We start from the raw sequence: 115,343 nt of genomic DNA, 5'->3' as shown, positions 1-115,343 counted from the left end.
CACGTCACAAACTGTGGCTGCTCCCTTCCGGGCCTGACCAGGTTCGCCTGCTAGTGTTGCGAGAGGACCAATAAGACTACCATTGAGGGCCTTGGTTGGCGCGGGAAGGATTATCTCTACTTTTGGTGTGTTATTCAAGGGATAATCAAAAAAGAAAGTGCGATTGCATACTTCATATACAATCGCGGTTAAAAACAGCCTTTAATGCCTATTAATTACGCTCTAACTCGGCTTTAATTTTACGCAGTGCTGCTTTTACTTTTTTCATGTTTTCTGGGCCCATACGTAACAGCTGTTTTTGTGCAGCCGGTAATTGCTCCCATTCAGAAAACGCATACTGATAAGTAACCGAGTCTCGCAGTAGCGGTAACTCGCCTTCTGGCTCCGGTGTATCAAGTAATAACTCAATAGCATCTTCTAGCGTTTGATTAAATTCATCATCGCCGTAACCAATTTCACTGTACGCGTTGTTGATTAATGGCTTGTACTGCTCGTACATACGCACAGCTTGGGCGGCGCTCAAGCTCGTAAATACTTTTACATACGGTGTATAGCGCTCGTAGCTGTTAGGGTCAATTGTTAAAATGTCTCCTTCGTTTACGCTAAATTCTTCTTCGGGTTTAACCACTGGCGTATGCTTTTTAGCAATTTTGCCTTTGGCTATATTGTCTATAAATACGACGCCACGGCGAATTACATCGTCGGTTACCATTAGGCTCATTACCGAGTCGCTTAGGTATTCATCCATTTTGGCAACCACTACGGTGTCGCTTTCATCAAGCGTTGGTAATGGCTCTACAACCGGCTCTGGCTCAGCTGGGCGCTGAGCAGGCACGCTTAGCTCAACTGGCTTTTCAGGCTTAACTGATGGCGCATCTACCACAGGGTCGTTTTCTGGCTTTAGCTCCATCACAGGCTGTTCTTTTGGTGTTTGCTCTACCTCTGTACGAGTTTCTGGCTCGTCAGTGGGCGATAACAGTACGAACGCAGCGGCACACACTAAAATAATTAAAATAATAACGGCGAATAAAAAATTGTTTTTAGGCGGACGTTTTTGAACATCTGACGCTTCTGGTTTATCTGACATACAAACTCCATAAATTTAAATGCATATTACTCAGAGTACGCTGAGTGGAAAAAATTCACTATCGGTAATCACTATTACTTAAATATAGGCTTTACAACATAAACCTACACTTACTAATTAGAACAACGAGCCATAGTAACTCAGTTATTCTTTGATTCTTCTAGCTTAAAGACTTAAAGTTGATAAATAAAGAAAAGACGTTAAGCAGTTCAAAAACCACTATGAAAATCCAGCAAGTTGACCCACATAAACCTAAAATAGCCCTATTACTTACAGGTGGTGGCGCTCGCGCTGCTTATCAAGTGGGCGTGCTTAAAGCGCTTGCTCATAGTATGCCCCGCACCGCGCCTTTGCCATTTAGAATTATTAACGGCACTTCTGCAGGCGCGATTAATTCTGCAGCCTTGGCCTGTTATGCCTCGTGTGCACATTTGGCCGTGCGTAAACTTGAGTCTGTTTGGAAAAACTTTTCAACATCTATGGTTTACAAAAGCGACTTTTTAAGTGTATTTGGCCATATTGCGCGCAATATTTTAACCAGTTTTCAGTCTGAGCACATAAACCACCCACCCGGCAGTTTGCTGAATAACCGCCCTTTGCGCGGTTTATTAAACGAAATTTTAGACCTGCACCGCATTGAACGTAATTTACATCGTAATTATTTAGAAGCGATTTCTATTACCGCTTCAAGCTATACAACCGGTGACTCTGTTGCGTTTTTTCAGTCAAATACACAAACACCTTGGCAGCGTGCCAAGCGCGAAGGTCGCCCTATGCGCATTAACGTTGAGCATTTAATGGCCTCAAGCGCCATTCCTATGGTGTTTCCAAGTGTTAATGTATTTAACCACTATTTTGGCGATGGCTCTATTCACCAGCTCTCACCGCTTAGCCCGTCCATTCATTTAGGGGCTGAAAAAATATTTATTATTGGGGTAGACCAACCAAAAGAGTCGCATCCGGCGGGTTACTCGCCCCACTACCCTGGGCTTTCTGCGGTTGCTGGGCATTTACTCGATAGTGTATTTAGCGACACCATGCAAGCCGACCTTGAGCGCCTTGAGCGAGTCAATCGCACTTTAGGGCTGCTTCCGGCGCGCGACAAACACCAAGAGCTGAAACAAATAGAGACGTGTATTATTAATCCATCAAAAAACTTTAACGATATTGCCGCGCAGTACTACAGCGATATGCCGTGGGCAATTAAGTTGCTGCTGCGCACAATTGGGGTAAAAAAACATTCGCAATCGAGTTTAACCAGCTATTTGTTATTTGAAAAACGCTACACTCAGCACCTAATTCAAATTGGCTATGAAGATGGCATGAAAAAACTACCCGAAATACGCCAATTTTTAGAGCTCGACTAGCTAATGTTGGCCTTTGCTAATTAAAACTTGTTCTATGGGCTATTTAATCGCAGAGTAAGCTTAGTGAGCTCGATAACTACCTCTGCGTTATTTTAATAACTTGCATCTATGTCAGTAAAAAACATCAAATGCATTTTTATTCAAGCCCATCGAGTAGATAATGCTCTACTCGCTCTACCCGCCTAGGCTTACCTTGCAATACCAATACATCGTTTGCGCACAATGTGGTGCTGGTTGATGGGTCGTCTATTTCTTGCCCCTTTCGGCGCAAAGCTTTTACAGTCACGCGGCGTTTAGATAAGTTAAGCTCGTCTATTGTTTTATCCACCGCATAGGCTTGATCTGGCAACGCAACTACGTGTAAATATTCTAAGCGCTCAGAGGAGGTTTCTTCGTTGTCTTTAAAGTAACCGGCGTAAAAACTTTGCATAAGCGGGTAGCGATTACGGCGCTCTTTACTAACACGGCGTACAATGCGTGTCATCGGTACACCCGACATCGACAACACATGCGAAACCAACATTAAGCTTGCCTCTAACGACTCAGGCACCACCTCAGTAACACCCAACTCTTTTAAGTTGTTTAATTGGCTGTCGTCGCGGGTTCTTATTAGTATTTTAACGTTGGGTGCAAGCTGCTTTATGGCGTCTATTACCACGTGTGCATGCTCAAGCTCTGTAAAGGTAATAATCACTAAGCGTGCTCGCTCTACCCCTGCGCACTTTAAAATATCTTTTTGTTTTACATAGCCAAATATTACTGGCTCACCTGCGGCTTTGCCCTCTTGTACTAAAATAGGGTTACTTTCTATGGCAACGTAATCTATGGCTTCGGGTTTTAAAAATCGCGCTATAGTTTGTCCTACGCGTGAAAAGCCACAAATAATCACGTGATCGTTATATAAGGTGCTACTTTTAGGCTCGCTCTCCCTCGCCATACTGGGGTGATCTAAAATACCTAATTGCTTTAACATTAGTGGGGTTTTATCAATTAAAAACGGGGTTAGCGCCATCGAAAGCACCCCTAAGGCAATTAAAAACGACGCTTGCTCTGAATTGAGCAACTCATGCTGACCTGCCAAAGCAATAAGCACAAACCCAAATTCTCCCATTTGCCACAGCATAACGCCGCAGGCTAGCGAGTCTTGATTGCGCTCATGCATTAATCGGGCACTTAATGCCAGCACGGTAATTTTTAATATTAACAAGCCAAATAACGCGCCAATAATTACAAAACCATGCGAAAGCACAAATAAAATATCGAGCTGCATCCCCACAGTTACAAAAAACAGCCCCATTAATATATCGCGAAATGGCCTAATATCAGCCTCTAGTTGATGGCGGTAATGGCTCTCTCCTAGCATCATGCCAGCTAAAAATGCCCCAAGCGCCATTGATAAACCAAACATGTAAGTTAAAAAGCCGGCAAATAACGCCACCAAAATTGTGGTAAGTACAAACAGCTCATCGGTTCGTACCTGCGCTATTTCTTTAAATACTTTAGGCAGCACCCATTTACCAATCGCCCACAGTAATAAGCACACAAACGCGCCTTTTGTAAGCGCAAATGCCAGCGCCCAACTAATACTTTGCGAATCGCTTGAGGCAAACAATGGCAAAATAATAAGCAGGGGCACAACGGCAATATCTTGAAACAGTAATACGCCCACCGCCAGTTGCCCACGGCGCTGGTTTAGTTCGCCAGTTTCTTTTAATAGCTTAACCACCACCGCGGTTGAAGAAAGCGCCATAATTGTGCCAATGGTAAAGCTAGTGAGTAAGCTAAAATTTAAGCTATATAAAATAATAATGAAGAGCAAGCTGGTAACACCAACTTGTAACGAGCCCAGTCCAAACACAATATTGCGCATGGCCATTAGCCGCGATATAGAAAATTCGAGCCCTAAACTAAACAGTAAAAATACGATGCCCAGCTCAGCAATAAACTCTATTTCGTGAGATTGCGCAAGCCAACCAATGCCATGGCTGCCCGCTAAAACGCCTGTTGCTAAATACGCCAAAATAGGCGGCAAGCCAATGCGCTTAAAAAACCATACAAAAAGCACCGCCGCCACTAACAAGCCAAAAATTTGAGCGTTTATACTTTGCAAATTCGGCCTCCAGCGTCAATTAAACTACGGAATGAACTTTAAATATAGCAACCATATGTTTATCAAGCAATTTTAAAATATGGCATAAAAATAGCTTGGTTATTGCAAAGTAACACCCTGGGGGAAGATTTTAATGGAAAATGTCCATATTTTGACACAACGCGTGTCTGGGCGCGGCGATTTTTTGCCGTTTTCGGCAGAGCAAACACACACAAACGAAACAGCGGCAACGCACGATTTAGTTACCGAGCTACAAACAAGCCTAGTAATAGAAGATGTGTTGGCTATTTATGCAAAATTTGCCAAACAGCTACTTAACTTTTCAGGGCTGCAGTTTCAATCAACGCTCGGCACTGCACAAACCTCAGATAGCAACACGAACACTAGCCCGTACTCTTACGATTTAGCTATTGGTCGCGAGCACTTAGGACAGCTAATTTACTTTAGCCAATACCCTATTAGTAAAGCGATTGAAAACAAATTACGTGCCCTACACAGCGCCCTTGTGTACCCACTGCGTAACGCAATGATGTACAGCCGAGTGTTAAAACTTGCCACAAAAGATGCGCTTACCGGGTTAAATAACCGTAGCCAATTTAATGACATGTTATCGCAAAAGCTCGAAAATTGCCGCCGTTACCAGCGTCCTTTTAGTTTAATGCTGCTTGATTTAGATAACTTTAAGCAAGTAAACGACAACTATGGTCATAAAGTAGGTGACGATGTTTTAAAAGAGTTTTCGCAGGTACTTTGTAGCAGTATACGCGGCACCGACTCTGTATTTAGATTTGGTGGCGATGAGTTTTCGCTGATTATTGAAGACCCCGAGTTTACAACAAACAAAGTGGTTGCTGAGCGCATTATGCACTTAGTCAGAAACTCAAGTTTAATGTCTAAATATAAAGTAACCACCAGCATTGGCTTTACCCTAGCCAATAGCCAAGATTGCGAAACAGAAATATTTGCTAGAGCCGATAAAGGCTTATATAAGGCAAAAGCCTCTGGGCGCAACTGTGCAAAAGCATATTAGTATTTATATAACTGTATTATTTATAAAAGCTTAGCCTCCCCCGCTAAGCTTTTTTATTATAAATTAATTATTTATTAACCAGTAATTTATAAACAAACAAGGCTGCACAAAAGCCAAAAAAGAAGCCGCTCACTAAATTAAGCAATGCTGTTATGCTTGCAAGCGGGGTAAATAACACTAAAACCAATGGTAAACTTACCCCTAAAATAAAAAATAACCCGCCTTTACCTAACCAGTAGGCAAGCAGTAATACCGCCGATATCACCCCGCCCACAACGGCATAACCTAATGTAATAATATTAAGCTCTAGTAATACATTGGCTATAACAGCTACTAACGCTGTTATTAACATACCCATTGGCGCTTTGCTAACTAGCGATAAGCCTACATGTGGCTGATCTTTCATTTATTTACACTCCCAAAAAATGCCGTTTTCGTCTCGGTGTTTTTCACTTACAAAATAACCAACAACTTGCACAAGCTCATCGTTATAAAATATTAAAGGCACCCGCTCTCTTAACCACGGGGCTACTTTTGCATCTTTAAACCAGTGTTTAAGCGTATTGCTGCCTGGCTTTTTTAACGGCTTTATACGCGCACTATTACAATTAAAGCGCACGGTGACTTGCTCGTTTGGCAGTGGGGCACGTAGGCCTTTACCTTGTTGCTTTATTAAAACGCGCCCATCATTAAGTGCAAGCTCATTGCTCGTTAGCGCTTCATCGGCTAATAATGTGTGTGGTGTAACAAAATACAAATACCCTTGATGGCGTCGTATTTGCCCTTCGCTTAAATCAACTTGCATTTGCGCATCAGCCTGCGCATTTATGGCTTGGTTAATTATTTGCAAAAGCTGCTTTTGTGAGGGCATTACTTGGGTAAATAAGCTAAGCCATGCACGAACCACATTGGTTATGCGCACGTCGCTGTAGGTGGTTAGTTGGCTAACGCTCAGTGCTTGATGGGCGTTTACGCTTTGTTTTAAATCAAGTTCAGTGTACTCATCAAGTAGCGCTTGTTGTTGCTGTAGTAACTCAATGCTGCGCCCAGCACAATGTTCAAAACCTTTAAAGCGCTTTGCAAGTATAGGCACTACACGTGCACGTAAAAAGTTACGATCAAAACGCTCATCGGTATTTGAGTCATCAGTAATGTGCGTAATATTAAACTCTGTGGCAAAGTGCTCTATATCACTGCGCGTTATGTTTAAAAGCGGTCTGTAGCATATTCGCCCGCTTTGTAGTTCACGCATTTTTTGCATTGCGCCTAACCCTTTTAAGCCAGAGCCGCGCTTTAACCGCAGTAAAAACGTTTCTATTTGATCGTTTAAATGCTGACCCAACAAAATAACACTGCCCGCGGGGCTTAGCTCATCAAGTGCTTTGTAACGCGCCTCACGTGCCTGCGCTTCAAGGCTTGTTCGTGTTTTTGAGTTTATTGTTACCTGCGCGGCATTAAACGATATATTTAGCTCAGCGCACAAGTTTTGGCAAAAGCGCTGCCAGTCATTCGCGTATTGGCTTAAACCATGATTAACATAAATCGCGTTTACGTTTAGCTTTGGTTGCGCTTGTTTTAATAAGTGCATTATATGAAGCAATACCACCGAATCCACGCCACCCGAAAGCGCCACCGTAAAGTTATACTGCTGGTGCTTAAAAAAGTGCTCAAGGGCGTGTTTAACGTGCTGATAAATAGGTGATGCTTGCATGGATACGCTATAAATTTAATGTTTGCAGTATTTTAAAACAAAAAAGCCGCATAAGCGGCCTTTTTTAACAATAAATGTGTTGGTTAGCTAATTAGCAGTAACCAAACGACATTAAACGTTTGTAGCGTTGATCTAGCATGTCTTCAAGCGATAGCGCTTGTAAGTCAGCAAGGTCACGTTTTAAACGTGTTTTTAAGTTACGTGCCATTGCATCGTAATTGCGGTGTGCGCCGCCTAAAGGCTCTTCAACTAAGTTATTAATTAAATCGAGCTCTTTAACACGCTCTGCAGTTACACCCATTGCCTCTGCGGCAAGTGGTGCTTTATCGGCGCTTTTCCATAAAATTGAAGCACAGCCTTCTGGCGAAATTACTGAGTACGTGCTGTATTGCAACATGTTAACTCTGTCGCCAACACCAATGGCTAATGCACCACCAGAGCCGCCTTCGCCAATAACCGTACAAATTGTGGGTACTTTAAGTGCCGCCATTACTTTTAGGTTACGTGCAATTGCCTCAGACTGACCGCGCTCTTCAGCGCCCACACCTGGGTATGCCCCTGGGGTGTCGATAAAGGTCATAATTGGCATTTTAAAACGCTCGGCCATTTCCATTAAACGTAGCGCTTTGCGGTAGCCTTCTGGTTTTGGCATACCAAAGTTACGTTTAATTTTTTCAGCTGTATCACGCCCTTTTTGCTGGCCAATCACCATTACTGGTTCGCCATCTAAACGTGCAACACCACCTAAAATAGCCGGATCGTTAGCAAAAGTACGATCGCCTGCAAACTCGTCAAATTCCGTGAAAATGCGCTCGATATAATCTCGAGTGTAAGGACGCAACGGATGACGCGCTAACTGCGATACTTGCCAAGCGCCTAAATTTGAGAATATTTCCTCTTTTTGCTTAGCGCTTTTTTCTTTTAATTTGCTGACTTCCTCTTCTAACTCAAGGTCTAATTCGCCAGCGCGGCTTATGCTTTGTAATTCTTCAATTTTTGCTTCTAATTCTGCAATCGGAAGCTCAAAATCAAGATAATTGAGGCTCATGCTCTAAACTACCTAATCAGTTAAATTCTAGTTCTACATCTTGTGCCGCCATGAGTGATAACTTATGAATTAAGTCGTCGCTCGGCGTAACACACCATTCGATCCCTAGGGTTAATTGAGCCAACGCATCGGGGCGCTGGTAATAAACCTTGATCGGACACGTTCCCATTTTATAAGGTTCGAGTACTTTTTGTAATTTATCGAAGAAACCTGCCTCGATTTGCACCATGTTCAGCGTCATTTTAATCGCTTTAATGCGTTTTTCACGCGCTTGAGCAATGGTGTTTATTTCTCTGGCGGTCATTGTAATGCCACCGGAGAAGTTATCAAAGCTGACCTGTCCAGATATTACCAAGATATTGTTTACTTGAAGCATTTCTTGGTACATTTCGAACTGCTCAGGAAACAAGCGTACATCAATACGGGCGCTCTTGTCATCTAAAGTTATTAAGCCCCAACGATTTCCTTTTTTATTAATTAAGGTCCGCGCTGAAATAACTAAACCCGCCGCCGTAGAGAGTACATCACGATTTGTTGGCTGTAAATCCACCAGCTTGCCGCTTGTGTAATGTCTAAGTTCACGGCGATACTGATTTATCGGATGCCCTGTTAAATAAAGGCCTAGCGTGTCTTTTTCGCCATCAAGCCATTGGTTATCGGTAAGCGGTGTGGCTTTAATAAAGGCTTGCTCAACTTCATCAGGCTCGGTGGCCAGTAAGCCAAATAAATCGCTTTGCCCTAGTTGCTCAGCTTTGTTGTGCTGATCGGCAGCGCGCATGGCATCTTTTAAACTTGCCAGTAATGTTGCACGCCCTGCTTGGGTTTTCTCTGGCCCGAGTTGATCAAGTGCACCGGCGTAAATTAATTTTTCGGTTACACGTTTATTTAAGCGTTTTAAATCTACACGGGCACAAAAATCAAATAAATCTTTAAATGGGCCGCCTTTTGCGCGCGCTTCTAAAATGGCCTCTACCGGCGCTTCACCTACGCCTTTAATAGCACCAATACCGTAAACAATTTCACCTTGCAGGTTTACCGTAAACTTAAATTCTCCGGCGTTTACATCAGGCGGTAATAAGGTGAGCTTCATGTTTTCACATTCATCCACCAAGATAACTATTTTGTCGGTGTTATCCATATCGGCCGACATTACCGCAGCCATAAATTCTGCTGGATGGTGCGTTTTCATCCACAGCGTTTGGTACGAAACCAGTGCATACGCTGCCGAGTGAGATTTATTAAAACCATAACCTGCGAATTTTTCTACCAGGTCGAAAATTTTAATTGCCAGTTCGCCGTCTATACCATTATTGCGTGCGCCTTCTTCAAAGGTTGAACGCTGCTTGGCCATCTCTTCGGGTTTTTTCTTACCCATTGCACGACGTAGCATGTCGGCGCCACCAAGCGTATAGCCTGCTAGTACCTGGGCAATTTGCATTACTTGTTCTTGGTACAAAATAATGCCGTAAGTAGGCTCAAGTATGGGCTTTAAGCTTTCGTGTTGGTATTGGGCATCTGGGTATGAAATTTCTTCTCGCCCAAGCTTACGGTCGATGAAGTTATCTACCATGCCTGATTGCAGTGGGCCTGGGCGGAACAAGGCTACCAATGCAATCATATCTTCAAAGCAATCGGGCTTTAATCGGCGTACGAGGTCTTTCATGCCGCGCGATTCTAGCTGGAATACCGCGGTTGTTTCGGCGCGCAGTAATAGCTCTATACTTTTTTTATCATCCAGTGGGATGGTATTTATATCAACGGGCGCTTTGCCTTCGCGCTTCATGCGCACGTTGGTCATATCCACAGCCCACTGCAAAATGGTCAAGGTACGTAAGCCCAAGAAATCGAACTTAACTAGGCCTGCGGTTTCTACGTCGTTTTTATCAAACTGTGTTACCGGAAACTTACCTTCGTCATCGCAATAAAGTGCAGCAAAGTCGGTAATGGTCGTCGGCGATATTACAACACCACCGGCGTGTTTACCGGCATTACGTGTACATCCTTCTAGGATGCGACACATATCGATTAAATCTTTTACCTCTGAGTCGCCATCATAGGCTTCTTGTAAACGCGGCTCTACCTCAAACGCTTTGGCAAGCGTCATCCCGGGATCCCCTGGGATCAGCTTAGAAATACGATCAACAAAACCATAAGGGTGGCCAAGTACACGCCCTACATCGCGTATAACCGCTTTTGCAGCCATGGTACCAAAGGTAATAATTTGTGATACCGCGTCCCGCCCATACAATGCCGATACATGGTCAATTACCTCATCACGCCTGTCCATACAAAAATCGACATCGAAATCGGGCATTGATACACGTTCAGGGTTTAGGAATCGCTCAAAGAGTAGGTCAAATTCAAGCGGATCAAGGTCGGTAATTTTTAGGGCATACGCCACTAATGAACCCGCACCCGAACCACGCCCTGGCCCCACTGGAATATTGTTATCTTTACTCCACTGAATAAACTCCATTACGATTAAGAAGTAGCCTGGAAAACCCATTTGGTTAATTACACCAAGTTCTACTTTTAAGCGCTCGTCGTATTCGCCTCGTTTTTCTTGTCGCTCTTGTTCATCAGGGAATAAAAACTGCAAGCGCTCTTCAAGGCCATCTTCTGAAACCTTAACTAAAAAGTCTTCAATTTTTAACGAGCCTGTTGGGTAATCAGGCAAAAAGTAAGTGCCTAGTTGCACCGTTACGTTACAGCGTTTGGCTATTTCTACCGTATTTTGCAGCGCTTCAGGGATATCGCTAAATAGCTCTGCCATTTGCTCAGGCGTTTTTAGGTATTGCTCTTGTGAGAATCGTTTAGGGCGGCGTTTGTCATCAAGGGTGTAACCGTCAAAAATAGCCACACGAATTTCGTGCGCTTCAAAGTTTTCGGGCTTTAAAAAAACCACTTCGTTTGTGGCAACAACGGGCAGCTGCTCTTTTGCTGCAAGCTCTACCGCCATATGCAGGTAGTCTTCTTCAAGCGGACGGTCGGTGCGAATAAGCTCTAAATAGTAATGTTCGCTAAAATGCTGCTTATAAAAGCTCACTACAGATTCAATAACACCTGGGTTATTTTTTAATAAGGCCTTACCTAAGTCACCATCTTTTGCGCCTGAGAGAATAATAAGCCCTTCTTTGTGCTCAACTAGCCATTCTCGGTCAATCACCGGGCGATGAAATATATGCCCGCGTTGGTAAGCTTCAGATATTAATAAGGTAATATTTTTATAACCGTCGTTGTTTTTAGCTAGCAACGTAATACGGCTTGGCTCATCTGGAAACTCTGGGCTGCGCAACCAAAAATCGGCTCCCACTATGGGTTTAATACCGGCACTGTGGGTTGCGCCATAAAAACGCACTAAACCACAAAAGTTCATTTGATCGGTAATTGCCAGCGCGGGCATTTCAAGCTCTTGCGCTTTAGCAACAATAGGCTTGGTTTTAGCTAAGCCATCGACCATCGAAAAGTCTGAGTGAACCCGTAAATGTACAAAATCTGGAGCGGCCATTATTTATGCCTCGCCCTTTGCTTGCATTAGCACACGTTGTACCGGCTTAAAACTTTTACGGTGCTCATCAATAGCACCGTACTGCTCAAGCGCTGCAAAATGTGCTTTAGTTGGGTACCCTTTGTGCCCTGCAAACCCGTATTGCGGGTAGCGAGTATCAAGCTCAAGCATTTCATCATCACGCGCTACTTTGGCTAAAATAGAGGCTGCTGAAATTTCAGCCACTAAACTATCGCCTTTAACAACTGCTTGAGCCGGCATAGCTAATTTAGGTAAGCGGTTACCATCTACAAATACAAACTCTGGTTGCGTACTTAACCCCTCAACTGCACGCGTCATTGCAAGCATAGTTGCATGCAAAATGTTTAACTCGTCAATCTCTGTTGGGCTACAACGACCAATGGCATAACACAGCGCTTTTTGTTTTATTTCTATAGCCAGTGCTTGGCGCTTTTTGTCGGTTAGCTTTTTAGAGTCAGCTAAACCTGTAATAGGATGCGCTGGGTCAAGTATTACCGCAGCGGTAACAACATCGCCGACAAGCGGGCCACGCCCTACTTCATCTACACCGGCAATTAAGGTTACGTTGGGTCGTTCAATTTGCATTTATTAACTCCGCCACAGCCTTGGCTGCTTGTTTGCTGGCATTTAATCTAATTTTTTCGTGGATGGCTAAAAAGCGTGCTTTTAGTTCTTTATTATCGGTATTTAGCATAGGCGTAAGTGCGCCCGTTAAATTAGCCACGTTACATTCACTTTGTAAAAACTCCGGCACGAGTTCTTCATCGGCTAATAAGTTAGGCAGTGAAAAATATTTAATGTTAAAGGTAAACAAGGTTTTAAAAATCCAATAGCTCATTGGCTTAATTTTATAACCCACCACCATAGGCTTTTTATACAGCATGCCTTCAAGCGTTGCTGTGCCTGATGCCAGTAAAATGGCATCGGCTGCTTGCATGGCTAGTTTTGACTGACCATCGAGTAGGTTTACATTTAAATTTGGCGCAGTGGCATTTAAAATTTCACTAAATTGCGCTTTGCGTTTTTCGTTAACCAGCGGCACCACTATTTTAAGATCTGGGTTTTGCGCTTGTAACTGCGCAGCTGTATTTATATAGGTTTCGCTGAGCAAGCCTACTTCTGAGCCACGGCTACCTGGCAGTAAAGCCAGTACTTTGTCGTCGGTATTTAGGCCAAGTTCTTGGCGGGCTTGGCTATCGTCGTGCTCAAGCGCTATATCGTCAGCTAAGGTGTGCCCTACAAATGTACACGGTACTTGGTGCTTATCGTAAAATTCTTTTTCAAACGGCAGCAAAGCAAGCACTAAATTTGTGGCAGCACTAATGGTATGAATGCGTTTTTCGCGCCATGCCCAAACCGACGGGCTTACATATTGAATGGTTTTAATACCGGCATCTTTTAAAGGCTTTTCTACGCGTAGGTTAAAATCGGGCGCATCAATACCAATAAATACATCGGGTGGGTTATCTTTAAAGTGCTGCACCAGCTGCTTACGTATTTTAAGTAAACGCGGCAAACGCCCTAATACTTCAACCAGCCCCATTACCGAGAGCTCGTCCATGTCGTAAAGCGTTTTACAGCCTTGAGCCTGCATTTTTGGCCCTGCAATGCCTTCAAAAATAGCATCTGGGAAGTGCGTTTTAAGTGCTTTAATTAAGCCTTCGCCTAAAATATCGCCCGACAGCTCACCTGCCACAATACCAATACGTAGTTGTTTTTTCTCTTTATTCATTCGACTTTATTTATCAGGCGTTCATAGCGGTTAGTTTACCGTGTTTTAATGTTTGGTTAAACGCTTTAAATTAACGATTATTTGTAACTAATTTAGTACCAAACGATTGTTTGTATTTCATACTGATGTAGCATGGTGAATATATATTAACTTTTTCTAATATGTTTATTGACAAAAATTGTGCAAACGTAAATAATATTCCAAACTTTCAGTAATTACTGAAAGTTCATTAATTTTAACTTTGCCAATTATTAATTGCCTTGTTAACCCGTCACCCTCAAGGAGCCAAAAATGATAGATGAAACCTTTGTGGATCTATCGCGATTGCAGTTTGCTGTTACCGCACTCTTCCATTTCTTATTCGTACCTTTAACCATAGGTATGACCTGGATTTTAGTTATTATGGAATCGGTTTATGTTATGACCGGTCGCGAAATTTATCGTGATATGACTAAGTTTTGGGGAAAATTGTTTGGTATTAACTTTGCTATTGGGGTGGCAACGGGCCTGACCATGGAGTTTGAGTTTGGTACTAACTGGTCTTATTACTCGCATTACGTAGGCGATGTATTTGGCGCCCCGCTCGCTATTGAAGGCTTAATGGCGTTCTTTTTAGAGTCGACCTTTGTGGGTATGTTCTTTTTAGGCTGGGATAGGTTAACTAAACGCCAACATTTGGGCGCTACATTTTTAATGGCGCTAGGTACTAATATGTCGGCGCTGTGGATATTAATTGCTAACGGGTGGATGCAAAATCCGGTAGGGGCAGAGTTTAACTATCAAACCATGCGCATGGAAATGACCAGCTTTGCAGAGCTTGTATTTAACCCTGTGGCGCAGGTTAAGTTTATTCATACGGTATCGGCAGGTTACGTAGCCGCTTCTATGTTTGTACTGGGCATTAGTAGCTGGTACATATTAAAAGGCCGTGATTTAGCCTTTGCTAAGCGCTCGTTCTCGGTGGCATCGGGCTTTGGTTTAGCATCCATATTGTGTGTCATTTTATTAGGTGACGAATCAGGCTACGAAGTAGGCGAAGTTCAAAAAGTAAAACTTGCCACCATAGAAGCTGAGTGGCATACCGAAGAAGCACCCGCTGCGTTTACCGCGCTTGGTTTTCCTGACTCAGATGAGCAGGTAACGCATGCAGCAGTAAAAATACCTTACGCACTAGGCATTATTGCTACCCGCTCTTTAGATGAGCAAGTTATTGGTATTTCTGATTTAGAGAAAAAACACGAGGTACGCATTCGTAACGGCATGATAGCGTACGAATACCTCCAAAAGCTAAGAAATGGCGATGACAGCGAAGAAAACATAGCTAAATTTGATTCTCTTAAAGCCGATTTAGGTTATGGCTTGCTGCTAAAACGCTATACCCCCAATGTGGTAGATGCCACAGAGGAGCACATTCAAATGGCAGTTAAAGACTCGTTCCCTAAAGTGGGGCCTATGTTTTGGTCATTTAGAATAATGGTGGCCTGTGGTGTAGCTATGCTGGCCGTATTTGTATTGGCATTTTATTACAACGCACACCGTATTATTGAGCAAAAACGTTGGCTTCTGTGGGCTGCAGTATTAAGTATTCCACTACCATGGATTGCAATAGAGTTTGGTTGGATCGTTGCTGAATATGGTCGCCAGCCTTGGGCTATATCAGAAATATTACCGACCTTTTTAGCCACCTCGTCACTGACGGTAAACGATATTTTAATTAGCTTAACTGGGTTTATTATTTTTTACACTGGCCTTGCCATTGTAGAAGGTTGGTTAATGGTGCGCTTTATTAAACAAGGCCCAAGCTCGTTACATACAGGTAAGTATCACTTTGAGTTACCAAACAAAGCAGATAAAGACGCAGGAGAGCAATTATGATTTTTGATTATGAAACATTAAAAATGCTGTGGTGGTTGCTCATAGGCGTACTGCTAATAGGCTTTGCAATTACCGATGGCATGGATATGGGCGTAGCGATGCTGCTTCGCCTAGTTGGTAAAACAGACTCAGAGCGCCGCACGGTAATTAACACCATTGGCGCCCACTGGGACGGTAACCAAGTATGGTTTATTACCGCAGGCGGCGCTTTATTTGCAGCGTGGCCTATGGTGTATGCCGCTGCATTTTCGGGCTTTTACTTTGCCATGATGCTGGTATTGTTTGCGCTATTTTTTAGACCTTTAGGTTTTGATTACCGCTCAAAAATAGACTCTAAACGCTGGCGTAATAACTGGGATTGGGGCTTATTTGCAGGCAGCGCCATTCCGGCTTTAATATTTGGTGTGGCATTTGGTAACTTATTTTTAGGTGTACCGTTTAACATTGATAACTTACTGCGTGTAAGTTACCAAGGCTCGTTTTTTGGCTTACTCAACCCATTTGGCCTACTGGCAGGTTTAATTAGTATCACCATGTTAATTGCCCATGCAGGCATGTGGCTACAACTGCGCACAGCAGATGCCGTTGCAGCGCGCTCAGCGCAATATGGCCGCTACGCATTAGTGGTATTTATTGTACTGTTTGCGGCTGCGGGTTTTTGGGTGGCAAACATAAATGGCTACCAAATTGTTTCTATGCCTGATACGCAAAGCCATGCAGATCCGTTGGCAAAAGTTGTAAGCACAGCGCAAGGTGCGTGGCTTAATAATTACAGCGAGCGTCCATGGACAATGACCTTCCCTATTTTAGGCTTTGTTATGGCACTCAGTGCTTTACTGTTCTCTAAACTAAACAAGCCAGCGCTTGGGCTTATTTCAACCAGCATCATGTTAATTGGCGTTATTATGACGGCGGGTGTGTCGCTGTTCCCATTTATTATGCCATCTGTTAATAACCCAGATATTAGCTTAACTATTTGGGATGCGGTGTCGAGCCACAGAACGCTTAATATTATGTTTGTTGCTGTTGTTATATTTATTCCGTTAATTTTGGCCTACACCACCTGGTGTTACGTAAAAATGTGGCGCAGAGTAACGGTAGACGAAATTGAAAACAACACGCATGGTAGCTACTAAGGAGACTAAATTATGTGGTATTTCGCTTGGATTTTAGGTGTACTTTTAGCCTGTACCTTAGGTGTTATAAATGTAATGTGGTACGAGTTTCATCAAAATAAAAACAGCATAGCTGATGATGAACAACCGATGCACGATTTACTAAACGAAGCTAACAACACAAAAGATGACGACTAATCCCCGACCAAATCGCGCGCAGCAGCAATCTCTGCGCGCTTTTTTAAAACGGCAAAGTAAGCCTGCGGGTGCATGGTTAAAGTTAAGTATTGCACTGGGCACATTTAACGCTATTTTAATGATTGCAGGCGCCTATTTACTGGCACAAACTATTCATAACGTAATGTTTGAAGGCGCAAGCCTTAACCAAGTAACCCATTTACTTTGGCCACTTGCGGGTATTATTTTACTCAGAGCCCTGTTTTTAGCTATCAGTGAAAAACTCAGTGCTTATGCGGCACTTAAAATAAAGTCGGCTATGCGCCAAACCTTATTGACCAAATTAACGCAACTTGGCCCAAGTTATATTGAACAACACGGCCAAGGAGCCACGCTTAACACCGTGCACGATGGCGTTGAAGCACTGCACGACTACTACGCTAAATACTTGCCTGGCGTTGCTTATAGCGCGCTTATTCCGCTGGCAATATTGGTGGTTATTTTTCCAACCGACTATAAAGCAGGCTTAATATTTTTATTAACCGCTCCGCTTATTCCGTTTTTTATGATTTTGGTGGGCTCAAAGGCCGAGGCGTTAAATCAAAAAAGATGGCAGCAACTGGCCGTACTAGGTAATTACTTTTTTGACCGCGTACAAGGTTTAACACAACTTAAATTGTTTAACGCAACGCAAAAAGAGCTTAAACAAATAGCCAAAATTTCTGATGACTTTAGGCACGCTACACTCGGTGTTTTAAAAATTGCCTTTTTATCATCATTTGCGCTGGAATTTTTAGCCACAATTAGTGTGGCACTGGTGGCGGTAATCATTGGTTTTAGACTGTTTTTTGGCACGCTTGATTTTGCAACCGGCTTTGTTGTTTTACTACTTGCCCCAGAATTTTACTTACCCCTGCGCCAATTAGGCAGCCACTACCATGCCCGTTTGCAAGGTATAAGCGCAGCGGCCGATATGGTCACTATTTTAAATGCCCCACTTCCTGAGCAATCACAGCAACATGCATCAAAGTTTGAGGAGCATATAAGCTCAATAAACATAAACAACTTAAACTTTACCTACCCAAACAGTAACGAAGGCATAAAAAATATAAACCTTACGCTACCCGCTAAAGGATTAGTGGCAGTAGTAGGTGCTAGTGGCTCAGGTAAAAGTACTTTATTTGATTGTTTATTAGGGTTTCATCCGCAGGTGATTGAACAAATAAGCATTAATAATAAACCACTTGATGCTACAAGCATGAGTACATTACAAAACGCAATTGCGTGGATCCCACAAACCCCAACGCTTTTTTATCAAAGCATTAGCGATAACATAAAAATAGCCAAGCCAGCCGCTACGCAACTCGAGCTTGAGCAAGCGGCACACCAAGCGGGCGCCTTAGATTTTATAAACACGTTAGAGAATGGGTTCGACACCCTGATAGGTGAGCAAGGTGAAGGGCTCTCTGGCGGTCAAAAGCAGCGTATAGCCCTTGCACGGGCGTTTTTAAAACAAGCACCTATTTTAGTGCTTGACGAACCGACAGCCCACCTTGATAGCCAAACCGAGCAGCTTATTCAGCAGGCTATAAATAATTACGCTAAAAACCACTTAGTGTTGGTCATTGCCCACCGGCTAAATACAGTGAAAAACGCAAGCAATATCCTTGTTATGAAAAATGGCGAAATAGCACAGCAAGGGACTTACAGCCAACTTGAGCAACAACAAGGCGCATTTAAATCACTCCTTAATTTACAAGCGCAAGGAGCAAACAATGACTAATTTTATTAGGCTATTAAAGCTTTGCCGCCCCCATTATAAAGCCATGCTACTGGGTACTTTTTTAGCGACGTTAACGGTACTTGCAAATGTGGGCTTATTAGCTATATCGGGGTGGTTTTTAGCCTCAATGGCGGCAGCAGGTATCGCAGGCGTACAAATGAACTACTTTACACCTGCAGGAACCATTCGATTTTTAGCGATTGTACGAACTGCATCACGCTATGGTGAGCGCTTAGTAACACATAACGCGACGTTTTTATTGCTTAGTGAAATACGCGTTAATATGTTTGCCACGCTAAGTAAGCTAAACAATGTAGATTTAGCAATGAGCCGCAGCGCCGATTTAGTTAACCGCTTACAAAATGACGTGGATGCGCTTGATAAGTTTTACTTAAACATATTACTGCCAATGCTGGTAGCGCTGTTGAGTGTGCCCATAATTATGGTGTTTATGGCGGCTTATAACGCCAATGTTGCGCTTATTTGTTTTATAGGCATTTTATTAATTGGTGTTGTTTTACCTGCGCTGTTAAGTGCTAAATTAAATAAAAATAGCCATAAAGAAACACAGCTCAGTGCACAACTTAGAGCTGAGCTTTCTGACACCCTAACCGGCCTTAGAGAGCTGAGTATTTATCAGGCACGTGCTGGGCAAATTTCAAAATGTAATGAACTAAATGAGCAATATAACCAACAACTTTATAGTCGCCATAAAGCACTCGCAAATAGCGACGGTTTAAGTTTGCTGGTTGTGCAGCTAGCTATGCTTGGCGCCATAGTCACTATTGTGCCTTTGGTTTACAGCGGCGCTATGGTAAATGTTGAGCTTGCTATGTTAAGCCTATTTGTATTAGCAAGCTTTGAAACTGTATTGCTGTTGCCCAATGCATTTATAGAGCTGCCCACTGTACTCAAAGCCGCTGAGCGGCTATTTACACTGGAGGATAAAGTCACAGCGCAAGAAGCTAATAGCGCTGAGTTAATTGAGATGCAGTTTGATAAAAACCATACAACTTTGGCGCTTAATAACATTGGCTATAAATACCAAGAGCACAGTGCTTTAACTAATATCAGCTTTACCCTTAAAGCACAGCAAAAAGTAGCGATTGTAGGCAGAAGCGGCAGTGGTAAAAGCACCTTGGTTAATTTACTTACCGGTTTATGGCCAGTGCAGCAAGGCAGTATTAGGCTAAGCGATGAAAATAACGCAGAAGAACTCCACGCACTAAGCAGCAACACCCGCGCAAGCGTTATTAATATACTCGCGCAGCAGCATCATATTTTTGATGGCACATTAAGTGAAAACTTACGCTATGCAAAGCCAAGCGCCACAAAAGAAGAAATGCTTGAAGCCATTAACCTTGCACAGCTAAAACCTTGGTTTAATGAGCTACAAGATGGATTAAAAACCCGTTTAGGCACAGGTGGGAGAAGTGTTTCTCAAGGCCAATCAAGGCGCATAGCCATTGCGCAAGCTTTATTACAAAACCCAGCTATTTTAGTCCTTGATGAGCCTACAGAAGGGCTTGATAACCAATCTAAGCAAACGGTAATGAGCGCTATTATGCAGGTAATGAGTAACGCAAGCGTACTTACCATTACCCACGACCCTGCTCTTTTAGCGCAAATGGATAACATTATTTGGCTAGAAAATGGCAGCCTTGTAGCGCAAGGCACTCATAAAGAGCTTAGCGAAACATATACCGATTATGTTGCCTTAACTACTCGGTTCTAATACGCTGATTGATACATCTATAACGCCGACTTTAGGGTCGGCAATTTTTTTAAACATACCTAACGATAAATCAATAACCCGCCCTCTAACGTACGGGCCTCTATCGTTTATTCTCACGATCACCGATTTGTTATTTGCCAAGTTTGTAACCTTCACTTTTGTACCAAAGGGTAATTCTAAATGCGCAGCAGTGGATGCGTTTTGGCTAAATGTTTCGCCGTTTGCTGTTGTGCGACCATGGTATTTATTAGCGTAATAAGAGGCTTTACCTAACTGAGTACGCTCGCCATTAGCAGAGGTAACTATAGGTTGGCTGCTACACGCAGCTAAAATTGATAAAAAACTGAGGGTAAAAATTAACTTAGTAAAAGACATAGATGCGCTTTAATTATAAAAATTCGCGCAAAGGTTAACCTTACGTGGCTGAGTGTGTACTGAATTAAAATATTTTATAGGCAATAAAAAACCACCGTCGGTTACTCTTAGGTGGTTTTTTTAAAAAGCATAAGGCGCTTATCTTACGATACCGCGCTCAGAGCTTTTCACAAAATCAATCATGGTTTGTACTGCAGGATACTTAGCAGCATCTTCACTAAGTGAGTCAATCGCTTCGTCCACGCTTAAGCTCTTACGATAAAACGCTTTATAAGCACGGCGTACGGCCATAATTTCGTCGCTTTCAAAGCCACGACGCTTCATACCTTCTTTATTGGTCGCAGCAGGGCCTGCTGGCATACCAATGGTGGTTACAAATGGCGGTACGTCTTTATTAACGCCTGAGTACATGCCAATAAATGCGTGATCACCAATTTTACAAAATTGATGCACACCTGAGTTACCACCTAAAATAACCCAATCCCCTACATGCACGTGCCCTGCAACGCTTGCGTTATTAGCAAATATAACGTTATTACCAATTACGGCATCGTGAGCAACGTGGGTATACGCCATAAATAAGTTATTGCTACCAATTTTAGTAACACCTTGGTCTTGAATAGTACCACGGTGAATGGTTGCACACTCACGTATGACGTTGTTATCGCCCATAATAAGAGTGGTTGGTTCGTTGTTGTATTTTTTGTCTTGGCAGGCTTCGCCTACTGACGCAAATTGAAAAATATGATTGCCAGAACCAATAGTAGATGGCCCTTTAATAACAACGTGAGACTCAATAATACAGTCATCACCGATCACAACATCATTGCCAATATAGCTATATGGACCAACTGAGACATTGTTGCCTAGTTTAGCGCCAGGTTCGATTATTGCTGTAGAATGGATCACTATTAAAACTCTCTTCTCGCACACATAATTTCGGCACTACATACAACCTTGCCGTCGACTCTTGCTTCAGCGGCAAATTTCCATATATTGCGACGCTCTTTTAAAAACTCTACATGCAAATGCATTGTATCGCCCGGTATAACTGGCTGTTTAAAACGTGCGTTATCGACTGCAGCAAATAAGTAAAGCTCGTTATCGCTACGGTTTTCTACTGTTTTAAATCCTAATAAACCGGTGGCTTGCGCCATGGCTTCTAATATTAGCACACCAGGGAAAATTGGCTGATTTGGAAAGTGGCCAGTAAAAATAGGCTCGTTAACCGATACATTTTTAATCGCATGCAGTGACTCGCCAGGCGTAAAGTCAATTACACGATCAATTAAAAGCATCGGGTAGCGGTGTGGTAATAAACTTAAAATTTCTTGAATATCAAGGCTATTTAATTCGTTTGCCAAAATAGCATCCTTATTAGTGTTCAACGTTATGACTTAGCCAATGCTTCAAGCGCTTTGAGACGTGATTTCATGTCTGAAAGATTACGCAAGTGGGCAATTGATTTACGCCATTCTTTATTAGTTGTATGGGGCATACCAGATGAGTAAATACCCGGCTCGGTGATCGATTTAGTCACCATACTCATACCGGTAATTATAACACCATCACATACTGACATGTGACCATTAATTGCGGTCATGCCACCTATTTGGCAGTTTTTACCAATGGTTACACTACCTGCTAGTACAGTACAGCCTGCAATTGCAGTACCCGAGTTAACTTCAACGTTGTGTGCTATTTGACATTGGTTATCGATGATCACATTACTATGAATAATCGTGTTATCGAGTGCGCCGCGGTCAATTGTTGTGCTTGCGCCCACTTCAACCTTGTCGCCGATAATCACAGAGCCTAGCTGAGGAATTTTAACCCACTGCCCGCGCTCGTTTGCATAGCCAAATCCATCACTGCCAACCACACTGTTTGCTTGAAATAAACAATCAGCGCCAATTTCAACATCGTGATAAATAGTCACACTCGGCCAAAGCTTTGTGCCAGAACCTATTTTAACACGTTCACCGATGAAACTGTTCGGACCAATTTGTGCGTTATCACCAATCACAGCACCGGCTTCTATAACTACATTTGCGCCAATGGCAGCACTTGTGCTAACCGTTGCACTTGGGTGAATAGTCGCACTAGCGTGTATACCTTGCTGCGCCGCTTGCGGGGTTGTATCCATAAATTGTGCAAGCTTTGCGTAGCTCACATACGGATTTCCAACAATGATTTTTGCGCCACTAAAATACGGTGCATCGGCTTTGCTAAGAATAACAGCGCTGGCTTGTGTGGTTTCAAGCTGCGTACGATATTTTGAGTTCGCTAAAAATGCAATATGCCCAGAACGGGCATTTGCAAGTGTAGCTATTTTTGTAATTTCTAAAGCGCCATCACCTTGAAGTTCGGCGCCTAGAAGTTCCGCAATGTGCGAAAGCGTATAATTTTGCATAGAGTGATTATTTCTTACTAACTGCTGATACAACTTTGCTTGAAAGATCAGTTACTTCTTTAGGGTTAAAGTAAATAGTAGTGTCTTTAACTTTAACTTCATCGAAGTCGCCATCTTTAGCAATTTCTTCAATTGTTTTAATAATTAAACCCTGAACTTTAGCAAGCTCTTGGTTTTGACGTGCTTTGATTTCTTGCTCTAAAGGACGACCTTTTTCAGCAAGGTTTTGTTGCATGCCTTGAATTTTATCACGTAGTGCATCTTTTTGAGCTTGGCTCATTGTAGTGCTTTCACGCTTAAATTTTTCTGCTTCAAAGCGAATGTCGCCTTGTAGTTTTTCAAGCTCTTGACGACGCTCAGCAAACTCAGTTTGTAAAGACTGCTCAATTTTAGCCATTTGAGGAATTTGCTTGTAGATCTCTTGCATATCAACAATGCCTACTTTGTGGGCAAATGCACTTGCAGAGGTGCCCATCATCAATGTTGCTAACACGGCTACTGCTGTTGATTTAAATAATTTTTTCACAAAAAACTCCTTTAGAAAGTGTTACTAATATTAAAGCTGATGGTCTTTGTATCGTCATCTTCTTCTTTTTGCAATGGATACGCAAAACTAATCAGCATTGGACCCATTGGAGAGATCCATTGTAAAGATAAACCGGTTGATACCCTAAAGCGCATTGGATCAGAGTAATCATCTAACTTAGCACGCTCATCTGGCGCTAAGTTTTGGAAACGGTCAACGTTAAATTCAGTATCCCATACGTTGGCAGCATCTACAAAGAAACTGGTACGTACAGAACTGGTGTTTTCTTCATCTAAGAACGGCGTAGGTACAATTAGCTCCATACCTGCAACCGCTTTTGCATTACCACCAATACGCCCTTGTGGTACTAAAATATCAAACTCATCAGAGCCACCAATGCTACCGGTTGTAGTACCATCAGCACCTGGCGTACCAGGGATTGATAAAGGAACACGTGATACAGCACGCGGCAATATAGTATTACGGTCAAAGCCACGTAGTTCCATTTCCGTTATACGGAAGAACTCTTGGAATGGCAGTGTTTGCTCATAACCGTTTGTTGACCCATAACCATTACCGTAACCAAGCGCTGCACGTGTTGAGAACACCCAACGGTGGTCATTCGATATTGGCCAGTAAAAACGCGAATCGTAGTTCAGTTTAAAATGCTGAAGATCAGAGTTAGGCGTTGTGGCTGTTAAATTTAATGTTTGGCGCGAACCCGCTGTTGGGAATAAACCACGGTTAACTGTGATACGCGACCAACCAACGCTTAGCTCATATTTAGTAAAGTCAAAGCCAGCATCTGGGTTTTCTTCATCTAAGAAGGTTTCGCGTAGTACACGTGTTTGTTCGTACTCGGCAATTTCTGAAAGTTCTTCTTGAATCCAACGTACGCCAAAGTTAACACGGTTTACCGCATCAATTGGGAAACCAATATTAGTACCAATACCGTAACTTGTTGATTTATAATCTACTAAGCTAAACTTACTGGCATCGTAGTTGTTGTAAAAAATACTGCTGCCTTGCGATACACCATCTGGCGTAAAGTAAGGGTCGGTGTACGACAAGCTAATGCTCTCAGAACCAGTAGAGGTATTTAAGTTTAAGCCTATTTGATTGCCCGTACCTAAAAAGTTAGATTCGGTCACACCAATATTAAACTGAAGCCCTGCGTATGAGCCATACGCTAAGCCCGCGTTAAAGCTACCTGCCGATTGCTCTTTTACTGTAAAATCTACGTCTACTTGGTCATCTACGCCCGGTACTGGTACTACGTTAAAATCAACAGTTTCCATGTACGGTAAACGTTGAATTTGCAGCTTTGAGCGCTCAAGGTTTTGATTAGATAACCAGGCACCTTCAAGTTGTGTCATTTCGCGGCGAAGTACTTCATCAGCTGTATTTTGGTTACCACCAACGATGATACGACGTACGTACACACGCTTGCCCGGATTTACCGAAAGCGTAAGTTGCACTTCTTGTTTTTCATCATCAATTTCTGGAATTGTGCGTACTTCGGCATTGGCATAACCAAAGCGCGCTAAGTAGCTTTTGATAAATTCTTCAGATGAGGTCACCACTGAGCCATTGTAAAGCTCGCCGGCGCGAAGTGGGATAACGCTTTTGATTAGCTCTTCTCGGCCAAGTAAATCACCGATAAAGTCAAAACCTTTAACTGTGTACTTAACACCTTCTGTTAAGTTAGCAGTTACATACACAGATTCGCGCTCAGGACTTACTGATACTTGCGTAGAGTCGATATTAAAACGTAAGTAACCGCGGTCTAAGTAAAAGCTGCGAATTTTTTCTAAATCGCCTTCAATGGTTTGTTTTTGGTAACGGTCGCTACCCATAAACTGCCACCACGGTAAATCTTGTTGCGATTCAGCAAGCTTTAAAAGCTCTTCGTTAGAGAATAATTCGTTACCCACTAAGTTGATTTGACGAATAGAGGCGGCTTCGCCTTCGTCAAATTCTAGCTTAAGCTTTACACGGTTACGTGGCAGCTTAGTTACGCTAATATCAACGGTGGCATTGTATTTACCAATACTGTGGAAAAACTCAACCAACCCCTTTTCGATATTATCGATAACGGTTTTATCAAGCGGTTCACCTTGGCGAATGTCTTGCTGATCGAGTGATTCGTTAAGCTGCTCGTCTTTTATATCTTTATTGCCTTCAAACTCAATAAAGCTAATAGTAGGACGCTCAGTCACTTTAAAAATAACGTTATTACCATCGCGTAACGCTTTGATGTTGTCAAAGTGACCTGAACGATAAAGTGACTTTATTGTTTTTGAAATCGTATAGTCATCAACGTTATCGCCCACATTGATAGGAACATGCGTTAGTGCTGCACCAAGTGCTACACGTTGCAAACCTTCAATTTTTAAATCTTCAACAATAAAGGAGTTTTGGCCCAGGGCTGCAAAACTTGCACCCAATAAACTTGAAACTGCCAAATGTTTTTTTATAGCCATTTTATTATCTTTATCCTTTACAACTGTATTACCGCTTAACATCAAAACTAATAATTAGTGATGCTTACAATCGTGTTCTAATTAGTAATTGTCACGCTGTAACTACAAACGCGATACATCATTGAACAAAGCGAAACATGTTAAAAATATGAGCAGCAAGGCGCCCACTTTAAAACCAAATTCTTGTGTCTTTTCAGAGACCGGCTTTTTACGGAAAAGTTCAATTATGTAATACATTAAGTGTCCACCATCAAGCACTGGCAGAGGTAATAAATTAAATACACCCAAGTTAACGCTTATTAGCGCTAAAAAGCTTAAAAAGGCGACTAGCCCGTAGCTTACGCTAGTTCCTGCACCAACTGCAATGCCCACAGGGCCACTTAAATTTTTAACCGAAACCTGACCTGTAATTAAATTACCAATCATGTCAAAGCTAAGCGTTATAAGGCGCCAGGTCTCTTGGGTACCACGAGCAATACTATCAAGCGGACCAAAGCTTCGGGTTTCAACATAGCCCTCAGGCCAAGGTTGAACAACCGGCGCAACACCTAAAAACCCTTGTTCAATACCGTGCTCATTAATGCGCGATTTAGGCGTTACTGTTACGCTATTTATACTATCTTGTCTTTTTACACTAAATTGTAAAGATTTGTTAGCCGATTGCGTAATAAGATTAACTAATTGCTGCCAATCGCTTATTGTTTCACCATTTACAGCGATAATCGTATCGTTAACCTGCAAATTAGCCAGTTCGGCTGCTGAATTTTTAGTAATAGCCGCAATGGTTAATGTGGCTTGCGGTCTAAACGGTACAATACCCAACGAACTCAGTGGCGGCACGTCTTGTTGATCGAGCTTCCAACCCTCTACGTTAAGCATTTTTGTTTGCTCTTGGTAATTTTCGTTACGCACTACTACGGACACGCTTTGCTCACCTAAGCTCGACATAAGTGCAAAGGTTGCATCTTGCCAGGTGGCAATTGTGTCATCACCAATTTTAATAATTTGTTCAGAGGGCATAATACCCGCCTGCTCTGCTCTGCTACCTTCGGTAATACTCCCCACTACAGGTTTTACCGATTGCACGCCCACCATGTACATAGCCGCCAGCGCTACAATAGCAAATAAAAAATTAGCCAGCGGGCCGGCTGCCACTATGGCTATACGGGCCTGAACCGATTTAGCGTTAAATGACAAATGGCGCTCATTTTCAGGCACTTCATCCACGCGTTCATCAAGCATTTTAACGTAGCCACCCAGCGGAATAGCGGCAATTACGTATTCTGTATTGTATTTATCGTGCCACTTTAAAAGCGGTTTACCAAAACCAATCGAAAAGCGCAGCACTTTAACACCCATTTTACGGGCCACCCAAAAGTGCCCATATTCATGAATAGCAACTAAAATGCCCAGCGCTAAAATAAACGAGCCAAGATTCCAAAAAAAATCTAACATATTAATGAGTCACTTTTGTTATTAGGTCCGCTGCACGTTGGCGGGCTTGTTGGTCACACGCTAATATTTCATCTAGGCTTTGTACGTTAGTGAATGTGGCCGCTTCAAGCGTTTGTGCATTAATTTTATAAATGTCAGTAAAGCCAATTTGGCCTTTTAAAAATGCCGCAACCGCTATTTCGTTTGCTGCATTTACCGTTGTGGTTGCGCCTTGCCCTGCGCTGCACGCATCAATAGCGAGTTGTAAATTTGGATAACGCGCAAAATCAGGCTTTGTGAACGAAAAATCACAAATATCCGAAAAGTTGAGTGGTTTTACACCCGCGTTAATTCGATCTGGGTAAGCGAGTGCATGTGCAATAGGTGTGCGCATATCGGGGTTACCCATTTGCGCTAAAATGGAGCCATCGTGGTATTGCACCATAGAATGAATAATACTTTGCGGGTGGATCACCACATCAATATCGCTGGTGTCACAATTAAACAGCCATTTAGCTTCAATAAATTCAAGCCCTTTGTTCATCATGGTGGCTGAATCTACCGATATTTTTTGCCCCATAGACCAATTAGGGTGAGCGACGGCTTCACTAACCGTTACCTCTTTTAAGGTATTTATATCGCGCGTTAAAAATGGTCCACCAGAGCCGGTAAGCAATATTTTACTTACGCCATGCTCTTGTAAATTTTGATCAGCGTTTGCGTTTTGAAGTGAATGAGGTAAGCACTGAAAAATAGCGTTGTGCTCGCTATCAATAGGTAACAACGTGGCTTTATGCTGTTTTACTTTATCAATAAACAACTGCCCTGACATAACCAACGATTCTTTATTGGCAAGCAGTACTTTTTTACCTGCTTCAACGGCGCTTAGTGTAGGCAGTAAACCGGCAGCGCCAACAATAGCTGACATGACGGTATCGACATCGGGATGCGCACATAAATCGCTCATAGCCTGCTGTGAATGCATTACTAAGGTTTGGCATGGCGTATTATTTAAATACGATGATAATTGCTCTGCAGCGCTTTGTGTGGCCATAACCGCATATAACGGTTCGTGCTCAATACACAGCTCAGCCATTTTTTTTGCATTGTGGCCTGCAGTGAGGGCAAATACGTTAAATAGCGCTTTGTTTCGCGCTATAACATCTAATGTACTTAACCCAATTGAACCTGTAGCGCCTAAAATAACAAGTTGTTGCTGTTGGCTCATAAACTCAAGGTCCATGCATAGCACATTACAAACATTGGGGCTGCTGCGGTTAAGCTGTCAATTCTATCTAAAATACCGCCGTGACCGGGTAAACAGCGACCACTGTCTTTTAGGCCGGCTTCTCGTTTAAACATGCTTTCGAGTAAATCACCGACAGCCGAAAACAAGGCTATAAAGGCGGTCATTACGGCATAAATAGGCCATACAGCAAAATCCACACCGGTAAAGTGACAAAAAGCTAAAACAAATACAATCGATGCAACCACACCGCCAGCTAGGCCTTCGATGGTTTTATTTGGGCTCACCTTTGGCATAAGCTTGTGCTTACCAAAACTTTTGCCTGTAAAGTAAGCCCCTACATCGGCGCTCCACACAATACCAAGTACCACTAAAATCAGTACCGAGCCAAAGTGCGTTGATTCAGCGTATTGCGCGCTACGTAAGGTATTGAGTGCAAGCCAAAGTGGGATTAAAGTAAGCAGCCCGGCAATGCCGCGCATTACCAAGCCTTCGTTCCATGCTTTGGCCATGGCTGGGTAGCGCCAAATTAAATAACTGGCCACAATCCACCAAGCAAACGAGAGCGTAAATAAGTAATTTGCATCCCCGACCAGCTGGCCGTTTTGCCACAGTGATTCAATCGGCCAATGTAAATTTAGTAGCGCCAATAACGCGCCAATTAACACCACAAACGCACCACGTTTTAATTTTGTGCATAGGCCCATAAAAGCAGACCACTCCCACGCGCCAAGTAAAACAATAATACCGGCAAAATAACTAAACAATGTTAGTGGAGTATAAAAAACCAAGGCTAGCGCTAACGGCGCTAATACAACCGAGGTTAAAATTCGTTGTTTTAACAAAATAGTGACCCTTATTCTATTTTAGGTTTGAGCGAGTAATTGTTTTATTTGTTCGCCCGTACAACCAAAACGTCGCTCTCTGGCAACGTAACACGCAATGGCCTCAGCAAATGCTGCTTCATTAAAATCAGGCCAAAGAGTTTCGGTAAAGTAAAGTTCCGCATAAGCAGCTTGCCATAGTAAAAAGTTACTAATACGAACATCACCACCCGTGCGAATTAGTAAATCCGGCTCCGCTTGGTCTGCCATGCTCATATGCTGTGCTAAGCGCTCTTCTGTAACATCCTCTGCCTTGAGTTGTCCGTTTGCAACTTGAAGTGCTAGTTGCTTTGCTGCATTTGCCATATCCCATCTACCGCCATAATTAGCGGCCACGTTTAAATGCAAACCGGTGTTATCTGCTGTTAGCTCATGCGCAGCGTTTACTTTGCTACGTAAACTTTCAGAGAATCGTGATAAATCTCCAATAATGGTCAGTTTTACATTATTTTTATGAAGCTTTTTTACTTCCTTTGTTAAAACAAACAAAAAAAGCTCCATTAAAGTGTTTACTTCGTCTTCGGGGCGGCGCCAGTTTTCACTACTAAAAGCAAATAAGGTTAACGATTGTATCCCTAATTTAGTACAAAACTGAACAGATTGACGAACTGCGTCCACGCCTTTTTTATGCCCGAACACACGAGGTCTATTTCTAGCTTGCGCCCAACGCCCGTTACCATCCATGATGATGGCAACGTGTTTAGGTAAACATTGCTGTGAAATTGTATCAGCGTCTAGAACCATAAATATTGAGTATTCCATAAAAAAACGCCGCCTAGTATACCCTAGACGGCGTTTCAAAACTAATATATTTCATAACCTGCATTGAGGTTATTTAGCTGTTTAGATTTCCATCAACTCAGCTTCTTTCGCTGTTAGTTGTGCATCCATTTCTTTGATAAATTTATCTGTAAGCTTTTGAATTGTATCTTCTGCTTGACGCGCTTCATCTTCAGAAATTTCTTTATCTTTTAATAAAGATTTTACATCGCCATTAGCGTCACGACGAATGTTACGCACAGCAACACGGCCGCTTTCTACTTCGCCACGTACAATTTTAATTAAATCTTTACGACGCTCTTCTGTAAGCGGAGGAAGTGGTACGCGAATTACTGTACCAGCAGACATAGGGTTTAAACCTAAGTCAGACGCCATAATTGCTTTTTCTACAGCTTGCGCTAAAGACTTGTCGAATACGCCGATAGCCAGCGTACGAGAGTCTTCAATCGTTACATTAGCCACTTGGTTAAGTGGTGTATCAGCACCGTAGTACGATACCATAATGCCGTCTAAAATTGCTGGGTGAGCACGACCTGTACGGATTTTTGATAGTTGACTACCTAGTGCTGCTACACTTTTTTGCATGCGCTCTTGCGCATCTTTTTGAATATCGTTAATCACGGTTTAATCCTAATTATTTGATTACTTCATCTGAGGCTTGTGAAGAGATAAGTGTGCCTTCTTCTTCACCCATAATTACGCGTTTTAAGGCGCCTGATTTATTCATGTTAAATACGCTCAATGGCATATTATGATCGCGAGCGAGTGTAAACGCCGCTAAATCCATTACTTTTAGTTCTTTATCAATAATTTCATTGTAGCTTAAGTGACGGTAAAGCGTGGCTTCTGGGTTTTTAACCGGATCATCACTAAATACGCCATCAACCTTAGTCGCTTTAATTACAGTGTCGGCTTCAATTTCAATACCGCGTAAACACGCAGCAGAATCGGTAGTGAAGAACGGGTTACCCGTACCTGCTGCAAAAATAACAACGCGGCCAGATTTTAATAAGCTAATTGCCTCAGCCCAGTTGTATGCATCACATACACCGTTTAGAGGGATTGCCGACATTAAACGACAATTAACAAATGCACGGTGTAGTGCATCACGCATTGCAAGGCCGTTCATTACGGTTGCAAGCATACCCATGTGGTCACCAACTACGCGGTTCATGCCAGCTTCTGCTAGTGATCCGCCACGTAAAAAGTTACCACCGCCGATAACCAAACCCACTTCTACGTCGAGTTCTACCAGCTCTTTAATTTCTTGGGCCATACGATCTAGCACTTTTGGGTCGATGCCGAAGCCTTCGTCTCCCATTAAAGCTTCACCACTTAATTTGAGAAGAACACGTCTAAAAATAGGTTTACGATTGATAGTCATAGTATTGGGGCCAACTTTTTATTAAATTATGGGTAAAAAATAACCGCGCTTATGATAAACATAAAAGCGCGGTTATTTTAAAGAATTTCTAAGCGTGACGCAAAAGCAAATAGTACTTTAATGGCATCTAATTTCCTTATGCATCACAAATAGTTAATCTTACTCGCCTTTTGCAGCTGCAATTTGAGCAGCAACTTCAGCAGCAAAATCTTCTTCTTTCTTCTCGATACCTTCACCAACTTCTACACGTGCGAAGCTAGTAACTGTTGCGTTTTTCTCTTTAAGAATTTCGCCAACAGATTTTTTAGGCTCCATGATGAAAGCTTGACCAGTAAGAGAAACCTCACCAGTAAATTTCTTCATGCGGCCAACAACCATTTTTTCAGCGATTTCAGCAGGCTTGCCTTCGTTCATCGCGATGTCGATTTGAACTTGCTTTTCTTTTTCTACAACGTCAGCAGGTACATCTTCAGGCGTTAAGTACTCTGGGTTTGAAGCAGCAACGTGCATTGCAATGTGCTTAAGTGTTTCTTCATCAGCAACACCTGCAACAACAACACCAATACGTTCACCGTGACGGTATTCAACAAGTGTTTCACCAGTGATGTACTGAAGACGACGTACGTTGATGTTTTCACCAATTTTAGTTACTAGCTCAACACGGTCTTCTTCAAACTTAGCTTGTAAGTCTTCGATAGTAATTGTTTCAGCGATAGCAGCGTCAGCAACTTTGTTAGCAAACGCTAAGAAACTTTCGTCTTTTGCTACGAAGTCAGTTTGACAGTTAACTTCTACTAGTACTGCAACACCATCGTTTTGCTTGATGATGATAGTACCTTCAGCAGCAATGTTACCTGCTTTCTTAGCAGCCTTTGCAGCACCGCTCTTACGCATGTTTTCAATCGCTAACTCGATGTCGCCATCAGTTTCAGTTAACGCTTTTTTACAATCCATCATGCCAGCGCCAGTACGCTCGCGTAATTCTTTAACTAGGGCAGTAGTTACAGCCATTAGTAAATCCTCAAATCTGAAATCAGGTATTAGATAAGCGGGTAAACCGCTCTACAAGAATAGCAAGTCTTCACCTTAAAAAGATGAAGACTTGATGACAGCTAATTACTCAGCTTCTACAAAGTCGTCTTTCTCAGCTTGAGCAACGATGTTGTTCTCACGACCTTCAGTGATAGCAGCTGCAACAGAGCTAGTGTAAAGGTTGATTGCACGGATAGCATCATCGTTACCAGGTACGATGTAATCAACACCGTCTGGGTTAGAGTTAGTATCAACGATTGCAACAACTGGAATACCTAGGTTGTTTGCTTCACGGATAGCAATGTGCTCGTGATCAGCATCGATAACGAAGATAGCGTCTGGAAGGCCACCCATGTTTTTGATACCGCCAAGGCTCTTTTCAAGCTTTTCCATTTCGCGAGTAAGCATTAACGCTTCTTTCTTAGTTAACTTCTCGAAAGTACCGTCTTGGCTTTGAGCTTCAAGGTCTTTAAGACGCTTGATTGACTGACGAACTGTTTTCCAGTTAGTTAACATACCACCTAACCAGCGGTGGTTAACGAAGAACTGGTCGCTTTGTAAAGCAGCTTCTTTAACTGCTTCGCTTGCTGCGCGCTTAGTACCAACGAAAAGAACTTTACCTTTGTTTGCAGCAGCACTTGATAAAAACTTAAGTGCGTCGTTGAACATTGGTACTGTTTGCTCAAGGTTGATGATATGTACACGGTTACGTGCGCCGAAGATGAAAGGCTTCATCTTAGGGTTCCAGTAACGTGCTTGGTGACCAAAGTGAACACCAGCTTGAAGCATATCGCGCATTGAAACGTTTGCCATTTTGTAAATCCTCTATGTAGTTTAGGGTTAGGCCTCCACATATCCCATAGCACCAACACCGAAGTATTTAAACTTCAAATGCACCCAAGTGTATGTGACGATACGTGTGTGTGTTAAAATAAAATTGTGTTTGCCTTAAATACAAAAAATCATTTAAGAATTTATTTGTAAAAAGACGGCGCGCTTTATACCATATTAAAATTAAATACTCAACGTCGCGTGCAAAATTTGTGCGACGATAAATGTTAAAAAACGCAACTTTGGAGCCTCAATGAGCGCTGTGATCAAGACCCCTGAAGAAATTGAAAAAATGCGTGTAGCCGGGCGTTTAGCGGCAGACGTACTTGAAATGATTGAACCACATGTAGTGCCAGGTGTGACTACTGATGAGCTAAATACAATTTGTCATGATTATATTGTAAATGTGCAAGATGCTATCCCTGCGCCACTAAATTACCACGGTTTCCCTAAGTCGGTATGTACCTCTGTAAATCATGTAATTTGCCACGGTATTCCAAATGACAAACCGCTAAAAGATGGCGATAGCGTCAACATTGATGTAACCGTAATTAAGGACGGTTACCACGGCGACACCTCAAAGATGTTTCATGTAGGTACGCCTAACATTCAAGGTAAACGCCTTGCACAAGTAACGCAAGAAAGCTTATACCTTGCTATTAAAATGGTAAAACCAGGTGTGCGTTTAGGCGATATTGGTGAAGCAATTCAAAAATACGCAGAGAGCTTTAACTACTCAATTGTACGTGAATACTGCGGCCACGGTATTGGTAGCGAATTTCATGAAGAGCCTCAAGTAATGCACTACGGTAAAGCAGGTACTGGCGAAACACTTAAAGCCGGTATGTGTTTAACAATAGAGCCAATGGTTAACGCAGGTAAGCGCCAGTGTAAACTTTTAAAAGACGAGTGGACTGTAGTTACACGCGACCGTAGTTTGTCTGCACAGTGGGAACACACCCTATTAGTGACTGAAAATGGTGTTGAAATTTTAACGCTGCGATCAGATGATACTATCGACAGGATTATCGAACACTAATAAATACCGAGCCACTTGATAAAAGTATTTAACCTCTAATCGGGTTAATATATTTAATAACATACTGAATTATATGTAATATTTAATTTATTTCCCCCAAGCTGGGGATTTTCAGTGAAAACAAATCGAATTGTCGCGTCAAATAGCGAGCCTATTTGCAAATGGATTCAACACTGTTAACACTGAAAATAGCCGCTGGGGATTGACTTATTACTTAACGTTCAGGTTATTTATCAATGCTAACGGTTCAATAAGGAGCCAGCCCACGTGGCATTACCCAACAAAGTAAAAAAGTTGCTTAGCGATGCTGAGCAACTGAGCGATTATCGCGATTGTTCTAGCTATTTTTATAAGTGGTTACATAACGAATTTTCTAAGCAACCAGTTGGTAATTTAATTAATGCCCGGGCTGAGTTTATAGACCGCCTGCTAATTAAACTGTTTCATGTTTACGATTTAGCTCACGAGCCTGATCTTGCCCTTATTGCCGTGGGCGGGTACGGCCGTGGCGAGCTACACCCCTACTCCGACATTGACTTTTTATTGCTTGTTACGCAGCCGCCTAGCGAGCAAATATGCGAAAAAATAGGCCAGTTTGTTACCATGCTATGGGATCTCAATTTAGAGATAGGCCACAGTGTGCGTACCATTGAACAAGCCATAGAGCAAAAACGTGAAGACGTTACCTTTGCCACCAGCTTGCTCGAAAGTAGGCTCATTTTTGGTAATCACATTGAGTTTGAAAAACTCAAAACGCATATTATAGAAACCCCTGTTTGGCGCTCAGGCGAGTTTTTTGTAGCCAAAGTGCAAGAGCAAAACCTACGCCATAAAAAGTGCCACGGTACTGCTTACAACCTAGAGCCAAACATAAAAGAAAACCCCGGTGGTCTACGCGATTTACAAACCATTATTTGGGTTGCTAAAAAGCACTTTAGAGCCGAAACCCTACAAGAGCTAATTAGCCACGGCTACTTAACGCATGAAGAGTTTCAGGAGCTTTCGGAGTGCCTAGAAAACCTTTGGAATATTCGCTTTGCACTGCATTTAGCCGCTGGGCGCTCAGAAAACCGTTTGTTGTTTGACCATCAACCACACACAGCTGAAATACTTGGCTTTGGTAGCGATGGTAAAGCTTCGGTTGAGCGTATGATGAAACGCTTATTTAGAATAATGAGCCGCGTACGCGAGCTTAATCAAATGCTGCTATCGTACTTTGAAGAAAGTATTATGCCAGAGAGCAGCGAAGCGCCAGTGATTGAGTTAGACAAAGACTTTGAACGCGTTGGGCACCAAATTAGGGTAAAAAACCCATCGGTATTTTTTAGACGCGATCAACTTTTTGTTTTGTTTGAGCATATTGCCGACAACCCCGAAATTACCCATATTTACCCAAGTACTATTCGTACCATTAGGCAAGTACGCAGGCGCCTATTAGGTGACTTACAAGATTACGCAGCGTGTCGCGAGGCATTTATGCGTATTGTAAAACACCCAAACGGCATGGGCCGCGCATTCACGCTCATGCACAAACACGGCATGTTGGCCGCGTATTTACCACAATGGCGTAATATATTTGGGCAAATGCAATTTGACTTATTTCATGCCTACACCGTAGATGAGCACACCCATAAATTAATCAATAATATTTACCAATATTTTGATAAATCTAAAGTGAGTGAGTTTCCTATTTGTAGTGAAATAGTAACCCGTATGGATAAGCCTGAACTGCTTTATTTAGCAGGTATTTTTCATGATATTGCTAAAGGGCGTGGCGGCGATCACTCAGAGCTAGGCTCAGTGGATGCCATTGCTTTTTCTAAATTACATGGCTTCCCATCATCTGATGGCAAGCTTATATCGTGGCTAGTTGGTAACCATTTACTTATGTCGGTTACTGCGCAGCGTAAAGACATAAATGACCCAGGTGTTATTAAAGACTTTGCTTCGCGCGTAAAAACAGAGCGCCAACTCGATTACCTCTATTGTTTAACCGTTGCCGATATACGCGCAACCAACGACAACTTATGGAATGATTGGAAAAACACTCTACTACGCGAGTTATACTTGCATACTCAGCGCGCATTACGCCTAGGGCTTGAAAACCCAATGGATCAACGCGACCAAATACGCGATAAAAAACACCAAGCTAAACAGCGCTTACTTAATTTGGGCTACCTAGAAAACCAAATTGATTTAATTTGGAGCCGCTTTAAAGCCAATTACTTTACTGCCTTTAGCGAGCAGCAAATATCATGGCAAACCGAGCACCTATTAAAATGCGCAGACTTAAGCCTACCCAGTGTCATTGTTTCTGATAAAGCAATGCATGGCGGCACGCAAGTGTTTGCTTATAGCCCATATTCTGGGCCGTTATTCGCTCGCTTAGTTAGCGTAATTGGCTCTAAAAAAGCGCAAATACAACACGCTCAAGTGCTTACTACCAAAGATGGCTATGCCCTATTTAACTTTGTAATACTTGAAGTGAGCGGCGACCCTATTGCAAGTAGCCGTGCTCAGTCAATTAAACGTGGGCTTGAGCAAGCACTTAGCGAACCACGCAAAAAAATACGCTTTAAAAAGAATCGCTCACAACGATTTAAAGACTTTAATATTAAACCTAAAATAGTGCTGCGTCCTCATGCACGTAAAGATCGCAGCCTAATAGAAATTCAAGCTGTTGATATACCCGGTTTACTTACTAAAATTGCCGAAGTTTTCCAAGCGCATTTATTACACATTCACGCAGCCCGTATTACAACGGTAGGTGAACGTGCAGAGGATTTCTTTGTCGTATCAAATAACGAATACCAAGCGCTGACTGATGAAGAGCAAGCCAAAATTCATCAGGCATTACGTAAAAAATTCAACGCCGAAACAGAATAAGGACACACCATGTCAGATTTAAAAACTATGATAGAAAACGCCTGGGACAACCGCGATAGCATTAGCCCAAGCAGTGTATCTAGCGATGTAAAACAAGCGATTATTGACGCACTAGAGCTTCTTGATAGCGGCGCTGCACGCGTTGCTGAAAAAATATCAGGCGAATGGGTCGTACACCAATGGCTTAAAAAAGCCGTTTTATTATCGTTCCGTATTCGCGATAACCAACCAAAGAACGACGGCGTAAACCAGTTTTACGATAAAGTACCGCTTAAATTTAGCGACTACACACCGGAGCAATTTCAGCAAGGTGGCATGCGCGTAGTACCAAATGCTGTAGCACGTAAAGGCAGCTTTGTAGGTAAAAACGTCGTACTTATGCCATCGTATGTGAACATTGGGGCATTCGTAGATGAAGGCACCATGGTTGATACATGGGCAACTGTTGGCTCGTGTGCACAAATTGGTAAGAACGTACACTTATCTGGCGGCGTGGGCATAGGCGGCGTTTTAGAGCCACTACAAGCTAACCCTACCATCATTGAAGACAATTGTTTTATTGGCGCACGTTCTGAAATTGTTGAAGGCGTAGTAGTAGAGGAAGGCGCTGTTATTTCAATGGGCGTTTACATTAGCCAAAGCACCCGTATTTACGACCGTGAAACCGGCGAAATTCACTACGGCCGAGTACCAGCAGGCGCTGTAGTTGTGCCAGGCGCACTACCATCAAAAGATGGCACTCACAGCCTATACGCTGCAATCATCGTGAAAAAAGTTGATCAACAAACACGCGAAAAAGTAGGCATCAACGCCCTACTACGCTCAATTGATGATTAAAAGAAGCGATAAGCTTTTAGCTGTAAGCCCTAAGCTGATTGGTGTTAAACGTAGGTTGGGTTGAGTGAAACGAAACCCAACAACACATTAAAGTTTAGTGTTTTAGCTAAATTTAGAAAGCTCTAAGCCCTTTGGGTTTAGAGCTTTTTTGTTTAGATTAGAGTTTATCTCTTAAATAGCTAAACCGTTGGGTTTCTCTGTGCTCAACTCAACCTTAATTCAAAGCAATATACGTATACAAAACAAACGACTGAATTAGCCAACACACCCAAGATATAATAAGGTAGTAAAGCATACTTGAAAGTTAGCAATTAATATTAAGGATTAATATGACAAAAACTGCTTTACGCTCAACTATTTTGCTACCGGTATTTTTGCCCGCGGTATTTATTATTCTGCTTTTGGTCATTGGTACAAGTAGTAACCCTGAACTGGCAGGGCAAGCATTCAGTGTCGCCCTCAAGTGGATAACAGAAACCTTTGGCTGGTTTTATATGTTATCAGTTGCCATCTTCTTAGTTTTCATCGTTTGTGTTGCCGCCTCCAGCTGGGGAAATATCAAGCTGGGTCCTGATCATGCGCAACCCCAATACAGCTTTGGTGAATGGTTTGCCATGCTATTTTCGGCCGGTTACGGAGTCGCATTACTTTATTTTGGTGTAGCAGAACCCGTGCTCCATTATGCATCTCCGCCGGCAGGCGCCGCAGAAACCGTTAATGCCGCTAAGCAGGCTATGCAAATTGCATTTTTTCATTGGGGTTTTCATATATGGGCAATTTATGGGATTGTTGGTTTAGTGCTTGCTTACTTTGCATTTCGCCACGGCCTTCCGCTGTCTATTCGCTCAGCCTTGTATCCACTTATTGGTGATAAAATATATGGCCCTATTGGGCACACTGTTGATGTGTTTGCCATATTAGGCACGCTATTTGGTATTGCCACAACGTTAGGACTTTCGGTTACTCAAATTAATGCCGGGCTGCACTACTTATGGCCAAGCATCCCTATTAATACCACGGTACAAATTACCGCTATTGTTATTATTACCGCAGCGGCAACGTTTTCTGTGGTGGCAGGTATGGAAAAAGGTGTGAAGCGTTTATCTATAATAAACATGACACTCGCCGTATCATTAATGGCCTTTGTGTTTTTTATTGGCCCGACTATTCATATTCTTGAATCGTTTTTACAAAATACCGGCAGCTACCTCAGCGGTATTGTTGAGCGTACTTTTAATTTACAAGCCTATAGCCGTAGTGATTGGATTGGTAACTGGACTCTATTTATATTTGGCTGGACAATAGCGTGGGCACCCTTTGTTGGTATGTTTATCGCTAAAATTAGCCGCGGCAGAACCATTAGGCAATTTGTTGTGGGCGTGATGCTAGTTCCGACTATTTTTACCTTTTTATGGTTTTCTGTATTTGGCGATACCGCGCTAAATTTAATAATGAATGAAGGGTTTAATACTTTAATAACCGATGTTCAAGCAAACCATGCCGTTGCGCTATTTCAATTATTTGAAGTGCTACCGTTATCGTTTATTATTTCGCTACTAACGGTTATCTTAATTATTACCTTTTTTGTAACCTCATCTGACTCGGGCTCTTTAGTTATTGACTCCCTCGCCTCTGGCGGGAGTATTGATACGCCAGCATGGCAACGGGTGTTTTGGGCTGTGCTTGAAGGCGCTGTGGCTGCTGTTTTATTAGTAGCAGGTGGGCTAAGTGCACTGCAAACCATGACAATAGCCAGTGCCCTACCCTTTGCTATTATTATGCTTATTGCAACCGCGGGACTTTGGCGCGCACTTACCATTGAAGGCCATCGCGATACGAGCTTACAAGCACATGCGCTCAATAGCCGTAATGTTAACCTATCTCATTGGAAGCGCCGGTTAGCCGCTATGGTTAATTATCCGAATAAGGAAAAAGTGCATACCTTCATTAGTAGTGTGGTGGTACAAGCAATGCAAGCTGTTCAAGCAGAATTAAAAGCGCGCCAGTGGCATGCCGAGGTAGATTTTGATACTGACTTAGGCCGCGCCCATTTAACCGTACTACGCCATGAACATGTTGATTTTGTGTATGACATTCGTCTTACTGAGCACCCAATGCCAAGCTTTGCCTACACAGAGCTAAAACCGGATGCTGATAACTCCGAGATGTATTACAAGGCAGATGTTTTCTTGCGCCGCGGTGGATTATCTTACGATGTGTATGGCTACAGTGAAGATGATATTGTGAAGGACATTCTTGATCAATTTGAGAATTACTTACACTTTTTAGGTAACAGCCCAGGGGAACTTCCGTGGGATATGGCCGAACACGATGACATGTTAAATAGCGACAAACCTTAAATAAGCGCTTTAATTAACAGCGCAATTTTGATGCAATAAAAAAGGCACTTAAAAGTGCCTTTTTAATCTGCTCAATTAATTTTTTAATTACAGCGCGTTAAATACGTCGTCTGTTTTAGCTGCGCAAATAAAATCGTTTTTGTGTAGGCCTTTAATTGAATGGCTCCACCACGTTACGGTTACTTTGCCCCACTCGGTTAATAAACCAGGGTGATGGCCTTCATCTTCTGCCATATCACCTACTTTATTGGTAAACGCCATAGCTTGCTTAAAGTTTTTAAACTTATAAACACGCTCAAGTTGCATAATGCCGTCGCGTACCTCTGGTACCCAGTCTGGAATTTTTGTAATAAGTTGGGCAAGCTCTTCCTCAGATACCTTTGGCGCATCTACGTGGCAGGCTTCGCATTTTTGTTCACTTAATGAAGACATTTTAAATCCTTACTTTAGCGTTTCTTTTTAAATTAAAGTTAACCGGCTAATTTTTCTTTAGGTGGAAATTTTGGGTCGTGCAAACCAAGCGCTTTAGCTTGCTCAACCAAAGTCATAATATCCATTTGCGATATATCAAACAGATCATGAATCGAATTTATGGTGTAGTACTGTGGTTGCATAATATCAATGCGGTACGGCGTACGAAGCACATCAATTACGCTCATAGGCGTTATCTCTGGTGTATCTGAATACACGTACTGGGTTTCACCCGGGCTTGATAATATACCACCGCCGTATATACGCAGGCCGTTTTCGGTTTGCATTAAACCAAACTCAACCGTAAACCAATACATACGTGCAAGGTATACACGATCTTTTTTCTGCGCTGCATACCCTAATTGGCCGTATTTGTGTGTGAATTCGGCAAAGTCAGGGTTTGTTAGCATAGCGCAGTGGCCAAATATTTCATGGAAAATGTCAGGCTCTTGCAGGTAGTCAAACTCTTCTCGGCTACGAATAAACGTCGCTACCGGAAATTGTTTGTTTGCCAATAACCTAAAAAATTCATCAAAATCGATAAGCGCAGGTACAGGCGCTACTTGCCAACCGGTGGTGGCAAGAAGCACTTCGTTAAGTTCGCTTAACTGCGGAATACGATCGTGTGGTAGGTTTATTTTTTTTAGCCCATCCATGTACTCATCACAAGCTTTGCCTTCTATGCACGCAAGTTGGCGCGTAACAAGCTCAGACCAAATTTTATTTTCTTCTTCGCTCCAATGAATAACACCGTTTTCATCGGGTGTTTTAGAGGTGTATTTACTTGCTTTAGCCATAATAACCTTCTTGGGGTTAAGCCCTAAATGTGTGTCAGTGTGATACTCAAGATTACTGAATATCTAATGCAGCCATACTATGCAAAAGTGAAGAAAAGTTTAATAGTTAGACGGATATCTACATTTAGCACGATCCCCTAAAGTGTATAGTTAAAATTACACCACCGGCATTAATATTATACACCCACTAAATTAAAGGCGTTAAGGGTAAATTAAACTGTACAGAAATAAATACACCTAACAAATTAATGTAAAAGCTTGGTTTAAGTCGTCAATAATATCGTTAACATCTTCAAGCCCTACAGAGAGTCTTATTAAGCCATCACTTATGCCTGCGGCTGCTCGCTCCTCGGGTGTGTAAGGGGAATGCGTCATTGATGCGGGGTGCTGAATAAGCGTTTCGGCATCACCTAAACTTACAGCAAGTGTGCAAAGCTTCATGCTATCTATAAACTGCGATCCTTGAGCAAGGCTGCCTTTAATTTCAAATGCAATAACGCCGCCAGCGGCTTTCATTTGCTTGCCTATATATTTGTTGCCAGGGTGCGATTTAAGCCCAGGGTAATAAACAATATTAACCTGTGGGTGCGCCTCTAAATATTCGGCAACCGTTTGCGCGCTTTGGCAATGGCGCTCCATGCGTATAGCTAAAGTTTTTAATCCGCGATTAATAAGCCATGCGTCGTGCGGGCTTATGGTGGCACCAATATCTTTAAGTACCGTCATTTTTATTAAGGTAATGTACTCATGCGTTCCACACACAAGCCCCGCTACTACATCGCCATGGCCGTTTAAGTACTTAGTGGCACTGTGCACAATAATATCTATGCCGTACTGCTTAGGTGATTGCAGCAGTGGCGTTAAAAAGGTGTTGTCGACCACACTAATTAAATTATGTTGCTTAGCGAGCGCGCCAATTAAGGCTAAATCAATGACTGCCATTGTGGGGTTGATTGGCGTTTCTACAAATATCATTTTTGAATTAGGTTTTATAGCAGCGCGAAGCTCGCCCTCGTTGGTCATATCAACAAAAGTTACTTCAATTCCCCAGCGCGGTAACATGTGAGCAAAAAACGCAAAAGTACATCCATACAATGCACTTGATGCAATTAAATGATCGCCCTGCGATAAAAAGCTTAATACCGACGCCGATACAGCACCCATACCTGTGGCGGTAGCAGCAGCAGCTTCGCAGCCCTCTAACTGTGCTACTTTTTGCTCAAGTTCGGTGGTGGTTGGGTTACCTAGGCGGGTGTAAATATAACCGGGCTCATCGCCTGCAAAACGCGCGGCACCTTGTGCTGCATTTTCAAAATGAAAGGTAGAGGTTTGATACAAAGGCGACGTGAGTGCGCCATGCGGATCGTTTGCTTTTTGCGGGCCATGAATACATTGGGTATTAATATGCTGCTTGCTCATTGTGTGCTCTCGTTTTTATTATGTATGTCAATTACATAAATAAAACGCACCGCAGTTTAAATCACAAGCATGCCGGATGCTCAGATGGCTATTTGTGCAAAAACCGCTCAGCGCGGTTTTGTACACAAATATTGCCACTGCTACTTTAGGACGTTGGCTCGGCCTTTTTACGGCTCATGATTTTGCTGGCAATGCTTTGCACTGTGCCTTTTAACAAGCTGCGTTTGTTTTCAAGCTTTGGTAATGGGCGGCTAAGCTCCATTGCTTTGTAACCAATACGTGCTGTAAAAATACCGGCGCTTACACCTTGCGCTGCACGTCCCGAGAGCTTACCTAAAAGCTCAGCACTGAGTGCTGTGGCTGCTAAATCAGATACAAGTTCAGCACTGCCTACAAACATAACTTGCTTTATAAGCATACGGTAGAGCTTAATGCGGCTTGCGTAACCGAAACCAATGCCATAAATTTTACCAATTTGCTCTATTAATTTAGTACCGCGCCAAAGCACCGCCATCATGTCCACCAGCGCAAGGGGGCTCAAGGCAACAAGCAACGCTGACTCTGTCGCAAAGCGGTTTATAAGCTTTTTAGCTTGCGTGTCTTGCGTTATAAGCAAGCTATTTGCGTAAAGGGTCATTATTTCCTTATCGCTATGATGGGTAGCCACTTGGCTTTTAAACGCTTCGAAGTTGTCTAGTTGTTGGTGCTTGTTTAGTTTTTCAAGCCAGGGTAATGCGCCACCTACTTGCTCACTATTTAAAAGTCTGTCGGCTTCTTGGCGGTGTAATTGATTACGCTTTAAACTGCGCAGCATTCTGTATTCGCGCCATAGCATGCGCCCAATTAGCAACACACCGCTTACCACCGCCGTTAAATACACGCCGCCTAAAATGACCGACTGCTGAAACGCAAACACTAACGAATAAGCAAACTCAAGTAGCACTAACACTAAAAAGCTTACAGCAAACACCCCTTTAAGCGTTTGCCATTTAGATTTTTTATATACTGGCTCTAGGTCTATTTCTTCATCAAGAAGTTCATCTTCAGGCTCTTCAATGTATTCACTTTGACCCTGGGTAATTATTTTTGCAGGAGCAAGCGTCGCCTCAACCTGCTCATCAGCTTGGCTATCAATTCGCCTACCTGCTTGAAAAGTTTGCTGTGTGTCGTTCATGATAATTTGTCTCCTAACAAGTACTGCATCACATGATCAAGGCGAACATGCTTAAGTTGCTTATCGGGGTTTGGCATAGGCGCAAACGATAAAAACTCAAAGCCCTGCGCTGGCCACTCATTTTTATTAAGCATGCGCTTTGGTGGCTGTGGGGGTAAATAAGTAAGCCAATCTTGCTCGTTTAATGGTTTACCATAAATACAATCAAGCGTTTGGCCTTTATCGGCCACTTGGCGCGGCTGCGTTGCTGCAATTGACGACATTGCCATGGTTTCTATTTGTACGCCATCAAACTTTAAGTGATTACTTTGCTCATGCACTAGCGAGTCAAGTAGTAGTGCTAAGTCTTTATGGTGCTTTGCACTTATGTGATCTGACTTATTTGCAGCAAACAGTATTTTATCTATGCTGGGTTTAAATAAACGCTTAAAAAAACCCGACTCGCCATAATTAAAATGTGCGAGTAATTGGTTTATTACACTACTTTGCTCTTGGAGTGTTTCGTGGCCTTCGTTTAAAGCGCTGAGTACGTCTACCAACACAATTTGGCGGTCAAAGTGTTTAAAGTGCTCATTATAAAATGGCTTAACCACCTCTTTTACATAGGCGTTAAAGCGCTTAATTAAATGCGCTAAGTTAGAGCCTGCCACTACCTCATCACTTTTAATATGCTGCGCATTTACCGGAAAAAACAACAAAAGCGGCGCACCTTGTAAGTCGCCAGGCATTAGCATGCGCCCAGGTTGTAACATGGCAAGCTTAGTATCTTTTTTAAGGCCCACCAGCATACTTTGATAAAGCGCTGCAATGTGTGCAAGCAAGCCTTCATCTACAGGCGCATTTAAATCAAGCTGTTCAAGCGCGTTTAAAAATTCAGTAGAGGTATTCACACGCGGGTGCTGTAGTAACAGCGGGTATTGTTGCTCGCACCACTGACTATAGCTTTGCTCAAGCATAGGTAAATCAAGTAGCCATTCACCCGGGTAGTCGATAATATCTAAATACAGCGTAGATTGCGGCGAAAAATGCCCACGCAACCCTGATGCGCTTTGGTATTTAATCGCTAAACGCAGAGTATTAATACGCTCGGTTGATGCAGGCCATGCAGGCATCCCATCAGTTGGGAGCAAGGCATTAAGCGCGCGCGAGTAGTCAAACGTAGGCACTTTTAACGCCTCTTGCGGCACCACTTTGGTGGCTATATGGCGGTGCTCTCGCATTACATCAAAAAACGGTAAGTTTTTATCATCGCTTTGTGTTGTAAGGTGCTTAACAAGTGCGGTAATAAACGCGGTTTTACCACTGCCACTTAGACCGGTTACGGCCAATTTTACGTGTTGATCTAAACTGCGATGAAGGGCTTTTTGGGCTGAACCTTTAATACTTTTAAAGGTTTTTTTGGCAAATGAAGTGCTACTCATAATGGGCTAGCACTTCATTGATGCTGTTAATCACCGAACAAAGTGCTATTAAATCCTTTAAAGTTTGTTGATTTCACGGCTAACCGTAAACTCGCTTGAAGTAACATGGCGCTCCATATCTTGAAGACGCGTGTCTATTCGCGTTAAACGCTCTTTTAAGTCTTGCAATGCGCGGCGCGGTGGCTCGCCTTTTTGCCATACTTTAAATTTAACTTCTAGCGGATCGTCAGTTTTAGTTGAGCTACTAGTATGTATAGTTGTGGGGTCTTTTTTATCTAAAATAAACCACGCTGCAATATACGCTACCACAAATAATGGGCCACCCGTTAGCAGTACCGCACTAACAAAAATAATGCGAACTAACCATAACTCCATATTAAAGTAGTCACTTAATCCCGCACATACACCGGCGATTTTGCCGCGCTGTGGGTCTCTTAATAATTCGCGTTTGGCACTCATACTTTGCGTCTCCATTGTGGTGACTCTTGATCGAGTAATGCTTCAAGGGTTTCTACTCTATCAGCCATTTTTTCGGCCTTGTGGGCAAGTTCCAATAACTGGCGATGTTCATGCTCACTTAACCCTTGGCTCACTTGCTTTTTGCTACGGTAGTGCAAAATTAACCACAGTGGCGCAACAAAAATCATGAACAAGATAAATGGTGCAATTAGTATCTCTGGATCAAACATAATCCTCTCCTGACAATCCGTAATCGATGTTTTAAGCAGTGGGGCACTTTAAGTACCCCTTTATAAGTTATTTATCAGCTAGCTTCTTTTTAAGTTCGGCAAGCTCATCATCTATCTTTTCATTTTTTTGTAGGTCGGCAATTTCATCTGCAAGCGACTTTTTACCTAAATCGTAAGACTCTATTTGAGATTCTAGTCCATCAATTTTAGTTTCGTAGCGCTCAAAGCGATTAAGTGCATCTTCTACTTTAGAGCTATCAAGGGCTTTTTTCACTTCAAGGCGCGACTCAGCCGAACGTTGACGTAAAATAATTGCCTTTTGACGTGCTTTAGCATCGGCTAGCTTTTCTTGTAGAGTGGTGACTTCTTGCTGAAGTTTCTCAATGTGAGACTCTACATGCTCAAGCTCAGACTCTACTGCTGCAACTGCTTCTGCCGATTTTTGCTTTTCAAGTAATGCTGAACGCGCTAAATCGTCGCGGTCTTTACTTAATGCAAGCTCTGCTTTGTCTTGCCAATCGCTTACTTGTGCTTTTAGTGTGTCTACACGACGTACTAATTCTTTTTTCTCAGCCAGTGTTTTAGCTGACGTAGAGCGCACCTCTACCAATGTGTCTTCCATCTCTTGGATAATAAGACGAACCATTTTTTCTGGGTCTTCTGCTTTATCTAAAATGGCATTGATATTAGAATTAACAATGTCTGCAAAACGCGAAAAAATTCCCATAACATTTACCTCTGTAATATAAACTTAGTTGGTCTGCTGTAACTAGTATCAATATGCTTGCCAACTTTTTAAAATCTAAAATACACTTTATTTTCATTAAGTTAAACTAAATATACAAATTCCTTTAGTTATCCCTGATTATGAAATACACTAACTGTTAGCAAAAATGACCAAGAGTTAGGAAAAATGAGCCAATATCGCCAACAGGATAATTTACTCGGCCAATCTGATAGCTTTTTAGCTGTACTTGATCAGGTATCGCAGTTAGCTAATTTAGATAAGCCAGTGCTTATTATTGGCGAGCGAGGAACCGGTAAAGAGCTTATAGCCGCCCGTTTACACTTTTTATCAAAGCGTTGGGATCAAAACTACGTAAAGCTTAACTGTGCAGCCCTTAACGAAAACCTCCTCGAAAGCGAATTATTTGGTCATGAAAGTGGGGCTTTTACCGGGGCAAGTAAACGTCACGAAGGTCGCTTTGAGCGCGCTAACAGCGGTACCTTATTTTTAGATGAGCTGGCTAATACGTCGGCCATGGTACAAGAAAAGCTTCTGCGCGTTATAGAATACGGTGAATTTGAGCGGGTTGGTGGTAAACACACCGTAAAGGTAGATACTCGTTTAGTGTGTGCCACCAACGAAGATTTACCCCACCTTGCTGAACAGGGCGAATTTAGAAGTGACTTACTTGACCGCTTAGCCTTTGATGTAATTACCCTGCCACCACTGCGCGAACGTCAAGACGATATTATGCTACTCGCTGAGCAATTTGCCATGAATATGGCACGCGATTTAGAGTGGGAGTTATTTAGTGGCTTTACCCGCAGCGCCACCGAAACCCTGCTAAATTACGATTGGCCGGGTAATATACGCGAGCTTAAAAATGTAGTTGAGCGAAGTTTGTATCGTCATGGTAATGAACATATTCCCGTTCACCAGATTATTTTAGACCCATTTGAAAGCCGTTTTAGACCCAAAGCACGCATTAAAGCTCCTATTGCAACACCGGTTGCCCCAGCTGAGCCTACAACACTAGCCACACCTGTTAGCGAGCTTAGTAACGAGCTTAGCGCCCCAATTGAATTTCCGTGTAGCTTAAAAGAGCGCTCTAACGAATTTGAAATAAATATGATTAATAAAGCCCTTGAGCATAGCCAATTTAATCAAAAGAAAACTGCAGAAGTACTCGGTTTAACGTATCATCAATTACGTGGTTATCTTAAAAAATACAATTTATTAGAAGATAAATAGTTAGAGGTTATGCGAGTGCATAAAATACTACTTGTTTTACTAGCCAGCACCTTAACAGGCTGCTTTGATAGTAAAGAAGAAATTATAGAAGAGAAAAACCAAGGCCTCGTTTATTGCGCCGAAGCGAACCCTGTGTCGTTTAATCCGCAAGTAACAACCACTGGCTCAACTATTGATATTATTGCTAATCAGTTATTTGACCGTTTAATTAGTATTGACCCTGTTACTGCTGATTTTAAAAGTGAGCTGGCAACCGATTGGAAAATTAGCAACGATGGAAAGTCGGTCACCTTTACGCTGCGTAAAGGCGTAAAATTTCATTCTACCTCGTACTTTACCCCTACTCGCGATTTTAACGCTGATGATGTTATTTTTACCTTTAGCCGATTATTTGACGTGTACAACCCGTACCATTTTGTAGGCGATGCAAACTACCCGTATTTTCAAAGTGTGGGGCTCGATCAGCTTATTCGTAAAATTGTACGCGTGTCTGACTATCAAGTGCGCTTTGAGCTATTTCACCCAGAAAGCAGTTTTTTAACGAACATGGCCACCGACTTTGCCGTGGTGCTGTCGCAAGAATACGCAATGCAATTAAAAGCGCGAGATCAAACTAATTTATTTGATCAGTACCCTATTGGCACAGGCCCCTACATATACAAAGAGTACCGACGCGATCACTTAGTGCGCTTTTACCGCAACCCCCTATATTGGAAGCACGATGTTGCCCTTGAACAGCTGGTTTACGACATTACGACAAACGGCACTACGCGCATAGCAAAAATGCTCACTAAAGAGTGCGATGTAACCGCCCATCCAAGTAGCGCACAACTGAGTATTTTAGCGCAACGAGACGATATAAACGTTGAAAAAGAAACCAATTTAAATATTGGTTATTGGGCCTTTAATACTGAGCGAGCCCCTTTTGATGACATTAGAGTGCGCAGAGCCCTTGCGCATGCAATTGATATAGACAAAATAATGCAAGCCGTTTATTACGGTAATGGTATACGCGCGCAATCTATTTTACCGCCGACTTCGTGGGGCTTTGAACCACAAGAAAACATGCCTATGTTTGACCCTGAGCTGGCTAAAAAACTACTCATAGAAGCGGGGTTACCGAATGGCTTTGATATGACCATTTGGGCAATGCCGGTGAGTCGAATATACAACCCTAATGCCCGCAAAATGGCTGAGCTGATGCAAAGCGATTTACGCAAAATAGGTGTTAATGTGAGTATTGTTGAGTACGAGTGGAATACTTTTATTCAGCGTATAGGTGAGCACCGCCATGATAGCGTATTACTCGGCTGGGCTGCCGATACCCCCGATCCAGATAACTTTTTTAGCCCATTGCTAAGCTGCACTGCCACTTTTAGCGGTAAAAACCCAGCCAATTGGTGTAACCCGCAGTTTGACTTATTGCTTACCCAAGCGCTCGACACCACCGATTTAAGCTTACGCAAACAGTATTACGATCAGGTTCAAGCGCTCATTGTAGATCAGCTCCCGCTGGTCCCTATTGCTCATGGTATGCGTTTTCAAGCAAATAGTGCCGATGTAGAAGGGATAACCCTTGGCCCATTTGGGGCGATTTCACTCGCAAATGCGAGGAAAAAATAATGATACTAGATTATATATTACGCCGCCTTGGCTTGTTTTTATTCATGATTTTAATGCTAAGCATATTTACCTTTTCGCTTAGCTACTTGTTCCCAGGGGATCCGCTCAGCAACCTAAGTGGCATTCCTACCGGTAATTTTTCTCAGCACAGTGAGCTTGAAGATAAATACATGTATGACAGCAACTACGTTATGCAGTATTTAGCGTTTTTAGGGCGTATATTCCAAGGTGACTGGGGCGTGTCGTTTGCCTCGGGAGATAACGTTTTTCAGCACATTTTAGATTTAATTCCAGCAACTTTAGAGCTGTGTGTTTATGCGCTTATTGTATCGGTTGTGGTAGGTGTACCAGCGGGCATTTTGGCCTCAGCGTACACACGCCGTTGGCCAGATAAATTAATTAGCTCTACCACCATGATTGGTTACTCTATTCCGGTTTTTTGGTTAGCGCTGTTACTTATTATGATTTTTTCGCTCAAACTGGGCTGGTTTCCTATGTCGGGTAGAATGGGGTTACTATTTGAAATACCGCCTAATACCGGGTTTATATTAATCGATATTATGCTCGCAGGCTTCCCCTACAAAGGTGAAGCATTTATAGATGCACTGCATCACTTAACACTGCCAACCATAGTACTGGCCATGTTTCCTACCACTGTTTTAGTGCGCTTTACCCGCGACTCTATGCTTAAAGTAATGGATCAAAGCTTTATAAAAACAGCCAGGGCAAAAGGCCTTAATCGCCGCCAATTAATCATGCATCATGCGCTGCGCAATGCGCTATTGCCGGTAATAAAACAAATAGGACTGCAATTTAGTACGCTTATTACGCTTGCCATGATAACCGAAGTTATTTTTTCTTGGCCTGGTATTGGCCGTTGGCTAATCGATAGTATTTACCAACGAGACTACCCTGCTATTCAAGGCGGTTTAATGGCGGTGTCTATGTTTGTTATTATTGCCACTATTGTTGCCGAGCTTACATATACTCTGTTCGACCCAATTTCGCGGAATCAGGCACATGGTAAAGTTTAAATTATTTTCTGAAGAGTCGAATAAATCGCCGCTGGCGCGTTTTTGGCGCAAATTTAAAAACAATCACCCCGCCTTGGTGGGGTTATGGATTTTTATGGCGTTTGCGCTATTGGCCGCCAGTGCGCCCTTTTTAGCGCCGTATGGGGTTAACCAGCAACATAGCGATGCTTTACTTATACCGCCATCATGGCGTGAAATGGGCGATGTGCGCTTTATTTTAGGCACCGATGATTTAGGACGCGATGTACTATCGCGCTTGATGAATGGCGCAACTTACACGTTTGGCTTATCGGTGGTGGCTGCCTTTATTACTACCATTATTGGTGTGCTTGTTGGCACTTTTGCCGGCATTAGCCGCGGCCTGCGCTCAAGCTTTTTAAATCACTTGCTTGATATCACGCTCTCTATTCCGTCTTTGCTATTAGCGATTATTATTATCGCAGTGCTTGGGCCGGGCTTAATGAATACAGTGTGGGCCATTATACTGGCGTTATTACCGCAATTTATTCACTCTATTCGTAATTTAATTGTTGATGAGCTAAGCAAAGACTACATTACCGCTTTTAGGCTTGATGGTGCCTCTAACTGGCATATTTTGTCGCGGGGTATTTTTCCTAATATTTATGAGCACATTGTAGTTATTTTTACCACCGCGCTTTCTACTGCTATTTTAGATATTGCTGCCTTAGGCTTTTTAAAACTTGGTGCGCAGCCCCCTACAACCGAATGGGGCGCCATACTGGCTGAGAATTTAGGCCTTATATATTTAGCACCTTGGACCGTTGCGCTACCGGGTGTATTATTATTTTTAGCGGTTTTGTCTACCAATTTAGTAGGTGATGGCCTACGAAAAGTGCTTAAAGCACGTAAGGCTGATTAAATGCAATTACTCGACGTTAGAAATTTAACCATAGAGCTGCGTACCTCTGAAACGGTGATTCGCGCTGTAGATAGAGTCAGCTTTAGCCTAAAAGAAGGTGAAGTACATGGCTTGGTGGGTGAGTCGGGCTCTGGTAAAAGCTTAATAGCCAAAGCCATTGTTGGGGTACTTAACGAACGCTGGCATATAACAGCCGATAGAATGCATTGGCGCGGTGTTGATTTAATGCGCTTAACCCCAGAGCAACGCAGAAAAACAGTCAGCCAAGACATTGCGATGATTTACCAAGACCCTAGCCGCTGCCTTGACCCGACCGCTAAAATATTTGACCAAATAGCCGAAACACTGCCTGAAACATCCACTAAAGGCTTTTTTTTAAAGCGCAATAGAGAACGTAAAGACCGCGTAAAAGCACTTATCCATAAAGTGGGTATTAAAAACCACGACGCTGTGCTTGATAGTTACCCGCACGAGCTATCAGAAGGCGTGTGCCAAAAGGTCATGATTGCCATGGCCATAGCGCGCACTCCTAAGCTACTAATTGCTGATGAGCCGACTACAGCGCTTGAAAGCACCACTCGTGCACAGGTATTTAGGTTGCTAAAAAGCTTAAATCAATTAAAAAATATGTCTATTTTGATGATTTCTCATGAGCTTGAAGAAATAGCCGACTGGTCGCACGGTATTCATGTTTTATATTGTGGGCAAATGGTTGAAGCCGGCCCAACGCAACGTATTTTTCGCCAGCCTCGCCACCCTTACACGCAAGCGTTATTAAAAAGCTTACCCAATTATGAGCAAGGCTTAGCACACAAAGAACCCTTTTATGCACTTAAAGGCACTATCCCTACTTTGCAACATTTACCTATAGGTTGCCGATTAGGCCCACGCTGCCCTCAAGCACAAAAAGAATGTGTAATTACCCCTGCACTTACTAAGCACCATGGGCACAGCTATGCGTGTCATTTTCCGCTTATTAAGGAGATGAAGTAATGCAACCGGTATTAAAAGTACAAGCGCTTTGTAAAACCTTTAACATACGTGCTGGTTTATTTAGCCGCAAAAAATTTGAGGTACTAAAAAATATCTCTTTTTGTGTGGGCAAAGGCGAAACAATCGCAGTAATCGGTGAAACCGGTGCGGGTAAAAGTACACTCGCTAAATTACTCGCAGGGGCCGATAGCGCTGACAGTGGGCAAATTTTATTAGAAAGTAACATTATTGAAGATGACGGCGTGCGCGATGATCAATGTCGACATATCCGCATGATATTCCAAGACTCCGCTGCCTCGCTCAATCCGGGTCTCACCATAGGTGATATGCTAGATGATTGCTTGCAGTATAATACCGATTCAGACCAACTGGCTCGCCAAGAAAAAATAGATGCCACGCTTTCTAAAGTGGGGCTGCTAATCGATCATCAACATTATTACCCTCACATGTTTAGTGTAGGCCAATTGCAGCGTGTAGCGTTGGCGCGGGCGCTCATTTTAGACCCTAAAGTGGTGGTGCTTGATGAAGCGCTGTCGGCTTTAGATCCCTCCGTTCGTGCGCAAACAGTTAACTTATTACTTAAGCTGCAAAAAGAAACCGGTCTAACTTATGTACTCATTACGCACCATTTAAGTTTAGTGCGCCACATCAGCGATCAGCTAGTAGTGCTTGAAAAAGGTGAGGTAGTAGAATATGGGCGTACCGAAGAGGTGTTTCAAAATCCGCAATCAAAAGTAACACAGCGCCTAATTTGCTGTTAATTCAAAGCTTATATTTATAAGCAATACTGCCTAATCATTTTACTAAGCACATTGAAGTTATAAAAAAGGCGCGTTACTTATAAAGTAACGCGCCTTTTTTAATGTGCCGCGATTATTCTGCTGCTTGCTCTACCACGGGTAGGTTTAGCTCAGCCTTTGCCTTTAAAGACTCAATAAACGCTAAGTAGTTTTTGTTAGCTTGCGCCATAGTAATGTTTTGCTGTACTTGCGGGTCGATATTTGCGGTTACTTGCGCATCGCTTACCGATTTAAGTGCAACAATTGCCGCATCATCGTTGTTTAAATCAACCACGTCTGTGCTTGGTGCATCATTAGGACGAGGCATTTTAAACGCTTGTGTTACAATAGCAGGCGAAACCGTGTAGCTTTGACGCGTTAAGCTCGCTTCTTCACGTACCGTTAGGTTTTGCTCACTGGCCACATCGCTTAGCGTTTTACCTGCTTGAACTTGTGCAAATAACTCACGTGCTTTTTCTTTAGCAAGTGTTGATGCTTTTTCATTAACTAAACGTGTTTTGATTTGCTCACTCACTTGCGCAAGCGGTTTAGTTGCAGATGGCTCGTATTTATTTACACGTACTACAATAACGTGCTCATCACCTAGCTCAATCACTTCTGAGTTTACTTTATCTTCAAGTAATTCTACTGAGAACAACTGTGAAATTACCGCAGGTGTATTAAGTGGCTCTGGCAATGCATTACGTGCAACAAGTGGCGTAGTTTTAACTTCAACGTCTGCCACTTCTGCAGCATCGTCTAAACGGTCAGAAATCTCAAATGCTAAGGCACCCATTTCTGTTTGCTTTTCGTAAAACGCATCTACTTTTTCAGTTTGCTCAAGCTCTGCACGTAAGCCGGCTTTTACGTCGTCATACGCTTTTACTTGCTCTGGCTGTAAGTCAGTAAGTTTAATAATGTGATAACCAAACTCTGATGCTACAACCTCTGAAATATCACCTTTGTTTTGAAGCGCAAATGCAGCATCTTCAAAAGCAGGGTCCATTACATCGCGCTCAATCCACTCTAGGTCGCCGCCCATTTCGCCACTCACAACATCATCCGATGATGACTCTGCAAGCTGTGCAAAATCAGCACCTTGCTCTAACTGCTCATGTAATGCGTTGGCTTTTTCAAGCGCGGCATCATCATCTTCGCTGTTATCAATTAAAATGTGCGATACACGGCGTTTTTCAGGCTCGATGTATTGTGCTTTATTTTGCTCATAATACGCTTTTACGTCGTCTTCTGTTACCGACTCTACGGTGATATCTTGTGCTTTAAGCTCAATGTAATCAACCGATACACGCTCTGGCGATAAAAATTGTGATGCGTTTAGCTCGTAGTAATCAGCAATTTCTTGCTCAGATACGTCTACGTTTACTTGTAACGCTTCTTTGCTTAACACAAGGTAGTCTATGCTACGCGTTTGCTGCTGCAGGGCTGCAGCGCGTTTAAGCTCGTTTTCAAGTGCAAACTCAGTACCAGCAACCGCAGACACTAATTGGCTACGTGTCATGTCTTTACGTAAGTACTCACGAAAAGCATCTGGTTGAAAGTTCATTTGACGAATTACTTGTAGGTAACGGTCGTTATTAAATTTTTCACCAATTTGAAAGTACGGTAGTTCTAAAATTGTTTTACGTACGCTGTCGTCGCTTACGCGAAGGCCTAAATCTGCCGCTAATTGTGATTGCAATTCTTGTTGTACTAAGCGGTCAATTACACCTTGACGAATTTGCGCCATGTAATTTGGATCTGCACTGATTTGTGCAAAGTATTCGCCAAATTGTTGCTCTAAACGGCTACGTTCGTTTTGATAAGCACGATTAAATTCGGTTTGGCTAATTTTAATTCCATTTACTTCAGCAACGGGTTGTTCTGGGGTTTGACCTAAGTAACTACCGATCCCTGCTAAGGCAAAAGATAAAATCACCGCGCCTAAAATTATTTTGGCTACAGGACCCTGTGAGCCCTCTCTGATTTTCTCAAGCATTTGTTTATCTCTTATTGATCAAGGTATTTTACCTTGTCATATGTAAAAAAAGCGTATCTTACCAGATACGCTTTTTCACTTGAAGTAACTGGCGGTGAAGTTACTTAATTCATCGATTAGGATAATTAAGTTTATATACACTCGCCATAACTAATCTGTATTTAAACAGTGATTAGTTTACTGCGTCTTTCAGCGCTTTACCGGCTTTGAAAGAAGGAATATTTGCCGCAGCGATTTGAATAGTTTCACCAGTTTGTGGGTTACGGCCTGAACGAGCTGCACGCTCGCGTACTGAGAAAGTACCAAAACCTACAAGTGCAACTGAATCGCCATCTTTAAGCGCTCCAGATACAGACTCGATGAATGAATCTAGTGCACGACCTGCAGCCGCTTTAGAAATGTCAGCGTCAGCTGCGATTTGATCGATTAATTGAGATTTATTCACAATATCATCCTCTTTCATTGTTATTATCAAGAGCGATTGTTTTTTAAACTAACATCACTTTTTTGAAAATTTTAGAGCAAACTTTTAATGCTCACATGATTATATTTTTCTTAAGCCTAGGCCCCATAAGGGCTAGGCTCGAAAACCAGTGCTTAACTTATCATACCGATTAGATTTGAAAAGCCCTTTAAAGCACTTTTTTTGGGTTTTTTATTGGTTTTTCGGTGTTTCGACTGAAAAACTCTCAACAGGATGCACTAAAGCTAACTTTAATACTTCATCAATCCATGTAACTGGGTGAACATCTAAGCCTGCCAGTACGTTATCTGGGATCTCTTTTAAGTCACGTTCGTTAATTTTTGGAATGATGACTGTTTTAATTCCACCACGGTGTGCAGCAAGTAGTTTCTCTTTTAAACCACCAATAGGCAGTACTTCACCGCGCAGTGTTATTTCACCTGTCATTGCTACATCGGCTTTAACGGGGTTACCTGTTAAGCTCGATACTAAACCCGTTACCATTGCTGCACCGGCACTTGGGCCATCTTTAGGGGTCGCCCCCTCTGGTACATGCACATGAATGTCGCGTTTTTCGTAAAAATCGTTATTAATACGGAAGGTGTCAGCGCGGTTGCGTACTACCGTCATCGCCGCTTGAATCGACTCTTGCATTACATCGCCCAGTGAGCCTGTGTAGCTTAGCTTGCCTTTACCTGGCACAGCCGCACATTCAATGGTCAGTAAATCGCCGCCTACTTCGGTCCACGCTAAGCCTGTTACCTGACCAATGCGGTCGCCGTCTTCAGCTTTACCGTAGTCGTAGCGCTGTACACCTAAAAACTCTTCTAGGTTATCTTGATTGATAGTGACTGTTTTAGTCTCTTTATCAAGTAAGATATTTTTAACGGCTTTACGACATAGTTTAGATACTTCGCGCTCTAAATTACGTACGCCCGCTTCACGCGTGTAGTAACGAATAATGCCAATAATTGCACTGTCTTCTATTACTAGCTCAGAAGGTTTTAAACCATTGCGTTTAACTTGCTTAGTAATTAAGTGCTCTTTTGCAATGTTTAGCTTTTCATCTTCGGTGTAACCCGATAAGCGAATAACTTCCATTCTGTCTAATAATGGACCAGGGATATTAAAGCTGTTTGATGTTGCTACAAACATTACATCCGATAAATCGTAGTCTACTTCTAAGTAGTGATCAGCAAAGTGGCTGTTTTGCTCCGGATCTAGCACCTCTAATAACGCTGATGCTGGGTCGCCGCGCATATCAGATGACATTTTGTCGATTTCATCTAACAAGAATAATGGGTTTTTAACGCCCACTTTTGTCATGTTTTGAATCAGCTTGCCTGGCATAGAGCCAATGTAAGTACGACGATGGCCACGAATTTCAGCTTCGTCACGTACACCACCTAACGCCATACGAACATATTTACGACCCGTAGAGCGTGCAATAGACTGCCCTAGTGACGTTTTACCTACACCCGGTGGTCCTACTAAACATAAAATAGGCCCTTTAAGCTTATTAGTACGTTGTTGCACCGCGAGGTATTCAATTATGCGTTCTTTAACTTTATCTAAGCCGTGGTGATCGCTATCAAGAATTTTTTGCGCGCCTGCTAAGTCTTTTTTCACTTTCGAGCGTTTTTTCCATGGTACGTTAATTAACGTATCAATGTATGAACGCACTACAGTGGCCTCTGCAGACATTGGCGACATCATTTTAAGCTTATTAAGCTCAGCTGATGCTTTTTCTTTCGCTTCTTCTGGCATACCTGATTCTTCAATACGCTTTTTAAGCGCTTCAAATTCGTCAGGTACATCATCAAGCTCACCAAGTTCTTTTTGAATGGCTTTCATTTGCTCGTTGAGGTAGTACTCGCGCTGAGATTTTTCCATCTGCTTTTTCACGCGGGTACGAATTTTTTTCTCAACTTGCAATAAGTCTATTTCACCTTCCATCAGTGCCATTAAGTATTCTAAGCGCTCTGTAACGCTTGAAATCTCTAACACTTTTTGTTTTTCAGGCACTTTTAATGGCATATGCGCTGCCATTGTATCGGCAAGGCGTGCTGGCTCATCAATGCCTGAAACAGAGGTTAATACCTCAGGTGGAATTTTTTTATTAAGTTTTACATAGCCTTCAAACTGGCTAACAGCGCTGCGGATGAAAATATCTTGTTCTTGCTCATCCACTGAATCAGATTCGATGAACTGAGCATTCGCTACAAAAAACTCATCGTTATCTACAAATTCTTCAATTTGTGCGCGCTGCGTACCTTCAACTAAAACTTTAACTGTACCGTCTGGTAACTTTAATAACTGAAGTACAGTAGCAATAGTACCGATACGGTAAATATCGTCTTGCTCAGGTTCGTCTACAGTTGCATCTTTTTGTGCAACCAAGAAAATTTGTTTGTCTTTATCCATTGCCGCTTCGAGGCATTTTATTGATTTTTCACGGCCTACAAAAAGCGGGATCACCATGTGCGGATATACCACAACATCGCGCAGTGCTAACACTGGGATTTCGACTCGATCGGTTCTCTCAAGCGTCATTATAGTTTCTCTTCGCACTTCATTTATTTAAAAGATTACTCAAGTATATGGGGATAATCTAATTAAAGTTCAACAATTTTCCCCAACTCGTTCAAATTAATTATAAAAAAAGGAGCCTAAGGCTCCTTTTTTATACAAATAGCTTAAAAACTACTCTGATGCAGCTTTATCTTGATTATTGTTTTCATAAATCAAGATTGGGTCAGATTCACCTTTAATCACGGTTTCATCTATAACCACTTTGCTTACATCATCCATTGATGGCAGCTCATACATAGTATCAAGCAGTACGCCTTCAACAATTGAGCGAAGTCCGCGAGCACCTGTTTTACGCTCCATTGCTTTGTGAGCAATAGCGCTTAGTGCATCATCACGGAACTCTAATTCAACGTCTTCCATACCAAACAATACAGAGAACTGTTTAGTAATGGCGTTTTTAGGTTCACTTAATATTTGTACAAGTGCCGCTTCATCAAGCTCAGTTAATGTAGCAACAACAGGTAAACGACCAATAAACTCAGGAATTAAGCCGTACTTAACTAAATCTTCTGGCTCTACGTCTTTAAATGTTTCGCTTAAAGAGCGGCTCGACGCTGACTCTTTAACGTTAACACCAAAGCCAATTCCGGTATTTTTATGGCTACGCTGTTCGATTACTTTATCTAGGCCTGCAAAGGCACCACCACAGATAAATAAAATCTTAGAGGTATCAACCTGTAAAAACTCTTGCTGCGGGTGCTTACGACCACCTTGTGGTGGTACTGAGGCAACCGTGCCTTCAATTAGTTTAAGCAGCGCTTGTTGTACGCCCTCACCCGACACGTCACGTGTAATAGATGGGTTATCTGATTTACGCGAAATTTTGTCAATTTCATCAATGTAAACAATACCACGTTGCGCTTTTTCTACGTCGTAGTCACATTTTTGTAGCAGTTTTTGAATGATGTTTTCTACATCTTCACCTACATAACCGGCTTCGGTTAGTGTAGTTGCATCTGCCATAGTAAACGGTACATCAAGTAAACGCGCAAGTGTTTCTGCCAGTAATGTTTTACCACTACCTGTAGGGCCAATAAGCAAAATGTTACTTTTACCTAGTTCTACTTCTTGCTTTGTAGATTGGTTGCGTAGGCGCTTGTAGTGATTGTATACCGCTACAGACAATACTTTTTTAGCATGGTCTTGACCAATTACGTAGTCATCTAAGTGATTACGAATTTCTTTTGGCACAGGTAGTTTATCAGACGAATTATGCTTAGGAGCAATGTCTTTGATTTCTTCCCTGATAATATCGTTACACAGCTCTACACATTCATCACAAATGTATACTGAAGGACCTGCAATTAATTTACGCACTTCGTGTTGGCTTTTGCCACAAAAAGAGCAGTATAACAATTTATTACTTTTGTCGCCGTCTGTAGGAGTGTCAGACATTCAGCTACCTCTTTTATACGTTGGCTGCCAAATAAGGTTGGCAACTATTTCAAATTCGCTTTTAACTATACCAAAATTTACTGGTTTTCGCATAGTAACTCAAAGTGGCAAGCAATTATTTGCTTGCCTACACGCTTACTTGCTTTCGCGATTTGTAAACACTGAGTCAACCAGGCCGTAATCTACAGCTTGTGATGCACTCATAAAGTTATCACGGTCAGTATCGCGTGAAATAACATCTAATGGCTGGCCTGTATGCTCTGCCATTAAGCGGTTAAGTTTGTCTTTAATAGACAGAATTTCTTTTGCGTGTATTTCAAAGTCAGATGCTTGACCTTGGAAACCACCTAACGGTTGGTGAATCATTACACGTGAGTTTGGTAAACAAAAACGCTTACCTTTAGCGCCAGCAGTAAGCAAAAATGCGCCCATGCTTGCCGCTTGGCCAACACAAATAGTACTTACATCTGGTTTGATGAAGTTCATTGTATCGTAAATTGCCATACCAGCGGTTACCGAACCACCTGGTGAATTAATATATAAAAAGATATCTTTTTCAGGGTTCTCTGATTCTAAAAATAGCATTTGCGCTAAAATTAGGTTTGCCATGTTGTCTTCAACTTGGCCCGTTAAAAAGATAATTCGCTCTTTTAATAGACGCGAATAAATGTCATACGAGCGCTCACCTTTAGCTGTTTGTTCAACAACCATAGGGACTAATGCATTTAGGGGATCTGTCATACCAGTGTTCATACTTTTTTAATTCCTTATGCGCTTATGCTTTTTCTTACTAAAGGAAGCATAGTTATCATTTTTCGCAAATTATGGGGCACAAACTAAAATGGCCCGGGCACACTGCATAAACAGAGTAACACGAGCCATTTAATCGTTAGCGAGCGCTTAAGTCAATGACTTATTAAGCACCTTGCTGAGGATTCATGATGTCATCAAATGCTTTTTCAACGTCAGACACGTTTGCTTTAGCTAAAATAGCTTCAACAGCTTGCTCTTCCATTGCAACATTACGCATTTGCTGCATAAGTTGATCATTTGCTTTGTAGTATTCTACTACTTCAGTTGGATCTTCGTAAGCAGATGCAACTGTAGCAATTAATGCTTCAACTTTTTCATCATCAACTTTGATATCGTTTGCTTTGATCACTTCACCTAGTAATAGGCCAGTTTTAACGCGAGTTACAGCTTGCTCGTGGAACAATTCAGCTGGAAGCTCAGGCATGTTTTTAGCGTCGCCACCAAAACGTTGAGCTGCTTGCTGACGTAGTGCGTCAACTTCTTGATCAATAAGTGCTTTAGGCACTTCGATTTCGTTGTTTTCTAAAAGACCTTTAATCGCTTGGTCTTTCACGTTAGCTTTAACCGCTTGGTCTAGCTCACGTGTCATGTTCTTTTTAACTTCTTCTTTAAGCGCGTCTACGCCGCCTTCGGTAACACCGAACTTAGTTGCAAACTCTTCGCTTAATTCAGGTAGCTCTTGTGCTTCAACTTTTTTCACTGTGATAGTGAATTGAGCCGCTTTACCTTTCAGGTTTTCAGCGTGGTAATCTTCAGGGAAAGTTACATCAGCAACTACTTCTTCGCCTGCTTTTTTACCAACGATATTGTCTTCAAAACCTGGGATCATACGACCTTGGCCAAGCTCAAGTGGGAAGTCTTCAGCTTTGCCGCCTTCAAACTCTTCACCGTCGATAGTACCTACGAAATCAACTGTTACACGGTCGTTTTCGCCAGCAGCTGCGTCAACATCAGCCCAAGAAGCGTGTTGCTTACGAAGTGTTTCTAGCATGTTTGCTAAATCTTCGTCAGTTACTGTTACCGCTGGTTTTTCTACTGCAATTTTGTCTAAACCTTGAACTTCAACTTCAGGGTATACTTCAAACGTTGCAGTAAACTCTAAATCTTTACCTGCTTCAAGTGATTTAGGTGCAAATGATGGTGCGCCAGCAGGGTTAATTTTTTCAGCAACAATTGCTTCAATGTAGTTACGCTGCATTACTTCGCCAGCTACTTCTTGACGAACCGCAGGTCCAAAACGCTTGTTAATTACTGAAACTGGTACTTTACCAGCACGGAAGCCATCGATACGCTGCGTTTTTGACAGTTGTTGTAAGCGTTTTTTTACTTCGGTCTCAACGTTCTCTGCAGGAACGGTGATGGTCAGACGGCGCTCAAGGCCTTGAGTCGTCTCAACAGAAACTTGCATGATTTACCTCAATATTCAATTTTGGCGACTGTTCGCCTTCCTTACAAACAAAGTAATCTTCATGAGTCTTGATAAATTTTAAAGCGATTTTTCACTAAAAAGCATCCGTCACTACCATGAGATCCCATTGCTGCTCTGCCCTTCGGGCACTATGTTAAACAATAGACGCGGCATTATAACCTAATAATTATGATAGTCGAGTGTAGGGGGCAATTATTTGGACTAGTTTAGCTACGATCGAGACCAACTGCGTAAAAAACAGACTAACTGGTTCGTTAAAGCGATATTTTAGTAGGAGGTAAATAGAAGTTATTGCTGAGTGATTACTCGTTTACTTTCTTTAAGGTTAAGAAAGTGGTCGGCGATGCAGGATTTGAACCTGCGACCCCTTGGACCCAAACCAAGTGCGCTACCAAACTGCGCTAATCGCCGATAATCGTGTTGAATACTTAAATGTTGAATTTAAGACCACTTATGAGAAAGTGGTCGGCGATGCAGGATTTGAACCTGCGACCCCTTGGACCCAAACCAAGTGCGCTACCAAACTGCGCTAATCGCCGATACTCGAAGTAAATTGGGGTGACTGATGGGGCTCGAACCCACGACAACCGGAATCACAATCCGGGGCTCTACCAACTGAGCTACAATCACCACGGTATTTACTTTGTTTTCAAATGGCGCACCCGGAAGGATTCGAACCTTCGACCAACGCCTTAGAAGGGCGTTGCTCTATCCAGCTGAGCTACGGGCGCATCGAAAACTTCATAGTTTGCCTGTAAGCTATTCTATTATAAAAATAAAAGAAGTGGTCGGCGATGCAGGATTTGAACCTGCGACCCCTTGGACCCAAACCAAGTGCGCTACCAAACTGCGCTAATCGCCGATGCTTACGATTGCCTGCGAGTGACCTCGTTGACAACGGGGTGCATAATAGTGATTTGCCTGGGAGAGGTCAAACGTTTTTTGCATAAAATAAATCAATCGGTCATTTTTAGTTCATAATGGTTAAATATTGCAAAACTAAGCTGAAATTTAGACGCTTTTTTTGAAAACTCCGGTTTATAACCTAAAAGCAACTTGGCGCTTCGGGCCTTTTCTGCGAAAATAGCCTGCATATTAAAAAAGCATTAATAAAATTAATTTTTTGCATACACCCCTCTTTATATGCAGATGCTTTTAAAATATAAGTATCGAAGTTTATTTAACCCCAATTAAAGGTCCCCCATGACGGCAAACATCATTGATGGTAAGGCAATCGCAAAACAAGTACGTAGTGCAGTGGCTGAGCGCGTAAGCGAACGCGTTGCAAACGGTTTACGTGCACCCGGTTTAGCAGTAGTACTGGTAGGGCTTGACCCTGCAAGCCAAGTTTACGTTGGCTCTAAGCGTAAAGCGTGTGAAGAAGTAGGATTTATTTCAAAGTCATTTGATTTACCTGCGCAAACCAGCGAAGAAGAACTACTAGCATTAATTGATGAGCTAAATAATGATGGCGAAGTAGATGGTATTTTGGTGCAACTACCGCTACCTGAAGGCCTAGATGCAGAAAAGATTTTAGAACGTATTACACCACATAAAGATGTAGACGGTTTTCACCCTTACAATATTGGCCGCTTAGCGCAACGTATGCCGGCGCTGCGCCCATGTACACCAAAAGGGATTATTACCTTATTAGATTCAACGGGCGTACGTTATAAAGGGATGCATGCGGTAGTTGTTGGTGCCTCTAATATTGTTGGTCGCCCTATGTCGCTTGAGTTATTACTTGCCGGTTGTACTACAACGGTATGTCACAAATTTACACAAGACTTAGAAACCCATGTGCGCCGCGCAGACTTATTAGTCGTGGCCGTAGGTAAACCTGAATTTATACCTGGTGAGTGGGTAAAAGAAGGTGCAATTGTGATTGATGTAGGTATTAACCGTTTAGATACAGGCAAGTTAGTGGGCGATGTTCAATACAGTGTTGCAGAGCAAAAAGCTGATTTTATTACACCTGTACCGGGTGGCGTTGGCCCAATGACTGTAGCAAGTTTAATTGAAAACACCCTCGAAGCATGTGAAAAATACCACAGTTAACTTAATGCCTTAGCATTAAAAAAGGGTTGCCAACTGGCAACCCTTTTTAGTTTAAAAGCTACTTTAACGCATTTACGCTTTACGCCACGTTGTTTTACCTGCTGAGTCTTCAAGCACAACACCGAGTGCATTAAGTGCATCACGTGCTTCATCAGCAGCGGCCCAATCTTTGTTTGCGCGCGCTTCATTACGTTTTACAATCAGCGCTTCGATAGTGGCCACTTCATCATCATCTTGTCCGCCTTGCAAAAACGATTCAGGTGCTTGCTGGGCAACACCAAGCACTTCGCCTATGCTGCGTAGCACAAATGCTAATTGCCCTGCTTGCTGTGTATCGGTGTCTTTAACACGGTTTAGCTCTTTAGCCAGTTCAAATAAAACCGGTAACGCCTCTGGTGTATTAAAATCATCATTCATGGCTTTTCTAAATTTAGCCACGTACTCATTGTTTTCAATATCGCACGTAATTGGCTCAACACCGCGAAGTGCTGTGTAAATACGTTCAAGCGATGAACGTGCTTGATCTAAATTCTCTTGCGAGTAATTTAGCTGGCTACGGTAATGCCCTGATATTAAAAAGTAACGAACTGATTCAGCGTCATATGTTTTTAATACCTCACGCACAGTAAAAAAGTTGTCTAATGATTTAGACATTTTTTCTTTATTTACTTGTACCATGCCTGTGTGGATCCACGTATTTACATACTTGCCATTGTTTGCACAGCATGATTGCGCAATTTCGTTTTCGTGATGCGGGAACTGTAAATCAGAGCCGCCACCGTGAATATCAAAATGCTCACCTAAATGCTTTGAGCTCATTGCTGAACATTCTATATGCCAACCTGGACGCCCTTCTCCCCAAGGAGATGACCATGAAGGTTCGCCTGCTTTTGCTTTTTTCCACAATACAAAATCAAGCGGATCGTCTTTGTCTTGTGCAACCTCTACACGAGAGCCTGCTTGGAGCATACTTAAATCTTGCTGCGATAGTGCGCCGTACTGCTCAAACGTAGAAACATCAAAAAGCACGTCGCCGTCGTTTGCTACGTACGCATGGCCTTTTGCAATTAAGCGCTCAACCATTTCGATAATTTCATCCATATGGTTTGTAACCGTAGGTTCAATATCTGGGCGCAACATGTTTAGGCTATCAAAGTCTTCGTGCATGGCTTGGGTCATACGCAAAGTTAGGTCATTAATTGACTCGCCATTTTCGTTTGCGCGTTTAATTATTTTATCATCTACGTCGGTAATATTACGTACGTATTTTAAGTCGTAACCAAGGTGGCGAAGGTAGCGGACAATAACATCAAACCCGACAAATGTACGCGCATGACCGATATGACAAAAATCATAAATGGTGATACCACACACGTACATGTCGATTTTGCCTTCGACCATAGGTTTAAACTGCTCTTTTTGTCGCGTGAGTGTGTTGTATATTTGTACCATTTACTTTTAGTCCTTGACTGTTTGCTGAGTTGGCTATGTTAACACTTGAAAAGCCCCCGCTCTAGCGCTTTTTATACCCAAACCTCTTCAATACGCATGTTTAAGCTGGAATTAAAACCAATTTAGGCAAGGCCTTGATTGTATGTAATAGAGGTTCTGTTGTTAAAATTAATAACACTGTAAAAATCAGTTTTAACCCCCCCTGTTTATTGCTTAATAGGCTCTTGTTCTGTGCATGGTTATATATTGAGAGAAAATACCACAACGGCAAAATACCGCCTCGATATTAACCCCCTGTAAAACGCACAAGTATATACCTTGGGCAGCTTTGGATATATTGAACAAGCACTTTGTTTATCTTAGTTAACTAAGATAAAATAGCGCGACTAATTAAACCAGATATAGGAAACCACATGGTTGTTCTACACACTAATTTTGGTGACATCACCATTAAAATGTTTGAGCAAGAAGCTCCAAACACAGTTAAAAACTTTTTAGAGTACGCAAACTCAGGTTTTTACAGCGGCACTATTTTTCACCGCGTAATTGACGGCTTTATGGTGCAAGGCGGTGGGTTTGTACCTGGTATGGAACAAAAAGACGTTAACGACCCAATTCAAAACGAAGCAAATAATGGCCTATCTAATAAAGTAGGTACATTAGCAATGGCGCGTACACCTGATCCACATTCAGCAACAGCCCAATTTTTTATTAACGTTAACGACAACGACTTTTTAAACCACAGCAGCGAAACTTCGCAAGGCTGGGGTTACTGTGTATTTGCTGAAGTAGTTGAAGGCATGGACGTAGTAAATAAAATTAAAGGTGTAGCAACAGGCAGCGCTGGTTTTCACCAAGACGTACCGCTTGAAAATGTAATCATCGAAAACGTTACTGTAAGCTAAACGTTTACTCATATACTGAGTAATTAAGCGGGCATGGTACATTATGTATGCGCCCGCTTTTTATTTAACCTAACTAGATGCCTCTATGACTTCTCAAACCTACTTTATTGCAGACTTACACCTAAGTGAAAACCGCCCAGATATTAGCGAGGCTTTTTATCGCTTTATAAATACGCACATTATTGGTAAGCCCGTAGATGCACTGTATATTTTAGGTGATTTTTTTGAAGTATGGGTTGGGGATGACTACGTAACAGAATTGGCTAGTGAGGTAGCAAAGCATTTAAAAGCCGTTAAAGATGGCGGAACACCAGTGTACTTTATACACGGTAATCGCGATTTTATTATGCGTGAGCAATACGCTAAACGCGCAGGTATGGTATTGCTAAACGAGCAAACGGTTATAGATTTATATGGCACTCCCACTGTTATTTTGCACGGTGATGAAATGTGTACTCAAGATATTGAGTATCAAAAGTTTCGTAAAAAAAGTCGCGGTTGGTGGTGGCCTAAATTAATGTTAGCAATGCCACTATGGTACAGAAAAAAAATTGCTCGCAATGCCAGAGAAAAAAGCAAATTAAGCCAAGCCGACAAACCCATAGAAATTTTAGACGTAGTAGATGACGCCGTACTAGCGATGTTTGCCAAGTATAATGTAAGCAACATGATACACGGCCACACCCACCGCCCTAACGTACACACTTACACTGTAGGTAAGCAAACACTAACACGCACTGTGCTTGGTGATTGGTATACTCAAGGCTCATATTTAGTGGTTACTCCACAAGGTCAAAAACTCATTAATACGCCCTTCGCATAATTTCAAATCCTGACTATTATTTAAGTACTTTTTGGTAATAGGATAAGGATATATGTATAAAGCTATTTATTGTTTGGTGCTTTGTTGCATTTTTTCCAAAGGGTATGGCTCAGAAAATTGGCAACTCGTCGCCGAAAACTCCCCACCCTATATTGGTGAGCGCTTAACTGATAACGGCTGGGTTACTGCCTTAACTAAAGCGGCCTTAGCTAATCAAAATATTAATAACGACATTGAGTTTACCAGCTGGAACAGAGCGCTGGAGCTTACCAAAATAAATAAAAAAGATGCAATTTTAGGCGCTTTTTATACAAAGTCGCGTACTGATCTTTTTTATTATTCGCGCCCACTTGCTAACGTATACGTTGGACTATTTAAGCTCAAAGACAGACAAATAAACTATGACGGCAGTATGGACTCTTTACAGCCATACAGTATTTGTAAAGGCATTGGCTACGCAGTAAGTGAAGTTTTTTCTGAAAGTAATGGCCTTGCCGTAACCTCCACTCGCGGGTTAATTAACAGTTTATATATGCTTCAAAAAGGACGAATAGACTTAGTAGCAGGCACTAAAGAAGTGGGTGAATACTGGTTAAAAAACACCGAAAAGCTTAATGAACCCGGCGCGCCACAAGTTGAATATATTTCGCCCGATTTAGAGCATCATCAACTGCATGTTATGTTTCCAAAGTCTGACCCTGATGCAAAACAAAAAAGAGACGCGCTTGAACAAGGCTTTTCTACTATTTTATACAATGGCACCGCAAAAGAGCTATTAGTAAAACATGGCTTTTCTCAAAGCACGGCGCTTGAGCTCATAGACTTTATAGAAAGAAGTAGCACACCTAACTAGCCGGTGTGCTTGAAGAGCTAAATAGCACCACTTTAGTTAGTAACGAGTGCAGGTGCGCCACTGTGAAATTTAAAGTCTTCATCAGGGCTAGTGATCAAATCAGCCTCAATTTTACCAAAAAAGTCGACTCGCTCAGTAATATCAAAATCAGCAATTTCTTGTGCCAGTGTTAAGTAATCTTGATAATGGCGCGCCTCAGAGCGAAGCAATGAAATATAAAAATCGCCTAAGCGTTTATCAACATGTGGAGCAAGTGCAGCAAAACGCTCACATGAGCGAGCCTCAATATAAGCACCTACAATTAGTTTATCGACTAATGCATTAGGCTCAAACGTTTTAACGTTACGTAGCATCCCTTTAGCGTAACGACACGGTGTAATACTGCGGTACTCTACCCCATACTCGTCCATTATTTCGAGCACTTGATAAAAGTGATGTAATTCTTCTTTTATTAGCATCACCATTTTATCTATTAAATCTTGCCCGTAAGGTGAGTTAGACTTTGGGATAATAGATTTTGTAAGTTTATTTTTAGCCGCTAAATCACGCCAATTACCTTCACGTTTATAAATAAGTGTTTCAAAGGGCTTTAGCCATTCAAGTAATGCATCGCTGCTGTCTTTATCTACCGCGTACTTACGAATTAAAAACATTGCACTTTGCGCTGCTTTTAACTCACAAATTAAGTGATCGATTAAGATAATCGATAAATTTTCTTTTTTTACTGCCTCAATAACCCATTCATTTGGAGTTTCGCACAATAAAAAATTATTAATAGGGGCTAAAAGTTCGCTATGTGGCACAGGGCTGCTCGTTACTTCAAATAATAAAAAGCCATTTTAACACGAAAAATAACGAAGAATAAAACGAGCTAAAACAACCTCTTTAAAATGTTAATAAGCAGTTAACTTGACTTTGTATATGAACTACACCATAAATATAGGTACTGTATAAAAAACAAACTAACTAAAACTAAATTATAACCAACAGTAATACGTTCCTTTTATGGAGTACCGCTATGATACTGAACCACCTGTGGGGCATTTATGCTCATCCACTCGAAGAATGGCAAACAATAGATAACCGCCACGAAAGCCTGACTTATAGCCTGTCGCATATTTTACTTATTGCATTATTTCCATCGATTATGGGGTATTACTCATCGGTGTATTTAGGCTGGAGTATTGGTGCGGGCAACCCAGTATTTTTAACACATGAAAGCGCACTGCTAATTGCCGTGGCTATGTATGGTGCGTTAATAGCCGGTGTGTTTGCACTGGCCTATTTAGCCCATTGGATGGCCGTTACATTTGGTGCTAAACCTACCTTTACACAAACGCTTGAACTTGCCGCTTATACTGCTACACCCGTGTTTATGTCGGCCTTAGCCGCTTTTTTACCTGAGCTGTGGTTTGTTGTTTGCGTAGGTATGATTGCCCTAGCCTACTCGGTGTACTTGCTTTATACAGGCGTGCCAATACTAATGCATATTCCACAAGAGCGCGGCTTTATTTATGCCAGCTCTGTTGTTACCTGCGGGCTAATTTTATTGGTAATAATTTTAGCTGTAACCGCAATACTTTGGACTAACGGCATTGTGAGTCCAATGTTTACCTAATCAACCACGTTGTTTGATATGAAGTGTTCCCTTTCTTTCCTTCGCAAAAAAGGAGCTAATTAGCTCCTTTTTTTATGTCTGACTATATTTAATCACACATTAATCAGCTTCGTTGGCATCTTGATTGTGTATTTCAAGGCCTGATGACATGGCGTTTTCGCGGTTACTTTTAGCCGAGTCGTTACGTAATTGATCGATATGGTTTAAGTAATCTTGATCGATATCGCCAGTAATGTATTGCCCATCAAATACAGAGGTTTCAAACTTAGTAATTTCTGGGTTTTCTTGGCTTACAGCGGCAATTAAATCGTTTAACGATTGAAAAATTAAGCCATCAGCACTGATGCTTTGGTTAATGTCTTCAACTTCACGGCCATGCGCAATAAGCTCTGCGGCAGATGGCATATCAATACCATACACATTAGGAAAACGAATTTCTGGTGCTGCTGAGGCAAAATACACATTTTTTGCTCCGGCTTCACGGGCCATTTCTACAATTTGTGCCGAGGTTGTACCGCGTACAATTGAATCATCCACCAGTAAAACGTTTTTACCTTTAAACTCACGGTCAATCGCATTTAGCTTTTGACGCACTGACTTTTTACGCATTTCTTGGCCAGGCATGATAAATGTACGACCAATATAGCGGTTTTTAACAAAGCCTTGGCGGTAAGGTAAATCAAGCATGCGGGCAATTTCTAACGCCACATCGCATGAGGTTTCAGGAATTGGGATAACAACATCAATGTCTTTATCGCTCCACTCACGCGCAATTTTTTCACCCAGTTTAGTACCCATATTTACACGCGTTGCGTAAACCGACATACGATCGATGGTTGAATCTGGGCGAGCAAAATAAACAAACTCAAAAATACACGGCGCATAAGAAGCTTTTTCAGCACAGCTTTGTGAATGAAATTGGCCATCTTCAGTTACGTAAATCGCTTCACCTGGTGCAACGTCACGCACAAATTCAAAGCCGTCTGGCTTTAATGCTACGCTTTCTGAGGCAAACATGTACTCAGTCCCTTTAGGGGTTTCACGCTTGCCAAATACCAAAGGACGGATACCATTTGGGTCACGAAATGCTAAAACACCGTGGCCAATAATCATCGCAATAGCGGCGTAGCCACCGGTTACTTTGTTGTTTACTTCGGTTACTGCAGTGAAGATGTCTTCAGCGTCTAAATGTAATTTGTCAGACTTACTTAGCTCATGTGCCATGATATTAAGTAGTATTTCTGAGTCAGACGTTGTATTAACGTGACGACGCGCTTCTGAGAACAGTTGCTGCTTTAGAGTTTCAGCATTGGTTAAATTACCATTGTGCGCAAGCGCAATACCAAATGGTGAATTAACATAAAACGGCTGCGCTTCAGATGAACTTGACGAGCCAGCAGTAGGGTAACGTACGTGGCCAATACCAATTGTGCCTTGTAGTCGTTTCATATGGCGGGTGTGAAACACATCCTTTACTAGGCCATTTGCTTTGCGCAAGCTAAACGTATTGTTTTCAATGGTAATGATGCCCGCGGCATCTTGACCTCGGTGCTGCAAAACAGTTAAGCCATCATAAATCGCCTGATTAACAGGAGATGTTCCGACTATCCCAACGATACCACACATGTAATTTATCCTCGCCGATTAACGGTTTACTGAATTTAAAAAGCTCGAGTTGTTTTCTAGGTACGAAAAGAACCACTCAACAACAAAGCCAAATTCTGGAATCAAAATAGAATTGCCCCACCAGTGCGTGTTTGGTGCACCAGTAAAAGCATCAAGAAAGAAGAGTAACGCGCTCACGACCAACACGCCTCGTAATGCACCAAAAACAATGCCGAAGACACGATCGGTGCCAGATAAACCAGTACGTTGTACAAGCTCACCTAAAATGTAGTTTAGTAAACCGCCTAACAGTAGCGTCGCAAAGAAGAGTATGGCAATGGCCGCCGCATTTCTTAAAAGGGGTTCAGAAATACTTGTTAGGAAGGAAGCTAAATATTGGTAAAACAAACTAGAGATGATAAATGCGCAAGCCCATACTGCTAATGACATAGCTTCTTTAACAAAGCCGCGTATTAAACCGATGATGGTAGACAGTGCAATGATGCCAAGAATGGCGTAATCAACCCAGATCATATTAACCAATTAGTCGCTATTTTGGGGCGCATTCTATACCCAAACCTCGTTAATATGCAAGTTAAAGCGGGAGATAACCAGCAACTAGCACGTACAAAAACTTATCACTTTAACGGCTATTTTTAGCCCTTAAAAACAAAAAAAGCCTTACTATAGTAAGGCCTTTTAAAATCAATTAGAGACGCTGTATTGAGTGACTTTGCCGTTTAACTTAGTAAGCGCTTTAAGCTCGGGTAACTTTTTGGTCAGCTCCCCCTTATCAAGCGAGGGCCCAACAAACACTTTAGTCAATGTGCCATTTGGCGTTTTAATTGGTTTTGTAAACGTTTTAAAGCCTTTCGCTTTAAGCTTAGCTTGTAAGGCCTTAACATTGGCGGCATGGGAAAAACTACCTAGCTGAATTACATAGGCCATATCAGTGAGGTTTTCTTCACTTTTACGTGGTGCAATAGGCTTTGCTTTTACCGGCTCTGGAGCAGTTTGAGGCTCTATGCTTGCTTCGACTATTTCAGGCTCAGCTGCGTATTGGCTTTGTTTGCTTGTCAGCACATCGTCATCGGCAGCTATGTCTTCAATTTGCTCTTGTTTTAAAGGCTCAGCCTGCGCTACTTTTTCATCTATAGACTCTTGAAGGTCAATAGTTTTAAACTCAGAGCGTTCAGGGATAGCTTTAAAGCCCTCTTTGTAGTGGACCTTTTCGCCATCGAGTATATTAGGAATAAACACAATTGCTGCGATCACCACAATACTGGTTCCGACTAAACGATTTATAAAACCTGAGTTCACCGACTTTCTCTCTATTTTTTAAAGTAGTTTATAGCATCTGCAACAGTAAAAAATGACCCAAACACAATTAAAAGCGTATCACTTTGCTGTGTAGGCATAATTACATTAAGTGCATCGTGCACACTATTATAGCGTTCATGCGTGCCTGTATGAGGTATAGTTTGCAACGCCGCGGCCATATTTTCAACGTTATCGCCACGAGGTATATGCAAGCTAGTAAGAGACCAGTGATCAATTACATGGCTTACCTCTTTAAGTACACCCGCTTTATCTTTATCAGCAAGCATAGCGACTAATGCATGAATTTTAAAGCCTTTATCTTTATAGCTGGCAAGCTTTAGTGCTAAATAACGAGCAGATTCGGGATTGTGAGCTACATCGGTAAACACTAAAGGTGCAGTGCTTAACTGCTCAAAGCGCCCCTCAACAACTAAGTTAGCTAAACAGTGCTTAATTACCTCATCACTTGGCAATAAATTTAGCACAGCTAAGGTTGTTAAGGCCGTTGCTGCATTTTGTGCAGGGATTGCTGGCTTATCTAACAGCAAATTATGATTTTTATATTGCCATGTAAAATGCGCTTCGTGCTCTTTGAATATAAAATCAGTACCGGATATAACCATGCCTGCTTTAATTTCAGCACCGTAATCGGTCATTGTATGTGGTATGTTTAAATCACCAATAATAGCCGGCGTGTTTTGACGAAATATACCTGCTTTATCATAAGCAACTAACTCTCGTGTATCGCCTAGGTATTCTTTATGATCTAAATCTATGGTGGTGATCACGCTTGCATAAGGTGTAACAATATTGGTGGCATCAAAGCGCCCGCCCAAACCAACCTCAAGCAGCACATAATCAACCTCAAAGCGTTTAAAAATAGCCAGCGCACCTAGGGTGCCATATTCAAAATACGTAAGCGCCGTATTAGCGCGACCTTGCTCTAGCGTGTTAAAGGCATCAACATGGTATTGATCATCAAACTCTTGGCCATTTATGCGCACACGCTCGTTGTATCTAATTAAATGAGGAGAGGCATACGTACCTACGCTGTAACCTTGCGCAAGTAATAGCGATTCTAAACAGCGTGCAGTTGTGCCTTTGCCGTTTGTGCCGCCAATAAGAATAATTTTGCTGGAAGTGTTTAATAAGCCAATGTTATTTGCAACAGTAGCAACGCGTTCGAGTCCCATTTCAATATTTGCAGGGTGAACACTCTCTAAATAACAAAGCCAATCATCAAGGCTTGATGATTGGCTAGGAATTGTATTTGTCATAGCGTGTAATCAGTAAAGCTGAAATTTACGCTACTCTATGCTCTTGTTCGGTAGAAGGCAAGTTCATAAATTTAGCAAGTACGCGTGCTAATGTGTCGCGCATTTCACGACGGTCAATAATCATATCAATTGCACCGTGCTCTAATAAGAACTCACTGCGTTGAAAACCTTCTGGCAAGGTTTCACGCACTGTTTGCTCAATTACGCGCGGACCCGCAAAGCCAATTAAAGCTTTTGGCTCAGCTACGTTAATATCACCTAACATCGCTAATGATGCAGATACGCCACCCATGGTTGGGTCGGTCATTACTGATATAAACGGCAGGCCTTTTTCGCTCATTTTAGCAAGCGCAGCGCTGGTTTTAGCCATTTGCATAAGCGACATAAGTGCTTCTTGCATACGTGCACCACCTGAGGCAGAAAAACACACTAATGGCATGTTGTGCTCTAAACATTGGTCTACGGCATCAACAAAACGTGCGCCTACAACCGAGGCCATTGAACCACCCATAAATGAGAATTCAAAAGCAACCGCGGCAACAGGAATACCTTTTAAGCGGCCCTTCATTGCTACTAACGCGTCTTTTTCGCCACTTGATTTTTGGGCTGCGCTAATACGGTCTGAGTATTTTTTAGAGTCTTTAAACTTTAATACATCCTTAGGCTCGTGCTCAGTGCCAAGCTCCGTGCGGTCACCTTCATCTAAAAAGTGCTCTAAACGTTTACGGCCGCTCACACGCATGTGATGGTCGCATTTAGGACATACGTTTAATGATTTTTCTAGTTCAGCTTTATATAAAATTGAATCGCAAGCTGTACATTTAGCCCAAACGCCTTCTGGAATTTCTTTACGACCTGACGACTTAGTCGTTTTAGGTAAGATTTTTTCTAACCAACTCATTTGCAACTCTCTTAATGCTGTTCTGTGTCGCGAGTCTGCTAATAAGTAGCAGACAGATTTTTTCAATTAAAACATGAATTACACAAACACGGTATAAAAAACTGGTCTTAGTAGTTAGATAAACGCTTATAAATTCAGCACTAACATTCCGAGTCAGGTAAAAATAATGGCCCTAGTGGGGTTTTAGGAATGTTAAAGTGTTCTGGGTAATCTACATCTACTAAATAAAGACCCGCGGCTTTTGCTGTGGCACTGGCTTTAGCACGTTCTTTTAAATCTAATAGCTCTTTTAACCATACAGGTTGGTGCTTGTGTAGGCCTATATCCATTAAACAGCCGGTAATATTACGCACCATATGGTGTAAAAAAGCGTTCGCTTTAATATCAATAATAACGTAATCGCCCTGGCGTTGTACCGATAAATGATGAATAGTTCTATTTGCTGTATTAGCTTGGCAATGCAGCGCTCTAAAAGAGGTAAAGTCGTGCTCGCCAATTAAGTACTGACACGCCTCTTGCATTTTCGTTTCATCAAGTGGGTGATGAAAGTGCGTAACGCCTTCATTCATAACTGCGCCTCTATAAGCGTAATTATAAATAACATAACGATAACGACGCGCTGTTGCGCTAAAGCGTGCATGAAAGTCTTCACTAACAGGTTGTGCAAAACGAATCGCTATATCTTTAGGGAGTAACGTGTTCATTCCCATAGTAAATGCAACCATCTCACGGGGAGCATGGGTTTCAAAGTGTACAACTTGACCAGTGCCATGTACACCTGCATCTGTGCGGCCCGCACACACTATTTCAACCGGATGATTACAAATGCTCGACAACGCTTTTTCTACTTCTTGTTGTACGCTATTTACATGAGACTGACGTTGCCACCCACTGTAACGTGCGCCGTTGTATTCAACTCCAAGTGCTACTCGCATAATTACTGCTTTACCTACTGTGCTAATGAACGGGGCATTTTATGCTATCTCGCGGTGCAATAAAAGTAACCTCGTCTATTTATAGTTATTCGCAAAATTAAGTAATTTATTTTACCCCAATAAAACACAGCGATAAGTTAGTGAGCTTTTAACGTCTTGGGTTTAATTAACGTCTAAAACTAATTAAGTGCTTTTATAGGTTAGAGTTATTCGTACCTATAAAAAAACCGCATTAACAAAGCTAATGCGGTTTTTTTAATCATGAATGCTCTAGTTAAGTTTAGCTTTTAAACTTTGCGCTTCTTCTTGTACATCTTCAGGGCCACTTTCAATAACATCTTCAATCACTTTAAGGGCTGAGTCAAAGTCGTCAATTTCAATGTATGCTCGTGCCAAATCAAGCTTGGCAGAATAACCACCGCTTTCTAAGTCAACATCTGTTGGGTTATCGCCTGCAAGTAACGAATCAAAGTCACTTAACCCTACGTCCATATTAACCTCGTCATAGGGCTCGTGCTCAAGTACTGAGTCATCGCTTTGTTCAAGTAGCGCGTCAATATCAACAAAGTCATCGGTTGTAGCCTGCTGTTCATTTTGCGAAGGCTCTTCTTGTACCGCTTTCGCTTCAACTTCAGTGTCTAAGTCTTCGTTTAATAGGCTATCAAAGTCGACATCAAATTCGCTGCTATCTTCTAAATTTAACTCATCCGGTTCACCTAACTCACTAAGCAACGCATCAAAATCGGTTTGCGTTAAGTCAGCCATAAATTCATCGTCTAGCTGCTCGTCGGGTATAACGTCTTCATTAGTTTGATCATCAGCAGCCTGTGTTAGCTCGGCTTCTAATTGCAAATTTGTTATTTCATCTTCAACATCTTCTGAAAGTGCTTGTTCTAAAATTGCATCGTCAAAATCAGGTTGTTCCTGCGCACTATCCATTGCTTGCGCTTCACCTAGAGGTTCCTCTTGCGGTAAAGGCGCATCAAGCTCATCGTCAATCAGCGGCTCGTCATCTAGGTCGGCTTCTAACGCATCAATACCAGTGTTACCAGCAAGTGCATTTGCTAAGTCTTGCTCAGCTTGGCTTGGCGCCATACCGCTTGCTTGTCCATCAAGTTCATCACCTTGTAACTCTTGCGGACTATATGATTGCTGATCATCTAAATCAATTTCGTCATCGTTATCAAGCTCTAACTCAGGGTACTCGTCAAGTTCTTCACTTGGAGTTACTTGCTCATCTAATAAAGCATTGAGCTCGTCGTCTAGCTCATCAACGCTTTGCAATAAATCATCATCGAAAACCCCTTCGTCTTCATCCGTATTTTCAGATAAATCTAGCTCGCTTTCATCATCAGTTAATTCATCTAGTGATGACGGCACTTGAGCGTGGTTATCATCTGCACCTATATCATCGGTATGCTTCGGCTCAAGCTCTGGCTCTGAAAAATCGTTATCAATGAGTAACTCATCATCAAAGTCGTCTTCTAAGCTATCTAATTCACTGCCTGAAAGTGCGTTTGCTAAGTCTTGTTCAGCTTGGCTTGGCTGCATGCCTGTTGCATCACCATCAAGCTCATCTCCCAATAACTCATCAGGAAGATATTGCTGTTGCTCTATTACATCTAACGTCTCGGGCTTATCATCTGAAAAGTCTATATCATCACTAAGCGTATCATTTACAGCATCATTTTCAGGTTGAGTATCTAAAAGCGGACTCGCTGGTGTTTCTTGTGAATCAAGCGGATCGTCACCTAAATCAACCTCTACCTCTTCAATGTCATCATCAAGATCATCTAACGCCCAATCAGGGTTTTCAACATAGTCTTCGTCTGTAGCCTGCTGTAGCTCGTTGAGTAATTCATCAACACTTTTTAGGGTATCGTCGGTGTACTCTTCCTGTGCATCCTCTGGGTCGAGTAACGTTTCTGAACTATCTGTAAAGTCAGTGTTTTCAAGCAAGTCAGCATCAAGCTCTGGTTCCTCGCGAAGTTCTGGCTCGTCTGCAAGCTCAGGCTCTTCTTCGAGCTCTGGTTCTTCTTCAAGTTCAGGTTCTTCTACAAGTTCAGGTTCTTCTACAAGTTCAGGCTCTTCTACAAGTTCAGGCTCTTCTACAAGTTCAGGCTCTCCTACAAGTTCAGTCTCTTCTTCAAGTTCAGGCTCTCCTACAAGTTCAGGCTCTTCTTCAAGTTCAGGCTCTTCTTCAAGTTCAGGCTCTTCTTCAAGTTCTGGCTCTTCTTCAAGCTCAGGCTCCTCTTCAAGCTCAGGCTCCTCTTCAAGCTCAGGCTCATCTACAAGCTCAGGCTCTTCTTCGAGCTCTGGCTCATCTACAAGTTCAGACTCATCTACAAGTTCAGGCTCATCTGCAAGCTCGGGTTCTTCTACAAGCTCTGGCTCCTCGAGAAGCTCTGGTTCCTCGAGAAGCTCTGGCTCATCAATAAGTGAAGACGCTAATGTTTCAATATCATCTTCGTCAAAATCTTCCTGTGCATCAGCTAGATCTTCGACTGAATCAGCTAATGCGCTATCAATATCTCGCTCAGTATTATTATCTGTTGCTACTTGAGCGGCAGATGAATCTTCAGCTTCATCAATTAAGCTGTCTATGTCGTCTAAATCAAAGTCATCGCTTTCTTCAACTAGCGCATCAGCAGGAGCTTCTTCGGTTGTATCGCCGGCTTCATCAATTAGGCTGTCTATGTCGTCTAAATCAAAGTCATCGTTTTCTTCAACTAGCGCATCAGCAGGGGTTTCATCAGGTGTATCGCCCGCTTCATCAATTAAGCTGTCTATGTCGTCTAAATCAAACTCATCGTTTTCTTCAACTAGCGCATCAGCAGGGGCTTCATCAGGTGTATCGCCCGCTTCATCAATTAAGCTGTCTATGTCGTCTAAATCAAAGTCATCGTTTTCTTCAACCAGCGCTTCCGTAGGTGTTTCATCAGGTGTATCGCCTGCTTCATCAATTAGGCTGTCTATGTCGTCTAAATCAAAGTCATCGCTTTCTTCAACTAGCGCATCAGCAGGGGCTTCATCAGGTGTATCGCCCGCTTCATCAATTAAGCTGTCTATGTCGTCTAAATCAAAGTCATCGCTCTCTTCAACCAGCGCAACATCAGCAGGGGTTTCTTCGGTTGTATCGCCGGCTTCATCAATTAGGCTATCTATGTCGTCTAAATCAAAGTCATCGCTTTCTTCAACCAGCGCATCAGCAGGGGTTTCATCAGGTGTATCGCCGGCTTCATCAATTAAGCTGTCTATGTCGTCTAAATCAAAGTCATCGTCTTTTGGTGATTCTTTATCAGCTTGTTGATCTAATAATTCATCTATATCAAAGTCATCATCCTCTTCTTGGGCTAGCTCTTCGCTTAAGGCGGCCAACTCATCATTGCTTTCTAAGCTGCTATCCGCGGTAGGCTGCTCAACCCCAGGCAAGTCAATTTCAGGCAGGCTATCGTCCTCGTCAAATAAATCGTCTAGGTCGTCACTGCTTAAAATATCGTCCGAATCTTTTGTATCATCTAAATCAAGGTCAATTTCATCATCTTGTTTTTCATCTACAGGTTCATCAAAGCCCTGCTGCATGAAAACGTCTAACTCGTCCCCTTCACTGCCTTCGTCATCAAAAACAATATCATCACTTAATAGGCTTTCTAATTCGTCTTGATCGAGCAAGTTTTCTGAATCAGAAAATTCATCGTCTAACGCATCATCGAGAGAATCATCAAATGCAATATCCTCCTCTGGCAAAATATCGTTGCTATGATTGTCATCTAGTTGAATATCTAAATCATCAAGAGGGTCAGGAATGATTGGATCGTCTAACGCATCATTACTTTGCGGCTCGTCTTCGGTAAAGCTGGGCGTTTGTGGCAGAAAATCATCGTCATCTTGAGTTTCTTCGTCTTTGTTGGTGCGCTTTCGTAAAAGCATCACCACAGCAAAAATAATTAATAACGCAGGAATGGTCATTAATAAAATAAGCACAAGCGGGTTAGACATTAAAGCGCCTAGGTCAAAAGGTTCTTCTTTTGGTACTTCTTGCACTTTTTGCTGAGCTATTATTTCGTTTTGTTTTTCTATTAGCTCTTTTAGCTGTTTTTGAATTTCGCTGTCTTGACCTAGCTGTTCTTTTACATTGGCGAGCTCTTTTGAAATACCCGACAATTGTTTTTTGAGATTATTATTTTCAGCTAATATTTCTTCTACATTATTAACCGAGCTTTTAAATTGCTGCTGCAGCTCTACAAGCTTATTACCTTGCTGCGTTTTTATTTCATTTAATTCTTTTTGGATTTCTTTTTTAGCGTCGTCAACATCGGCTTTACGAGCTTGTGTTACTTTAGTTTGCGCGGCGTTAATTTCACTGGTGGTTAGTGTGCCATTTTTCTTTTTTTCCCACAGCGCGTCATCTTGCTCTGAGCGTTGTTTAGCAAGCTGTGGATTTACGCGTCTAATTTCCGCTAAAGTGGGTATTTTTAAATATGCACCACTTTGCATGTGGTTTAGGTTTTGTTCTAAAAAAGAATTAGGGTTTTTGTTATACAAGGCTTGCATAACTTGGTAAATACTAACTGAGTTATCTGGGCGTACTTTGGCAGCAATACGCCATAGTGTATCGGTTGGCTTTATAGGCCCTATTGATCGCCCTTGCGCACCATAGTCAGCGCCTTTTGGCCCCTTTAATTGGGTGCTGTCTTGAGAGTAAATTGGAGTTACTACCAATGCAGACGCTAATATAATAAGTGAAGCTAAACCGCGCATGCTGATCCTTTAATGTGTAAATGTTAAATGCTTTGCTATTTATTTAGCTGCTCAACATTAATTATTCTTGCCGTAACCAGCCAAATAGCTGATCTACATTTGTTATTACAATCTATTTTTGTTGCAAGCTCTATTCCAGTTACAAACTATAAACCAGTTGCGGCCTAATATCCATTGCAACGCTTTGAAAATAAATACCTTAAAACTTTATTCTTAATACTATTTTATCGTGATAGATCAAGGCGTTTAGTTTGTAGCAACGCTAAGCGGCAATAATTTGGCTCCCTTAAATACAAAAGCGGCAAACTATAAAAGTTTGCCGCTTAATTTACACACAATATTAGCGAGTATTTATAAGTAGTTAGCGATTAACTCTTCCGCTATTTGCACACTATTAGTGGCAGCCCCTTTACGGGTGTTATCACTTACAACCCACATATTTAAACCATGAGGGTGCGAAATATCAGCGCGTAAGCGGCCAACGTAAACTGTATCATTACCACTGGCATCTGAAACCGCGGTTGGGTAATCGCCCTCATCTTCAATAAGCTCGACTCCTGGGGCATCATTTAAAAGCTGTTTAACGTGTTCAAAGTCATACGGCATGCGTGTTTCAATGTTGATTGACTCAGAGTGGCCAAAAAATACAGGTACACGTACACAGGTTGGGTTAACAGCAATAGTGGTATCGCCCAAAATTTTATGCGTCTCGTTTACCATTTTCATTTCTTCGCGCGTGTAGCCGTTATCTTCAAAGGTATCTATTTGAGGAATAACGTTAAATGCAATTTGCTTAGGAAAAATTTCGTTTTCCATTGGGCGAGCATTCATTAAATTAGCTGTTTGCTTTGCTAATTCATCTACGGCTTCTTTGCCTGCACCAGATACGGCTTGGTATGTAGATACATTAATGCGGTCAATACCATAAGCATCGTAAATTGGTTTAAGCGCTAGCATCATTTGAATAGTAGAGCAGTTAGGGTTTGCAATAATATTGCGGTTTCTAAAGTCTTCAAGGCTTGCTGCATTAACTTCTGGTACCACTAGCGGTACTTCAAAATCATTTCTAAAATGTGAGGTGTTATCAATTACAACACAGCCCGCATCGGCTGCAATTGGCGCGTATTTTTCTGATACACTGCCACCAGCTGAAAACAAACCTATGTGTGCTTGGCTAAAGTCAAAGCCTTCTACGTCTTGCACTTCAATGGTTTCACCACGAAACTTTATGTCTTCACCTGCGCTGCGGCTACTGGCTAGTAAAAAAAGTTGGTCTACCGGAAATTTACGATCTTCCAGGGTTTCAATAATTTGACGACCTACTAAGCCTGTAGCGCCAAGTACAGCAACGTTATATTTTTGCGACATATTTTATCCTCTTTAAGCAGTGTTAAAACAACACTACTAGTTAAATTAGTTTGCGGTGTTAAAGCCAAGCTGAGCGAGTGCATCTGTATGCTGTGCACTCCCTTTTACCGTTAAAGTGCTAAACTCACGCCTGACTGGGTAGTTTTTACGTAAACTATCAAACCCGTCTTTTGCTAAGTTGCGCAGCAAAATGCCATCATCACGGCGTACGTCGTAAATTAAATGCACTAAACGCGCAATATCAGCCTCAGTAAAGCTGCTTTGTAAACTTAGGCTTGTAACAGCAGGTTGTGGTAAAAAATCAGCGAGAGATTTTTCTGCGGTTACGCCTTTTAATTTACACAATGCTTGGTACAGCATTTGTGTGCCGCGGGCTTTTCCTTCAAGGGTATGGCCGGCAATGTGCACGCTGGCATAGCGCACATGATCAAGCAATGGAATTAAAATGTTAGGCTCGTTTTCCCAAACATCCAAAACCAAATCTAAGTCTGCCCCTTGCTCCATAACCGATAACAAAGCTTGATTATCAATTACTTCTCCACGGCTCGCATTTATAACTGCTAACCCAGGCTTTAACGCTTTAAGGCGTTTTTCATCAATTAGATGATGCGTTTTGTGCTCACCGGTTTTAATCAGCGGTACATGAAAGGTAACCGCATCTACGCGCTCAAGTAGTTCGTCAAGCTCAACATGCTCGGCTAATAAGCCCTGCTCATGTTTAATTGGGTCACATAATAAAACATCAACATTAAGTGCTTTTAGTTTTTGTGCTAAACAGCTGCCAATGTTACCCACCCCAACAATACCTATTGTTTGACCACATAAAGGGGCTGCGTTTTCTTGGCTTAAGGCAAACAAGCTACTTATTACATACTCAGCCACCGCCACTGCATTGCAACCTGGGGCACTACTAAAGGCAATGCCTTTATCGTTTAGTAACTGTGTATCTATATGATCAACACCAATAGTGGCGGTACCTACAAAGCTTAATTTATTAGCGTGGGCAAGCAAGTCACTGTTTACTTTAGTAACCGAACGCGTAAGTAATACATCAACATCAATTAACGCATCGGGTGTTAAGTTTCGTCCATCAAAGCGCGTTACCTCACCAAAGTCTGCAAAATACTGCTCAACTAAAGGCATGTTTTGATCGGCAAGAATCTTCATTGGGGAGTCCGTATGGCAAAATGAGGCGCTATTGTAACGAACAACCGAGCCATTACACAAACTAAAAAGCCGAGCAATGCTCGGCTTTTAATCACTATAAAGAGAAAACGAATTAACCTTTATATTTGCTCATAACTAATGTGGCGTTTGTACCACCAAAACCAAAGCTATTAGACATAACAGTATTAAGCTGTGCATCACGGCGCTCAGTTACAATGTTAAGGCCTTGTGCTTGCTCATCTAGCTCATCTACGTTAATAGATGGCGCTACAAAGTCGTTTTCCATCATTAAAATTGAGAAAATAGCTTCGTGAACACCCGCAGCACCTAGTGCGTGGCCCGTTAAAGATTTAGTCGCACTAATAAGCGGCGAGTTACCACCAAATACTTCTTGAATAGCGCCTAGCTCTTTAACATCCCCTACTGGCGTAGATGTACCGTGCGTGTTTAAATAATCAATTGGTGTATCAACGCCTTGCATTGCTTGGCGCATACAGCGTACTGCGCCTTCACCTGAAGGTGCTACCATGTCGTAGCCATCAGATGTAGCACCGTAGCCTACAATTTCTGCGTAAATATGTGCGCCACGAGCAAGTGCATGCTCAAGCTCTTCTACTACAACAATACCGCCACCAGCAGAAATAACAAAACCATCGCGGTTTGCATCGTACGTACGAGATGCTTTTTCTGGTGTTTCATTATATTTGGTAGATAACGCGCCCATTGCGTCAAATTCCATTGCAAGAGTCCAGTGGAGCTCTTCACCACCACCGGCAAAAATAACATCTTGCTTGCCTAATTGAATTTGCTCAACAGCGTGGCCAATACAATGTGCAGATGTTGCACACGCAGAACTTATAGAATAGTTAACGCCTTTAATTTTAAATGGCGTTGCTAAACAAGCCGATGTCGTGCTTGCCATCGTACGCGGAACCATATAAGGACCTACACGCTTTACGCCTTTTTCGCGCAAAATATCGGCCGCTTCTACTTGCCACTTTGAAGAGCCACCACCAGAGCCAACTAATAAACCCGTGCGCTCATTAGATACTTGCTCATCAGATAAGCCAGCATCTTCAATTGCTTGCTTCATAGAAATATAAGAGTAAGCAGCAGCATCACCCATAAAGCGCATTGCTTTACGGTCTACGTGTTCTTTAACATCAATATCAATTTTGCCCGATACATTACTACGTAAGTTGTAATCGGCAAATTCTTGGTTAAAAGCAATACCGCTTTTGCCCGCTTTTAGTGACTCTAATACTTCTTGTTTGTTATTACCGATGCTTGATACAACACCGATACCCGTAATTACGGCTCTTCTCATGGGTAATTCCCTTAGCTTGATACTAAATTACTGTGTATTTTACGCTGTTTTTAGGCGTTAAGTGGTCAGCTTTCTAGCGTACACCTGTACTCTGAATTTAATAGCTTATAAATAACGCCAGACTATTTCAAAGAAAACCCGTAAAATAATTAAAAAATACTGTCTAAAAATTTAATAAGTCATGATAAAAAACGCCCAAATACACTTTAATGATGTAGGCACACCGGTAGCCGATAACTTTGACGATGTTTATTTTTCTAATGACGACGGCCTTGCTGAATCGCATTACGTGTTTTATCAACAAAACAATATACAGGCGCGGTTACAAAATCATGACCAAACGCATTTTGTTATTGCCGAAACCGGTTTTGGTACTGGTTTAAACTTTTTAAATGCATGGCAACACTTTAATGACCACCTTGCCAATCAACAAGTTCAAAATCAAGTAGACAAACGGGTTAAGCGATTGCATTTTATTTCGTTTGAAAAATACCCGCTTAATGCTGATGATCTAAAAAAAGCACTGCAAGCGTGGCCAATATTAAACAAGCTTAGTGATGAATTAATAACACATTACCCTATAAATTTAGGCGGCTGTCATCGTATAGAATTTAATAACGGCCAAGTTATACTTGATTTGTATTTTGGCGACGTGCTTGATTCAATAAATGCAATGAGCTACCCGCAATCAGGGGTGGTCGATGCATGGTTTTTAGATGGCTTTGCACCGAGTAAAAACCCTGACATGTGGCAACAAAGTGTGTTTAATGCCATGGTTGATATATCGCGCAAGCATGCAACACTTGCCACATTTACCGCTGCAGGTTTTGTACGCCGAGGCTTAATAGCTGCAGGCTTTAGCATGCAAAAAGCGAAAGGCTTTGGCCGTAAACGCGAAATGCTGATAGGCCAATTAGCACACGCTAATAGTGCACAGTCATCGCCCCCGTACTTTGAACAACCCCCTGCCAAGTTAGAGCATGTTGCTGTAATTGGCGGAGGGATTGCGAGTAGCTGTATTTTGCACAGTTTGGCTAAGCGTGGCATTAAAAGTAGCCTATTTTGCCAAGATGAAAAACCTGCTATGGGTGCTTCACATAACGTACAAGGCGCGGTTTACCCCCATCTGCAAGCTAAAAACTCACCTCATAGTGAATTATTTGCGCACAGTTTTTTATACGCTAAACGCAGTTACCAGCAACTACTAAAAAACGGCTTTAATTTTGATTACAGCTGGTGCGGTGTGCTGCAACATGCGGTAAAAAAGCCTCTTGCCAATAAACATCAAAACTTAGAACAAAAACAGTTATGGCCTCAAGCCTTAATGCGCAATGTAACTGTAGAGCAAGGAGATAAACTGGCAGGCGTAAAAACCGGCTACTCCGGCGTTTATTTTGAGCAAGGCGGTTGGGTAAACCCACCCCAGCTAGTTGAGGCAATGCTAAAAGCGGCCAATAGCCTTAACCCCATTAATAGCTATTTTAATTGCCATATACAGCAGCTTACTAAAACCGATGCAGGCTGGTATTTAACCCACAAGCATACCCAATATGGCCCTTTTAGTGATGTAATAATATGTGCAGGTGAGCATAGCGATGCGTTTGAACAAACAAACGCATTACCTATTGTAGGGGTACGTGGTCAAGTATCGCATATTCAAGCGAGTGAACAATCTAAGCAGCTTAAAACCGTGTTGTGCCATAAAGGTTATTTTACCCCCGCCTATTTAGGTAAACACTGTATGGGCGCTACATTTGAAAAAAACACAAAAAGTCGCGCGGTTACAGACAAAGACAACCAGCTAAACCATGAGCAATTACTTAGCTTTTACCATCAAAGCGACTTTGCCACCACATTAGGTGACATCACCTGTGCTAAAGCAGCTGTGCGCTGCACGTTTATAGATCACTTACCAATGGCAGGACAATGGTGTGAGCAAAGCGATTACAGCACCGCCTTTGCTAATTTACGCCTAGGTAAACGCTATCAATACTCACCTCTATGCAAGCCACAACAAGGCTTACATATTTTTACCGGATTTGGAGCGCGCGCATTATGCAGCGCACCGTTATTAAGCGAGCACTTTATTAGCACGTTAAATAATGAACCACGCCCACTCAGCGAGCGTGTAAGCCAGGCCATTCACCCTGCGCGTTTTATAGTGCGTGATTTAATACGAAATAAAATTTAAATGACATCATTCATTTTTTGCGTAAAATAATAACCATAAAAGGAATTTATACCAATCCGCTTAATTAAGTGATCAATTTTGAGGCTGGAAAAACCTGTTGATGGCTAAGAAAAAAGTTCGCTATTTAGTTGTTCTAAATAAGAATTTTTTAAAACAGGTAGCGACACGGTTAGCACCGCAAAATGATTAAGTATTATTGCGCACTGGTATTATATAACCAATGCGCACCATATGTATGAATGCGGATGGGTATCAATAAAAGGATCACAATGAAAGCTTTAACTTGTGCTGTAACATTACTCGCCGCTATATCGTTTAACACATTTAGCCAAGACGTAACCGCCATCCCTTACCTGAAGAATTCATAACCACCATGGATGTAACTGGCGAATACCCGCTGGTTAGAACAGGGTATTTAGCTGCTTCTATTGATGCTATTTCTAAGTTTTATCAGCAGGCCCTTGGTGACCCCATTAACAGCAAAGGCGATAATAACTACCGCACCCTTTACTATAACTACCAAAACCATGCTGTTCGCATCAGTTTATACCATCATAATTATGTTACCGAAGTCAGCATAATGATTGAATAAACACAGTAAAAAGCGGCTAATTTTCATGCTCAGTTCAGACTCAATTTTTATTTACTTTTAAATAACCACTTTGTAGAGAAAAACAGCGTTTTACCCTTTAAAAACGAATGCCTACCCCAAGGTCTATTTGTACTAAATACCTTTACACTAAATTGAGAAGGAATTAATTATGAGTAAGACCCTAATTATTGGCGCTAGCGGGCAAATTGGTAAAATGGCAACCAAGTTGCTTTTAAACAATGAGCAAAATGTATCTGCATTAGTGCGTGATAAAAGTAAGTTAGATGATTTAGATAGTCCATTTTTAAGCATTGTGGAGCAAGATCTCGAAGAAGATTTTTCTGGTGCGTTAAAAGATTGCGATCAAGTTATTTTTGCTGCTGGCTCTGGCGGAAGTACAGGCACAGACAAAACCGTGCTTATTGATTTATGGGCAGCCACCAAAGCAGCAACGTATGCTAAAGAGCATGGCGTAAAGCATTTTATTATGATTAGCTCTATTGGCGCTGACGATCCAGACTCAATTGAAAGCGACTTAAAGCCTTACTTAGTTGCCAAACATATGGCCGATGAGCACCTTATCAACAGTGGCTTAAACTACACCATAGTGCGCCCAGGTGGGCTGACCGATGAAAGCGCCTCAATGAAAGTAACCACCGAGCGTCCAAACGATCGTTCTAAAGCTAAAATTAGCCGCGAAAACGTTGCCAATGCCCTATTACATATTGCTACTAACGCATTTAATGGCAACCGCGTTTTTGAACTATTTGACGGCGAAACGCCCATTAAAGCAGCCGTAAAATAAACACTCTGGTTGCCCTTTGTAAACCCCCTTGCAAAGGGCAACGTATTTAAATGCTAAATCGCACGTGCCCACCCTTGCTTCACTATATTTATTAAATGTAAACAACACGTTTAAATCGCTTTATAAAAGCCTACACACCGCGTTCCTAATAAAACAACATGAAAAACAAGTACTTCCACTAAAATCACCACAAAACAATGCGTTAAAAACTCAACAGAGTAAATTTTGTTCAGGCTTTTTTACTAGTTTAATAAGGCTAAATACTAGAAACCCCTTATTTTATCTGGTAAATTAACAGCGTGTTAAAACAATAATAAAAATTCCTCAATGGAAGTTGCACGAATAAGGACATAGCGTGAGCGCCTCATTTAAAATTATTTTTAATGGTCAGTTACACCAAAATGCTGACATTAGTACCGTACAAGAGCAACTTTGTCAGTTTTTAAAAATTCCCCATAATGTCGCTGTAAAATTATTTGATGGCCGAGCCTACGCACTCCTCAAAGACCTATCGAGTATTGATGCAGTTAAAACAGAATCTAAACTAAAAAGTTTTGGTTTAATCACCAAAGTAGAACCGCACGCAAGTGTAAGGGCCCCCCAAAGAGCCGCGGGTACTAAACTGGTTGTTGCTCGCAATGAGCCAGCAGTAAAAAACATAGCTAATACAATAACCAGCATTAAAGAATCCGGCGTAAATAGCCCTGCCGCCTTGCCCAAATTAGCACTGCAAAGCGCATTATTTTTTTGTTATAGCTTATTATTCATCTGCCTTATTTGCTCAGCAGTAATAAGCTTTAACACACTTAAAATGAGTATGATAGACAGCTCATCAGCTTCGCCCTCAACAACATTAAATTACGTTCATTATAAGCAGTACTTAGCAAATCAAAAAAAGCACCCAGAAGTCACCTTGCCTAACACCCACAACACAGATGAGCTTAACCAAGGGGCGCAGCAAAAAATTGATAGCTATTTTGCTCGTTTTTCAACGCATATAAACAGTTACGCAAAAATTCTAAAGCAACCAAATATAAACAGCATGGGCGCAGAAAGGTTAAAGCAGCACCTACAAGAAATAGATGCGCTAGGCACCGAACATGTATTTTGGGAGCAATTAATTAACCTTGCTAAATCGCTTAATAACGACGCCCATGTAATGAGCAAGCTTGGTAATGATAACCCTGATAAAATTCAATGGATCAACGCCGTTGATTGGATAAGCCAAAGCTACATTAGGCAACAACAAAATAAGCCTGACGCTTTGCCCGTCACGCCTACAAACACACAACTCGCCAAGTCACCGATATTAGATTTAACTCTACTAATTAGCTTAATGTCGTTTTTAACGCTTATTATTATTAGTATTAAAATGAAAGTAAGGTCGATAAAAATGAAGCTAGCCACTACAAGCACAGAATAAATTAAAACCATAAAAAAACCGCCAATCTGATTGCTCAAATTGGCGGTTTTTTATGGTTTTTAAGTAACGAACTTAAATACCTGTATTGGTGGAGCTGGGGGAGTCTTGGTAGACAATGCAAAACATTGATTTAGTTATAAATACCAAATCAAAAAAGAGGTTGGTGGTACTAACCATGGTACTAAAAATAAGTGTCATATTCGAACCCCTACGTTAAATTCGTTTAATAAAACTTTTATAACTTTTTGTCCTACATTTCTTCCCAAAGACTATCAGCATCTACATTTGGGTCTTTTTTCAGCTCTACTTTTTTAGTTTCTTCTGGCCATTCTATATTACTATCTCTTATTAAACCTTCCAGTGTAGTGTATGCAATAACTTTACCTTCATATTCAGTAAGCCATTTATTGCCATCCCACTCTATAAAATCGAATGTCCCAGCCCCTTCACCATATTTTACAGCTACAAAGTGAAGACCTACCTCTGATGGTTCATCAGTAAACCAATTGATGTTTTTCATAAATACTCTCTATCTAAAACTTTTCTCTAAATACTTCGGCTCTTTCAGCTAGGTATTCTAAATATAAAGGTTTAACCTTATATGTTTCATGTGCATTCTCTAAAATTGAAATTAAAAAATAACAGTTTTTTTGAACCGAGCCTTGGCAATAAATTAAAGCTGTATTACTGGTTTTGCTAAACGATACTTTTTTTAAATGCCAACCTTTTGATGTTGAGTCTTTTAAATGTATATGGGCAAGGCCAGATTCCTTTACAGAAAAAGGGAAATCATATGGCACATCTCTACCAAAGTGCGCAGGCCTACCCTTTCCACTTTTATACAATTTAAATTCATCAACAATTTTTTTTAATAACGGTTGTGAAGAGCTGGCCTTTACTTCTTCACTAACAAAAACACGTACATCCATATACTTTACTCCACCTCAAAAATTTTAACCGTTGCTTTTCTATTTTGGCTAGTATTTATTTCATCCTCAATTCTTGAGGCTACTTTATTTAATTCATAATCACTAAGTTGTGTTTTTTGATTACTATTAACAACTAACTTCTCCTTCTTAACCAAAGTGGTTTTATTAACATTCATAATGTCACTCCTTTATCATTAAGTTTACTTCTCAAATATTGTAATCGTACCCTAGAATCACTTTCTACTATTTAATCCACTCAACATATCAAATATCACTCGCGCGAATTGCTGGTTTCTTGCGGGATCTGACAGCAGTTGCATCATTTGTTCTTGGTGTGCGTCACTGCTTCCTAAAATGGCGTCATCCATCGCTTGAGGGAAATCACCTAACATAGCTTGCTCTGGGCTATTGTTTGCAATCTGGCTCATTACAGAGGCGTTTTCAGTTAGTTTATCGCGCACTGTAAAAGCGTAATTAAGCATATCTTTATTGGTTAGGTTATCAGTGATGAAAACCTCATTAAGCTTGTCGATTATTTGTGATAAAAACGCTTCTTTTTTATCTTTCGCTTTAGCACTCCCCACATCATTACTTGGCTCTAGCTTGTAATCAGGCGCGTCTTCTTTTAACTGTATATCTTGCTGGCGTATTTTTGATAGGCGGTAATGGCTCATTACTACGTTGTCTAAATCAAGCTCATCTTCTGTTACTACTCTTTCACGTAACAGTGGGCGCAAGTGGCGAGCAAACAAGCTTAACTTTTCAAGCTCTTTGTCGTCGTATTCCACCAGCTGCGACATAAACTCGTAAAAGCGGGTAAAGCTGCCTAAATCCTTTTTGAATATTTCTAGACGGTCTTTTTCTTGTTTGCACTCTTTAAAGCTTGTTTCTGCGTTAGCTATTAATACAGCGTCTTCAGTCTTTTTAGTGCGTTCAAACATTTCTTTGGCTTTTATATACGCCTCAATTGCAGATGCGTAACGCTTTTGCCAACGCTCTTTAGCTGGGTGAATAATATTACTGATTGCCGCGTTTGACTTGTTCTTGATAAAGAAGGCCGCACAAAACTGCTCAACCTCAGACCACAAAAATATACCGCTAGCACGCAGCTTTTCAAACAAATCAAAAACAATCTGAGGGTCAGTAACATCGGCAAGCTCTGCGGTTTGGTAGTAAGGCTGAAATGCTTCTAGTATATCTTCTGGGGCATTAAAGAAGTCCAATACAAACGTGCCTGTTTCAGCTTTACTTGGGTAAGTACGGTTTAGTCGCGACAGGGTTTGTACACACTCAACACCCCCTAACTTTTTATCTACGTACATAGCGCATAGCTTTGGTTGGTCGAACCCTGTTTGAAACTTATTAGCCACCAGCATTACTTGGTAATCGTCACTATCAAAGGCTTTGCGCATATCGCGGCCTTTAAGGTCAGGGTTCATATTTTTTTCAGTAAACTTTTTATCTAAAAATGCAGCGCTATCAGGATCGCTTTTAGTAAATTCAACTTCGCCTGAAAATGCCACCATAGCGCGTATTGTCGAATAACCTGTTTTTTGCTCTGCTAGGGCTTCAGCTACATATTTATCAAATGCTAACTTATAACGTACGGCCTCTTTACGTGAGCCCGTTACTACCATTGCTTTGGCTTGCCCGCCTAATAAACCCATTACGTTATCTTTAAAGTGTTCAATAATCACTTTAACTTTTTGCGATATATTATGGTCGTGTAAGCGCACCCATTGGTTAAGCTTTACCGCTGCTTTTTTACTATCAACCTCTTCATCTGCCGCTTCTATTTTTTGAGCAAGTTGGTACATCACCTTATAGTTAGTGTAATTTTTAAGTACATCTAATATAAAACCTTCCTCTATTGCTTGGCGCATTGAATATATGTGGTACGCCACTGGCTTATTTTGTTTTGATGGCGGTAGTTCTGGGTCAGGTAATCGACCAAACAGCTCTATTGTTTTTGCTTTAGGTGTGGCAGTAAACGCATAGTAGTTAAGGTTTGCACTACCACGGCGGGCTGCAACGGTTGCATCGAGTATATCCTCTGACGATAACTCAACATCATCGTCAGCCTCTTCAGTCATTAGTACTTCTTTTAACTGGCGAGCGGTAGAGCCGCTTTGTGATGAATGAGCTTCATCGGCAATAACTGCATAGCTGCGCTCTTTTAAGCTAGTACTGTTCTCTATAGCACGTAATACAAACGGAAAGGTTTGAATGGTCACAATAATAATAGGCTGGGCGTTTTCAAGTGCGCTGGCGAGCTTCTCTGATTTAGAGCCATCACCTTCTTTATTATTAATACGCCCTACTACACCATCTGCATGCTCAAACTGATAAATAGTATCTTGCAGCTGATCATCAAGTACTGTTCTATCTGTTACAACAATCACTGAATGAAACTGTTTGTTACCTTGCTCGTCATAAAGAGTAGAAAGCTGGTGGGCTGTCCAAGCAATAGAGTTTGATTTACCTGAGCCCGCACTGTGTTGCACTAAATACTTATTACCTGTGCCCTCTTCTATTGCCGCATCAATCAGCTTACTTACTACATCCCACTGGTGATAACGCGGGAAAATAAGTGTTTCTTTTTTGTATTTACGCCCTTCCCAATCTTCCTTATCTTCTATCTGCAAATGTACAAAGCTGCCTAAAATATTAAGCAGATTTTTAGGCACTAATACTTCATTCCACAGGTAATCGGTTGCATAACGGCTAGTGTCTTCAGGTATATCATTGCCTGCACCACCTTCGCTTGTGCCTTTGTTAAAGGGTAAAAAGAAGGTGTCATCACCTGCAAGCTTAGTAGTCATATACACTTCGTACTGGCTTACGGCAAAGTGTACTAATGCACCACGCTTAAAGGTAAGTAGTGGCTCTGGTTTTTTAGTCGCAGGGTCTTTAGGTAAGCGGGTTTGTTTGTATTGCTTAATCGCGTTTTCAACCGCTTGTTTAAATTCTGATTTAAGCTCAAGGGTTGAAACTGGCAAGCCGTTTACAAACAACACTAAATCTATACGCCAGCTTTTAGCTTTGCTACCTGTTGCTGCTAAGTGCTCAGCATTGGCATACGGGCTATACACTAACTCTTGTACTATACGGCAGGTGTTTTGCTCATAACGCGCTAATGTTTCGGGATTTAAGTTATGCTCTGGTTTAAATTGGCATAGCTCAAAACGCGCATTACGAATTTTTAAACCATGGCGTAACACACCTAATACACCATACGTGCGTGAGGCTTTATCTGTAGCGTTTATATCTGCTTTTTTAAGTTGTGCCACCAACGCTTCTAAAAAGTGGCGTTCAGGGTCATTGGGGAACACCTTACACAGCTTTTGCCACTCTTTAGGTTGGGTGTTTTTAACAAAGGTAAGCGCATCTTGTTCATACAAAGCGGTTTCACAGTTATAGCCAGCGCCTGTGCCTTCAACCCAGCCATTAGCTACCATCTGACTAATTATGTCGTCTTGAAAAATTCGTTCTTGCGTTACATCATTCATGATTTTATTCTTATAATATTTAGTTATTTAAAACTTCTGGAGCTGCTTGCTTATGTTCTAGCTGTAACTTGTCTTTTCCAAATCTTAAAGCTAGCTTATCGTAAACGTCCTTAAGCTCATCAAAGCGAGCATTACGATCGTAGAGCTCTAAAACAAACTGAAACATTTGAAAGGCATACAATAAATCGAGTTCAGTAACATCTGACTTATGAGTTCCTTCATTCCCTACTAATTTCAATGGCTCAAGATACGAGGCTTCTTCAGGGCGGGTCTTAGCCAAATTTTGAATCATACGGTTAAGATTACTTCCCTCAACTTTCATATCCTTACAAAACTTCTCGATTGCTCGTCTTAACTTAGAGGCTGATGATGGTGGATCAAAATGAAAATGTTTAAATGCGTCAAATAGTTCTTCACTAATTTCTTTCGGGGTGTTTATCGATAGAGGAAATATAGGCACGGTTGGCGAAAAATGGTCTATTTTTATTTGCTTTGTTTTTTTTGCCTTGGTATCAAAGCTATTACTCGATTCAAGTAATACACCCGATGCGGTAGTACTTTTTTTACATTCGCTACAGCTAAAGAAGCTATTAAACAAATAAGTATCACCATTTATTGGATCAATATGGTCAGAGTACACCGTAGCAATTGCGCCCATTAGGGGTAACCAAAAACCTTCACTTTTACTAATCACCTCTTGGCTAGCTTCTAACTTAACCCGCCTAGTTTCTTTTTCTGAACGAAACTTCCTGCTCGATAGCAGTAAACTTTTTTCTGATGTTGGCCTTGTTTGAATACTTTCTTTATCTAACTTTAGCGCCAACTTATTACAGTGAGGGCAAGGAAGCTTAGGGTAATTATCTAAGTTAGCGAAGCCTGAAATCCTTTTCCATAATTCTATATCCATTACTTCTATCCCTTTATTTATTTTTTACTTTATATGCAAAGTCTTATTTAAGTTACTTTGCAGGTTTACCCTGCAATTGCTTGAGTGCATTGGCTAAGTCTAAATCAACCTTTGATGGCTGGGCATCAATTACTCTGCGGTATTTATCGTATTCTTGTTTTGCTTTTTCAGTGGCTTGTGCCTGTGAAATATTGCCAGCATGGTTAAGTACTTCATAATCACTTAGCCGTAAAAAGTCATCAAGCTTACTTGCCCAATCTGCCATTTTCATTAACTTACCGTTACGCGCTTGTAGCTCTGCAAATTCTAAGTAGGAGTTAACCAATCTATTTAAAGTATCGAGTTCTTGCTCATTTAAATAGTTTTTGCCTGTCACCACTTCTTTGCGGGTTGGCTCTGTACCTGCAAAACTAGTTAAGCCTAAATGAGGTTTGTCAGCATCAATGCGTTTAAACACTAATTCTGCCGCTGTATTACCATGGGCAGCCCAATGCATTTTATTTTGCACTTTGGCAAAAAAATCAACACTGGTTTGTGCTTTGCCGTCGTAATCAATGCTGGTGGCGTATATGTCGCAAACCTTGCGCCAGAATATTTTCTCTGATGAACGTATATCGCGTATGCGGTTTAATAGTTCGTCAAAGTACTGCATGTTATCTGGGTTTTTAAGACGCTCATCATCCATTACAAAGCCTTTGGTTAGGTACTCTTGCAATGTTCTTGTTGCCCACTGGCGAAATTGTGTGCCTTGCTTAGAGCGCACGCGGTAACCCACGGCTAATATGGCTTCTAAATTATAATGCGCTACATCGCGAGAAACGTCACGCGAGCCCTCTTTTCGAACTATTCGGAAATTCCTAATGGTTGCATTTTGTTCAAGTTCGCCCTCACTATAAATGTTACTTAAATGCTCATTTATAGTCGGTACACTCTTTTGATACAGCTCAGCTATTAAGTTTTGAGTTAACCAAAGTGTTTCAGTTTCAAAACGACATTCAACCTTAGTTTGACCTTCATCTGTTTCAAATAAAATAAACTGTCCAAGCGGTGGCGTAACATTGTTAGTCATTAGGTTGCTCCCAGTTACGCACGTCGATTTTGCCTGTCACTGCGGCAGAGATTAAGGCTGTTCGGCGTTCTTGCATTAGCAGGGTAGCGTTCTGAGCTTTTTCAATTGTTCTATCGAAATATTCTAGCTTTTGGCTTAAATAGTTCGCTATCGCCCTTTGTTCTTCTTTTGTTGGAGGTATTGCTACAACAATTCCTAAAACATCACTATTTGCTAAATTTGCTTGTTTAGTCCCTGATGGTAATGAATATAGTTGTGTTAGATATGATTCAGACCACAACACATTAATTAAAAAGTCCAAATCAACCTTAGCGTCAAATGGAAGTAATTTGGCCACTCGTTGATTTAGTAAAAAAGAATCACAATGCTCAACCTTAATCGCAAAGCCATAGTCACGCTTGCCTAGAGTTCCGGTTAAAGACATGAGAATATCGTTCTGCTGAACTTTAAAATCAGATAGTTCATTTAGCATTTTATGAGGCACAAATATTGGCTGGCGCTCTAGAGCAAGCCTATTTTGATAAACGTTACCGATACGAAGAATCTGTACCCCCTCTTCTGTAAAAGAGTCACTACTAAAAGCATAACCGCCTTGAATAGAGGAAAGGTACTTAAGTTTAGTAACCACCCAATGCTCTGGCACTTCCCCCAACCACTCTACACCTGAATCTTTCATTGGAACATTTGAGTGCTCTTTATTAGGAATACCTTTAGTCACTGCATGGCTAATCACCGCTTGGCGCTTTTCTTTCAGTAACTTAATCAGTTGTTGCTGCTTTTCAATCAAGGTATCGATTATAGCGGTTTCGTGATCGAGGAAATTAGCGATATTTTCTGCTTCTTCATATGTTGGCTCAAGCAACTGTGCATTATTAATCAATTCTTGGTTAAGTATTCTTGCGCCATAAATATTCGTTGAAGCATTCTCAATCACAAACTTAGGTAGTGCATAATATAAATATGATAGAGGTAATCGAGCTGAGTCTAAAAAAGACGCTATTGCTTCATTGGTATACATATCTTCACCAGCGAAGGATACTGAACCAACTGACAACTTAAAGCTATACATTAGCGACCCTTTAGGCGTAATACTCATAGACGCTTCTTTGGCAGCCCTGTCAGAAATGCGTTTCGATGTATTAGTAATAACCTTTTCTTTGAGGTCTGAAATATTGACCCAAAGGTTTTCACCAACAAAATTTTCGTCATTCTTTGTTGGTGGTGTCCACCCGACTTGAAAAGGAGCGATATACTTTACTTTACTAAGTATCCAATGCTCTGGCATTTCATCTAGCCAAGTTACTGAGGCTTTTTTGTAATTTGGATAAGATTGATACTTGCCCATCATGAACGTACCTCTGGTAATAACTCCCTTATTTCATTACTCACAGCATCAAGCTCTTTATCAATCTCGGCTAAGTCGCGTGGTGGTTGGTACACATAAAAGTGGCGGTTAAAGGGAATTTCATAACCAACTATACCTAGATCGCCGTCTTTATCATCGCGCTTAGTGTCGTTTATCCATGCATCGCTTACGTGCGGGGCTATTTCGCGGTTAAAGTAATTTTCAACCATTTGGGTTGTGCTAATACTTGGCTGAGCTGAGCCGTTTAAATAGGCCTCTTTTAACGGTACGTTTTCGTTATCACGTAAGTCGCCATCTTGCTTGTAAGTCACTACTTTACCTTGCCACTTTGTCACATTACCTTTGTATTCAAACGCACCATACATTGGGTCTGCTGAATCTTTATAGATTTTATCAACCACGCATTCTGCCGCTGGATTTTTAAAGGTAATGGCATCAAGCAGTTGTTTTTTCTCTTTGGTTTCGAGTTTAATATCTAAGGCTTTAAGCGCTTGTGTATAGGTAATGTCAAACTGGTTAAAGTCGTCTGATTGCAGCTGCTTGCCACCAGCATCGTCACCTAATTGTGTTTGTAGCTGCTGTGCTTTTTTCATAAGGGATTTTTGGAATAACCAAAGCTTAGGCTCTAGTACATCTTTAATTTGTTTTTCTTTCAGCTCTGGGAAGTCGGCTTTAATAATAGCTCTGGCTTCAATTTCAACAGCGCTTAAATCGCCATACTTGTCGTCAGTAGTCCACTGTGTGCCAAATTTTTCATACAGCGCCATCATGGCTGCATTGTAAGGCTTAGGTGCAAAACGAAGTGATGCAATGGCTTCATCAGTTACTTGCGCTGACAGCCTCAATGGGCGCTCTATAGTGATACGGCGATAACCAAACTCGTAGGTATTAAATATTTTACTGGCAAAGGTTTTTGCTACATCGGCTTTTGGGTTAGCCGCTTGGCGACCTCGGCTACTTTTAGCCTCGGTAGGTTTAATTAAGCCTAGCTCTTCAAGTGATGTTGTTTCTACTTGTTCAAAGTTACCAAAGCTACGAGTGATTAGTTTAATGTCGCCTTCGCTCATGATATTACGTTTAGAGCCAAGAGATTTACGCATTTTACCGCATAGGTTAGCGCCATTTATTAGCTGAACCTTGTTTTTACGTTCTGGGCTTTGCTGCTGCGCTTTTTTATTCGACAATATCCATACGTAGGTAGCAATACCTGTGTTGTAAAACATATCGGTAGGTAAGGCTATAATTGCCTCAAGTAAGTCAGACTCTAAGATATAACGACGAATTTCACTCTCACCACTGCCTGCACCACCTGTAAATAAAGGTGAGCCATTTAGAATAATACCAATACGCCCGCCGTTATCGGATGCATCTCGCATTTTACTAATAAGGTGCATTAAAAATAATAATGAGCCGTCTGACACTCTTGGTAAGCCTGCACCAAAGCGACCATCAAAGCCCTTAATGGTATGCTCGTCTTTAATATCGCCTTCAATCTTTTTCCAATCTACACCGAATGGCGGGTTAGACAGCATGTAATCAAACTTATCCGCTACTAGCTGATCATTCGATAAGGTATTACCTAGTTTGATACGGCTTACGTCTTGCCCTTTAATAAGCATATCGGCTTTACAAATAGCGTAAGACTCTGGATTTAACTCTTGACCAAATGCGCGCATAACCGCATTAGGGTTAAGCTCGTGTACGTATTCCATACCTGAAGATAAAAAGCCGCCAGTTCCCGCTGTTGGGTCGTAAATGGTGCGAATAATCCCTTCTTTGGTTAAGGCGTCATCGTCTTCCATAAACACCAGTGAGGTAGTTAAACGTACTATATCGCGTGGGGTAAAGTGCTCCCCTGCGGTTTCGTTAGAACTTTCAGCAAAGCGACGTATTAACTCTTCAAATACCAAACCCATATCGTGATTTGATATAGCTTGCGGGCTTAAATCGGTCGTTGCGAACTTTTTAACAACTTTAAAAAGTAAGTTGGCATCATCTAATAGCCCTATAAATTCATCAAACTTAAAATGCTCGAATATCTCGCGGGCATCGGCTGAAAAGCATTGAATATAACGTTCAAGGTTGGCTTTAATATCGCTTTGACCCATTTTACCTAAATCCATAGGCGAGGTATTAAAAAAGGTTAAGCCGTTTGTGGCTCTGGTCAACAGCTTTTCTTGTGCATCTTCTGGGAGGTTTAACGCTTTAATACGCTCAAACTCAGCTACTACTGCATCTTTACTTGGTGCGAGCACACATTCAAGGCGACGTAGTAAGGTGAAAGGTAAAATAACACGGCCATATTGAGACTGTTTAAAATCGCCGCGAAGGAGATCGGCTACTGACCAGATAAAGGCAGCGGTTTGAGAAAAGTTATTATTAGTTGTCATTTTAATCTTCCATAAAGTAATCGCTATCGAGCGCTTTTACTTCAAATACATGTTTGGTGCTTACGCCTAAATTATGGGTAAGCATGAGTTCGGTTAGTTGTGCGCCATCCACCAGCACTATGCGTTTTTCTATCATGCCGACATATTCGAGGGCATCTTTACTAAAGCTGCTGGTGGTAATGAACACGCCCTTTTTAGCACGGTGCATATCAAGCGCACCTGCAAAGGCTTGTATATCTGGGCGTCCAACTGTTTTATTAGTATAACGTTTGGCTTGCAAGTATATCATTTCAAGGCCAAGTTTATCTTCTTTGATTACACCATCAATGCCACCATCTTGTGTATATTGAGTAGCTTGGCCTGCATCTTTACGCGACCCGCCGTAGCCCATAGCGAGCATTAAATCGACCACTAGGTTTTCAAAAAATACGGGGGTCGCTGCTAATATCGCTTTAAGTATTTCGTCACTTAGGTTGGTGTTGAGCGTATCTACCGCAGCTTCTATAAGCTCTTCAGGGGTTTTATCTGAGTTATTACTTACTATGCTGGTGGTATTTACTTGTGCAGGCTCGCTTACACCTTTTGAGCGTGTTTTAAAATCGAGGAAAGCATCGAACTTACTTAAGTATTGGTTATTGATTGGCTCGCCCGACTCTATTGCAGCTAGCCCTTTTTGCGTGATTTTACAAAAAGCCCTTTTAGGCTGCTCTATTAAACCCGCTTGAACTAAGTAAGTTTTAGCCCAACCCAAGCGATGATAGGCATAGGTTTGCTTGCCACTCGGTATGCGGAGCTTTAGTTGATCGGCGCTAAGCCCAAGTTTACGGTAAACATCGGCATCAATATCACGCAGTTTAACTGTTTTACCATTGGCTAAGCATGCAAGTAACGGGGTCATAAAAGATTGGTAATCAGGGAGTGACATAGAGTTCCTTTACTGGCGAAGTAGCTATAATCCATTATTAAGTAAAAGATATTATATAAAACTGACCCGTTTATCAAAACAAAGGCCGCTTTAACTCTTGCATGGTAGTGAAATGGTAAATTTAAAGACCAAAGGTGATCGAATACAAAGGCGATCACCTTTTAGAATTAATACAAGGCTTACCACTAAAACCTTAAGCTATTGAATTTAAATGACAAATAAAAAATCTTTGATTGTTTGGTAGCTTGATCGGTTACTTTCCTTTTTTTTATTTTACCGTGTTAAAGCGACTCTGCTGTGTACCAAGCTCAGCTAAACCCTTAAAAGTCGAACGACAAAGTGCCTTTATACCTCATAAAATGTTTATAAATTAGAAGTCTGGACTCGTAACTGTCATCTTTATTAAGCTTTTTGAGCGTTTCTAACTGCACTAAGCACAAGGCTTTATATTCAAAGTCAGATAGCTCTTTATCTAAAGGTATACCATGCATTACCTTAGCTCTGCCACCATGCTTAAGAGCATTTATGTTACCTTTTGGCGCACCTGCACCTTTTCTTTTACCACCCCTAGCCATTTAACTACCCTCATTATATTCAAGTCGACTTGAAGAATAGTTTTTTACGGATTGCGAAACACGCCGTTTAGAATAGCATTTAGCAAGGTAACTAAGCCTGTAAACGGCCTCCTTAAAGTTATCGTAAAAGTTAGGCTGATTAATAAATAACTGATAAAAGCAATGCTCAGGTATATATAGTGTTCCACCAGCCGAAGCTTTAAACCACCCAGCCTGAATTAAACTTATGACCTTACTAGGGTGTATGATTTTATGACCATTAAAAAAGTAAGCTATGTGGTAATGCTGCTTATCAGCTTTGTTTTGCTCTCTTACCCATATATAGGCGAACTCACCGTATGTATTCTTTATTTTCTTTTGAATACTATTAATAAACTGTGAAACAACTTTATTGTCTTTACTATATTGTTCTAATCTTAAATCGAGCCTGAGTACGAGCACTTTTGAAAACTTACAAAGCATCACATCCAATTGCTTTAGGGTAGCTTTAATAATGTCGTAGTAATATCCACTTGGGAAATTCATTATCTCCAAAGCTATATAAGACTCTTCTGATAGTTTTTGATAATGTACTTCAACACCATATTTATCTTTTAATTTTTGAACTAACTGAGATGGCATGATTTTCTCTAAATATTATAAATAACCTGCACTACAACAATGAAGTTAACCGCACTATTACTGGCGCTTTAAGCAAGTAAAGGTCATATAAAAGGGTCTAACTAATAAAATAACATCCCTTGTTATCCTAAGAAGTGCTAATTTGGTTGAGTTGCTTTACCTCTGTCAAAGGCCAACCAGTAACTTTTTGAGCTAACTCCACAGGCTCTGAAAGAGTCCTTTCTTTTACTAGCCTGCCGACTAAATAAGGCGAAAAACCAAAGTGCTTTTGAATTGCTGCTTTTGAAATGAAAATATCTTCATCAGCAATTTTAACTTCTCGTTTAGCTAAAAACCTCATGCTTGCACTCTTGAGTCAATCCAATCAATAACATCACTATATTGCCACCCCATAGCGCGCCCACTTTGCACTAACTTTATACTTTGTGGGAAATCGCCTTTACTCTGTAAGTCGTAAATCATAGTTCGAGATAAACCAGTTAAAGTTTGTACATCTTTAAGGCGAAGAATTCTTTTGCTATTAGTTAATAGGTTATCTAAATTCATGATACTGCTCCGAATCATTTGAGACTTAGTCCCGTTAATTTCTAAGATAGACAGATATGTCCGTCTAGGTACGAAGCTATATTGCAAAACTTTTTTCATCGTTTAATTAACTATTCCGTGAGGAATCGGCATTAAAACAACTCAAGTGCACAAAAATCATACATAAACCTTAATTTTTTATAAGTGAATTGAGTTGCTACTAATATATGAGAGTAATTTAGAGAGTATTTATGGTTAAGTATTAGTTTTGTTTAACAAAGTAATTTTTAGCTGATTAGCACTGCATACTTATAGTAAAAGCCTGTAGTTAAAAACTGACAAGGCTTTGTGGATGTGCTCTATAGTTTGTATTTAACCTTTTGGCTGTGTGCCAATCCAGCCTCCTTAAATGAGTACTTAATTCTGAGCTCAAGTAGCTGTGATTCAATAGGTGTTAAACAACAATTACTTGGCTGCGAAAAAAATGCAGGGCTTATTGAACTGATCTCATTATAAATAGACTGGCTATACATAAGCTCATCTAAATCGGTTAAGGGCTTGCTACCTGATATTTTAATTAATGATTTAAGATGTGAGAGTATATATTGAGTTACAAGCTTTGCAGAAAGCCTCATTATAAGAGGAACATGAAGTGGTTCCACCTCCTCATCGTAACGCAATTCATACTTTAATAAGTAATGTAAGGCATCTAGGCACTTACTTAAATTAGCATCTGTTGAATCAGTGATAGTGTGATTTTTGTATTCAAACTCTTCACTTTTATAAAATGTTGAGTAAAGTTCATGAATATCAGAGCTATACTCACGATTTAAAAAAACAACAACCTTATCTCTTAATTTCAGCATCTCACTATTTGGCTTTCCTTTGCCTATTTCTATATTTAAATATTTAGCAATTTTTTGGGATGAACTCTTTTTTTCTATAAGCATTGCACTATCTAGTGAAGCCTTCAGAAAAATATCTACGCCACTGATAATCGCCCAATCGTTATTGGCAAAACCTAGATTTTTTATTGCGTAAAAAATCTCTTTAGAAAGCTTTAAATAAGTTTGAGTTTTTATTTGCTTGCCAATATTAGCTTTTTGCGCTTTTTCTTTTGTTTGTTGATGTAAAAGTAAGCTATTAGCAAACCGATGAAGGGTGTTGTATTCGCCTATTAGAGCACCTAATGTAAATAGCTCTGAGCCTTCAGGTTGCTCATTATTTAGCACATTAGTCAAAAGTTCTTCCGCTTTTGTTTTTAAATGAGTAAGGCTAACCCCTGTTAAATGCAACAAATCAAAATCATTTAATATCCTATCCGATGTATTAGACTCAATGGCGTAAATAGACGCGATAACGTCTTTTAATATTTGCTTTAAATAAACTTTGCCTCCCTCTGCAGACTGTAACCGAGAGGGATCAAAATCAATCCGTTGAATTGTTGTTTCTTGTAGCAAATTAAGGTTAGCTAACGCTTTAAAGTTAGACAAGCGCCTGTACCTTAGCGTTATGAATATACTCACTCCACCAGCACATTATTTCTCTTCTACTTTCTAGGTAGTCACTTCGATTATATGCAGCTCGAACTTGGTTCGTGTCTTGATGCGCTAATGCAACTTCTATTAACTCATAGTCAAATAACCTAGATTCATTTAACACAGTACTTGCAAGTGATCTTAAGCCATGTGCAACAAGCTCCCCTTTATAGCCCATTCGACTTATTGCTGCATTTGGGGTTTGAGGGTTCATATGATCTCTAGGGTTTCTATCAGCGGGAAAAATATATTCACGATGACCACTTATCGGTCTCATCAATTCGAGTAATTTTAACGTTCTTGGAGTTAATGGTATTTTATGGACTTTAGCTGCTTTCATTTTTTCTGCAGGTATTATCCACACATTGTTTTCTAAATCTATCTCAGACCATTTTGCTTTAGTGGCTTCATTTGGCCTTACCATTGTATGTAATTGCCACTCAATCGCACACCGAGTAGGAAACTTTATACTGGCTCTCGAAAGATCCGCCATAAACTCAGATAACCTGCTAGCATCTATCGTTGGCATCGGCTTTGTTACAGGTTTTGCAAAGGCATCCCTAATCCCCTCTAAAGGGTTATGTTTGATGACTCCTGTATTTACTGCGTAGCGCATAATTTGATTGAGGATCTGACACGTCCTTCCCACTGTTTCAAGAGCACCTTTTGCAGCAACAGGCTTTAATGTATTAATTGTAATTACTGCATCGATACTACTTATAGGTCGCTTACCTAGTTCAGGAAACACATGATTTTTTAACTTTCCCAGAATGCCCTCTGCGTGCTTAGGCTTTACTTTTGGTTTGTGAATCTCAAACCACTCCATCGCTACTTTCTCTAAAGTATTTAAACGCGCTTGCGTCTCTTGAATATATTGCTGCTCTTTGAACTCTTTTGGGTCTTTTTCATTTGCAAGAAGCCCACGTGCTTCTTCTCTTTTAACTCTAGCAGCGGCAAGGGTAATTTGAGGATACTGTCCAAAAGAAATGTTTGTCCTTTTTTTAGTGAGTGGTTTGTAGTACTTAAATATCCAACTTTTAGTACCATTAGGTCTAATAGATAGCTGAAGCCCACTACCATCTGAAAGTAAGTATTCTTTTTCTTTAGGCTTAGCTTGCTTAATTTGTGTATCGTTGAGGGGTTTTACAGTTCTGGCCATTTCTTTTATGTATACCATGTTCTAGCCCTGTGAATTCAAGGCTTTCTTATTTTTAGTACCACAGCATTTTCACGAATAAGTGCTGTGGTACTAACCATGGTACTAAAAATACTGGATGCAGGTAAACATCTTGGGATATTACAGGCAATAAAAAACCCGCCAGCCTATATGGTTAGCGGGTTTCCTGTATCTGTTCGGATGTTGTCGAACAGCGAATTGGTGGAGCTGGGGGGATTTGAACCCCCGTCCGAAAAGCCTCGACCGTCGGTACTACATGTTTAGTATTGTCATTTAATTAACCTTTAAATCCCGGACAAACACGGTAGATAAAGGCGAGGCCGCTTAGTTTTAACGCTTCAACCCCGGCCAGGGTTTCCGTCGCGATCAGGTGTTAGGGTGACACTCCAAAATCCAGTCCACAAGAATACATGGAAGGAGCGCTAGCCAGCCTAAGCTGCTAGAGAGTAGTTATCGTCGTTTGCGATTACTTTAAATTGCGGCTTTTTTACGAGGCAAACCGCACCTCGACATGCACCTCAGGCTTCTTGAATTCCGTCGAATCCTAATCAGCCCCTGAAATATGAATTTCTTTCAGTGAGGGCAGTATAACTGAGTAAACGACTGATACTCAAGGGGTGTGACACTTTTATTTTAGCTAACTGAATCAACTGAACAGTAAACAAGCACAAGTTTGTAAAAAAGCAAACAAATACTGAACATTTACTTAACATGTCGGTCAAGTTGTGCTCAAATAAGGAGTTAAATTTTACACTAGCTATAAGGCTTTAGTAGTAAAAGTAATAATCATAATAACAGGCATATTACGTAGGGAATTTATAAATGTCGGTTTTTTTATTTAATGAACAAACGGGCGAGCTGGCGTTATCTGCACACCCTATTGATAATGGATTTCCGGTGACGAGTGCTCAACTTATTGAGCTGCTTGAACAGTCAGATTATTGCGAGTTTGAAGTACTCTCTAGCAATATTGGTAAGTTATTTTCACCGAGTAAAAATTATCAGCAAGAATCATTAGTAATTGCCAAAGCCACGGACGCGAGCATTGTTATTAACGTTGATGAAAAAAACATGGTTGCAGAGGCTACGCTTACCACGGCCAAAGGCGGCGCATTACTCTCAATGGAGGCAGCTCAAGCAGCTTTAGTTAAAGCCGGTGTAAAAAAAGGCATTAGCCCTCGCGCACTTGATACGTTTTTAGGTCAGCAGTTTTCTCACCCTGCAGGTACATCATACAGCGCTATTGTGGCTCATGGCCGAAACCCTAAAGAAGGTAGTGATGCGAGGTTTGTTCGCCTTTGCTCTACTGCGCAAGACCGCGTACTTAGCCCCCAAGCAAAAGAAGGTGGCAAGGTCGATATGAAAGACCTTGGCGCGATTATTACGGTAAAGCCCGGCACCCCTTTAATGCAGCGAGTAGCTGCTACTCCAGGTGAAGATGGCTATACGGTTTTTGGCGATATGATCAAGGCAACGCCTGGTAAAGAACATCAATTACAGCCCTTTGAAGGCACAAAAATAGACCCTAATAACCCAAACATGCTCATTGCCGATTGTAAAGGTGTCCCTGTGGCCTTACCTAGAGGCATGCGGGTTGACGATGTTTTGTGTTTTCATAATGTAGATGTAAGTACAGGCCACGTTGATTTTGATGGCAGTGTAATTATATCTGGTGATGTAAAAGATGGTATGCGGGTTAAAGCCAATGGCGATATTACTGTATTAGGGTTTGTAGAATCAGGCACGATTGAAAGCCAAAGCGCGGTAACTATTATGCTCGGCGCTATTGGCCGTAAGCGTGAAAATGAAGAAGCATTTACGTGTGAAATTTCAGCCCAGCGTACTATTTCTATTGGCTATGCCCAGTACTGTAATATTAAAAGTGCGCAAGATTTATTTATAGAACGCCAAGCATTACATTGTAATTTAAGTGCAAGGCGCTTAATACGTGTTGGTAAAGCAGGTAACCCTCGCGGCAAAATAATTGGGGGAAATATTCTTGATGCTATGCGTATAGAAACAGGTGAACTAGGTGCGCCGGCTGGGACTAAGACCCGTGTGTTTTTAGCTCAAAACTGGCATGAACTGCGCTCAAAGCAGTCTCAAATAATTGATTTTGAAAAAGTGTTAGCAAGTAAAACATCTGCACTTAAACAAGCTAAAGAAAAAGCGATAAAAATTCCAGTTGCTGCTCAACGCCAACAGCTACTAGATAAAATTGCCGCTAATGAGCAGCATATAAAAACTCGCGCTATGCACGTACAACGTCAAAAAAGATTGGTGAAGCAAAAAATTTCTCAGCTATTGGCAACTAGCCGACTTAAAATTAACGAAATAATGCACCCAGGTGTGGAGCTTAAAATAGCAAAAGACACAAAACAGTTTTCGCGTATTTACCCACCCCACTTAGTAAAACTTTCTGAGGGAAAAATCACTCAGTCGTTTTAGTACCCTCTTCGGTGTTTTCAGTTTCTTGGGCGTCACTTTCAGGTAGTGGCGCTAATGGCCAGCCCCCTAGCTCTTGCCAACGGTTTACTATTAAACAATATAGTTCTGCTGTGCGTTCTGTATCGTAAAGTGCCGAGTGTGCTTGGCTGTTATCAAACTCAATCCCCGCGGCTCTACATGCTTTAGCTAGTACCGTTTGGCCTAAAGCTAACCCTGCAAGCGAGGTTGTATCGAAACTCACAAATGGATGAAATGGCGTACGCTTAATATTGTTACGCTCAATGGCTGCATTTAAAAAGCCATGATCAAAAGCGGCATTATGTGCCACTACAACTGAGCGTTGACACCCAGCAGCTTTTTGCGCTTTACGTACTGCTTTACAAATTTCTTTAATTGCTTCGTCTTCTGGTACAGCGCCGCGCAACGGGCTAAACGGGTCTATGCCGTTAAATTCAATTGCGGCTTGTTCAATATTAGCGCCTTCAAAAGGCTCTACATGAAAATGAACGGTATGATCTATGCTGAGTAACCCTTCGTCATCCATTTTTAAAATTGATACGGCAATTTCAAGTAAGGCGTCGGTTTCTTTATTAAAGCCGGCGGTTTCTACATCAATAACAACAGGAAAAAAGCCGCGAAAGCGTTGTGCGAAAAGTGTTTGCTCAGTATTTGCCATAGTCTTCTTGGTTTATGAGGATAAGCTCACTATTATGTCAAAATTGGGGGCTACTCGGCTAGGGCTTTATAAATTATTTAATTAATATATTGTAGGCATGCTATTTGCTTTTAAATAACTGCTAATTGTATTGGCTGTTATTAATCCCCATCGCATTAAATTACGGATACCAGTATGGCGCTTAGAAAATAGCGCAATAACAAGGCGAAAATTATTTATAGCTTTGTTTTACATCAGTAAGTTTAACGCAGTGAGTGGGCTATTTAATACGATACAAAGATTATGTTTTTAATTAAGTTGGTATAGAGCCCTACTTTAGCCGTACGCCAAAATATTGGCTTAGTAGATTAACCGGAGCGTTTTATGAAGTGTAAGTTGTTTTTTATTAGCGTAAGCCTTGGCACCGCCTTGATGAGTTATTCATCGCAAGCGGCTATGCGCCAATACAGCGCAAATCAAGATAACTCCAATTGGGAAGTTATAAAAACAACGCGCTTACAGTGTCAATTAAACCACGAAGTGCCCTACTACGGTGAGGCCATATTTAAGGCATCGGCCAGTAAAAACAAAAACCTAACTTTTAATCTAGATATGGTTGTGCGCCCCGACAATTACGATATAGCCGGTTTAAAGGCGGTGCCACCAGCATGGCGTTCAGGCCTGCCCGCGCGTGATATGACCACGATGAAGTTACTTAAAAAGTTTGATGGTGAGCTTGGTAATAAAACCGCATGGGAAATGCTAACTGAACTTGAAAAAGGGTTTCATCCTACCTTTTACTACCAGGACTGGCAAAATAGTGCCGACAAAATTGCCGTTGGTATTTCAAGCGTTAATTTTAAACAAGCCTATTGGGCGTTTTTGCAGTGCCGCGATGAACTTTTACCATACAGCTTTGAAGATATTTCATTTACTGTAATGAACTACCAATCAAATAGCAGTAAGCTCACTAAAGAGTCGCAAAAGCGCTTAGATAAAATTGCTGAGTATTTAAAAAATGATACCAGTATTGAGTCTATAAGTATTGATTCGTATACCGATAGCTACGGTGGCCGTTGGAATAACTTAGATTTATCGCGTAAGCGTGCTAAAGCTATAAAAGATTATATGGTCAGCTTAGGTGTTGATGAGAGCAAAGTAGAAACCACAGGCCTAGGTGAAAAACGTTTTGTTGATACTAACGAAAATATTTTAGGGCGAAATAAAAACCGTCGTTTAATTATTCAAATAGCAAAAATGTAACCGCCCTAAACTGCTAACTACCGCTGCGCCGCTTTATGAGCTTATCGCCAAACTGAAAAAACGTTAGACTCAAAAATGTAATTATGGCTCCTATAATAAGCTCCTGACTTAAAGGCTCGTTATTAAGTAATGCGCCTAGCGCTAATGCAAAACTTGGTGTAATTAAACTACTTAAGGCTACAGTACTGGCGTTTAACTTTTGTAATACATGAAAATACGCTAAAGCCCCTACAATCGAGCCAAAAATACCTAAATACGCAATACTCCATAACGAGCGAGCACTCCAATAATCCATACTTATTTGCCCATCTACCAGCCACCACAGCAGCCCAAATAAAGGAGTAACAAAAACCAGCGCTCCAAAAGTGGTTGCCATAGGGTGAATAGCAATTTTTACACGTTTGATCATCACCCCACTAAGACTAAATAAAGTAACCGCCATTAACACATACATCAGCCCTATGCCCTGAGTTTGTGAGGTTTGTAGCTGGTTATAACTTACAAAATAAAGGCCTATTAATGCACAGCTCAGCGCTATTAATTTAATAGGGCTAAATTTAGGCTCATTAAGTAACCTTTGTGCTAAAAAACCAGAGAGAATAGGCGCAAGGCCAAACACTAATGAAATAATACCTGAAGGTACTGTGGTAGCAGCCATGTAACTTAATGACATACCACCAAAAATACCCAAACTGGAGTATGCATATAACGTGCACGCGTTTTTGCTCCAAGGGACACGAATATTGGCTATAGCAACAATTAACCCAGCAACAAATAAGCCTATAATCATGCGCATTAAAACGGCGAGGGTTGGTGCTACAGTTTCACTGCTCCATACAATACCTAATGGCGTAGTACACCAAATAATGACAAGTAGTAAATAAGATAATTTAACTGGCACACGCCATTCCTTTGCACTGAGGAGGTAGAAACCCTATTAAAGTAAATTATACGCGCGAAAGTAATACGCAGTACATATATAAACGTCTAAATACAGCTGTAAATTCATAGTTACATTATTATTTACCGGCATTTATTACAAAACTATTTATGTTTTAAGTAACTAGTTATATCTTGAGTGCCTCTCACACATTTTAGGATAGTTAAGTGCTTAAAAATAAAACAATAGGCAGCATGTTAATTGTTGCAGGCACCACCATAGGCGCAGGTATGCTGGCATTGCCAATAGCCTCTGCAGGACTTGGGTTTAATACCGCGCTTGCACTGATAATAGCCAGCTGGTTACTGATGACCTACACCGCTTTATTAATGCTAGAGCTCCACCAATACGCCCCTAGAGATGCAACGTTAAACACCTTAGCAAAGCGCTGGTTAGGAAAACGCGGCCAGTACGTTGCTAACTTTTCGATGATATTTTTGTTTTACGCCCTGTGCGCAGCCTATATAGCCGGGGGTGGCGCGCAGTTGCAGTCGCGTATTAGTAGTGATTTGAGCATAAACATAGCGCCGCAAATTGCCTCTATTGTTTTGGCCATTGTAATAGGTAGCGTGGTTACTTTAGGCACCAGTAAAGTAGATAAACTTAACCGCGTGTTATTTACGATTAAAATTTTAGTACTAGGCAGCTTGTTTTATATGCTTACACCCTATGTACAAGGTAAGCACTTACTTGAAATGCCCGTTGAGCAAGGGCTGATTTTATCTGCCTTACCCGTTATTTTTACCTCATTTGGTTTTCATGGCTCTATTCCGTCAATTGTTAAGTATGTGGGGCTAGAAACAAAAGTATTGCGTAAGGTAATGATTGCAGGGGCTGCTTTACCTTTAGTGATTTATATTTTTTGGCAACTGCTTAGCCAAGGGATTATGCAGCAAAGTGATTTACTCAATAGTAATGGCTTAACAGGCTTTGTAGAGAGTGTGGCAAGTATTGCGCATAATCCGCAGGTAACAAGCGCTGTTACACTGTTTGCCGACTTAGCATTGGCCACCTCTTTTTTAGGTGTTAGCTTAGGGTTATTTGATTTTTTTGCTGATGCATTTAATAAAGGCGACACCAAATCAGAAAGAATAAAAACCGCACTAATTACTTTTATTCCCCCTTTAGGGTTTGCGTTATTTTACCCTCAGGGATTTATAATGGCGCTAGGCTATGCAGCCATCGCCCTTGTGGTATTAGCAATATTTTTACCGGTTTCTATGGTGTATAAGCAGCGTAAATCGGGCCCTCAAACGGGATACCAAGTGCGAAGTGGTAATATGGGTTTAGCGGTGGCAGGGCTGTGCGGCGTTGTAATTATTGTCGCCCAATTTATGCAAATGTTGGGATTAGTACCCGCTATTGGTTAATAACAAAACTAACCCCTTTAGCTTAAAGGGGTTAGTTAAAAATGTTAAAATACCCGAGACTCACCACGGCCTGTAGCCTGAGAAGCTGCTTGTAGCTCACCGTCTTTATTTACAATAACCTGCAAATCGCCAAAACGGCGCTCATCCAGTGTGTAGCCCATTTTTATAAGTTCAGCTTGAGTGTTTTCACTGAGCCCTGCGTGTGTTCTGATCACGTTTTTAGGCCATAACTGATGATGAAACCGCGTGCTATTAACAATATCGTTGGCGCCCATGTTAAATTCAACCGCATTTAAAATAGATTGATACACCGAGCTAATAATTGTTGTGCCCCCAGGCGAGCCTGTGACCATTTTAACGCTGTTGTTTTTGAGCAGTATGGTTGGCGACATTGAGCTAAGCATACGCTTTTGTGGCTGAATTTCATTGGCTTTACCGCCGAGCGCACCAAAGGCGTTCATTACCCCAGGTTTAGCGCTAAAGTCGTCCATTTCGTCATTTAATATAAAGCCTGCACCTTCAACCACAACGCCACTACCAAAGCTTAAATTGATCGTTGTGGTATTGGCCACTGCATTACCCATTTTATCAATAATAGAAAAATGCGTGGTTTGTTCACTTTCTTTGAGGCCTGGTTTTATGTTTTCGGTGGTTGAAATAGCTGTTAAAGAAATATCTTTACTGCGCGCTTTTAGGTAATCAATATGAGTAAGCTCAGTCACTGGTACATCAAAAAAGTCCGGATCGCCCAAGTACTCTGCTCTATCGGCAAACACACGTTTACCTATTTCAGCAAGTAAATGTACATATTGAGTAGAGTTATGTACCAGCCCCATTTCGCTTTTTTTAAGCTCAAACATTTTTAGCCACTGCAAAATAGCTATTCCGCCAGAGCTTGGTGGTGGAGAGGTTAATACTTCATAACCGTTCCAGTTAGCTTTAATCGGCGTGCGCGACACAGCCGTGTAATTAGCCAAATCAGTTTGGTTAATAATGCCGCCGTGCTGGTGCATAAAGTTGGCAATAATGCGGGCTGTTTCGCCTTTATAAAACCCGTCTTGGCCGTTATCTCTTATGCGTTTTAAAGTAGCGGCTAGCTCGGGCTGTTTAAAAATCTGATTTGCTTTTATATCTGCAAAATAGTGTTTAAAATTTACATTTATATTTTGTTTGTCTAGATGAGCAATGTATTGTGCGACCCCTTGAGCCAATTTGGGCGGCACTTTAAAGCCTTGCTCTGCTAAGGTAACCGCTGGCTGTACTAATGTTTGCCATTTTAAGGTGCCGTGTTTTTGATGGGCCAGCCACATACCGGCTACGCTCCCTGGTACACCACTTGCGTGAATACCATAAATTGACTTGTTTTTAATTACATCGCCCTTGGCATCTAAATACATATCTCTGTGCGCTGCTTGGGGAGCCGTTTCGCGATAGTCTATAAAGTCCCCTTTTCCCTCTTTTTGTATAAGCATAAAGCCTCCCCCGCCAATATTTCCGGCTTCGGGAAGCGTTACCGCTAATACAAATTGCGCAGCAATAGCCGCATCAACAGCATTTCCACCTTGTTCTAAAATAGCTTGTGCTGTATCTGCACTAAACGAGTCAGGCATTGCGACAGCGCTTTTAGTAACTTGCTCCGCCTGCACGCTAAATATACAAAATTGTGCAATCAACACACTCTTAACAATGAGCCTGCTTGGTCGAAAGAATAACCCCATAAAACATCCTTACTTTATTATTTGAATCTCGCTTGGCTCATTTATGCATACCATAGAATGTTAGGTCAATGTTTATACAAGTAATTTTTTGTATGCTATAACGCCTTTGCGTATAAAACGGCATCCAAATCGCCTTGTTCATCAGTGTGTATATAGTTTTTAACCCAGGTAAACCCCAGCTTTTGCATGACGCTAATTGAAGCTTTATTATCGGCCAGTGCCATTGCCGATAGTGTTTTTATCTCTGGCTGCATTTTTAAGGCGTTACATAATGCACTAGCCGCCTCCGTTGCATAACCCTGTCCCCAACTAGATTGCTTAAAGCGCCACCCTATTTCAATATTTGTAAAATCGGGAGTTTGAGTAAAAAAGTGCATAGGCCTAACAAGCACCCACCCTATAAAAGAGTCCTCTTTTTTAAGGGTGATTTTCCACAGCCCCCAGCCTTTGTATGCATTTTTATAGGCAAGCATTCTGGGGATCCCTATTTCTTTAATTTGTTTTAATGTCGAAGGCGTTCCTCGGTTTATGTATTTCATTACCGCGGGGTCTTGATCTAGTTCATGCAGCAGCGGCCAATCGTGTTCATTCATTAATTTGAAATTTAAGCGTGTTGTTACAGGTGTGTTCATCTTCGCTGTTCTATTATTAAGTGGAATTAATTATTTGTCTCTAAGGAGAGATAGCACATGAACAAATTAGCAGGTTTAGCTTTATTAGGCACTTTAATTACACTAACGGGCTGTGAAGATGCTCAGGAAGTACAAGAAGATGCAAAAGATAAAAGCGCGCAAATGCAAGAGCAGCTTGGTGATACATGGAACGATGTAAAAGATAAAGCCACAGAGCTTAAAAATGATGAGTCATTAAATGAGCTGCTTGAACAAAGTAAAGCAATGGGCTTAGACATGTACGACGATGGCAAAGAAATTGCCGTTGATGCATGGATAAAAAGCAAAGAAGCAGCCGGTGAATTAACCGAAAAAACAAAGCAAAAAGCGCAAGAAATCGCTGAAGAAATTGAAGAAGCGCGTGAAGAACATGCTGAAAAACAGTAATATTATTGATACTAATTCATTTAATTAAGTAATTTGCTTTGGGGTAAAAACATCGTTTAGTAAGTAAAAAATTGCTATTTAGGTGTTCTTAAACAAGGGTAGTGTTTAGAAATCTGTGTCATTTCAGTATTATTAAGAAAACAGGAGTGACACATGACTCAATCTTTCGACTTCAACAAAGCATTAGCTGAACTGCAAGCTGGTAAAGGTCTTACTGGCGCAGA

General features: G+C 41.5%; 98 protein-coding genes, 5 tRNA genes and 2 other RNA genes (1 of these 105 running past the window's edge). 30 read left to right on the top strand and 75 right to left on the bottom strand.

Translation table 11 applies throughout. From position 1 onward, the window contains the following. Positions 1-73, bottom strand: an RNA gene (gene ffs / locus PSH48_RS09625) — signal recognition particle sRNA small type; it reaches 24 nt to the left of the window's first position. Positions 74-211: 138 nt separating this feature from the next. Beyond that, positions 212-1,087, bottom strand: coding sequence for a DUF3014 domain-containing protein (locus PSH48_RS09620; RefSeq protein WP_273611445.1), 876 nt, complete (start codon positions 1,085-1,087; stop codon positions 212-214). 221 nt (positions 1,088-1,308) lie between these two features. Here PSH48_RS09620 and PSH48_RS09615 point away from each other — a divergent pair, with 221 nt between their 5' ends. Continuing rightward, entirely contained in the window at positions 1,309-2,454 is a 1,146-nt protein-coding gene (locus PSH48_RS09615; RefSeq protein ID WP_004586945.1) for a patatin-like phospholipase family protein, read from the top strand. A 136-nt stretch (positions 2,455-2,590) separates the two neighbouring features. On the opposite strand, the gene PSH48_RS09610 is transcribed toward PSH48_RS09615, so the two are convergent. Then, positions 2,591-4,564 carry a monovalent cation:proton antiporter-2 (CPA2) family protein gene (locus PSH48_RS09610; protein ID WP_273611444.1) on the bottom strand — a complete coding sequence of 658 codons (1,974 nt, stop codon included), beginning with the start codon at positions 4,562-4,564 and terminating at the stop codon, positions 2,591-2,593. 133 nt (positions 4,565-4,697) lie between these two features. On the opposite strand from PSH48_RS09610, the gene PSH48_RS09605 reads away from it, so the two are divergent. After that, positions 4,698-5,594, top strand: a complete 897-nt coding sequence (locus PSH48_RS09605) for a GGDEF domain-containing protein (RefSeq protein WP_024033826.1) — start codon at positions 4,698-4,700, stop codon at positions 5,592-5,594. A gap of 67 nt (positions 5,595-5,661) precedes the next feature. On the opposite strand, the gene PSH48_RS09600 is transcribed toward PSH48_RS09605, so the two are convergent. From PSH48_RS09600 to lpxB, 6 genes are all read right to left on the bottom strand, one after another. Beyond that, on the bottom strand, positions 5,662-6,000 hold the full coding sequence (locus PSH48_RS09600; protein WP_273611443.1) for a hypothetical protein: 339 nt from the start codon (positions 5,998-6,000) through the stop codon (positions 5,662-5,664). Further along, complete coding sequence (tilS, locus tag PSH48_RS09595; RefSeq protein WP_273611442.1) at positions 6,001-7,305, bottom strand: tRNA lysidine(34) synthetase TilS; 1,305 nt, start codon at positions 7,303-7,305, stop codon at positions 6,001-6,003. A 91-nt stretch (positions 7,306-7,396) separates the two neighbouring features. Further along, complete coding sequence (gene accA, locus PSH48_RS09590) at positions 7,397-8,353, bottom strand: acetyl-CoA carboxylase carboxyl transferase subunit alpha (RefSeq protein WP_004586940.1); 957 nt, start codon at positions 8,351-8,353, stop codon at positions 7,397-7,399. A gap of 16 nt (positions 8,354-8,369) precedes the next feature. Next, positions 8,370-11,861, bottom strand: a complete 3,492-nt coding sequence (dnaE, locus tag PSH48_RS09585) for a DNA polymerase III subunit alpha (RefSeq protein WP_273611441.1) — start codon at positions 11,859-11,861, stop codon at positions 8,370-8,372. Positions 11,862-11,864: 3 nt separating this feature from the next. Next, the gene (gene rnhB, locus PSH48_RS09580) at positions 11,865-12,467 is read right to left on the bottom strand and encodes a ribonuclease HII (RefSeq protein ID WP_273611440.1); all 603 of its coding nucleotides are present in this window, start codon (positions 12,465-12,467) and stop codon (positions 11,865-11,867) included. Continuing rightward, positions 12,457-13,614 carry a lipid-A-disaccharide synthase gene (gene lpxB / locus PSH48_RS09575; RefSeq protein WP_024033822.1) on the bottom strand — a complete coding sequence of 386 codons (1,158 nt, stop codon included), beginning with the start codon at positions 13,612-13,614 and terminating at the stop codon, positions 12,457-12,459. Before lpxB ends, rnhB begins: the two co-directional genes overlap by 11 nt. A gap of 291 nt (positions 13,615-13,905) precedes the next feature. Between lpxB and PSH48_RS09570 the strand changes: the two genes are divergently transcribed. The 5 genes from PSH48_RS09570 to cydC are packed head-to-tail and all read left to right on the top strand — an operon-like array spanning position 13,906 to position 20,299. After that, positions 13,906-15,489: a cytochrome ubiquinol oxidase subunit I gene (locus PSH48_RS09570; RefSeq protein WP_004586936.1), complete on the top strand. Its 1,584-nt coding sequence runs from the start codon at positions 13,906-13,908 to the stop codon at positions 15,487-15,489. Continuing rightward, the gene (cydB, locus tag PSH48_RS09565) at positions 15,486-16,625 is read left to right on the top strand and encodes a cytochrome d ubiquinol oxidase subunit II (RefSeq protein WP_286742109.1); all 1,140 of its coding nucleotides are present in this window, start codon (positions 15,486-15,488) and stop codon (positions 16,623-16,625) included. Before PSH48_RS09570 ends, cydB begins: the two co-directional genes overlap by 4 nt. A gap of 12 nt (positions 16,626-16,637) precedes the next feature. After that, positions 16,638-16,802 carry a cytochrome bd-I oxidase subunit CydX gene (gene cydX / locus PSH48_RS09560; RefSeq protein ID WP_004586934.1) on the top strand — a complete coding sequence of 55 codons (165 nt, stop codon included), beginning with the start codon at positions 16,638-16,640 and terminating at the stop codon, positions 16,800-16,802. Further along, on the top strand, positions 16,792-18,564 hold the full coding sequence (gene cydD, locus PSH48_RS09555; protein WP_273611439.1) for a thiol reductant ABC exporter subunit CydD: 1,773 nt from the start codon (positions 16,792-16,794) through the stop codon (positions 18,562-18,564). Before cydX ends, cydD begins: the two co-directional genes overlap by 11 nt. Continuing rightward, entirely contained in the window at positions 18,557-20,299 is a 1,743-nt protein-coding gene (gene cydC, locus PSH48_RS09550) for a thiol reductant ABC exporter subunit CydC (protein WP_273611438.1), read from the top strand. The genes cydD and cydC overlap by 8 nt, the downstream gene beginning before the upstream one ends. On the opposite strand, the gene PSH48_RS09545 is transcribed toward cydC, so the two are convergent. The 14 genes from PSH48_RS09545 to rpsB form a co-directional block, all read right to left on the bottom strand. Beyond that, positions 20,282-20,674 (bottom strand): septal ring lytic transglycosylase RlpA family protein, encoded by a 393-nt coding sequence (locus tag PSH48_RS09545; protein WP_248533607.1) that lies wholly within the window; start codon positions 20,672-20,674, stop codon positions 20,282-20,284. The two genes, cydC and PSH48_RS09545, sit on opposite strands and share 18 nt — an antisense overlap. Before the next feature lie 138 nt (positions 20,675-20,812). Further along, positions 20,813-21,583 carry an acyl-ACP--UDP-N-acetylglucosamine O-acyltransferase gene (gene lpxA, locus PSH48_RS09540; RefSeq protein WP_024033817.1) on the bottom strand — a complete coding sequence of 257 codons (771 nt, stop codon included), beginning with the start codon at positions 21,581-21,583 and terminating at the stop codon, positions 20,813-20,815. A 2-nt stretch (positions 21,584-21,585) separates the two neighbouring features. Next, positions 21,586-22,038, bottom strand: coding sequence for a 3-hydroxyacyl-ACP dehydratase FabZ (gene fabZ / locus PSH48_RS09535; protein WP_004586929.1), 453 nt, complete (start codon positions 22,036-22,038; stop codon positions 21,586-21,588). A gap of 26 nt (positions 22,039-22,064) precedes the next feature. Continuing rightward, positions 22,065-23,087 (bottom strand): UDP-3-O-(3-hydroxymyristoyl)glucosamine N-acyltransferase, encoded by a 1,023-nt coding sequence (lpxD, locus tag PSH48_RS09530; RefSeq protein ID WP_248450652.1) that lies wholly within the window; start codon positions 23,085-23,087, stop codon positions 22,065-22,067. Between the two features lie 7 nt (positions 23,088-23,094). After that, on the bottom strand, positions 23,095-23,613 hold the full coding sequence (locus PSH48_RS09525; RefSeq protein ID WP_004586927.1) for an OmpH family outer membrane protein: 519 nt from the start codon (positions 23,611-23,613) through the stop codon (positions 23,095-23,097). A gap of 11 nt (positions 23,614-23,624) precedes the next feature. Further along, positions 23,625-26,096: an outer membrane protein assembly factor BamA gene (bamA, locus tag PSH48_RS09520; RefSeq protein WP_029773687.1), complete on the bottom strand. Its 2,472-nt coding sequence runs from the start codon at positions 26,094-26,096 to the stop codon at positions 23,625-23,627. A 102-nt stretch (positions 26,097-26,198) separates the two neighbouring features. Then, positions 26,199-27,551 (bottom strand): sigma E protease regulator RseP, encoded by a 1,353-nt coding sequence (rseP, locus tag PSH48_RS09515; protein ID WP_273611437.1) that lies wholly within the window; start codon positions 27,549-27,551, stop codon positions 26,199-26,201. A 1-nt stretch (position 27,552) separates the two neighbouring features. Continuing rightward, positions 27,553-28,758 (bottom strand): 1-deoxy-D-xylulose-5-phosphate reductoisomerase, encoded by a 1,206-nt coding sequence (gene ispC / locus PSH48_RS09510; RefSeq protein ID WP_273611489.1) that lies wholly within the window; start codon positions 28,756-28,758, stop codon positions 27,553-27,555. Further along, positions 28,755-29,621: a phosphatidate cytidylyltransferase gene (locus PSH48_RS09505; RefSeq protein ID WP_248450648.1), complete on the bottom strand. Its 867-nt coding sequence runs from the start codon at positions 29,619-29,621 to the stop codon at positions 28,755-28,757. Before PSH48_RS09505 ends, ispC begins: the two co-directional genes overlap by 4 nt. A 21-nt stretch (positions 29,622-29,642) precedes the next feature. Further along, on the bottom strand, positions 29,643-30,422 hold the full coding sequence (locus tag PSH48_RS09500; protein ID WP_004586922.1) for an isoprenyl transferase: 780 nt from the start codon (positions 30,420-30,422) through the stop codon (positions 29,643-29,645). 81 nt (positions 30,423-30,503) lie between these two features. Continuing rightward, positions 30,504-31,061 (bottom strand): ribosome recycling factor, encoded by a 558-nt coding sequence (gene frr, locus PSH48_RS09495; protein WP_004586921.1) that lies wholly within the window; start codon positions 31,059-31,061, stop codon positions 30,504-30,506. A 13-nt stretch (positions 31,062-31,074) separates the two neighbouring features. Next, a complete protein-coding gene (pyrH, locus tag PSH48_RS09490) occupies positions 31,075-31,824 on the bottom strand; it encodes a UMP kinase (protein ID WP_039972186.1) in 750 nt (249 codons plus the stop codon). A gap of 159 nt (positions 31,825-31,983) precedes the next feature. Continuing rightward, complete coding sequence (tsf, locus tag PSH48_RS09485; RefSeq protein ID WP_004586919.1) at positions 31,984-32,835, bottom strand: translation elongation factor Ts; 852 nt, start codon at positions 32,833-32,835, stop codon at positions 31,984-31,986. A gap of 105 nt (positions 32,836-32,940) precedes the next feature. Next, positions 32,941-33,669: a 30S ribosomal protein S2 gene (gene rpsB / locus PSH48_RS09480; RefSeq protein ID WP_004586918.1), complete on the bottom strand. Its 729-nt coding sequence runs from the start codon at positions 33,667-33,669 to the stop codon at positions 32,941-32,943. 238 nt (positions 33,670-33,907) lie between these two features. Here rpsB and map point away from each other — a divergent pair, with 238 nt between their 5' ends. The 4 genes from map to PSH48_RS09460 all read left to right on the top strand — a co-directional run bounded on the left by map (position 33,908) and on the right by PSH48_RS09460 (position 40,809). Beyond that, positions 33,908-34,726 (top strand): type I methionyl aminopeptidase, encoded by an 819-nt coding sequence (gene map / locus PSH48_RS09475; RefSeq protein WP_223230592.1) that lies wholly within the window; start codon positions 33,908-33,910, stop codon positions 34,724-34,726. A gap of 267 nt (positions 34,727-34,993) precedes the next feature. Beyond that, the gene (gene glnD, locus PSH48_RS09470; protein ID WP_024033810.1) at positions 34,994-37,612 is read left to right on the top strand and encodes a [protein-PII] uridylyltransferase; all 2,619 of its coding nucleotides are present in this window, start codon (positions 34,994-34,996) and stop codon (positions 37,610-37,612) included. Positions 37,613-37,621: 9 nt separating this feature from the next. Continuing rightward, entirely contained in the window at positions 37,622-38,449 is an 828-nt protein-coding gene (gene dapD / locus PSH48_RS09465) for a 2,3,4,5-tetrahydropyridine-2,6-dicarboxylate N-succinyltransferase (RefSeq protein WP_273611436.1), read from the top strand. 329 nt (positions 38,450-38,778) lie between these two features. Continuing rightward, positions 38,779-40,809, top strand: a complete 2,031-nt coding sequence (locus tag PSH48_RS09460; protein WP_273611435.1) for a BCCT family transporter — start codon at positions 38,779-38,781, stop codon at positions 40,807-40,809. 87 nt (positions 40,810-40,896) lie between these two features. Here PSH48_RS09460 and PSH48_RS09455 read toward each other — a convergent pair whose 3' ends face one another. The 8 genes from PSH48_RS09455 to pspA form a co-directional block, all read right to left on the bottom strand. Continuing rightward, complete coding sequence (locus PSH48_RS09455) at positions 40,897-41,241, bottom strand: 4a-hydroxytetrahydrobiopterin dehydratase (protein WP_004586913.1); 345 nt, start codon at positions 41,239-41,241, stop codon at positions 40,897-40,899. A gap of 38 nt (positions 41,242-41,279) precedes the next feature. Further along, positions 41,280-42,077, bottom strand: a complete 798-nt coding sequence (gene phhA, locus PSH48_RS09450; RefSeq protein ID WP_029774298.1) for a phenylalanine 4-monooxygenase — start codon at positions 42,075-42,077, stop codon at positions 41,280-41,282. 237 nt (positions 42,078-42,314) lie between these two features. Continuing rightward, positions 42,315-43,496, bottom strand: a complete 1,182-nt coding sequence (megL, locus tag PSH48_RS09445) for a methionine gamma-lyase (protein WP_273611434.1) — start codon at positions 43,494-43,496, stop codon at positions 42,315-42,317. A 145-nt stretch (positions 43,497-43,641) separates the two neighbouring features. Then, positions 43,642-44,670 carry a TIGR01620 family protein gene (locus tag PSH48_RS09440; protein ID WP_273611433.1) on the bottom strand — a complete coding sequence of 343 codons (1,029 nt, stop codon included), beginning with the start codon at positions 44,668-44,670 and terminating at the stop codon, positions 43,642-43,644. Beyond that, complete coding sequence (locus tag PSH48_RS09435; protein WP_273611432.1) at positions 44,667-46,091, bottom strand: YcjX family protein; 1,425 nt, start codon at positions 46,089-46,091, stop codon at positions 44,667-44,669. The genes PSH48_RS09440 and PSH48_RS09435 overlap by 4 nt, the downstream gene beginning before the upstream one ends. Positions 46,092-46,148: 57 nt before the next feature. Next, positions 46,149-46,550 carry an envelope stress response membrane protein PspC gene (gene pspC, locus PSH48_RS09430; protein ID WP_004586908.1) on the bottom strand — a complete coding sequence of 134 codons (402 nt, stop codon included), beginning with the start codon at positions 46,548-46,550 and terminating at the stop codon, positions 46,149-46,151. After that, positions 46,547-46,780, bottom strand: a complete 234-nt coding sequence (pspB, locus tag PSH48_RS09425) for an envelope stress response membrane protein PspB (protein ID WP_004586907.1) — start codon at positions 46,778-46,780, stop codon at positions 46,547-46,549. Before pspB ends, pspC begins: the two co-directional genes overlap by 4 nt. 67 nt (positions 46,781-46,847) lie before the next feature. Continuing rightward, positions 46,848-47,507: a phage shock protein PspA gene (gene pspA / locus PSH48_RS09420; RefSeq protein WP_004586906.1), complete on the bottom strand. Its 660-nt coding sequence runs from the start codon at positions 47,505-47,507 to the stop codon at positions 46,848-46,850. A 186-nt stretch (positions 47,508-47,693) separates the two neighbouring features. Here pspA and pspF point away from each other — a divergent pair, with 186 nt between their 5' ends. Genes pspF through PSH48_RS09390 form a run of 6 tightly spaced genes read left to right on the top strand, consistent with a single transcriptional unit; the run spans position 47,694 to position 54,049 of the window. Beyond that, complete coding sequence (gene pspF, locus PSH48_RS09415) at positions 47,694-48,758, top strand: phage shock protein operon transcriptional activator (protein ID WP_055253116.1); 1,065 nt, start codon at positions 47,694-47,696, stop codon at positions 48,756-48,758. 15 nt (positions 48,759-48,773) lie between these two features. Continuing rightward, positions 48,774-50,381, top strand: a complete 1,608-nt coding sequence (locus PSH48_RS09410; protein WP_096041404.1) for an ABC transporter substrate-binding protein — start codon at positions 48,774-48,776, stop codon at positions 50,379-50,381. Then, a complete protein-coding gene (locus tag PSH48_RS09405) occupies positions 50,381-51,415 on the top strand; it encodes an ABC transporter permease (RefSeq protein ID WP_096041403.1) in 1,035 nt (344 codons plus the stop codon). The genes PSH48_RS09410 and PSH48_RS09405 overlap by 1 nt, the downstream gene beginning before the upstream one ends. Next, positions 51,402-52,295: an ABC transporter permease subunit gene (locus PSH48_RS09400; protein ID WP_024033801.1), complete on the top strand. Its 894-nt coding sequence runs from the start codon at positions 51,402-51,404 to the stop codon at positions 52,293-52,295. The genes PSH48_RS09405 and PSH48_RS09400 overlap by 14 nt, the downstream gene beginning before the upstream one ends. Further along, the gene (locus PSH48_RS09395) at positions 52,296-53,288 is read left to right on the top strand and encodes a peptide ABC transporter ATP-binding protein (protein ID WP_004586901.1); all 993 of its coding nucleotides are present in this window, start codon (positions 52,296-52,298) and stop codon (positions 53,286-53,288) included. Next, the gene (locus PSH48_RS09390; protein ID WP_004586900.1) at positions 53,288-54,049 is read left to right on the top strand and encodes an ATP-binding cassette domain-containing protein; all 762 of its coding nucleotides are present in this window, start codon (positions 53,288-53,290) and stop codon (positions 54,047-54,049) included. Before PSH48_RS09395 ends, PSH48_RS09390 begins: the two co-directional genes overlap by 1 nt. A gap of 112 nt (positions 54,050-54,161) precedes the next feature. Here PSH48_RS09390 and PSH48_RS09385 read toward each other — a convergent pair whose 3' ends face one another. From PSH48_RS09385 to PSH48_RS09335, 11 genes are all read right to left on the bottom strand, one after another. Continuing rightward, a complete protein-coding gene (locus PSH48_RS09385) occupies positions 54,162-56,063 on the bottom strand; it encodes a SurA N-terminal domain-containing protein (RefSeq protein ID WP_273611431.1) in 1,902 nt (633 codons plus the stop codon). 172 nt (positions 56,064-56,235) lie between these two features. Continuing rightward, entirely contained in the window at positions 56,236-56,535 is a 300-nt protein-coding gene (locus tag PSH48_RS09380; protein WP_286247754.1) for an HU family DNA-binding protein, read from the bottom strand. A gap of 183 nt (positions 56,536-56,718) precedes the next feature. After that, positions 56,719-59,079, bottom strand: coding sequence for an endopeptidase La (gene lon, locus PSH48_RS09375; RefSeq protein ID WP_004586897.1), 2,361 nt, complete (start codon positions 59,077-59,079; stop codon positions 56,719-56,721). 150 nt (positions 59,080-59,229) lie between these two features. Next, positions 59,230-60,513 carry an ATP-dependent protease ATP-binding subunit ClpX gene (clpX, locus tag PSH48_RS09370; RefSeq protein WP_004586896.1) on the bottom strand — a complete coding sequence of 428 codons (1,284 nt, stop codon included), beginning with the start codon at positions 60,511-60,513 and terminating at the stop codon, positions 59,230-59,232. A 135-nt stretch (positions 60,514-60,648) separates the two neighbouring features. Further along, entirely contained in the window at positions 60,649-61,266 is a 618-nt protein-coding gene (gene clpP, locus PSH48_RS09365; RefSeq protein WP_024033798.1) for an ATP-dependent Clp endopeptidase proteolytic subunit ClpP, read from the bottom strand. Between the two features lie 163 nt (positions 61,267-61,429). Further along, positions 61,430-62,734: a trigger factor gene (tig, locus tag PSH48_RS09360; RefSeq protein WP_004586894.1), complete on the bottom strand. Its 1,305-nt coding sequence runs from the start codon at positions 62,732-62,734 to the stop codon at positions 61,430-61,432. A 355-nt stretch (positions 62,735-63,089) separates the two neighbouring features. Beyond that, a tRNA-Pro gene (locus tag PSH48_RS09355) sits at positions 63,090-63,166 on the bottom strand. 51 nt (positions 63,167-63,217) lie between these two features. Further along, positions 63,218-63,294: transfer RNA gene (locus PSH48_RS09350), tRNA-Pro, on the bottom strand. Positions 63,295-63,309: 15 nt separating this feature from the next. Further along, positions 63,310-63,385, bottom strand: a tRNA-His gene (locus PSH48_RS09345). A 24-nt stretch (positions 63,386-63,409) separates the two neighbouring features. After that, positions 63,410-63,486, bottom strand: a tRNA-Arg gene (locus PSH48_RS09340). A gap of 54 nt (positions 63,487-63,540) precedes the next feature. Then, a tRNA-Pro gene (locus tag PSH48_RS09335) sits at positions 63,541-63,617 on the bottom strand. Between the two features lie 341 nt (positions 63,618-63,958). Here PSH48_RS09335 and folD point away from each other — a divergent pair. Continuing rightward, complete coding sequence (gene folD, locus PSH48_RS09330; protein ID WP_029772557.1) at positions 63,959-64,813, top strand: bifunctional methylenetetrahydrofolate dehydrogenase/methenyltetrahydrofolate cyclohydrolase FolD; 855 nt, start codon at positions 63,959-63,961, stop codon at positions 64,811-64,813. Between the two features lie 72 nt (positions 64,814-64,885). Here the strand turns inward: folD and cysS are convergent, their stop codons facing one another. Beyond that, a complete protein-coding gene (gene cysS / locus PSH48_RS09325; RefSeq protein WP_096041402.1) occupies positions 64,886-66,265 on the bottom strand; it encodes a cysteine--tRNA ligase in 1,380 nt (459 codons plus the stop codon). A gap of 100 nt (positions 66,266-66,365) precedes the next feature. Then, positions 66,366-66,530 (bottom strand): hypothetical protein, encoded by a 165-nt coding sequence (locus tag PSH48_RS21250; RefSeq protein ID WP_443197869.1) that lies wholly within the window; start codon positions 66,528-66,530, stop codon positions 66,366-66,368. A gap of 148 nt (positions 66,531-66,678) precedes the next feature. Here PSH48_RS21250 and PSH48_RS09320 point away from each other — a divergent pair, with 148 nt between their 5' ends. The 3 genes from PSH48_RS09320 (at position 66,679) to PSH48_RS09310 (ending at position 68,846) form a co-directional block, all read left to right on the top strand. Next, complete coding sequence (locus PSH48_RS09320; RefSeq protein WP_273611430.1) at positions 66,679-67,170, top strand: peptidylprolyl isomerase; 492 nt, start codon at positions 66,679-66,681, stop codon at positions 67,168-67,170. 85 nt (positions 67,171-67,255) lie between these two features. Then, positions 67,256-67,993, top strand: a complete 738-nt coding sequence (locus tag PSH48_RS09315) for a UDP-2,3-diacylglucosamine diphosphatase (protein WP_055253121.1) — start codon at positions 67,256-67,258, stop codon at positions 67,991-67,993. A gap of 52 nt (positions 67,994-68,045) precedes the next feature. After that, positions 68,046-68,846, top strand: coding sequence for a substrate-binding periplasmic protein (locus PSH48_RS09310; RefSeq protein ID WP_273611429.1), 801 nt, complete (start codon positions 68,046-68,048; stop codon positions 68,844-68,846). Positions 68,847-68,878: 32 nt separating this feature from the next. Here the strand turns inward: PSH48_RS09310 and miaE are convergent, their stop codons facing one another. Then, the gene (gene miaE / locus PSH48_RS09305) at positions 68,879-69,649 is read right to left on the bottom strand and encodes a tRNA isopentenyl-2-thiomethyl-A-37 hydroxylase MiaE (protein ID WP_004586888.1); all 771 of its coding nucleotides are present in this window, start codon (positions 69,647-69,649) and stop codon (positions 68,879-68,881) included. Between the two features lie 215 nt (positions 69,650-69,864). Between miaE and PSH48_RS09300 the strand changes: the two genes are divergently transcribed. Next, positions 69,865-70,464 carry a Yip1 family protein gene (locus tag PSH48_RS09300; RefSeq protein ID WP_004586887.1) on the top strand — a complete coding sequence of 200 codons (600 nt, stop codon included), beginning with the start codon at positions 69,865-69,867 and terminating at the stop codon, positions 70,462-70,464. Positions 70,465-70,563: 99 nt separating this feature from the next. Here the strand turns inward: PSH48_RS09300 and purF are convergent, their stop codons facing one another. The 10 genes from purF to fabB all read right to left on the bottom strand — a co-directional run bounded on the left by purF (position 70,564) and on the right by fabB (position 85,125). Continuing rightward, complete coding sequence (gene purF, locus PSH48_RS09295) at positions 70,564-72,090, bottom strand: amidophosphoribosyltransferase (RefSeq protein ID WP_004586886.1); 1,527 nt, start codon at positions 72,088-72,090, stop codon at positions 70,564-70,566. An 18-nt stretch (positions 72,091-72,108) separates the two neighbouring features. Next, positions 72,109-72,603 carry a CvpA family protein gene (locus PSH48_RS09290; protein ID WP_004586885.1) on the bottom strand — a complete coding sequence of 165 codons (495 nt, stop codon included), beginning with the start codon at positions 72,601-72,603 and terminating at the stop codon, positions 72,109-72,111. A gap of 171 nt (positions 72,604-72,774) precedes the next feature. Then, on the bottom strand, positions 72,775-73,389 hold the full coding sequence (locus tag PSH48_RS09285) for an SPOR domain-containing protein (protein ID WP_273611428.1): 615 nt from the start codon (positions 73,387-73,389) through the stop codon (positions 72,775-72,777). A gap of 11 nt (positions 73,390-73,400) precedes the next feature. Then, a complete protein-coding gene (gene folC / locus PSH48_RS09280; protein ID WP_273611427.1) occupies positions 73,401-74,666 on the bottom strand; it encodes a bifunctional tetrahydrofolate synthase/dihydrofolate synthase in 1,266 nt (421 codons plus the stop codon). 25 nt (positions 74,667-74,691) lie between these two features. Then, positions 74,692-75,567 (bottom strand): acetyl-CoA carboxylase, carboxyltransferase subunit beta, encoded by an 876-nt coding sequence (gene accD / locus PSH48_RS09275; RefSeq protein WP_024032247.1) that lies wholly within the window; start codon positions 75,565-75,567, stop codon positions 74,692-74,694. Positions 75,568-75,707: 140 nt separating this feature from the next. Continuing rightward, positions 75,708-76,502 (bottom strand): tRNA pseudouridine(38-40) synthase TruA, encoded by a 795-nt coding sequence (gene truA / locus PSH48_RS09270; RefSeq protein WP_054983053.1) that lies wholly within the window; start codon positions 76,500-76,502, stop codon positions 75,708-75,710. Between the two features lie 270 nt (positions 76,503-76,772). Then, the gene (locus tag PSH48_RS09265; protein ID WP_273611426.1) at positions 76,773-81,263 is read right to left on the bottom strand and encodes a FimV/HubP family polar landmark protein; all 4,491 of its coding nucleotides are present in this window, start codon (positions 81,261-81,263) and stop codon (positions 76,773-76,775) included. A gap of 351 nt (positions 81,264-81,614) precedes the next feature. After that, positions 81,615-82,631 (bottom strand): aspartate-semialdehyde dehydrogenase, encoded by a 1,017-nt coding sequence (locus PSH48_RS09260; RefSeq protein ID WP_004588395.1) that lies wholly within the window; start codon positions 82,629-82,631, stop codon positions 81,615-81,617. 45 nt (positions 82,632-82,676) lie between these two features. Beyond that, the gene (locus tag PSH48_RS09255; RefSeq protein ID WP_273611425.1) at positions 82,677-83,798 is read right to left on the bottom strand and encodes a 4-phosphoerythronate dehydrogenase; all 1,122 of its coding nucleotides are present in this window, start codon (positions 83,796-83,798) and stop codon (positions 82,677-82,679) included. A gap of 112 nt (positions 83,799-83,910) precedes the next feature. After that, positions 83,911-85,125, bottom strand: coding sequence for a beta-ketoacyl-ACP synthase I (gene fabB, locus PSH48_RS09250; protein ID WP_004588393.1), 1,215 nt, complete (start codon positions 85,123-85,125; stop codon positions 83,911-83,913). Positions 85,126-85,306: 181 nt separating this feature from the next. On the opposite strand from fabB, the gene mnmC reads away from it, so the two are divergent. The 4 genes from mnmC to PSH48_RS09230 all read left to right on the top strand — a co-directional run bounded on the left by mnmC (position 85,307) and on the right by PSH48_RS09230 (position 90,136). Further along, entirely contained in the window at positions 85,307-87,316 is a 2,010-nt protein-coding gene (gene mnmC / locus PSH48_RS09245) for a bifunctional tRNA (5-methylaminomethyl-2-thiouridine)(34)-methyltransferase MnmD/FAD-dependent 5-carboxymethylaminomethyl-2-thiouridine(34) oxidoreductase MnmC (RefSeq protein WP_273611424.1), read from the top strand. Positions 87,317-87,689: 373 nt separating this feature from the next. After that, positions 87,690-87,908, top strand: a complete 219-nt coding sequence (locus tag PSH48_RS09240) for a hypothetical protein (protein WP_273611423.1) — start codon at positions 87,690-87,692, stop codon at positions 87,906-87,908. Between the two features lie 169 nt (positions 87,909-88,077). Then, on the top strand, positions 88,078-88,713 hold the full coding sequence (locus tag PSH48_RS09235) for an NAD(P)-binding oxidoreductase (RefSeq protein WP_273589070.1): 636 nt from the start codon (positions 88,078-88,080) through the stop codon (positions 88,711-88,713). Between the two features lie 355 nt (positions 88,714-89,068). Beyond that, positions 89,069-90,136: a hypothetical protein gene (locus tag PSH48_RS09230; RefSeq protein WP_273611422.1), complete on the top strand. Its 1,068-nt coding sequence runs from the start codon at positions 89,069-89,071 to the stop codon at positions 90,134-90,136. A gap of 250 nt (positions 90,137-90,386) precedes the next feature. On the opposite strand, the gene PSH48_RS09225 is transcribed toward PSH48_RS09230, so the two are convergent. The 16 genes from PSH48_RS09225 to ssrA form a co-directional block, all read right to left on the bottom strand. Further along, a complete protein-coding gene (locus PSH48_RS09225) occupies positions 90,387-90,656 on the bottom strand; it encodes a hypothetical protein (protein ID WP_273609742.1) in 270 nt (89 codons plus the stop codon). Between the two features lie 13 nt (positions 90,657-90,669). Beyond that, a complete protein-coding gene (locus tag PSH48_RS09220; RefSeq protein ID WP_082422723.1) occupies positions 90,670-91,065 on the bottom strand; it encodes a type II toxin-antitoxin system YafO family toxin in 396 nt (131 codons plus the stop codon). 5 nt (positions 91,066-91,070) lie between these two features. Beyond that, complete coding sequence (locus tag PSH48_RS09215) at positions 91,071-91,241, bottom strand: hypothetical protein (protein WP_273609743.1); 171 nt, start codon at positions 91,239-91,241, stop codon at positions 91,071-91,073. 57 nt (positions 91,242-91,298) lie between these two features. Beyond that, positions 91,299-94,574 carry a type I restriction endonuclease subunit R gene (locus PSH48_RS09210; RefSeq protein WP_273611421.1) on the bottom strand — a complete coding sequence of 1,092 codons (3,276 nt, stop codon included), beginning with the start codon at positions 94,572-94,574 and terminating at the stop codon, positions 91,299-91,301. Between the two features lie 19 nt (positions 94,575-94,593). After that, positions 94,594-95,481 (bottom strand): DUF4145 domain-containing protein, encoded by an 888-nt coding sequence (locus PSH48_RS09205; protein ID WP_273611420.1) that lies wholly within the window; start codon positions 95,479-95,481, stop codon positions 94,594-94,596. 52 nt (positions 95,482-95,533) lie between these two features. Next, the gene (locus tag PSH48_RS09200; protein WP_273611419.1) at positions 95,534-96,550 is read right to left on the bottom strand and encodes a virulence RhuM family protein; all 1,017 of its coding nucleotides are present in this window, start codon (positions 96,548-96,550) and stop codon (positions 95,534-95,536) included. Further along, positions 96,543-97,898 (bottom strand): restriction endonuclease subunit S, encoded by a 1,356-nt coding sequence (locus PSH48_RS09195; protein WP_273611418.1) that lies wholly within the window; start codon positions 97,896-97,898, stop codon positions 96,543-96,545. The genes PSH48_RS09200 and PSH48_RS09195 overlap by 8 nt, the downstream gene beginning before the upstream one ends. Next, positions 97,895-100,306 carry a type I restriction-modification system subunit M gene (locus PSH48_RS09190; protein ID WP_273611417.1) on the bottom strand — a complete coding sequence of 804 codons (2,412 nt, stop codon included), beginning with the start codon at positions 100,304-100,306 and terminating at the stop codon, positions 97,895-97,897. Before PSH48_RS09190 ends, PSH48_RS09195 begins: the two co-directional genes overlap by 4 nt. A gap of 1 nt (position 100,307) precedes the next feature. After that, a complete protein-coding gene (locus PSH48_RS09185) occupies positions 100,308-101,231 on the bottom strand; it encodes a restriction endonuclease (RefSeq protein WP_273611416.1) in 924 nt (307 codons plus the stop codon). Positions 101,232-101,551: 320 nt separating this feature from the next. Further along, entirely contained in the window at positions 101,552-101,806 is a 255-nt protein-coding gene (locus tag PSH48_RS09180) for a hypothetical protein (protein WP_273611415.1), read from the bottom strand. After that, positions 101,807-102,427 carry a YagK/YfjJ domain-containing protein gene (locus PSH48_RS09175; protein WP_273611414.1) on the bottom strand — a complete coding sequence of 207 codons (621 nt, stop codon included), beginning with the start codon at positions 102,425-102,427 and terminating at the stop codon, positions 101,807-101,809. It lies immediately after the preceding gene. A gap of 127 nt (positions 102,428-102,554) precedes the next feature. Beyond that, positions 102,555-102,767, bottom strand: coding sequence for a hypothetical protein (locus tag PSH48_RS09170; protein ID WP_273611413.1), 213 nt, complete (start codon positions 102,765-102,767; stop codon positions 102,555-102,557). Next, positions 102,764-102,973 carry a helix-turn-helix transcriptional regulator gene (locus tag PSH48_RS09165; protein WP_248462731.1) on the bottom strand — a complete coding sequence of 70 codons (210 nt, stop codon included), beginning with the start codon at positions 102,971-102,973 and terminating at the stop codon, positions 102,764-102,766. The genes PSH48_RS09170 and PSH48_RS09165 overlap by 4 nt, the downstream gene beginning before the upstream one ends. Before the next feature lie 338 nt (positions 102,974-103,311). Next, entirely contained in the window at positions 103,312-104,445 is a 1,134-nt protein-coding gene (locus PSH48_RS09160) for a hypothetical protein (protein WP_273611412.1), read from the bottom strand. Next, positions 104,438-105,667 carry an integrase domain-containing protein gene (locus PSH48_RS09155; protein ID WP_273611411.1) on the bottom strand — a complete coding sequence of 410 codons (1,230 nt, stop codon included), beginning with the start codon at positions 105,665-105,667 and terminating at the stop codon, positions 104,438-104,440. Before PSH48_RS09155 ends, PSH48_RS09160 begins: the two co-directional genes overlap by 8 nt. Positions 105,668-105,866: 199 nt before the next feature. Next, positions 105,867-106,223, bottom strand: a transfer-messenger RNA (tmRNA) gene (gene ssrA / locus PSH48_RS09150). 266 nt (positions 106,224-106,489) lie between these two features. Here ssrA and PSH48_RS09145 point away from each other — a divergent pair. Continuing rightward, positions 106,490-108,115 carry a DUF342 domain-containing protein gene (locus PSH48_RS09145; RefSeq protein WP_055253134.1) on the top strand — a complete coding sequence of 542 codons (1,626 nt, stop codon included), beginning with the start codon at positions 106,490-106,492 and terminating at the stop codon, positions 108,113-108,115. Here PSH48_RS09145 and rnt read toward each other — a convergent pair. Beyond that, a complete protein-coding gene (rnt, locus tag PSH48_RS09140; RefSeq protein ID WP_138579997.1) occupies positions 108,099-108,791 on the bottom strand; it encodes a ribonuclease T in 693 nt (230 codons plus the stop codon). The genes PSH48_RS09145 and rnt overlap by 17 nt on opposite strands. Positions 108,792-109,154: 363 nt before the next feature. Between rnt and PSH48_RS09135 the strand changes: the two genes are divergently transcribed. Beyond that, the gene (locus tag PSH48_RS09135; protein ID WP_138579996.1) at positions 109,155-110,033 is read left to right on the top strand and encodes a flagellar protein MotY; all 879 of its coding nucleotides are present in this window, start codon (positions 109,155-109,157) and stop codon (positions 110,031-110,033) included. Between the two features lie 13 nt (positions 110,034-110,046). Here PSH48_RS09135 and PSH48_RS09130 read toward each other — a convergent pair whose 3' ends face one another. Then, positions 110,047-110,934 carry a DMT family transporter gene (locus PSH48_RS09130; protein WP_138579995.1) on the bottom strand — a complete coding sequence of 296 codons (888 nt, stop codon included), beginning with the start codon at positions 110,932-110,934 and terminating at the stop codon, positions 110,047-110,049. A gap of 206 nt (positions 110,935-111,140) precedes the next feature. Here PSH48_RS09130 and PSH48_RS09125 point away from each other — a divergent pair, with 206 nt between their 5' ends. Next, complete coding sequence (locus PSH48_RS09125; protein ID WP_024032262.1) at positions 111,141-112,343, top strand: aromatic amino acid transport family protein; 1,203 nt, start codon at positions 111,141-111,143, stop codon at positions 112,341-112,343. Positions 112,344-112,387: 44 nt separating this feature from the next. Here the strand turns inward: PSH48_RS09125 and ggt are convergent, their stop codons facing one another. Further along, complete coding sequence (ggt, locus tag PSH48_RS09120) at positions 112,388-114,061, bottom strand: gamma-glutamyltransferase (RefSeq protein WP_138579994.1); 1,674 nt, start codon at positions 114,059-114,061, stop codon at positions 112,388-112,390. Positions 114,062-114,156: 95 nt separating this feature from the next. Next, positions 114,157-114,693: a GNAT family N-acetyltransferase gene (locus PSH48_RS09115; protein ID WP_138579993.1), complete on the bottom strand. Its 537-nt coding sequence runs from the start codon at positions 114,691-114,693 to the stop codon at positions 114,157-114,159. A 57-nt stretch (positions 114,694-114,750) separates the two neighbouring features. Between PSH48_RS09115 and PSH48_RS09110 the strand changes: the two genes are divergently transcribed. After that, entirely contained in the window at positions 114,751-115,119 is a 369-nt protein-coding gene (locus PSH48_RS09110) for a hypothetical protein (RefSeq protein ID WP_024032265.1), read from the top strand. Positions 115,120-115,343: the final 224 nt, after the last annotated feature.

Origin of the sequence: Pseudoalteromonas sp. Angola-4 (assembly GCF_028599265.1) — a bacterium.
GTDB classification, from domain to species: Bacteria; Pseudomonadota; Gammaproteobacteria; order Enterobacterales; family Alteromonadaceae; genus Pseudoalteromonas; species Pseudoalteromonas atlantica.
The sequence above is the reverse complement of the archived record's forward strand: the minus strand, read 5'-3'. Positions and strand labels throughout refer to the sequence as shown.

Coding starts and splice junctions, on each gene's coding strand:
- PSH48_RS09620 (WP_273611445.1), bottom strand. CDS start 1,087: ATGTCAGATAAACCAGAAGCGTCAGATGTTCAAAAACGTCCGCCTAAA.
- PSH48_RS09615 (WP_004586945.1), top strand. CDS start 1,309: ATGAAAATCCAGCAAGTTGACCCACATAAACCTAAAATAGCCCTATTA.
- PSH48_RS09605 (WP_024033826.1), top strand. CDS start 4,698: ATGGAAAATGTCCATATTTTGACACAACGCGTGTCTGGGCGCGGCGAT.
- PSH48_RS09600 (WP_273611443.1), bottom strand. CDS start 6,000: ATGAAAGATCAGCCACATGTAGGCTTATCGCTAGTTAGCAAAGCGCCA.
- tilS (WP_273611442.1), bottom strand. CDS start 7,305: ATGCAAGCATCACCTATTTATCAGCACGTTAAACACGCCCTTGAGCAC.
- accA (WP_004586940.1), bottom strand. CDS start 8,353: ATGAGCCTCAATTATCTTGATTTTGAGCTTCCGATTGCAGAATTAGAA.
- dnaE (WP_273611441.1), bottom strand. CDS start 11,861: ATGGCCGCTCCAGATTTTGTACATTTACGGGTTCACTCAGACTTTTCG.
- rnhB (WP_273611440.1), bottom strand. CDS start 12,467: ATGCAAATTGAACGACCCAACGTAACCTTAATTGCCGGTGTAGATGAA.
- lpxB (WP_024033822.1), bottom strand. CDS start 13,614: ATGAATAAAGAGAAAAAACAACTACGTATTGGTATTGTGGCAGGTGAG.
- PSH48_RS09570 (WP_004586936.1), top strand. CDS start 13,906: ATGATAGATGAAACCTTTGTGGATCTATCGCGATTGCAGTTTGCTGTT.
- cydB (WP_286742109.1), top strand. CDS start 15,486: ATGATTTTTGATTATGAAACATTAAAAATGCTGTGGTGGTTGCTCATA.
- cydX (WP_004586934.1), top strand. CDS start 16,638: ATGTGGTATTTCGCTTGGATTTTAGGTGTACTTTTAGCCTGTACCTTA.
- cydD (WP_273611439.1), top strand. CDS start 16,792: ATGACGACTAATCCCCGACCAAATCGCGCGCAGCAGCAATCTCTGCGC.
- cydC (WP_273611438.1), top strand. CDS start 18,557: ATGACTAATTTTATTAGGCTATTAAAGCTTTGCCGCCCCCATTATAAA.
- PSH48_RS09545 (WP_248533607.1), bottom strand. CDS start 20,674: ATGTCTTTTACTAAGTTAATTTTTACCCTCAGTTTTTTATCAATTTTA.
- lpxD (WP_248450652.1), bottom strand. CDS start 23,087: ATGCAAAATTATACGCTTTCGCACATTGCGGAACTTCTAGGCGCCGAA.
- bamA (WP_029773687.1), bottom strand. CDS start 26,096: ATGGCTATAAAAAAACATTTGGCAGTTTCAAGTTTATTGGGTGCAAGT.
- rseP (WP_273611437.1), bottom strand. CDS start 27,551: ATGTTAGATTTTTTTTGGAATCTTGGCTCGTTTATTTTAGCGCTGGGC.
- ispC (WP_273611489.1), bottom strand. CDS start 28,758: ATGAGCCAACAGCAACAACTTGTTATTTTAGGCGCTACAGGTTCAATT.
- PSH48_RS09500 (WP_004586922.1), bottom strand. CDS start 30,422: ATGGAATACTCAATATTTATGGTTCTAGACGCTGATACAATTTCACAG.
- pyrH (WP_039972186.1), bottom strand. CDS start 31,824: ATGACTATCAATCGTAAACCTATTTTTAGACGTGTTCTTCTCAAATTA.
- tsf (WP_004586919.1), bottom strand. CDS start 32,835: ATGGCTGTAACTACTGCCCTAGTTAAAGAATTACGCGAGCGTACTGGC.
- rpsB (WP_004586918.1), bottom strand. CDS start 33,669: ATGGCAAACGTTTCAATGCGCGATATGCTTCAAGCTGGTGTTCACTTT.
- dapD (WP_273611436.1), top strand. CDS start 37,622: ATGTCAGATTTAAAAACTATGATAGAAAACGCCTGGGACAACCGCGAT.
- PSH48_RS09460 (WP_273611435.1), top strand. CDS start 38,779: ATGACAAAAACTGCTTTACGCTCAACTATTTTGCTACCGGTATTTTTG.
- PSH48_RS09455 (WP_004586913.1), bottom strand. CDS start 41,241: ATGTCTTCATTAAGTGAACAAAAATGCGAAGCCTGCCACGTAGATGCG.
- phhA (WP_029774298.1), bottom strand. CDS start 42,077: ATGGCTAAAGCAAGTAAATACACCTCTAAAACACCCGATGAAAACGGT.
- megL (WP_273611434.1), bottom strand. CDS start 43,496: ATGAGCAAGCAGCATATTAATACCCAATGTATTCATGGCCCGCAAAAA.
- PSH48_RS09440 (WP_273611433.1), bottom strand. CDS start 44,670: ATGAACGACACACAGCAAACTTTTCAAGCAGGTAGGCGAATTGATAGC.
- PSH48_RS09435 (WP_273611432.1), bottom strand. CDS start 46,091: ATGAGTAGCACTTCATTTGCCAAAAAAACCTTTAAAAGTATTAAAGGT.
- pspC (WP_004586908.1), bottom strand. CDS start 46,550: ATGAGTGCCAAACGCGAATTATTAAGAGACCCACAGCGCGGCAAAATC.
- pspB (WP_004586907.1), bottom strand. CDS start 46,780: ATGTTTGATCCAGAGATACTAATTGCACCATTTATCTTGTTCATGATT.
- pspA (WP_004586906.1), bottom strand. CDS start 47,507: ATGGGAATTTTTTCGCGTTTTGCAGACATTGTTAATTCTAATATCAAT.
- pspF (WP_055253116.1), top strand. CDS start 47,694: ATGAGCCAATATCGCCAACAGGATAATTTACTCGGCCAATCTGATAGC.
- PSH48_RS09405 (WP_096041403.1), top strand. CDS start 50,381: ATGATACTAGATTATATATTACGCCGCCTTGGCTTGTTTTTATTCATG.
- PSH48_RS09400 (WP_024033801.1), top strand. CDS start 51,402: ATGGTAAAGTTTAAATTATTTTCTGAAGAGTCGAATAAATCGCCGCTG.
- PSH48_RS09395 (WP_004586901.1), top strand. CDS start 52,296: ATGCAATTACTCGACGTTAGAAATTTAACCATAGAGCTGCGTACCTCT.
- PSH48_RS09390 (WP_004586900.1), top strand. CDS start 53,288: ATGCAACCGGTATTAAAAGTACAAGCGCTTTGTAAAACCTTTAACATA.
- PSH48_RS09385 (WP_273611431.1), bottom strand. CDS start 56,063: ATGCTTGAGAAAATCAGAGAGGGCTCACAGGGTCCTGTAGCCAAAATA.
- lon (WP_004586897.1), bottom strand. CDS start 59,079: ATGACGCTTGAGAGAACCGATCGAGTCGAAATCCCAGTGTTAGCACTG.
- clpX (WP_004586896.1), bottom strand. CDS start 60,513: ATGTCTGACACTCCTACAGACGGCGACAAAAGTAATAAATTGTTATAC.
- clpP (WP_024033798.1), bottom strand. CDS start 61,266: ATGAACACTGGTATGACAGATCCCCTAAATGCATTAGTCCCTATGGTT.
- tig (WP_004586894.1), bottom strand. CDS start 62,734: ATGCAAGTTTCTGTTGAGACGACTCAAGGCCTTGAGCGCCGTCTGACC.
- folD (WP_029772557.1), top strand. CDS start 63,959: ATGACGGCAAACATCATTGATGGTAAGGCAATCGCAAAACAAGTACGT.
- cysS (WP_096041402.1), bottom strand. CDS start 66,265: ATGGTACAAATATACAACACACTCACGCGACAAAAAGAGCAGTTTAAA.
- PSH48_RS09320 (WP_273611430.1), top strand. CDS start 66,679: ATGGTTGTTCTACACACTAATTTTGGTGACATCACCATTAAAATGTTT.
- PSH48_RS09315 (WP_055253121.1), top strand. CDS start 67,256: ATGACTTCTCAAACCTACTTTATTGCAGACTTACACCTAAGTGAAAAC.
- PSH48_RS09310 (WP_273611429.1), top strand. CDS start 68,046: ATGTATAAAGCTATTTATTGTTTGGTGCTTTGTTGCATTTTTTCCAAA.
- PSH48_RS09300 (WP_004586887.1), top strand. CDS start 69,865: ATGATACTGAACCACCTGTGGGGCATTTATGCTCATCCACTCGAAGAA.
- purF (WP_004586886.1), bottom strand. CDS start 72,090: ATGTGTGGTATCGTTGGGATAGTCGGAACATCTCCTGTTAATCAGGCG.
- PSH48_RS09290 (WP_004586885.1), bottom strand. CDS start 72,603: ATGATCTGGGTTGATTACGCCATTCTTGGCATCATTGCACTGTCTACC.
- folC (WP_273611427.1), bottom strand. CDS start 74,666: ATGACAAATACAATTCCTAGCCAATCATCAAGCCTTGATGATTGGCTT.
- accD (WP_024032247.1), bottom strand. CDS start 75,567: ATGAGTTGGTTAGAAAAAATCTTACCTAAAACGACTAAGTCGTCAGGT.
- truA (WP_054983053.1), bottom strand. CDS start 76,502: ATGCGAGTAGCACTTGGAGTTGAATACAACGGCGCACGTTACAGTGGG.
- PSH48_RS09265 (WP_273611426.1), bottom strand. CDS start 81,263: ATGCGCGGTTTAGCTTCACTTATTATATTAGCGTCTGCATTGGTAGTA.
- PSH48_RS09260 (WP_004588395.1), bottom strand. CDS start 82,631: ATGTCGCAAAAATATAACGTTGCTGTACTTGGCGCTACAGGCTTAGTA.
- PSH48_RS09255 (WP_273611425.1), bottom strand. CDS start 83,798: ATGAAGATTCTTGCCGATCAAAACATGCCTTTAGTTGAGCAGTATTTT.
- fabB (WP_004588393.1), bottom strand. CDS start 85,125: ATGAGAAGAGCCGTAATTACGGGTATCGGTGTTGTATCAAGCATCGGT.
- mnmC (WP_273611424.1), top strand. CDS start 85,307: ATGATAAAAAACGCCCAAATACACTTTAATGATGTAGGCACACCGGTA.
- PSH48_RS09240 (WP_273611423.1), top strand. CDS start 87,690: ATGGATGTAACTGGCGAATACCCGCTGGTTAGAACAGGGTATTTAGCT.
- PSH48_RS09235 (WP_273589070.1), top strand. CDS start 88,078: ATGAGTAAGACCCTAATTATTGGCGCTAGCGGGCAAATTGGTAAAATG.
- PSH48_RS09225 (WP_273609742.1), bottom strand. CDS start 90,656: ATGAAAAACATCAATTGGTTTACTGATGAACCATCAGAGGTAGGTCTT.
- PSH48_RS09220 (WP_082422723.1), bottom strand. CDS start 91,065: ATGGATGTACGTGTTTTTGTTAGTGAAGAAGTAAAGGCCAGCTCTTCA.
- PSH48_RS09215 (WP_273609743.1), bottom strand. CDS start 91,241: ATGAATGTTAATAAAACCACTTTGGTTAAGAAGGAGAAGTTAGTTGTT.
- PSH48_RS09210 (WP_273611421.1), bottom strand. CDS start 94,574: ATGAATGATGTAACGCAAGAACGAATTTTTCAAGACGACATAATTAGT.
- PSH48_RS09205 (WP_273611420.1), bottom strand. CDS start 95,481: ATGGATATAGAATTATGGAAAAGGATTTCAGGCTTCGCTAACTTAGAT.
- PSH48_RS09200 (WP_273611419.1), bottom strand. CDS start 96,550: ATGACTAACAATGTTACGCCACCGCTTGGACAGTTTATTTTATTTGAA.
- PSH48_RS09195 (WP_273611418.1), bottom strand. CDS start 97,898: ATGATGGGCAAGTATCAATCTTATCCAAATTACAAAAAAGCCTCAGTA.
- PSH48_RS09190 (WP_273611417.1), bottom strand. CDS start 100,306: ATGACAACTAATAATAACTTTTCTCAAACCGCTGCCTTTATCTGGTCA.
- PSH48_RS09185 (WP_273611416.1), bottom strand. CDS start 101,231: ATGTCACTCCCTGATTACCAATCTTTTATGACCCCGTTACTTGCATGC.
- PSH48_RS09180 (WP_273611415.1), bottom strand. CDS start 101,806: ATGGCTAGGGGTGGTAAAAGAAAAGGTGCAGGTGCGCCAAAAGGTAAC.
- PSH48_RS09175 (WP_273611414.1), bottom strand. CDS start 102,427: ATGCCATCTCAGTTAGTTCAAAAATTAAAAGATAAATATGGTGTTGAA.
- PSH48_RS09170 (WP_273611413.1), bottom strand. CDS start 102,767: ATGAGGTTTTTAGCTAAACGAGAAGTTAAAATTGCTGATGAAGATATT.
- PSH48_RS09165 (WP_248462731.1), bottom strand. CDS start 102,973: ATGAATTTAGATAACCTATTAACTAATAGCAAAAGAATTCTTCGCCTT.
- PSH48_RS09155 (WP_273611411.1), bottom strand. CDS start 105,667: ATGGTATACATAAAAGAAATGGCCAGAACTGTAAAACCCCTCAACGAT.
- PSH48_RS09145 (WP_055253134.1), top strand. CDS start 106,490: ATGTCGGTTTTTTTATTTAATGAACAAACGGGCGAGCTGGCGTTATCT.
- rnt (WP_138579997.1), bottom strand. CDS start 108,791: ATGGCAAATACTGAGCAAACACTTTTCGCACAACGCTTTCGCGGCTTT.
- PSH48_RS09135 (WP_138579996.1), top strand. CDS start 109,155: ATGAAGTGTAAGTTGTTTTTTATTAGCGTAAGCCTTGGCACCGCCTTG.
- ggt (WP_138579994.1), bottom strand. CDS start 114,061: ATGGGGTTATTCTTTCGACCAAGCAGGCTCATTGTTAAGAGTGTGTTG.
- PSH48_RS09115 (WP_138579993.1), bottom strand. CDS start 114,693: ATGAACACACCTGTAACAACACGCTTAAATTTCAAATTAATGAATGAA.
- PSH48_RS09110 (WP_024032265.1), top strand. CDS start 114,751: ATGAACAAATTAGCAGGTTTAGCTTTATTAGGCACTTTAATTACACTA.